This window comes from Microbacterium commune (genome assembly GCF_014836945.1).
Classification (GTDB): Bacteria; Actinomycetota; Actinomycetes; order Actinomycetales; family Microbacteriaceae; genus Microbacterium; species Microbacterium commune.
This window is the reverse complement of record NZ_JACSPX010000001.1, coordinates 1,572,984-1,688,326: the sequence shown is the minus strand read 5'-3', so window position 1 is coordinate 1,688,326 and position 115,343 is coordinate 1,572,984. Positions and strand designations below refer to the sequence as shown.

Here is a 115,343-nt window from a genome sequence, read left to right as displayed (position 1 = left end):
TCCTGGCGGACCTTGGCGATCTTCTCGTCGAACTCGCGCAGCTCGGGCGGCGACGACAGGATGCTGAGGCGCAGGCGCGCGCCTGCCTCGTCGATCAGGTCGATCGCCTTGTCGGGCAGGAAGCGGTCGGACACGTAGCGGTCGGCGAGGTTCGCCGCGGCGACGATGGCGCCGTCGGTGATCTGCACCTTGTGGTGCGCCTCGTAGCGGTCGCGCAGTCCCTTGAGGATGTTGATCGCGTGCGGGAGGGTCGGCTCGTTCACCTGGACGGGCTGGAAGCGACGCTCGAGCGCGGCATCCTTCTCGAAGTACTTGCGGTACTCGTCGAGGGTGGTGGCGCCGATGGTCTGCAGCTCGCCGCGGGCGAGCAGCGGCTTGAGGATGGATGCCGCGTCGATCGCGCCCTCTGCGGCGCCCGCGCCGACGAGGGTGTGGATCTCGTCGATGAAGACGATGATGTCACCGCGGGTGCGGATCTCCTTCGTGACCTTCTTCAGGCGCTCTTCGAAGTCTCCGCGGTAGCGGGAGCCGGCGATGAGCGAGCCGAGGTCGAGCGAGTAGAGCTGCTTGTCCTTGAGCGTCTCGGGAACGTTGCCCTTGACGATCGCCTGGGCGAGGCCCTCGACGACGGCGGTCTTGCCGACGCCGGGCTCGCCGATGAGGACGGGGTTGTTCTTCGAGCGGCGCGAGAGGATCTGCATGACCCGCTCGGCCTCCTTCTCGCGGCCGATTACCGGGTCGAGCTTGCCGTCGCGCGCAGCCTGGGTGAGGTTGCGGCCGAACTGGTCGAGCACCTGCGAGCCGCCCTGGGCCGCCTGCTGGCTCTCGTTGGTGGTGGCTCCGACCGACGCGGTCTCGCGACCGGGGGCACCGGAGAGCAGCTGGATGACCTGCTGGCGCACCTTGTTGAGGTCGGCGCCGAGCTTGACGAGCACCTGAGCGGCGACGCCCTCGCCTTCACGGATGAGGCCGAGCAGAATGTGCTCGGTGCCGATGTAGTTGTGGCCGAGCTGCAGCGCTTCGCGCAGGCTCAGCTCGAGCACCTTCTTCGCGCGCGGCGTGAAGGGGATGTGGCCGGTCGGCTGCTGCTGCCCCTGGCCGATGATGTCCTGCACCTGCTCGCGCACGGCGTCGAGAGAGATGCCGAGGCTCTCGAGCGCTTTGGCGGCGACGCCCTCACCCTCGTGGATGAGGCCGAGGAGGATGTGCTCGGTGCCGATGTAGTTGTGGTTGAGCATCTTCGCCTCTTCTTGGGCGAGGACGACGACCCGGCGGGCTCGGTCGGTGAATCTCTCGAACATGCTGTGACTCCTTTTCGCGCGGGGCGAAGCGGCGGTGGCGCCGTGTACATCGAGAGTAACGACCGTGGCGGCGAGGAATGCCCGTGTTCGCCGTCGGCATACGTTTCTGCCGTCGGCCGGGCTTCCGGATGCCGCGTTCGCTCGCGGAGCGGGCCTGAACGGCGACCATGTGTTGACACCCATATCGATGGTCGTTATGTTAACGAAGACCGATAACAACGACTATCGATATGCAGGGTGGATATGGAGACCAGGGAAGGCGCTCAGGCAGAGCGCACACTGAGCAGGGGTGACACCGTCAGTCTGGCGCTGTTCGTCATCGCGGGGGTGGCTATCGCGCTGTGGACGGTGTGGAACGTCGCCGCCCGCATCGCCGAATTGGTCGGCGGCGGCCCGCTCCAGGTTCTGGTGGAGTTCGTCGACACGAGGGCCGATGCGAAGGTCGGCGGCACGACCCTCCCGGTCGAGCTCGATCGAGCGGTCATCAGCGTCGAGGGTCTCGACGCGATAGGCGTGGTCGCGGGGGTACTGGGGCAGATCGCGTTCGGTGTCACGATCGTCGTCGTGGTGGCGTGTCTGATCGCGCTGAGCCGCAACATCCTCCGCGGGCGCGTGTTCGGCAAGGCGAACACCCGGCTCGTGGCGGTCGGCGGCATAGTCGGCCTGGTCGGTGCCGCCGCGTCGCACTTCTTCGACAACATGCTCGCGAACGCGGCGATGGCGCACGCGATCGACGGCCCGTTCGACACCGCTGTGATCACGGTGGAGCCGTTCACCTTCGTGCTGGCCGCTTTCGCTCTGGCGGTGGTCGGTTCGGTGTTCGTGGTCGGCGACCGGCTGCAGCGCGAGACGGAGGGCCTGGTCTGATGGGCGTCCTGCTGTGGGTGCTGGCTGCCGCGCTCGTCGTCGGGTTGGGGATCGCGGTCGTCTTCTTCGTCCGGAGCAGCGCGGGCGCTTCGCACGACGGGGAGCCCGCGGTCATCCGGGTGACCTTCTGGGTCACACTGCTGTGGGCGGGCATCGCGATCGCCGGCGCGCTCGTGACTGCTGTCGCGACGCTGGTGCAGAGCGCCGTGCAGATCACCGTGCCCACAGCCGCGTACTGGCCCGCGCTGCCGGAGGGTGCGTTCGTCGAGGGCGCGAGCGCGACGCGGACCGACGGCGGCTTCACCGATGCCGACGTGGTGGTCGAGGGCCTGAGCACGGGTGCGCGGGTGTGCTGGGCGATCGGGCAGGCGCTGTGGTGGTTGGTTCCGGGCGCCGTCGGGGCCCTGGTCGCCATGTCGTGCTATCAGCTGCTGCGCGGGCGCGCCTTCGCGCCGGTGCTGTCGCGGATGTCCATGGTGACGGCGGTCGTGGTCTGCCTCGGCGGCATCGGTGCTCAGGTGCTGTCGGACATCGCGGGAAGCATGGCGTCGGCTGAGCTTCTCGCGTACTCCGGTGGCGGCTACGAGGAGGTCGCCGGTATCGACGACGTGCTGGATGCCTGGTGGCCCGACCCGATGTTCAGCGTCACCCTTCCGTTCTGGCCGATCGCGGCCGGGCTGGCGTTCGCCGCTCTTGCGGTGATCCTGCGCAGCGGGACGCGGCTGCAGCGGGATACGGAGGGGCTGGTATGACGCCGGCGGAGGCGGATGACGAGGTCACAGGCATCCACTGTCGTCTGGATGAGCTGCTCACCGAGCGCGGGATGACGCTGACCGAGTTGAGCGCTCGGGTGGGCGTGAGCATCGTGAACCTGTCGGTGCTGAAGAACGATCGGGCGCGGGCGATCAGGTATTCGACGCTGCGTGCGGTGTGCGACGCGCTCGAGTGCGAGGTGGGTGACCTGCTCGTGCTGGCGCATCGCGACTGACTCGGCGCGCTGCGGGGGCGCTGGCGCACCGGCCGGAACCAGTCCTCGAGCTCCGCGGGTCAGGCGATGGCCGGCCGGAATCGCAACGGCGGTGGCCCGAGCGCACCCCACGCGTAGGAGAGGAATGCTCTCGCGCGCAATGCGCGCACTTCTCCCCCGGGGTCGTGAAGCTGGAAGTCGTCCTTCCCGTCGCGCGTGATGCGCCATCCCCCATGGTGGAGTTCCATGTGGTGGAAGCGGCAGAGCAGGATCCCGCGGTCGATGTCGGTGCGCCCGCCGTCGCGATGCCATTCGTCGATGTGGTGCGATTCGCAGTACGAGGCGGGGCGGTCGCATCCCGTCCACCGGCAGCCTCCGTCGCGCAGGGCGAGGGCGATGCGCTGCGTGGGTGTGAAGAGGCGCTGTTCTCGGCCGACGTCGAGCGGATTGCCGCACGCGTCGACGCGCACGGGCACGATGCCGGAGTCGCAGATGTGCTGATCGATCATGGCATCCGGAACCGCACCGAGTCCGTCTTCGGCGTAACCCACGCGCGCGCCGTCGTCGTCGACCACCTGCACCAGTCGCACCCCGGCCTGCCGGGTGCCGAACACGTCTCTTGCGTCGGCGAGCGCGCCCGCGCGAAGCAGATCGATGATGAGGTCGTACTGCAGCTGCTCGTTGGTGCGCGGATCGTCGCTCAGGGCTTTGGCCTTGGCCTGCTCTTCCGAGTCCACGAATCGGGGGCCGCCTCTGCGGGGCCGCAGCGCGGCATTGATGAGCGTGCTGACGAGCGTCGCACCGTGGTCGTCGTAGGCGATGCTGGCGCGACGCACTCCGTACTGGTCGGTCCACACGCGATAGGAGCGGTTCTCATACCGGTCGCGGAACCGCTGCTCGGCACCTTCAGGGTCGAGCAGGTCGCGGATCGCCCTGGCCGCCGCGCCGAGTTCTTCCGTGGTGCGCTCCGCCGCCTCGGTGACGAGTTCTTCGGCGGCCTGCGCCCACGCAGCGCGGACGTGGTCATTGACGTCGTGTCGCTGCTGATCGTCGACGATCCCGTCGACGGCGGGCGGCTCACCGAGCCCTCGCTCGATGACGTCGAACTGGGTCGTGCTGATCCGCCCGTCCCGTCGCGCGACGCGCAGCGGCTCGCGCCAGTCGACCGGGCGCCACGCGGCATCCGGGTCGGCGGAAGCATCCGGATGCGGGAGATCCAGCAGCGACTGTCCCGTCTCTCCGCCGAGCATCGCCTCGCCGACGCGCACCTGCCGGGAGGCGTCCGCCTTGCTCGAGCCGGTGATCTTCTGCACGAGCGAGGCGGCGCTGCGGTGGCCCTCTTTCTGCGCGGCGCCGGAGTGGCCGGCGTCGCGGTGCGAGCGGGTGGCGATGACGCCGACCGCGATCAGCCGCAGCTGCTCGGCGTGCTGCAGCGCCTCGTTGGCTTCACGCAGGACGGCGACGACCTCGGCATCCGTCATGGCGGTTACCGCGTACTGCGCCTGCGTGAGCGACGCGCACGCGTCGCCCCGGTCGCGCAGGGTCGGGACGAGCGCCGCGACCTCGGTAAAAGTTGCCATACTTCATAGTCGCAGGGGCCACCGACATTGGTATGAATACTCGAACCCCGAGGGTCCGTCAGCCCGTCAGGCCGTATTGCAGAATGTACGCGTCGAAGGCCGGGATGAACTCGGCCTCGGTCACGATCGGTATGCCGTGGGTGCGGGCTGTCTTGGGCGCGCCGGCCATTGCACCTCCAGGGCGTCAACCCCGGATCGGTACTTGTACCCGGGTGCGTTAACCCTGGCACAGATCGCCTGGATTCCTCACGCTTGACGAGTGCCCCGCGTCCCCTCCCCTGCTGCCGCTCGCATCGGCGAGCTGATCGCGGACGAACGCAGGCGTCGCGGCATCACCCAGGACGAGTTTGGCGGTGCTCACCCAGATCGATTCGTCGAACATCCGCGGCTACGAGAAGGGCCGCGCGCTGATGGGCATCCCGACGCTGGTCCGCATCGCGGATGCGCTCAAGGTCGAACCGGGGATGCTGCTGGACGGCGTCACGGTGGACATGTTCGCTCTGCCCGCCGAGGACGGACGTCGGCGGGCGTAGGCGGGTCGCTGCGTTTCGACTCGCTTCGCTCGCTCAACGACCGGGGGTGCTCGCTCAACGACCGGGGTGGGGTGGGCGCTCCGCCGAGGGCGTCACGCTTCGTCACATCCATTCGCAGGAATACGACGATCCGCTTAGCGTTTAGTCCACGTGAAGCGCACTCCGCGCAGACAATTGGAGTCCCCTTGAGCACCTCTTCATCCACCGCGCGCGCCCAGAAGGCGCCCGACACCCGAAGCCCGGCACGCAAGCTGCTGACGTCGTTCGGTTTCCAGATCATCGCCGCCCTCATCCTGGGCATCGGCGTCGGACTGATCTCCGTCTCGCTCGGCGCCTCAGCCGAGAACCCGACCCCGCTGTCGGACACGCTCGACCGCATCGGCAGCTCGTACGTCACGCTGCTGCGTGCGGCCGTGGTCCCGCTGATCTTCACGGCGATCGTGGCGAGCATCTCCAACCTGCGCCGCGTGCAGAACGCGGCCCGCCTCGCGGGTCAGACGATCCTCTGGTTCGGCATCACCGCGTTCATCGCCGTGATCATCGGCATCGCCCTCGGTCTGGTCATCCAGCCCGGCTCGAAGGCCGGCGCCGGCCTCGAGACCGGCGACCCGTACACGGTCGGCACCTGGTGGAACTTCCTGCTCGGGCTCATCCCGCAGAACTTCCTCGGACTCACCGTCTCGACCAACCCCGGCCCCGTCGAGGGCACGCTGGTGTCGAACGTGAACTTCAACATCCTGCAGGTCATCGTCGTGGCCGCGGTCGTCGGCATCGCCGCTCTGAAGGCCGGCCGCAAGGCCGAGCCGTTCCTCGCCTTCACCGAGTCGCTGCTGAAGGTCATCCAGCGCGTGCTGTGGTGGATCATCCGCATCGCCCCGATCGGCACCTTCGGCCTCATCGGCGCCGCCGTCGTCAAGTACGGCTGGGACAAGCTGACCTCGCTCGCCTGGTTCGCCGGCGCGATCTACATCGGCCTCGCCCTCGTGATCTTCGTGGTCTACCCGATCCTCGTGAAGACCCACGGCCTGTCGATCAAGCAGTACTTCTCGGGCGTCTGGCCCGCCGTGCAGCTGGCCTTCGTCAGCCGCTCGTCGATCGGCACCCTGCCGCTCACCGAGCGCGTCACCGAGCGCAACCTCGGCGTGCCCCGCGGCTACGCGTCGTTCGCTGTGCCGCTCGGCGCGACCACCAAGATGGACGGCTGCGCCGCGATCTACCCGGCCATCTCCGCGATCTTCGTCGCGCAGTTCTTCGACATCCAGCTGAGCTTCATCCAGTACCTGCTGATCGTGATCGTCTCGGTCGTGGGTTCGGCAGCGACCGCGGGCACCACCGGCGCCATCGTGATGCTGACCCTCACCCTGTCGACCCTGGGCCTGCCGCTCGAGGGCGTCGGACTGCTGCTCGCCATCGACCCGATCCTCGACATGGGCCGCACCGCGGTGAACGTCGCGGGCCAGGCGCTGGTTCCGACGATCGTCGCCAAGCGCGAGGGCATCCTCGACGAGGAGCTCTACAACGCTCCTCGCAACGGCCTGCCGTTCGCGGAAGACATCGACGACGCGGATGCCGTGGAGCCGGATGCCACGAAGGAGCCGGCCGGCGCTCGCTGACCTCGCTCACCCGCAGAAAGCGCCTCGCCCTGACAGGGCGGGGCGCTTTCTGCATCCGGATGCCCTGGCATCCCCCGACCCGCGCCGGTGACGTCAGCGCGAGCGGCGCTCCTCCTCCAGCTCGCGCCGCAGGTCGCCGTTCTCGTCTTCCAGATCGAGCACACGGCCGATGCCGGCAAGGTTCACCCCGGCATCCCGCAGCTCGGCGACCCGGCGCAGGCGGTCGATGTCGTCGTCGCTGTACCGCCTCGTTCCACCGTCGCTGCGGAACGGAGTCAACAGCCCTCGTCGCTCGTACAGCCGCAGCGTCGCCTCGGGGACATCGGCGAGATCGGCCGCGACGGCGATCCCGTACACCGGAGTTGCACCGTCGCGCTCGGCCATTCGGCATCCATCCTCGTACTTGAAATCTGTTCGAACTGGAGCTATAAATATACATCACCGGATGCAGATTTCCTGCATCGGTCACAGCGCCGCCGGCCGGCGGCCCATAGTGAGAGGAGAACACCATGGCCATGACCCTCGACCCGATCAGTCAGCTCGATCGTTTCGCTGCGAGCGTGCTGGACTCCGTACGCGCCCCGCGCGTGATGCCCGTCGACCTCTGCCGCGACGGCGACCGCTATGTCCTGCATGCCGACATCCCGGGCGCCGACCCCGGCTCGATCGACGTCGATCTCGACGGCTCGCAGCTGTCGATCCGCGCCCAGCGCACCGCCGACACCGGCGAGGGCATGCGCTGGATCGCCCGCGAGCGCGGCACCGGAACCTACTTCCGGCAGTTCACGCTCGGCGACGGCGTCGACCTCGAGCGCATCAGCGCGTCGTACGACAGCGGCGTGCTCTCGGTGATCATCCCGGTCAGCGAGCGTGCGAAGCCGCGCCGCATCCAGGTCGAGTCGACCGACACCCGCGAGGCGATCAGCGCCTGATCCGCAGCGGGGAGCGCCCTCCCGGGCGTTCCCCGCCCTGATCCGGAAAGGAATGTCTCATGTCCCCCTCCCCCGACCTCCGCCGGTTCCTCGCTGAGATGGAGTTCCCCGCCACGAAGGACGACCTGGTGCGCGAAGCCATCCGCGACGGGCTCGACCGCGACGACATCGCCGCCATCGAGCAGCTCCGCGGGTACAGCTACAGCGCCCGGTGGCAGATCCTCACCGCGCTGCGCCTGGGCCGCCCGTCCGCTGACGCCCTCGTGCCTGCCTGAGCTCGCAGCGCCCTGGCCGCGTGGCACCTGAGCGCCGGGCACCCGGCGCTCAGGTGCGCAGCGACATCCTCGTGTCGAGCGCGAGCTCTTCGGCATCCATCGCCGCGATCAGCTCGTGCATGACCTCCTCGCTGAGGTTGCCGGCGCGCCGCTCCTCCAGCAGCAGGTCGCGGCGCACCGACAGCCAGCCCTTCGCCATCGCCGCGAACTGCTCCGGCGATGGTCGCACCGGCCGCTCTTCCGCCGGCTCCTCGCCGGCCTGGTCGGCGCCCGCCTGCATGCGCACGAGACGCTCGGCATACGCGTCGAACGCCGGCAGCCGCTCCTCGCCGTGCTCCTTCACCCACGCGCGCCTCGCCTCGCGCAGGTAGGCCTTGCCGACGTCGCGGCTGCGTTCGCGCACGGATGCCAGCTGTCTGGCATCCTCCCGCGCCTCCTCGTCGTCCACGACCCCCAGCGCACCGATCAGCCACGGCAGGGTGAGCCCCTGCAGCAGCAGGGTGCCGACGGTCACGACGAAGGCGACCACGACGATCGCGTCGGCCGCCCGCGCATCGAGACCCGCGAGATCGACCGCGGCGAGCGCGGTCGCCAACGTGACCACTCCGCGCATGCCGGCCCACGAGATCACCGCGTTGTCGCGCCACGAGAGCGTGGTCTCGGTCAGCCGGCGCCGCAGCTGCTCCTCGGTGAGCGGTCGCCGACGACGACGCCTGTTCGCGAGCGGAAGCGCCTTCTTCGCCGCCGACATCTTCTCCCACCGGCGCAGACGCAGCTTCGTCCAGCGCTGGCCCCACGCGCCCGCCGGGTACACGAAGAGCGGCCGCACGACGAGCACCGCCAGCAGGACGATCACCGCCAGCAGCAGGATGGTCCCGCCCTCGCCGTCTTCCAGCTCGCCGATCACTCGCGGCAGCTGCAGCCCGATGTACGCGAACACGAACGACTCGAGCAGGAAGTCGGCCGACAGCCACAGCGGGGCCTCCTGCTGCCTGGTCGCGTAACTCGTCTTGGGAGCGTTGAACCCGACGAACAGCCCCATCGCGACGACCGCCAGCACGCCCGATCCGAGCAGCTGCTCGGCGATCGCGTACGCGCCGAAGGGCGCGAGCAGACCGAAGGTGCCGTTCACGACCGGATCGTCGACGCGCATCCGCAGCTGGTGCAGCGCGATACCGAACACCAGCCCGACCGCGACCCCGATCACCACGGCGAGCGCGAACTGCCAGATCCCGTCCCAGATCGACACCGTGGCGCCGGCGACGATCGCCGCGAACACCCGGAACATGGTCAGCGACGTGGCGTCGTTGATCAGGCTCTCCCCCGACAGCACCGTCATCACCCGCCGCGGCAGGCCGAGCCGGCGGCCGATGGACGCCGCAGACACGGCATCCGGAGGGGCGACGATCGCCCCCAGCAGCAGGGCTCCCGGCAGGGTCAGCTCGGGCATCACCCACCACGCCAGCAAGCCCACGACGACAGCGGTGACGACGACGAGACCGACACCCAGCCGTCGGATCTGCGGCATCGCCCGGTGGAAGCTGAGGAACGACACGTCGAGCGCCGCCGAGTACAGCAGCGGCGGCAGCACGACGTTCAGCAGCAGGTGTCCGTCGATCGCGACATCCGGCACGAACGGGAGGAAGGATGCCAGCAGCGCGACGACCGTGACCAGCAGCGGTGCGGGCCATCCTCTTCGGCGGGCTACGGCTGCGACCGCCACGGCGCCGACGACGATGAAGAAGATGCTGGACTCCATTCCAGGAAGGGTACGCCTGCGATGCGCCCCGGTGATCCGCTCGGGGATGCGTCCGGGGATCTGCGCTGGATCCGCCCGGTGCGGAATGCGCGCGCGGCGACCGACGTTGTCCTCTGACGATGACTACTCCCGCGCTCTCCGTCCTCGATCTCGTTCCCGTCCGCACCGGCCAGACCAGCGCGCAAGCCATCGCGTCGTCGATGCAGCTCGCCCAGCACGCCGATGCGCTCGGGCTCACCCGGTACTGGTTCGCCGAGCACCACAACATGCCGTCGGTGGCATCGACCACACCGCCGGTCCTGATCGCCGCCGCGGCCGCGCGCACGCAGCGGATCCGCGTCGGCTCGGGTGGCGTCATGCTGCCCAACCACGCGCCTCTGATCGTGGCCGAGCAGTTCGCCGCCCTCGAGGCGCTCGCACCGGGACGCATCGACCTCGGCATCGGCCGGGCACCGGGCAGCGACCCCGTGATCACGCATCTGCTGCGCCAGTCGGGCACCACCGGAGACGTCGACCGCTTCCCCGCGCACGTGCAGGACATCGCCGCGATGGTGCAGTCCGACGGCGCGACGGTGCGCTTCACCAGCGGCGGCGAATACGGCGTGAAGGCGACGCCCGCGGCATCAGGATCCCCCACGATCTGGCTGCTGGGCTCGAGCGACTACTCCGCCCAGCTCGCCGCCGCGCAGGGGCTGCCGTACGTGTTCGCGAACCACTTCGCGGGAGTCGGCCTGGAGCGCGCCCTCGACCTGTACCGCTCGCAGTTCCGCCCGTCCGAGACGCTCGACGCGCCGCTCACCTTTCTCACCGCGAACGTGGTTGCCGCGCCGTCGGCGGAGGAAGCGGAGGCCCGCGCCCTGCCGCAGCTGCGCGCGATGGCGCGCTTGCGCGGCAACAAGCCGATGAGGCCGCTCGAGACGGTCGACGAGGCGCAGCGCGGTGCGGCTGAGCATCCGGATACCCAGGAGCAGACCCTCATCGACGCGATGCGTCAGCGCTGGCTGATCGGCGAGGGTGCCGAGGTTCGGTCGTCTCTGGCCGCATTCGCCGCGCAGCACGGCGTCGACGAGATCATGATGTCGCCGGTCGCCGGCGCCTACGACGGCGAGCCGCTCGATGCCGCCACCGGGCGCGCGCAGACTCTCGACCTGCTGGTGGCGTAGGCCGCGCCGCTCTTCACGGGGTGCGGGGTCAGTTGCGCACGTTTTCGGGGACGGAACCGTACGTTTGTGACCCGCGGAGGCGCGGGTCGGCGCCCACGATGACTCCTGTGGTCACCGCGCACGATGGCGCCTTGCTTGTCCACAGATTGCGCGGATCCGAACGTTGCCCACAGCAGCTGGGGTATGCACGGGTCCGCGGTCGGTCGCAGGTCGACCATGGAGAGATGCGAGCCAGGACGCCTCTTCCCCCAACACTCGGTGAGCGGTTCACCGTCAAAGAGGCGTCCGGCGCGGGCGTCCCGCGGCGGCGCCGGGACGCTCCGGACCTCGCCCGGCCGTATCGCGGCATCCGAGTCACGACGGAACCCGAGACGTTCGACGACCGAGGGACGGCCTACGCTCCGCGTCTTGCTGCGGATCAGCGCTTCGGCGGTAGGACGGCGGCGCGCATCTGGCGGATGCCTGTGCCTTCGACGTGGGAGGAGGACGAGACACTCCATGTGTTCGTGCCCACAAGCGGTTCCCGCCCGCGCACTGCCGGTGTCACCGGGCTTCGTCTTGCCCCGGAGCGGCTCACCCTCCATCGGATCGACGATGTGCCTGTACTCGATCCTGTCGCGACGCTCTTCTCCTGTGCGAAAGGGCTCACCAAGCTCGAAGCGGTGACCCTGATCGACTCGATCCTCACCACCGCCACGAACTATCCGGGGCTCCGCCTGAGCCGTCCGCACGTGACGATCGATGACATCGCGGAGCGCCTCGATGTCTGGAACCGCTTTCCGGGATGTGGCACGATCCGCGAGGCTCTGGCACTCGCCTCCTACGACGTCGAATCGCCGAAGGAGACCGAGACCCGACTGCTCATGCGGACGTGCGGGCTGCCAGAGCCGGTGGTTCAGTACAGAGTTCTGAACGGCCTCATGCTCGTCGCGCGCACCGATCTCGCGTACCCCGAGCTGAAGATCGCGATCGAGTATGAAGGCGATGGGCATCGTACGAGTGCCGAGCAGTGGCGGCGAGACATCCGGCGTCAGCGTGAGCTGGAAGCGCTCGGCTGGATCGTGATCCGCCTCACCCAGGACGACCTCAACAATGCCGACGCGCTGATCAGACGAATCCGCGGCGCCATCGCATCCCGCTCGGCCTGACCCGCCCGGCAGGTCCCGCCCCTTGCGAGGTCAGTCCCGTACGCTTTCGGCCAGATCCGCGTACACAACTGACCCCGCACACGAGCGGAGCGGGTCGCGTGCGCACGCCGACGCACCCATGTCCCCCTGCGGGGTCAGTAACGTACGCTTTCGGGCGGATCCGCGTACACAACTGACCCCGCACCCGGGTGGACCCGGCACACGGGCGGACGGCGCGCCGCGGCGGACCACGCGCCGCGAAGGGCCGGCGCGCCGCTGCGGGGTCAGATACGTACACTTCCGGGCGGATTCGCGTGCACAATCGACCCCGCACGCCGGCGGCGCGGGCCCGCACGCGAGCGGATGACCCCGCACCCGGCGAGCAGGGGCCCGCGGGCTACGCCTCGGGTTCGCCGTGCAGCAGCGCGCGCAGCCAGTCGCGCGCCTCGACGAACACGCCGTCGGCGTAGCGCTCGGGGTAGTGCACGATCCGGCGGTCAGCGCGCGGGTACGAGCCGAGGAAGACGACGCGGGGGCTGAACCGCCGGATGCCGAGCAGCGCGTCGGCCATGCGCTCGTCGTACGCGTGCCCGTCGGCATCCACCACGAACCGGTACCGGCCGAGGGCATCGCCGACAGGACGCGACTGCAGCAGCGACAGGTTGATGCCGCGGGTCGAGAACTGCTCGAGCATGTCGAGCAGCGCGCCGGGGCGGTCGTCGGGGAGCTCGACGATCAGCGAGGTCTTGTCGGCTCCGGTCGGCTCGCCCGGCGGGGTCGGCTTCGACACGAGCACGAAGCGCGTCACGGCGTTGTCGTTGTCGCCGATCTGCTCGGCGAGCACCTCGACGTCGTGGTGCTGCACGATGCCGGGCGCGGCGATGGCGGCCTGGGCCGGCGACGAGCCGTCGAGCACACCCAGGATGGATGCCACATTGCTCGCCGCCGGAACATGAGCGTGCCTCGGCACATGCTCGCCCAGCCAGCTGTGGCACTGCGCGTAGGCGACGGGATGCGCGGCGATGACCTCGACGTCCTCCAGCCGCACGCCCGGCTTGCCGACCAACACGAAGTTCACCTTCACCAGGTACTCGCCGATGATGCGCAGGCCCGGCAGCGTCGCGAGCGCATCGAGCGTGGTCGACACCCCGCCCTCGACCGAGTTCTCGATCGCGATCATCGCCGCGTGGCTACGCCCCTCGAGTACGTCGTCGAGCGCCTCGCCGACGTTGTGCACGGGCTTCCAGTCGTGGCCCCTGGCCTCGGGCACCTGATCGAGCGCTGCCTCGGTGAAGGTGCCTGCGGGGCCCAGGTAGCTGTAGGTGCGGCGTTCGGTCACCACGTCAGCCTAGCCCCGCGGCTCGGCGGCCCTTCGAGCCGTTTCACTACCACGAACGCGCCTGTGACGACATCCGTCACCGGCTGAGGTGCGCGAGCGCCCCGAGGAGGGGCAGACTATCCCCATGACGAGCCGAGCTGGCCTCCCCGCGGAGGAAAAGGATCTGATCGACGTCGACGAGTTGATCGCCGCCTACTACGACCGCATCCCCGATCCGTCCGACCCGGCTCAGCGCGTCGCGTTCGGCACGAGCGGGCACCGCGGCTCGTCCCTCAGCACCAGCTTCAACGAGCAGCACATCGTCGCCACGACCCAGGCCATCGTCGACTACCGGCGCGAGCAGGGCATCACGGGCCCGCTGTTCCTCGGCCGCGACACCCACGCCCTGTCGCTGCCGGCCGAGCGCACCGCGATCGAGGTGCTGATCGGCAACGGTGTCGACGTGCGTGTGGACTCCCGTGACTCGTGGGTGCCCACCCCCGCGCTCAGCCACGCGATCCTCACCCACAACCGCGGTCGTGCGTCGGGCGACCCCCACCGCGCCGACGGCATCGTCATCACTCCGAGCCACAACCCGCCCCGCGACGGCGGTTTCAAGTACAACCCGCCGCACGGCGGCCCGGCCGACACCGATGCCACGTCGTGGATCGCGCAGCGGGCGAACGCGCTGATCGAGGCGGGCCTGGAGGGCGTCGAGCGGATTCCGGATGCCGACATCGACGACGACTCGATCGGCCAATACGACTTCCGTGATGCGTACGTGCGCGACCTGCCCTCGATCATCGACATCGAGGCGATCGCGCGCGCGGGCGTGCGCATCGGCGCCGACCCGATGGGCGGGGCATCGGTCGAGTACTGGCAGCTCATCAAGGAGATGCACGGCATCGAGTTGACTGTCGTGAACCCCGAGGTCGATCCGACCTGGCGCTTCATGACCCTCGATTGGGACGAGAAGATCCGGATGGATCCGTCGTCGCCGAGCGCCATGGCATCCCTCGTCGCCAAGCGAGACGACTTCGACGTGCTCACCGGCAACGACGCCGACGCCGACCGGCACGGCATCGTCACCCCGGATGCGGGGCTGATGAACCCGAACCACTACCTCGCCGTCGCGATCGACTACCTGTTCTCGCACCGCACCGAGTGGCCTCGCGACGCGGCGATCGGCAAGACGCTCGTGTCGTCGATGATCATCGACCGCGTCGCCGAGTCGCTCGGCCGCCGCCTGCTCGAGGTGCCGGTCGGGTTCAAGTGGTTCGTGCCGGGTCTGCTCGACGGCTCGGTCGCGTTCGGCGGGGAGGAGTCGGCCGGTGCGTCGTTCCTGCGCAAGGACGGCACGGTCTGGTCGACCGACAAGGACGGCATCCTGCTCTGCCTGCTCGCCGCCGAGATCATCGCTGTGACCGGCAAGACGCCGTCGGAGCGCTACCGCGAGCTCGAGCAGGCCTTCGGCTCGTCGGCGTACCAGCGGGTGGACGCCCCGGCGACGCCCGAGCAGAAGGCGGCGCTGGGCAGGTTGGCTCCGGATGCCGTGACCGCGACCGATCTGGCCGGCGAGCCCATCACCGCGAAGCTGTCGCACGCACCGGGCAACGGCGCGGCGATCGGCGGACTGAAGGTGCAGACCGAGCACGCGTGGTTCGCCGCGCGTCCGTCGGGCACGGAGGACGTCTACAAGCTGTACGCCGAGAGCCTCAAGGGTCCGGAGCATCTCGCGCAGGTGCAGGAGGAGGCGCGGGTCGTCGTGTCCGCCGCCCTCGGGGGCTGAGCGCGAGCGCCGTCGGCGGCTCTGCGCGGTCGCCCGCTGAGCGAGGTCAGGATCCGGATGCCGGCCCGGAGCCGCGCATCGCGAGCGCAAGCCGGCGACCGGCCTCGTGCAGCCACCGGTGCGTGTCCGCCAGCGCGGACGCCGGCGAGCCGGCCACCTCGGTGAGCGAGGCGGATGCCGTGAACGGCGCGAGATCGGCATCCGGCGCTATCAGACCGGCCACGAGCACCGCGTCGACGCCGGAGGCGGCGGCGAGGGATGCCACGAACGACGGCACCTTGCCGTCGCCGGATTGCCCGTCGTAGGCGCCCTCACCGGTCACGACCGCATCGGCGGCGGCGATGGCATCGGCGAGTCCGATCAGGTGCGCCACCTCGGCCGCCCCGGGCAGCAGCGTTCCACCCCAGGCGATCAGCGCCGCCCCGACACCGCCCGCCGCTCCGGAACCGGGCACGGCCGGATCGAGGGCGAGCAGTCGGGCGAGGCGCTCGAGTGCGGCATCCGTCTGCTGCTGATCCGAGGGATCGGTCAGCCCCTTCTGCGGGCCGAACACCGCCGCGGCGCCCCGGGCGCCGGTGAGCGGGTTGGTGACGTCGGTGAGCACCCGCACCTCGGGAGCCGGGCGGAGCGCGCTCAGATCCGCCGAGGCGATATCGCCCAGCCCGCGGGCACCGGGCGCCGTCTCCGCTCCGCGCGCGTCGAGGAACCGCGCGCCGAGCGCGCGCAGCATGCCCGTGCCGCCGTCGGTCGATGCGCTCGAGCCGATGCCGAGCACGAGACGAGAGACGCCGTGGTCGAGAGCCGCGGCGATGGCCTGGCCGAAGCCGCGCGAATCGGCGTCCCACGGGCGCAGCTCGTCGAGCAGCTCGATGCCCGATGTCGAGGCCATGTCGATCACGGCGGTGCCGTCGGGCGCATCGTCGGAGGCCGGCAGCAGCAGCCACGCGGTATCGACGGGATGCCCGGCGGGGCCGTCGACGGTGATCGGCATCCGGCGCGCTCCCGGCACTGCGGCGGCGAAGGCCGCGACGGTGCCCTCTCCCCCGTCGGCCATCGGGCGCAGCACCGGCGAGACGCCAGGATCGACCGACGCCCATGCCTCCGCGAGGACCCGCGCCGCGTCGGCGGCGGCGATCGTGCCCTTGAAGCTGTCGGGGGCGAAGACGACGCGCGTCACCGGTCGACTCCGGGCGTGCTCTCGCGCACGATCACATCGAGATCGGCCGTGGACGGGTGCCACTCGTCGTCGACGGTCGCCCGGAACGCCTGATACCCGAGCTCGATCAGCGGCACCCGCACGGTGCTCAGCCTCGGGGTGACGTCGCGGCTGACGGGCACGTCGTCGAATCCGCAGACCGCGATGTCCGCGCCCACGCGTCGCCCGCCCTCGCGGATGGCGGTCATGGCGCCGATGGCGATCACGTCGCTGAGCGCGAAGACGAGGGTGCCGGGGTCGACGCCGTCGGCGAGCGCCTGCCTCATGGACGCGGCCCCGGACTCGCGCTCGAACGTGCCGCGATAGGTGCGTTCGACGACGCCGCCCTCGGCGCCGAACCCGGCGGTGAAGCCGCCGAGTCGGTCATCGGATGTGCGCACGCCCTCCGTGGCGCCGATCGCGATCGCGCGGCGGTAGCCGAGAGCCGCCATCGCGCGGCCCAGGCGCTCGGCGCCGCCGCGGTTGTCGATGCGGATGCTGCGGTCGCCGCCGGGGCCGAACGTGACGGTGCGTCCGCCCAGACCGGAGAATGCGGAGAGTTCGCCGTGCGTGTCGTCTTCACCGTCGTTGCCCCGCGAGGCGGCGAGGATCACGCCACGCGGACGCTGCCCGCGCAGCGCACGCAGGATCTTCGTCTCCCGCTGCGGGTCGCGCTCGGTGATCGCGATGGTGACGATCAGCCCCTCCTCGTCGGCGCCGCGGGCCACGCCCGAGGCGATCAGCCCGAAGTAGGGGTCGGCGATGTCGGCGACGAGCAGCGCGATGGCCGCCGATGTGCCCCTCGCCGTGGCCTGCGCCGAGGCGTTCGCCGTGTAGCCGAGCTCTTCGGCCGCCTTCTCGACGCGTTCGCGGAACGACTCGGCGACCTTGCGCTCAGAGCCGTTCAGCACCCGGGATGCGGTGGCGAGCGAGACCCCCGCCGTGCGTGCCACGTCGTGCAGCGTGGGCGGCGAGGTGCGCGCGGACGCGGCGTCGGCGGTCATGGCCACAGCCTACCGATTGCCGGCATCCCGACCCGGCACAGGGCGGGGCGACTCGGACGCGGCACCGCGATCGAGGAGGTCGAGCAGAGTCGCCGCCTCCGCTGCCAGCAGCGCCGGGTCGTCGTCGACGACGAACTCGAGCAGCGCGTCGCGCGGCGGCACCGGCTGCGCCGACGCCGCGACGAAGAGCGGATGCCAGAGGCTCTCGCGCGCGCTGAGGCGCAGCCTCGTGTCGAACGGCCACCACGAGAACACGTGCACGGCGCTGGTGTGCTCGGCGATCTGCGCGAACTCGTGCAGGGCGACATCGTCGGGGGCGTCCACGGTGGGCTGCCAGTACGTCGAGAGCCCAGGCACGTCCGCCAGCAGTCGCAGCGTCGCCGCCGGGGTGTCGGCGAGCGTGCGCCGGTGGAACTCCAGCGCTAGGGCGACGCGCCGCTCGGACGCCTCGGCGACGGCATCCCGCAGCCGCGAGACGACCTGCGCGTACTGCTCGGGGCTCGCATCGGCCGAACCCGTGCGGCCGGCCCAGATGCGCACGCGGTCCGCGGCCAGCGCGGTCGCGCTGTCGAGGATCGGCGTGAGCGACTCGTCTGCTCCGGCGCGGAAGTACGAGCCGTACGAGCACACCGCAAGGCCTGCATCCGTCGTCGCCGCCGCGACCTCCGCGGCGCGCTCGACATCGCCGGGCGGCACGTGCACGTCGCCACCCCACTCGATCACCTCGAGCCCGGCCACCGCGGCCCGCGCGGCCACCTCCTCGGCGGCCAGCTGCCGAAACGTCACCGAGCACAGCCCCGCTCTGATCATGCGCGCCTCCCGCACCAGCACATCACAGGTACGGCGAGACCGTCGCCGAGAACGCCTCGGCGGTGCGCGCGACGACCTTCTCCGGCGCGTCCGACCAGATGTCGGCGTTGAAGATCTCCACCTCGATGTCGCGGTCGTAGCCGGTCTCGACGACCGCGCGGGTGAGCGAGGCGAAGTCGATGATCCCGTCGCCCATGTAGTGCCGCGACAGCAGCACGTCGGCGGGGAACGGCGTCTTCCAATCGCACACCTGATACGTCGAGATGCGGCCCTCGCGACCCGCACGGGCGATCTGCTCGTGCACCTGCGGATCCCACCAGATGTGGAAGGTGTCGACCGCAGCGCCGACCGTCGCGGCGTCGAAGTCGGCGGCGATGTCCAGCGCCTGGCCGAGCGTGGTCACCACGCAGCGGTCCGAGCCGAACATCGGATGCAGGGGCTCGATCGCCAGCGTGACCCCGGCGCTCTGCGCGTACGGGGCGAGCACGCCCAGGGCATCCCGAACCCGCTCGCGCGCGCCGTTCAGGTCGCGCGACCCCTCGGGCAGGCCGCCGGCGACCAGCACGAGGACGGCCGTCGATCCCTCGGCGCCCGCGGCGGCGAGGGCCGCGGTCTCGTCGATCGCTCGTCGGTTGTCGTCGAGCGCGGCGTCGCGCGCGGGCCCGGCCGGGAGGGTGAAGAACCCCCCTCGGCAGTGGGTCGAGAAGCGCAGCCCCGAGTCGGCGAGCATCGTCGCCGCGGTGTCGAGGCCGACCTCGTTCACCGGCTCGCGCCACAGTCCGATCGACTGCACGCCGGCGTCGGCGGTCACCCGCAGGGCCGTGGCGAGATCGGCGTACTTGATGGTCGCCTGGTTGATCGACAGGCGGGGGTCGGGAGTCATCACGCGTCCAGTCCGTTCAGCTTCAGCATGCCGTGCCAGCGCTCGCGCGCGAGCTCGGGGTTCTCGAGCGCGAGCGACGCGTTGGCCAGCTCGACGATGCGCGACAGATGCGGCAGGCTGCGCGCGGAGTGCAGACCGCCCACCATCTGGAACGCGGGCTGGTGCCCGTTCAGCCACGACAGGAACGCGACGCCGGTCTTGTAGTAGAACGTCGGCGCGGCGAACACCTGGCGGCTGAGCTCTTCGGTCGGACCGAGGATGCGCCGGTACGCCTCGTGATCGTCGGCGTCGAGCGCCTGGATCGCCGCCGAGGCGACCGGGGTGATGGCGGCGAACGCACCCAGCAGCGCGTCGGAGTACGACCGTCGCCCGACCTGCGAGTCGCCGATCAGCGACACGTAGTTGAAGTCGTCGCCGGTGAACATGCGCACACCTTCGGGAAGACGCTCACGCACCGAGATCTCACTCTCGGCGTTGAGCAGGCTCATCTTGACACCGGCGATCTTCGACGGGTTCTCCCCGATGATCTCGAGCAGCACTTCGGATGCCGTCTGCCAGTCGTCTGGGGCACCGCTTGTGCTGAGCGAAGTCGAAGTGAAGTAGCCCTGCAGCTCGGGGTCGAACGCCGGGCCCAGCCAGTGCAGCACCACCGGCGTGGTCGCCCGTTCGAGCACCGCGCGGTAGACACGGCGGTAGTCGTCGGGCGATTCGGCGACGCGGGCAAGGTGGCGGGATGCCATCAGCACCGGCCCCGCGCCCTGCTCCTCGGTGAACTCGAGCTGCGACACGTACGCGTCGACGACGGCATCCAGCGAGATGTGCGTCTCGGCGACGTGATCGGTGTTGACCCCGACCACGACCGACCCGCCCTCCTCGCGCGCCACCTCGGCGCTGCGGGCGATCAGCTCGCGCGTCGCCGCGGCGTCGAGGCCCATGTTGCGCTGGGCGGTGTCCATGGCATCCGCCACCCCCAGCCCCCACGAATAGACGTTGCGGCGGAACGCGAGTGTCGCATCCCAGTCGATGTCGGCGGGCTGGCCGGGGGTGTTGTCGGCGTGCGTCCGCGGCACGACGTGCGCCGCGGCGTAGGCCACGCGCGAGCGCAGCGGCGAGGTCGGGCGCGCGTACCCGCCCGAGTCGTTGAGCGTGGCATCGGAGAGATCTCCGGATGCCGAGAGCAGGCGAAGCGTCGTCACAGCGACAGCCTCTCGATGGCGACCTTGCGGCCCTCGGCGCTCGAGGTCAGGCCGGCCTCAGCGAACTGCACCCCGCGGGCGCCCGCGAGCAGGTCGAACGGGTAGTCGGTGCCGAGCACGTACGAGGTGAGATACTCCTCCCACTGCTGGCGGAAGCCGTTGAGGAAGACGTCGTTCGTCGGCACGTTCTGCCAGTCGCCGTCGTAGTCGTGGGTGTCTTCGAGGTCGGGGTTCCAGACCGGCTTCGGGGTGGCGTTGCGCGGCTGGATCTTGCAGCCGAACAGGCCGACCACGGCCGAGCCGTGCGTGCCGTCGACCTGGAACTCGACCAGCTCGTCGCGGTTCACGCGCACGGTCCACGAGGAGTTGATCTCGGCGATCACGCCGCCCTCGATCTCGAAGATGCCGTACGCGGCGTCTTCGGCGGTGGCGGTGTAGTGCTCGCCCTTCTCGTCCCAGCGGTCGGCGATGTGCACGGCGGCCTGGGCGTAGACGCTCTTCACCTCACCGAAGAGGTTCTCGAGCACGTAGTTCCAGTGCGGGAACATGTCGGTGATGATGCCGCCGCCGTCTTCGGTGCGGTAGTTCCAGCTGGGGCGCTGCGCCGGCTGCCAGTCGCCCTCGAACACCCAGTAGCCGAACTCGCCGCGCACCGAGAGGATGCGGCCGAAGAAGCCCGAGTCGATCAGGCGCTTGAGCTTCTGCAGCCCGGGCAGGTAGAGCTTGTCGTGCACGACCCCGGTCTTGACGCCGGCATCCTGCGCGAGCTTCGCCAGCTCGAGGGCCTCTTCCAGCGACTCGGCGGTGGGCTTCTCGGTGTAGATCGCCTTGCCGGCGGCGATGGCCTTGCGGATCGCGGTGGCGCGCGCCTTGGTCACCAGGAAGTCGGCGTAGATCTCCCACTTCGGGTCGGCGAGCGCGGCGTCGAGGTCGGTCGTGTAGTCGTCGATGCCGTGCTTGGCGGCGAGCTCGGCGAGCTTCGCCTCGCTGCGCCCGACGAGCATCGGCCTGACCGTGACCTTCGAGCCGTCGGGCAGCTCGACGCCGCCCTGATCGCGGATCGCGAGGATCGATCGCACGAGGTGCTGCCGGTAGCCCATGCGTCCGGAGACGCCGTTCATGATGATGCCGATCTCACGCACGTCGGTCATGGTGGTCCGTTCTGTCGAGGTCTGTGCCCGGTGGGAGGGAGTCCCGTCGGAAAGTGATGGGTAAACGCTTTCCGATATAAAAGCACCTTCCGTCGCCCACCGCAAGCCCGGTCAGTTCGCGAGGTCGTCGAGCAGGTCCGCGAAGTGGTCGAGATCCTCGGCCGACCAGCGCCGCAGGCGCTCGGCGAGGCGGCTCTCGTACGCCGCGCGCGCCGCGGTGACGCGATCGACGGCCAGGGGCGTGGCGACCAGACGACGGGCGCGCCGATCATCGGCATCCCGGATGCTCTCGACCAGCCCGAGCTCGGTGAGCCGACTCACCTGGCGGCTCACCGCCGACTTGTCGGTCTGCAGGCGATCGATGATCTCGCCGGCGCTGCCGTGGCCGTTCACGATCGACACGAGCACCTGGTAGCCCAACGGCTGCAGCTCCGGATGCACGGTCGCCGCCGCGTCGCGCCACCCCACGCGGATCCGCGCGAACAGCCGGCCGAGCTCCCGCTCGACGCGGTGCACGGCATCGTCGAGCGCCGCGCCGTCGAGGGTGTCGTCGGGGAGGGGCGCATCGTCGGGGGCATCGCTCACCTCGCCAGCCTAAACCGCGGCCCTTCCGGCCCCGCGGTCGCCGTGCGATCGCCGTGCGATCGCCGTGCGATCGCCCTGCGAGGTCAGTTCGGTACGCATCCGCGAGCAGCGGTGCGAGGTCACTTGCGTACGCATCCAGCGCCGAAATCGTGCACAACCGACCCCGCACGCGATCGGGGGGGCGACGCCCCCGGGCTCAGACCTCCGCGAGCAGGCGGAACGCCTTCGACGCGGCCTGCACCTCTTCCGGCGTCAGCTCGGCGAGCACGGCCCGCATCCGCTCGGCGTTCTCCGACCGCAGCTGGGCGAGCGTCTCCTGCGCCGCGGCGGTGGCGGTGAGCGCCCGCAGCCTGCCGTCGCGCTCGTCCGGGCGGGACTCGAGCAGCCCGAAGTCCTCCAGCATCCGGATCTGACGACTCACCATCGACTTGTCCATCTCGAACAGCTCGGCGAGCTGGTGGGCGTTCGCGCCGCCCGTGCGGGCGATGTACGACAGCAGCTTGTATCCGGAGGGCTGCAGGTCGGGGTGCATCCGCGCCGCGGACTCGCGCCAGAGGGTCTTCGCCCGCGAGAAGATGAGGTTCAGCTGCCCCTGGAAGTCGGCGAGTGCCTCGTCGACGCTCTGCGTCTGCACCTCAGCGCACCTGCTCCGGCACGCGGCCGTCGTTCGCGACCACGCGGATGCTGCCGGTCGACCCGCCCACCTCGGCCTCGGCGACCTCGATCGCCGACCCTTCGGCCTGCTCGCGCAGCTGCTCGGCCGAGTTCTTCGTCGACAGCGGCTTGTTGCGGATGAACGCGATCGCGATCACGCCGATCACGGCCAGCGGCACGGCGACGATGAACGCGTCGGCGATGCCCAGTCCGTAGGCAGACTCGACCACGCGGCGGATGCTCTCCGGCAGGCTCGACATGTCGGGCACGTTGCCCGAGCCGAGCGACGTCAGAGCGCTCACCTCCTCCGGCGACTTCGGCACGAACGTCGCGAGGTCGTCCTTGATGTACGCGCCGACGTTGGTGGCGAGGATGGAGCCCATGATGGTCACGCCGATGGTTCCCGCGATGGTGCGGAAGAAGTTGACGCCCGACGACGCGGCGCCCAGCTGACGTGCCGGGGTGTCGTTCTGCACGATGAGGGTGAGGTTCTGCATCACCATGCCGAGCCCCGCGCCCAGCACGAACATGTAGATCGCGACCAGGGGGAACGGGGTGTCCCAGCGCAGCGTGGACATCAGAGACACGCCGACGAGGGCGAGCACCGAGCCCAGCATCATCCAGCCCTTCCACTTGCCGAAGCGGCTCACGAGCTGGCCGATGATGATCGACGCGCCCATCTGGCCGACGATCATCGGGATGGTCATCAGACCCGACTCCGTCGGGGTGGCGCCGCGGGCGAGCTGGAAGTACTGCGCGAGGAAGACCGAGGTGGCGAACATCGAGACGCCGATCGCGATCGAGGCGATCACCGAGAGCGTGAACGTGCGGTTCTTGAACAGCGTCATCGGCACGATCGGCTCGGGCACGACGAACTCGACCGCGATGAAGGCGAGGATCACGACCGCGGCTCCGATGCCGAGCGCGTAGCTGGTCGAGGAGTCCCAGTCGAACTGCGAGCCACCCATCGAGACCCAGATCAGCAGCGCCGAGACGCCGACGGCGAGCAGCACGATGCCGAGGTAGTCGATCGAGACCTTCGCGTTCTGCGGCTTGGGCAGGTGCAGGGTGAGCTGCAGCAGCACGAGCGCGAGCACGGCGAACGGCACGCCGACGAAGAAGTTCGCCCTCCACCCCCACACGTCGGTGATGAATCCACCCAGCAACGGGCCGCCGATCGTGGCGAAGGCCATGATGCCGCCGACCACGCCCATGTACTTGCCGCGCTCGCGTGGCGAGATGATCAGGGCCACGGCGACCATGACCAGCGACATAAGGCCGCCCACGCCGATCCCCTGCACGACGCGCACGGCGATGAGCATGTTCGTGTCGGTCGAGAAGCCCGCGATCACCGTGCCGAGGGTGAACAGCACGAGTGATACCTGCACGAGCACCTTGCGGTCGAGCAGATCGGCGAGCTTGCCCCAGATCGGAGTGGATACGGCCGTCGCCAGCAGACTGGCGGTGATCACCCAGGTGTACTGGGCCTGCGTGCCACCCAGGTCGGCGATGATGACCGGCAGCGATGTCGAGACGACGGTGCCCGAGAGCACGGCGACGAACATGCCGACGATGAGGCCGGAGATGGCGGTGAACACCTCACGCGCCGAGCGGGTGGTCGAAGAGGGAGGGGAGGAAAGAGAGGTCAAAAGGTGCGGCTCCTGGAAGATGGTTGATCTTTCTCAACCGTATCACCGATCGTTGACAGTCATCAACTATTGCTGGACATCAACTATTCCGCGGAACCCGCCCGACGGCCCGGATAGGCTCGTCTCGCGGCATCCGCCCCGCCGGACGCCGCCGGAAGGATGCGCTGTGGATGCTGAATGCTCGTGCGGCTGCGGCACGCCGTCTCGATCGGCTTTCGCGACCGTCTCGCTGCGCCCCGGCGCCTCCCCGACAGCAGGCTCCTCGCAGCACGCCGTGCCGCAGGTCGTCGTCCCGGCAGGGTCATTCGTGATGGGCGACTCGTCTGGCGACCGCAACGCGGCCGACGGCGAGGTGCCGCTGCACCGGGTGAGCCTCGACGCATTCTCGATGGATGCCACGAGCGTGACCAACGACGACTTCGCGCGCTTCGTCGACGACACCGGATACCGCACCGAGGCCGAGGAGTTCGGCTTCTCGGCCGTGTTCCATCTCGCCCTCGCGGCCGACGAGGCCGACGTGCTGGGCCGGCCGCCGCAGACCCCGTGGTGGATCGGTGTGCGCGGCGCCGACTGGCGGCATCCCGGCGGACAGCACTCGAGCATCGACGGACTGGGCGATCATCCGGTGGTGCACATCAGCTGGAACGACGCTCAGGCCTATTGCGAATGGGCGGGGCGCCGACTACCCACCGAGGCCGAGTGGGAGTACGCGGCGCGCGGCGGTCTCGAGCAGCGGAAGTACCCGTGGGGCGATGACGAGGTCGACGACGGCGGCTGGCGCACGAACATCTGGCAGGGCGAGTTCCCGCGCACCAACACGCTCGAGGACGGCTTCCTGACCACCGCGCCGGTGCGCTCGTTCGAACCCAACGGCTACGGACTGTGGCAGATGGTCGGCAACGTGTGGGAGTGGGCGTCGGACTGGTTCTCGCCCGGGTACTACCGCGTCTCGCCGTCGCACGCTCCGACCGGGCCGGAACGCGGGCAGTCGCGCGTGCTGCGCGGCGGCAGCTACCTGTGTCACTCGTCGTACTGCAACCGATACCGCAACTCGGCACGGTCGCAGAACACGCCCGACTCGTCGATGGGCAACGCCGGGTTCCGCACGGTCGGCCGGTAGCGGGCGCCGCTACCGGATCGACACGATCAGCACGGCCGCCAGTCCCAGCATCCCCGCCGCCGCCACCCCGGCGGCGAGCACGAGCAGCGCTCCTGCACCGGCCGCACGCGGAGGGCGATCCTGCTCGACGTCCGCCATGAATGCGCGATGCCGTCGGCGCGACACCCGCCAGAGCAGGGATGCCGCCAGCAGACCCGCCATTCCCGGCAGCACCCACTGCGCGCCGCCCAGCCACAGCGGAAGCAGCCGCAGCGAGACGAGCGAGCCGACCGCGAGCGACAGTGCGGTGCGGCGCCACGACAGCGACGTGCGCTCGAGCTGCAGGCCGGCGTCGAAGGGACCCGGCCACGAGGGTGCGGTCGCCGGCCCTCCGGCGCGGCCGCTCATCGCAGCACGGCGAGCAGCACGAGCACGCCCGAGGCGACCACGGCCAGTGCGAGCACGATTCCCGTGGGAGGGTGCGGCAGGGGCCGGCCCAGCCGCATGGCGCGCTCGACCCGCGACCACTCCACCCAGGCGATGATCGGCAGCAGGATGCCCGTGATGATGAGCACGAGGGACGCGGCCAGGCGCAGCGGGGCGTACATGTCGAGCGCGAGCGCCTCGAGCGCCACGCCACCCGCGATCAGGGCGAGCGCCGTGCGCGTCCAGGCGAGGAAGGTGCGCTCGTTCGCGAGCGAGAAGCGCACGTCCGGCTCGCTGCCCTGCCGGAACACCGAACGCGGGAAACGACGATCGGGATGCTCGCTCACCCGTTCAGGATACCGGCGTCGAGCCTCTCGCAATCCGCCCGTCGGAGTGATGGAGTAGACCCATGCGCGCAGTCATCATGCACGGACCCGGCGACGTCCGGGTCGAGGATGTCCCGACCCCCGAGCTCGTGGAGCCGACCGACGCGATCATCCGCGTCGACGCGGCCTGCATCTGCGGCTCCGACCTGTGGCCGTATCGCGGCATCTCGCCGGTGAAGCGGCCGTCGCGGATGGGTCATGAGTACATCGGCGTCGTCGAGCAGGTCGGGTCGGCGGTCCGCGACATCCGGGTCGGAGACTTCGTGGTCGGCTCGTTCATGGCATCCGACAACACCTGCGAGATCTGCCGAGCGGGGTACCAGTCGCGATGCATCCACGTCGTCGGGATGGGATCGATCGGCACGCAGGCCGAGTACGCCCGGATCCCCTGGGCGGACGGGACGCTCGTGAAGGTCACGGGCGACATCACCCCCGAACGGCGCCGCAGCCTGCTCGCCGCCTCCGACGTGCTCGGCACCGGGTGGTTCGCGGCCGTCGCGGCCGAGGCCGGGCCCGGCAAGACGGTCGCCGTGGTCGGCGACGGGGCGGTCGGGCTGCTCGGCGTCCTCGCGGCGTCGCAGCTGGGGGCCGAGCGCATCATCGCGATGTCGCGGCACGCCGACCGCCAGGCGCTCGCCCGTCGCTTCGGCGCCACCGACATCGTCGAGGCGCGAGGGGATGCCGGCGTCGCGGCGATCAAGGAGATGACGGGCGGCTACGGGGCGCACTCCACCATCGAAGCGGTCGGCACGCAGGAGGCGATGCAGCAGGCGATCCGCTCGACCCGCGCCGGCGGGCACGTCGGATTCGTCGGCGTCTCGCACGGCGTGAGCCTCGACGGGCAGGAGCTGTTCCTCTCCGGCGTCCACCTGCACGGCGGTCCTGCACCCGTGCGCCGCTTCCTGCCCGATCTGATCGACCGGATCATGACCGACGAGATCGACCCGGGCGTCGTGTTCGATCAGACGCTGTCGATCGACGACGCCGCAGACGGGTATCGAGCCATGGACGAGCGTCGCGCGATCAAGGTGATGCTCGAGTTCTGAGCGGGGCTCAGGCGCTGGCGCGGCCGATCAGCGCGGGCGGCAGCAGCAGGTCGGCGGGCCGCTCGCCCTCGATCCATGCGACGAGAGCGCCGACGGCGTGCTCGCCGAGCGCGTCGAAATCCTGCCGGACGGTGGTCAGCGGAGGCTGGAAGTCCGCGGCGTCGGCGATGTCGTCGAACCCGATCACCGCGACGTCGTCCGGCACACGGCGTCCGGACTCCGCCAGAGCGCGCAGGGCACCGAGCGCCATCTGATCGTTCGCAGCGAAGATCGCGGTGACGCCGGATGCCGGCATCCGCGCCACCGATTCGAATCCGGATGCCGCACTCCAGTCGCCGCGCACGGGCTCGGGCGGATCGATGCCCGCCGCGGCGAGCGCGTCGCGCCAGCCGCGCTCGCGCTCGGCGGAGGCGAACGACCCGACCGGCCCGGCGAGGTGGTGCACCGCACGGTGCCCGGCGCGCAGGAGGTGCTCGGTGGCCGCGCGAGCGCCCGACGCGTGGTCGGTGCCGATGACGGTGAAGCGCTCGTCGGGCGGCGAGTCGACGACCACGAGGCGCAATCCGCCCGAGGCCGCGTCGCGCGCCAGCGCGGTGGCCTCGTTCAGCACGATGGCGCCGTCGACCCCCTGGTCGCGGAGGCGATCGAAAGCGTCGGCGATGTCGGCATCCGCGCCGAGGGTGAGCACGGTCAGCGCATAGCCGCGCGACGCCGCGGCGTCGGCGACGGCCTGCAGCATGCGGGAGTTGCCCACGGTGGCGAGGGTCTGCGCGACGAGGCCGAGGGTCTGACTGCGACCGGTGCGCAGGGCGCGGGCGGCGCGGTTCGGGCGGTAGCCGAGCTCGGCCATCGCCCGTTCGACGCGCGCCCTCGTCTCGGGGTCGACCCTGGGGCTTCCGTTCGCCACCCGCGAGACGGTCTGACCGGAGACCCCGGCGCGCTGGGCGACCATCGCCATGGACACGCGTGCGGATGTCGGCATCCGGTCTTCCTCTCGAGCGCTCGCAACTCCGGAATGTTGACGTTATCACAGCGGCCGCGGTACCGTGTTGACGTGAACATGTCAGAATCCCCCGAGCTGCGAACGTCCGAACTCGGCGCCGGCGTCGTCCGGCGCGCCACCCGCCTCGCCGACGGTCGCGAGCTGCTCTACTACGACGACCCCGGCACGAGCCTCGGATCCGAGCGAGGCGTCGACGCGCGCACGCTCGACGGGCGCCCCGAGACCGCGACGATGCGGCAGGACGTGCTCACGGGCGACTGGATCACCTTCGCCACCGCACGTCAGAACCGGGTCATGATGCCCAGCGCCGACGCGGATCCGCTGGCCCCCCAGACGCCGAGCAACCCGTCCGAGGTTCCGGCGCAATACGACGTCGCCGTCTTCGAGAACCGCTCCCCCGCCTTCGGTCCGGCGCTGATCGAGGCCGTCGGCGGTGTGCCGGCGGCCCGCAACGCCCCGCGCGGGCTCGACGATCTCGCCGAGCTCGGCGTCGGCCGCACGCGCACGAGCATCGGCCGCTGCGAGGTCGTGTGCTTCAGCCCCGACCACGAAGGGTCGTTCGGCACGCAGTCGGTCACCCGCGCACGCACGGTGATCGAGGCATGGGCAGACCGCACGGCGGCGCTGTCGGCCCTCCCCGGCATCCAGCAGGTCTTCCCGTTCGAGAACCGCGGCGAGGCGATCGGCGTCACACTGCCGCACCCGCACGGGCAGATCTACGCCTACCCGTACGTCACCCCGCGCACGCAGCGGCTGCTCGACAGCATCGACCGCACCGCTCCCGACCTGATGACGCGCGTGCTCGACTCCGAGCGCGACTCGGACCGCCTCGTGCTGCAGGGCGAGCACTGGACGGCGTTCGTGCCGTTCGCCGCCCGCTGGCCGCTCGAGGTGCACCTCATGCCGCATCGGCACGCCCCCGACTTCGCGGCGCTCACCAACGCCGAGCGCGACGAGCTCGCCCCGCTCTACCTGCGTCTGCTGCGCGGGGTGGATGCCCTGTACCCGACCCCCACGGCCTATATCGCCGGATGGCATCAGGCGCCCGTGAACACCGGTCGCGAGACCGTGCGCATGCGCCTCGAGCTGACCAGCCCGCGTCGTGCCGAGGACAAGCTGAAGTTCCTCGCCGGATCCGAAGCGGCGATGGGCGCGTGGACCGCTGAGATCCTTCCCGAGGTCGCCGCCGAGCGCCTCCGCACCGCCATCGAATCCGTTCCCGAGGTCACCGCATGAGCGCACTTGACGCCGCCCGCACGCTGTTCACCGAGCTCACCGGCCGCGATCCCGAGGGCGTCTGGTCGGCGCCGGGCCGGGTGAACCTGATCGGCGAGCACACCGACTACAACGAGGGGTTCGTGCTGCCGTTCGCGATCCCGCATCGCACGTTCACCGCCGCCCGGCTGCGCGACGACGACCGCATTCGCGTGACGTCGACCTTCGCCGCGGAGCCGGTCGAGGTCGCGATCTCCGAGCTCGACCGGCTCTTCCCGACGGCGGTCGGCGCAGAGCCCGCCGTGCCGGAGTGGTCTGCGTACGTGCTCGGCGTCGCCTGGGCCATCCAGCTCGCGGCTCCTGAGGCAGCGCTGCGCGGAGTCGACATCGCGATCGCATCCGACGTGCCGGTCGGGGCGGGGCTGTCGTCGTCCGCGGCGATCGAGGGGTCGGTGGCATCCGCCCTGAACGACCTCTGGAAGCTCGACCTCGACCCCGTCGCCCTCGCGCAGGTCGGCCGACGCGCCGAGAACGAGGCTGTCGGGGCGCCCACCGGGATCATGGACCAGATGGCGTCGATGCTCGGCCGTCCGGACGCCGCGACGTTCATCGACTGCCGTTCGCTGGCGACCGAGTCGGTGCCCACCGGGTTCACCGGTGAGGGCCTCGAGGTGCTCGTCATCGACACGCAGGTGAGCCACTCGCACTCCACCGGCGGGTATCGCGAGCGGCGCGACGCCTGCGAGCGCGGCGCGGCGCTGCTGGGCATCCCGTCGCTGCGCGACGCGGCCGAGTCCGACCTGCCGCGCACCGCAGAGCTGATGGACGACGTCACGTTCCGCCGCGTGCGTCACGTGATCACCGAGAACCAGCGCGTGCTCGACACCGTGCGCGTGCTCGGATCCGACGGCCCGCGGGCGATCGGCGACCTGCTGGTCGCCTCGCACGCGTCGATGCGCGACGACTTCGAGATCTCGGTTCCCGAGCTCGACCTCGCCGTCGAGACGGCGCTCGCGCACGGCGCGGTCGGGGCGCGGATGACCGGCGGTGGCTTCGGCGGCGCCGCGATCGCGCTCGTCGAGCGCGACGCCGTCGACCGGATGGCGGATGCCGTCACCCGGGCGTTCGCGGATGCAGGATTCGGCGCACCGCACGTGTTCACCGTGCATCCCTCCGACGGCCCGCGCCGGGACGCCTGACACCCCCCACCAGCTCCGAATCGCTCAATTGTCGACGAACCGGGCCAGAATCGTGCCATTCACGCGATTCGAACGGCCTGGTGAGCCCCATCGGAAGGAGCCGGCATGAACATCCGACCCGCGACCTCGGACGACGCCCACGACATCGCCCTGGTACATGTACGCGCCTGGCAGCAGGCGTATAGAGGGCTGATGCCGCAGTCGGTGCTCGATGAGCTGTCGATCGCCGAGCGCGAGGCCGGCTGGGCGCGACTGCTCTCCGAGACGCCGCGCGCCTCGCAGACGATCGTCGTCGAGCGCGACGGCCGCGTCGCCGGCTGGGCGAGCTACGGTGAGGCACGCGACGCCGATGCGCCCGGCTCGGGTGAGCTCTGGGGCATCTACGCGCATCCGGATGCCTGGTCGACCGGCGTCGGCCACGCGCTGATCACCGCGGTGGAGGATGCCCTGCGCTCAGACGGCCACGAGACCGCGTACCTCTGGGTGCTCGAAGGCAACACGCGCGCCGCGACGTTCTACGAGCGGCACGGCTGGGCATCCGACGGCGCACGGAAGGTCGACGAGCGTCCGGGGCTCGTGCTGCACGAGCTGCGCCAGGTGAAACGCCTCGCCTGAGTCAGTCGAGCGCGGTCATCACGTGCTTGACGCGGGTGTAGTCGTCGAAGCCGTACTGCGAGAGGTCCTTGCCGTAGCCGGAGTGCTTGAATCCGCCGTGCGGCATGTCTGACACGAACGGGATGTGCGTGTTCACCCATACGCAGCCGAAGTCGAGGTCGCGCGTGAAGCGCATCGCCCTGGTGTGATCGCGCGTGAAGATCGACGCGGCGAGCGCGTAGCGCACCCCGTTCGCCATGGTGAGGGCTTCGTCGTCGGTGTCGAACGACTGCACGGTGAGCACCGGTCCGAAGATCTCGTTCTGCACCGCCTCGTCATCCTGCCGCATGCCGGAGATGATCGTCGGCTCGAAGAAGTACCCCTTCTCGCCTTGGCGGCGTCCGCCGGTCTCGATCGTGGCGTGCGCGGGCAGCCGGTCGATGAAGCCCTGCACCTGTGCGAGCTGCGCCGCGCTGGAGAGCGGACCGAACAGCACGCCGTCCTCGTGCGGTGCGCCGGTGCGGGCGTGGGTCTTCGTGCGCGCCACCAGTGCCCTCACCACCTCGTCGTGCACAGACGAGTGCGCGATCACGCGGGTCGCGGCGGTGCAGTCCTGGCCGGCGTTGAAGAACGCGGCGGTGACGATGGCATCCACCGCCTTCTGGATTGACGCGTCGTCGAACACGACGGCGGGCGCCTTTCCGCCGAGTTCGAGGTGGACGCGCTTCAGGTCGGATGCCGCCGACGCGGCGACCGCCATGCCCGCCCGCACCGATCCGGTGATGGCGACCATCTGCGGCACGGGATGCGCGACGAGCGCCGCCCCCGTCTCGCGCCCGCCCAGCACGACGTTCAGCGTGCCGGCGGGAGTGTGCTCGGCGACGATCTCGGCGAGCAGCAGGGTCGACAGCGGGGTCGACTCGGCGGGCTTGAGCACGACCGTGTTGCCGGCGGCGAGCGCGGGGGCGATCTTCCACACCGCCATGTTCAGCGGGTAGTTCCAAGGGGTGACCTGACCGATCACCCCGATCGGCTCACGACGCACGTATGAGGTGTGCCCGGCGGCGTACTCCCCCGCCGCGCGCCCCTCGAGGCTGCGGGCGGCGCCGGCGAAGAAGCGCAGCTGGTCGATCGACTGTTCGATTTCGTCGGCCACCAGGGTGGCCCGCGGCTTGCCGGTGTCCTGCGATTCGAGGTCGGCGAACTCCTCGGCGCGGGATGCCATGGCATCCGCGATCCGGAACAGCGCCAGCTGCCGCTCGGCCGGTGTCCTCTCCCGCCAGATCGGGAAGGCGGACACTGCGGCGGCGTAGGCTGCGTCGAGGTCGTGCGCATCGGACAGGGGGATGCGGCCGTACACCTCTTCGGTGGCCGGGTCGATGAGGTCGAGGGTGCCGGTGCCGTGGGCGTTTCGCAGGGAGCCGCCGATGTGGTTCTGCAGCGTCGTCGTTGCCATGGGGTCACTCTATCCAGAGATACTGCGGATTCAGAGGTTTTGAGCCGATTCTGCTACGAATACGGTTGCGTTCGTGACATTCTTATGTCAGGATCGGCGCATGGCCGACAAGTCAAAGACCGTCACGCTGGACGACGTCTCGAAGCGGATCATCGAGCTGCTGCAGCAGGACGGACGACGCCCGTACGCGGATATCGGCCGTGCGGTCGGACTCAGCGAGGCGGCGGTGCGTCAGCGTGTGCAGCGCCTCACCGACTCGGGCGTCATGCAGATCGTCGCGGTCACCGACCCCCGGCAGCTCGGCTTCGCGCGGATGGCGATGATCGGCATCCGCACCTCGGGTGATCCCCGCGAGGTCGCCGAGGCGGTCAAGGCATTCGACGAGATCGCCTACGTCGTCGTCACCCTCGGCACCTTCGACGTGCTCGCCGAAGCCATCTGCGAGACCGACGAAGATCTGCTCGAGCTGGTGTCGATGCGCGTGCGCGCCATCCCCGGCGTCGAGCACACCGAGAGCCTGATCTACGCCGGTCTGCACAAGGACTTCTACAACTGGGGCACGCGCTGACCCGCAGCCGCACCACCCTCCCCCTTCGAGAGAGAACGTGATCCATGGGCACCACAGTGTTCGAGCGCTCGCGCCCGCACGACAGCCTGATCGACGCCGCCCTCAGCGACACCAGACACGCCGCCTACTGGCTCGACGACATCGAGCGCCCCGGATATCCCGCGCTCACCTCGAGCACCCGGGCCGGCCTCGTCATCGTCGGCGGCGGATACGCCGGTCTGTGGACGGCCGTGCGCGCCAAGGAGCGCGACCCGCAGCGTTCTGTCATCCTGCTCGAGGCCGCCCGCGTCGGCTGGGCGGCATCCGGTCGCAACGGAGGCTTCTGCGAAGCCAGCCTGACCCACGGCTACGAGAACGGGATGAACCGGTGGCCGGACGAGATGGCGCAGCTCGAGCGCCTCGGTCTGGAGAACCTCGACGGAATCGAGGAGTCGGTCGAGCGCTATGGCATGGACGTCGACTGGGAGCGCACCGGGCAGCTGGCCGTCGCCATCGAGCCGCACCAGGTCGAATGGATGGCCGGTGACGACTTCCTGGATCGGGATGCCGTACGCGCCGAGGTGCACTCCCCCACGTATCTCGCGGGCAGCTGGGATCGGAACGGCTGCGCGATGATCCATCCGGCCAAGCTCGTCGTCGAGCTCGCGAGGGTCGCCACGGAGCTCGGTGTCGTCATCCACGAGCGCAGCCGGGTCACCGGCATCCGCGGATCGGGCCGGCAGACCGTCACCGTCGCGGGCGGGGCGACCGTGAGCGCTGACCACGTCGTGCTCGCCACCAACGTCTTCCCCTCGCTGCTCAAGCGCAATCGCCTGATGACCGTGCCGGTGTACGACTACGTGCTGATGACCGAGCCGCTCACGAGCGAGCAGCTGCAGTCGATCGGCTGGCAGAACCGGCAGGGCCTGGCCGACAGCGCGAACCAGTTCCACTACTACCGCCTGAGCGCCGACAACAGGATCCTGTTCGGTGGGTACGACGCGATCTACCACTTCGGCGGCAGGGTGCGCGCCGAGTACGAGGAGCGCCCCGAGAGCTTCCGCAGGCTCGCCTCGCACTTCTTCACGACGTTCCCGCAGCTGGAGGGGCTGACGTTCACGCACCGGTGGGCCGGCGCGATCGACTCGTGCAGCCGCTTCTGCGCGTTCTTCGGCACGGCCCGCGGCGGCCGCGTCGCCTACGCGACGGGGTTCACCGGCCTCGGCGTGGGCGCCAGCCGCTTCGCCGCCGACGTCATGCTCGATGAGCTCGCCGGCCTCGACACCGAGCGCACGCGCCTCGAGATGGTGCGCACCAAGCCCATCCCCTTCCCGCCCGAGCCCGCCGCGTCCATCGGCGTGACCCTCGTGCGCAGGTCGATGGACCACGCCGACCACAACCAGGGCAGACGCAACCTGCTGCTGAAGGCGCTGGACGCCGTCGGCATGGGGTTCGACTCGTGAGCCGGCCGCTCGACACGGCAGGCATCGTGACGGATGCCCTGCGTGAGCACGTCCCGCAGGAGCCGCTGTCCGCGGACGCGGTGCGCGCGGGGGCGCCGACCACGGGCATCCGGGAGCTCGGACCGTTCGCCGGGGTCGAGGTGGGCATCTGGGAGATGACCGAGGGCGCCGCGGTCGACACGGAGATCGACGAGGTGTTCATCGTGCTCGCGGGCCGTGCGCGGGTGGAGTTCATCGATCCGTCGCTGCCGTCGATCGAGGTGCAAGCGGGCTCGGTGGTGCGTCTGGCCGCGGGGATGCAGACCCTCTGGACCGTGCACGAGACCCTTCGCAAGGTGTACATCGCCTGATCGCCCGGCACACCTGGGGGGGCCGACACTCCAGATGTCGGACGCATTCGCGGGATGTGTCCGACATCTGGAGTGTCGGCCCCCGGTTTGTACCCGTGCGCGCGGCGGGTCGGGGGCGGGTAGGGCGCGGGCGGGGCGGGTCAGCGGCGCGCCAGCAGGGCGAGGTGCAGGGCGGCCACGGTCTCGCCGTCATCGAGGTCGGCCCCGAGCAGGTCGGAGATCACGGCGAGGCGCTGGTAGAACACCGAGCGCGACAGGTGGGATGCCGAGGCCGCGGCCGTTCGGCTGCCGGGGTGCGCCACCACGGCTGCGAGCACCCGCAGCAGGTCGCCTTGGTGCTGCTCGTCGTGTCGGATCAGCGGCGCGAGCAGCCGCTCGCTGTGCTCCTGCAGCCGGTGGTCGGCGCCGAGCTCGGCGACCAGACGGGTGAGCGGCCGGTCATCGACACGGCGCACCTCGCCCGCCCGCAGGCGAGTGGCGAGCAGGCGAGTGGGGCGGACGGATGCCAGCAGCTGGGCGACCGTGGCGACTTCCGGCCCCACGGCCAGCCCCACCCCGGCCTCCCGCGCCGCACGGTTCACCGCACCCGACCGCAGCCCCGCGGCCGACGACGCGAGCACCACGGCCGCCCCGTCGTGCACCGCACCACGCGCGTGGACGGCGGCGCGATCGGAGCCGCCGTCCGCGGCGAGCACGGCCAACACGGCATCCAGGGCCGCGGCATCGGCGCTCTCCGCGACCAGCACACCGAGCACCCGACCCCGCACCGGCAGGCCCGCCGCCTGCAGACGGGCGGCGACGTCCGCCTCCCCCGCATGCCTGCCGCTGAGCACCGCATCGACCAGGTCGCGGGCGGGCAGCATGGCCCATTCGGAGGGCCCGTCGGCGAGACGCGCGAGCGCGAGGGCGGTCGCGGCGAGCTCGAGCACGGTCATCCGCCCGGCCGGATGCTCGGGGCCCGGCAGCGCGACGAGGGTGCCCCACCGCACGCCGCGGGCCTCGACCGGCACGGTGAGCAGTCCTGCTCCGGCCCGCGAGCGTGCGGCCCAGTCGGCGAGCACTTCAGTCGGCGTCTGGGCCCAGAGCTCTGCCGTGACCACCTCACGGCTCAGCGTCTCGAGCACGACCGGCGCACCCAGTGTCTGCGCGGCCGCGTGCACGACCGTGTCGGCCGGGGCGCCGCGCAGCGTCAGGCCGGTGAACAGCTCGTGGAGGCGCTGCCGTTCCTGCAGCGCCTCCAGCTGACCCGCGATGATGCGTCGGTGCACCGCCTCGGTCACCGCCACGAACTTGACCACCCGCTCCAGCGCGATCAGAGCGAGACCGTGCGCGCGGCACGCGACGATCAGAGCGGGCGGCGCGACGGGGAACCGCGCGCCGAGCTCAAGCACGACGCCGGCGACCCCGGCAGCGGCGAGGCTCGCCGCGACGGCGCGCAGCGACGCATCCGTCCCGCTCCACCCGGCCGCCGTCGTCAGCAGCAGCTCGCCGCCGTCGAGCAGACCGGCGACCTCGGCGCTGTCCGAGACGTGCACCCAGCGCACGCGGGCGTCGAGGGCAGACCCGCCGACGAGCACCTGCGGATCGCCCGCCACCAGCACAGGGGTGTCGAGCACATCGCGCACCCGGGGCAGCGCCACGTCATCCAGACGATCTGTCCGAAGCCGACCATCTTCCATACGCTCTGCGGGCATCTTCCCATTCTCGCTCCCGGGAACATGGAACACGAGCCAGACGGCCGTTCCGGTCATTCTGTGCGACCAGCCCGCGAATCTCGATGAGGAGCAACTCCGTGACCACGATCCGTCACTACGTCGACGGCGCCGAGACCGGCGCCGTCGACCGCACCCTGCCGGTGTACAACCCTGCGACCGGGGTGGCGCACCGCCAGGTCGCGGCCGCCAGCGCACAGGAGGTCGAGGCGGCGATCGCCGCCGCCAAGGCCGCGCAGCCCGCGTGGCGGGCATCCAGCCTCATCAAGCGGGCCGACGTCTTCTTCCGCCTCCGCCAGATCCTCGCGGAGCGCACCGACGAGCTCGCCGCGATCGTCACCAGTGAGCACGGCAAGGTGCTCTCGGATGCGGCCGGCGAGGTGTCGCGCGGCATCGAGAACGTCGAGTTCGCGGCCGGCCTTCTGCACCACCTCAAGGGCGAGCGCGCCGAGCAGGTGTCGCGCGGCGTCGACGTGCACTCGGTCAAGCAGCCCGTCGGGGTGGTGGCCTGCATCACCCCGTTCAACTTCCCGGTGATGGTGCCGCTGTGGATGGTCGCCTCGGCGATCGCGTGCGGCAACACCGTCGTGCTCAAACCCAGCGAGAAGGACCCGTCAGCCGCGATCTGGCTGGCCAAGGCCTTCCAGGAGGCGGGCCTGCCCGACGGCGTGCTCAACGTCGTCAACGGCGACAAGGTCGCCGTCGACGCGCTGCTCGACTCGACCGACGTCGGCGCGGTGAGCTTCGTCGGCTCCACCCCGATCGCGAAGTCCATCTACCAGCGCGCGGCGGCGAGCGGCAAGCGTGTGCAGGCACTGGGCGGCGCGAAGAACCACATGGTCGTCATGCCCGACGCCGACATCGACGGCGCGGCCACGGCCGCCATCTCGGCCGCCTACGGATCGGCCGGCGAGCGCTGCATGGCCGTGTCGGTGCTGGTCGCCGTCGGCGACATCGCAGACGACCTGATCGACGGCATCCGCACCCGCATCGCCGATCTGCGCATCGGCGACGGGACCGACCCCTCGAGCGAGATGGGCCCGCTGATCACCCGCGAGCACCGCGACAAGGTCGAGTCCTACGTCGCCGGCGCGGCGGCCGAGGGCGCGACCGTCGTCGTCGACGGCACGCAGAAGCGGTTCGACGGCGACGGGTTCTTCACCGGCGTGACCCTGCTCGACAACGTGCGCCCCGGCATGAAGGTGTACGAAGACGAGATCTTCGGCCCCGTGCTCTCGGTCGTGCGCGTCGACAGCTATGCCGACGCAGTCGAGCTGATCAACGCGAACGCGTTCGGCAACGGCACCGCGATCTTCACCCGCGACGGCGGCACCGCGCGTCAGTTCGAGTTCGACATCGAGGTCGGCATGGTCGGCGTGAACGTGCCGATCCCCGTGCCGGTCGGCGCGTTCTCGTTCGGCGGCTGGAAGAGCTCGCTGTTCGGCGACTCGCACATCTACGGCCCCGAGTCGATCAGCTTCTACACGCGCTCGAAGGTGGTCACCACGCGCTGGCCCGACCACACCCCCGCGCAGGTCGACCTCGGCTTCCCGAGCAACCACTGAGCGAGGACGATCATGACCATGAGTCGGTACACCGATCGGCACGGAGCGACGCACACCCTGCCGGATGCCGAGGCCGACGCGCAGGTGCGCGCCGATGACCGCGCGCACGTCTTCCACTCCTGGAGCGCCCAGGCGCTCATCGACCCGGTTCCGGTCGCGGCCGGGGCGGGATCGACGTTCTGGGACTACGCCGGCACCGGGTACCTCGACTTCGGGAGCCAGCTGGTGAACCTGAACCTCGGGCACCAGCATCCGGATCTCGTCGCGGCGATCCAGCAGCAGGCCGGACGCCTGGCGACCATCCAGCCGTCGATCGCGAACGACGTGCGCGGCGAGCTCGCCCGGCTGATCGCCGACGTCGCGCCGGACGGCCTGGAGAAGGTGTTCTTCACCAACGGCGGCGCCGAGGCCAACGAGTACGCGGTGCGCCTCGCGCGCCAGTCGACGGGGCGCCGCAAGGTGCTCTCGATGTACCGCAGCTATCACGGCTCGACGTCGACGGCGATCTCACTCACCGGCGATCCGCGGCGGTGGGCGAACGATGTCAGCGACACCGGCGCGGTGCGCTTCTTCGGGCCGTACCTGTACCGCTCGCCGTTCCACGCGTCGACCCTGCAGGAGGAGTCGCAGCGGGCTCTCGAGCACCTCGAGCAGACGATCCTGCTCGAGGGCCCCGCGACGATCGCCGCGATCATCATCGAATCGGTGGTCGGCACGAACGGCGTGCTCGTGCCGCCGCCCGGATACCTGCAGGGGGTGCGCGAGCTGTGCGACCGGCACGGCATCGTGTACATCGCCGACGAGGTCATGGTCGGCTTCGGGCGCATGGGCGAGTGGTTCGCGTTCCAGGCGTACGGCGGGCAGCCCGACCTGATCACCTTCGCGAAGGGCGTGAACTCGGGCTACGTGCCGCTGGGCGGCGTGGTCATCTCCGACCGCATCGCCGCGCACTTCGACACGACGCCGTTCGCGGGTGGACTCACATACTCTGGGCATCCGCTCGCGTGCGCCGCCGGTGTGGCGACGTTCGAGGTGTTCGCGCGCGACGGGATCCTCGAGCGGGTGCGCGACCTCGGCGAGCGCGTCGTCGAGCCGACGCTGCGCTCGTGGGCGTCGAGGCATCCGAGTGTGGGCGAGGTGCGCGGGCGCGGACTGTTCTGGGCCGTCGAGCTGGTTCGCGACCGCGAGACCCGCGAGCCGCTCGTGCCGTTCAACGCGTCGGGGTCGGATGCCGCGCCGATGGGCGCGTTCGCCGCGGCGGCGAAGAAGGCCGGCGTCTGGCCGTTCGTGCACTTCAATCGCACGCACATCGCGCCGCCGCTGGTGATCACCGAGGACGAGCTGGTGCGCGGGCTGTCGGCGATAGACGAGGCTCTCACGGTGGCCGACGGGTTCACGGCCTGAACCGCGCCTCGTCCGCCCGGTCCGCCGGCTCAGCTCGGTCGGGGTGCGAGGTCAGAAACGTACGCCCCGTCGTGGGATTCCGTACCCAACTGACCCCGCGCCCCGGGAAGACGGGGCGTGGCTCGATACGCTGATGGCGTGGAGGACGAGTCGCAGACAGAGGTGACGCAGACAGGCGAGGGGCCCGTGCGCGGCATCCGCCGACCCGACGGATCGCTGGCGTTCCTCGGCATCCCGTACGCCGCCCCGCCCACCGGCCGTCGACGCTTCCAGCCCCCGCAGCCGGTCGTCCCGTGGACCGAACCGCTCGACGCAACCCGATACGGCCCGACGCCGCAGCGCCGCGAGGAGCCGAATGCGATCATCCCCGAGCCGAGCGTCCCCGGCACGGCGACGCTGAATCTCAACGTTTTCACCGCGTCCTCCAGCGGGGCTCGACCCGTGCTGGTGTGGATCCACGGCGGCGGGTACTCGTCGGGCTCCTCGGCGAGCCCGTGGTACGACGGCCGCACCTTCGTGCGCGACGGGATCGTCGTGGTCACGATCTCGTACCGGCTGGGCTTCGACGGCTTCGGGGTGATCGACGGGGCACCCGACAACCGCGGAGTGCGCGACTGGCTCGCGGCACTCGAGTGGGTGCAGCGCAACATCGCCGCATTCGGCGGCGACCCCGCACGCGTGACGATCGCGGGGCAGTCCGCCGGTGGCGGGGCGGTGCTCACCCTGCTCGGGATGCCCGAGGCGCAGCACCTGTTCCGCGCGGGCATCTCGATCAGCGGCGCCCTCGGCGACCTCCCGCGCGACCGGGCGCGTCGGCGCAGCGAGCTCCTGGCATCGATGGTCGGCTGCGAGCCGACCCTCGACGGCTTCCGCGGCGTGAAGGAGCGCGCGCTCACACGGCGCCAGTACGAAGCATCCCTGCTCGGCAAGACCGGCCTCGCAGCGACGACCGCCACGCTCACCGACGGCCTCCCCTGGGGGCCGGTGGTCGACGGCGACCTGCTCACCCGACCCACCGTCGATTCGTACGCCGCCGGCGTGGGCGCCGACAAGCCACTGCTGCTGGGCGCGACCGACGACGAGTTCACGATGGTGTTCGATCGCGCCCCGCGCATCCTGCGCTGGGTGCCGGTGCCTCTCGCGCTGCTGATCGTCGAGCAGACGCGCGCGCTGCGCCGCGGCTGGCGCCGGGCGAACCGGACGCGACGCGACGCGGGTTCGGCTCTCGGCCGTTTCGTCACCGACCGGGTGTTCCGCTCCCTCGTGGTGCGGATCGCCGAGACCCGACGGGATGCGCGCACCTGGGTGTACCGGTTCGCCTGGGCGTCACCGACGAACGGATGGTCGTACCACTGCCTGGACGTGCCGTTCTGGTTCGACTGCCTCGACGACCCGCACGTCGCGCGCATCGACGGCGAAGATCCTCCGCAGCGCCTCGCCGACGAGATGCACGCCGCTGCGGTGGCGTTCATCCGCGACGGCGACCCCGGCTGGCCGACCTGGCGCACCGAGCCCGGCACCACGCGAGTGTTCGGCGACCACCCTGAACTGTCGCGCGCGGCCTACGACGACGCCCTGCCGCTGGTCTGAGGGCCCGGCTCCGGCATCCGGTCTTCCCCGCCCCCGCCCGGTGGGCCCAAGTGGCCGCCTCACCCGCCGCGACCCGACCCTTCGGGACCAGCGGATGCCAGGCGGGGCGCCACCGCGCACTGACTGGGCCCATGTGGCCGCCTCACCTCGCGGGAGGCGGTCCTTCGGGACCAGCGGATGGCCACGAGGGCGCCGGCTCGCGCAGCGAAACTCCGCGGCGGCGCGACGAAGATGCGCAATCCGCATTGATTCCTCATCTGCCCGGCTCCTACGGTCACTGCCAACGACCGAAGGAGTTCGCATGTTCACCCCCACCCGTCGCACCGTCCTCCAGCTGGGCGGCGTCGCCGTGGCATCGGCACTGCTCATGGATATCGCCCGCCCGCTGACGGCCACCGCCTCTCTGCGGCCGCTCGGAGTCGGCGCCCCCGAGATCGAGGCGCTGCGCGCCCGGTGGGTGGAGGCGCTCACCGGACGCAGCGTCATCACCGGGTCGCCGGCGACCTTCGCCGCGGCGATCGCTCGGCAGGATCGAGGCACCGACGCGCTGCTCGCGAAGGTGAGCCCCACAGCCACCCGCTACTTCTCCGACCAGGACTGGTCGATCGGCGCCACCGAGATCGCCAAGTCCAACTCGATGCGCATGAACTACTCGGGCATCCAGAACATGGCCGTATCGTGGGCGACGCCGGGGTCGAAGCACGAGGGCTCGGACGTCGTTCTTCAGGCGGCGCTGCGCGGACTCGCCCACATGCACGAGCGCGTCTACAACCCCGACACCGAATGGTGGGGCAACTGGTGGTCGTGGAACATCGGTGCCGCCCAGCCGCTGGCGAACACGATGGCCCTGCTGCACGACGAGCTCGACCAGGCCGAGATCGACGCGTACTGCGCATCCATCGACCATTTCCTCCCCAACCGGGACCCGCGGATGCAGCTGCACCCGACGGGGCCGCAGGCGTCGGACGGCGCAAACCGGGTGGACATCTGCCAGGCGATCATCGTGCGGGCGATCGCCCAGCCCGACCCGGAGCTGCTGCGCACCGCGGTGGCCGCGCTCAGCGACACCTGGCAGTACATCACCGCGGGCAACGGGTTCTTCCGCGACGGCTCGTTCGTGCAGCACTCCACGATCGGATACACCGGCACGTACGGGCTCGTGCTGCTGGGCGGGCTGGCCAAGCTCTTCGCCCTGCTCGCCGGCACCGGCTTCGACGTCACCGACCCCAGCCGGGCCAACGTCAACGGATTCGTGGAGAGCTCCTTCGCGCCGCTCATGTTCCGCGGTCAGATGATGGATGCGGTGCGCGGCCGGGCCGTCGCGCGATACGCCGAGCGCAGCATCACCAACGGCAACGACCTGATCGAGCACACCCTGCGGCTGGCCCAGTCCGCCGACGCCGAGACCGCGGCACGCTGGCGCGGCCTGTGCCGCCAGTGGATCGAGAGCAACTCGGCGGCGAACATCACCGCGACGACGAGCATCGTGCGCCTGTCGCTGGTCACCGAGCTGCTCAGCTCGGATGCGCAGGCGGTCGCGGACCCGACCGGTCCCCGTCTGTTCCCGGCGATGGACAGGCTCGTGCACCGCGCCGCCGACGGCTCGTGGGCTCTCGCCGTGGCGATGTGCTCGAACCGGATCGCCTGGCACGAGGGCACGGGCGCGGAGAACTTCGAGGGCGTGAAGACCAGCCAGGGAATGACCTACCTGTACCTGCGCGGCGACGAGGATCACTTCGACGACGAATTCTGGTCGACCTCCGATCTGGCGGCACCTCCCGGCACCACGGTCGATCTGACCCCGCTGCCGCGCAACCCCGAGGGCGAGTGGGGCGAGCGCACGCCCGACAACGAGTGGACGGGCGGGGTCACCTTCGAAGACACCGCCCTCGCCGCCATGCATCTCGTCGCTCCCGGAGGGACGGGCTTGGTGGCGCGCAAGATGTGGGTAACGCTTCCGGATGCCTACATCGCCCTGGGCGCGGACATCTCCACGCGCAGCGACGGCGAGGTGCGCACGATCATCGAGCATCGCAACCTCGGCACCTCCGCGCGCCGGCTGCTCGTCGACGGCACGGCGGTGACGGCTCGGCAGACGGTCGAAGGGGCGCGGTGGGCGCACCTGGAGGGCGTCGGCGGCTATGTGCTTCTCGACGGCCCTGCCGATCTCGTGGCCGGGATCAAGGAGCGCGAGGGCACCTGGCGGCGCAACAGCACCAACGCCGCCGCCGGCACCGATGTGCTGCAGCGCCGCTGGTACGGAACGCTGAGCCTGTCCCACGGCGTGGGCGCCGAGGCGAGCGGCGGGTACGCATATGCCGTGCATCCCGGAGCGGATGCCGATGCCACCGCCGCCGCCGCGCGCGATCGGCGCTTCCAGGTGATCCGCAACGACGGCGTCGCGCAGGCGGTTCAGCTGTCGACGCACGTCACCGCCGCAGCCTTCTGGGCGGCCGGCAGCGCCGGTGCGCTCACCTCCGACCGTGCGGCCTGCGTGATCGCGCGCATCACGCCGGGCATGACGCGGATGTCGGTCAGCGACCCGACGCAGAGCGGCGCAACTCTCGTGATCGACGTCGCCGGAAGCCGCGCGACGAGGGTCAAGGGCGACGACGCGGACCGCGTCAGGTTGGCCCGCCGCGGCGACGGCATCCGGCTCACCATCGACACCACCGGCACGGCGGGCACGACCCTGGAGTTCTCCCTGCACCGCTGATCGGGCCGCCCTCCGGCATCCGCTGGGCCCGGACGGTCGCCTCACCCGAGAGGAGGCGACCATACGGGCCCAGCCAGCAAAAGAGAGAGCCGGCCATCGACTCCGCGCAGGAGCTCGGGCATCCCCGCCCTCACCCGTCCGCTGGGCCCAGGTGGCTGCCTCTCTCGAAGGAAAGCGACCATTCGGGACCACCGAGCACGAGCATCCTCGCCCGCACGCCGTCGGCCGGGCTCGAATGGTCGCCTCACCCGAGAGGAGGCGACCATATGGGCCCAGCCGGCGCGAAGAGCGAGCGATCCCACGCAGTCCGACCCGCGACTCAGCGCACAGGCTCGAGCAGCGGGACGTCGTAGCGGTGCGGGGTGCCGAAGCGGTGCGCGGTGATCGACACGGCCTGCTCGCGCACGAAGGTGAGCATCTCGACGCGGCCGGCCGAGACCACCGGGTTCGCGTAGATCGCCAGGCTCGGCGACCCGTCGACGGCCGTCGCGGTCTCGAGCGCGTCGGCGCCGATCAGGCGCACGCGTCCGCCCGCGGCGGCGAGGCGACGGGCGTGCCCGGCCCAGGCCTGGGCGTCCTCGGTCACCACGACGACATCGTGCGCGCCCAGCCAGGTGACGACCGGCGCGGGCAGAGCGGATGCCGTGCTCACCGTGACCCGTGCGCGCAGACGCGCGCCGGCCGCGGCGACGCGCAGCAGCTCGGCCACACGGTCACCCTCGTAGCGGATCGTGACCGGCAACGCCTGGTAGCGCAGCGCGTTCTGCTCGGTGACGAGGCCGGTGGCATCCCGCACGATGCCGAACTCGGCGGCCAGTGCGTCGATGTCGGTGGCCAGCGCGCCGCGCAGCCACTCGGCGTCGGCACCGTCGACGAGAGCGACGGCCGACGACGCGAGCGCGTCGAGCGACGTGGCCGACTGCACCAGGGCATCCGTCCACTCCGCCAGCCCGACGAGGTAGTTCGGGCCGCCCGCCTTGGATCCGGCACCGACGGCCGCCTTCTTCCAGCCGCCGAACGGCTGGCGCTGCACGATGGCGCCGGTGGTTCCGCGGTTGACGTACACGTTGCCGGCCTGGATGTTCGCCAGCCACTGCTGCACCTCGTCGACGTCGAGGGAGTGGATGCCACTGGTCAGGCCGTAGTCGATGTCGTTGACGATGTCGATCGCCTCGGTCAGCGAGTCGGCGGTCATCACCCCGAGCACGGGTCCGAAGGACTCGACCCGGTGGAACTCGCTGCCGCGCTGCACACCGTCACGGATGCCCGGGGTCCAGAGCTGGCCAGCGTCGTCGAGCTTCTCCGGCTCCAGCATCCAGGACTGTCCCGGGTGCAGTTCGGTGAGCGCGCTGAGCAGCTTGCCCTCGGCAGGGGAGATCAGCGGTCCGATGCGGTTTCTGCCGTCTTCCGGCATGCCCACCTCGTAGGCGCGCACGGCATCGATGAGCTGACGACGGAACCGCTCCGACTTCGCGACCGACCCCACGAGCACGACGAGCGAAGCGGCAGAGCACTTCTGGCCGGCGTGACCGAATGCCGAATACGCGACATCCTTCGCGGCCAGGTCGAGGTCGGCCGACGGCGTGACGATGATGGCGTTCTTGCCGCTGGTCTCGGCGAGCAGCGGCAGGTCGGCGCGGAAGCCGCGGAACAGCTCGGCGGTCTCGTACCCGCCGGTGAGGATGACCCGGCCGACGGCCGGGTCACTGACCAGCTGCTCACCCAGCGAGCGGCCGTCGAGCTGCACGTACTGCAGCACGTCGCGCGGCACTCCGGCCTCCCACAGCGCCTCGACCATCACGGCACCCGAGCGGCGTGCCTGGCGGGCGGGCTTGATGATCACCGGCGAGCCCGTGGCGAGCGCCGACAGGGTGGAGCCGGCGGGGATGGCGACCGGGAAGTTCCACGGCGGGGTGACGACGGTGAGTCCGACGGGCTGCATGACCGCGCCGTCGACCTCGGCGAGCTTCTTGGCGCTCTCGGCGTAGTAGTGCGCGAAGTCGATCGCCTCCGACACCTCGGGGTCGCCCTGCTCGATGATCTTGCCCGCCTCCGAGCCCATGACCTCGAGCAGGTCGGCACGGCGCGCCTCGAGGATGTCGCCCGCGCGGTGCAGGATCTCGGCGCGACCGGCGGCGCCGAGCGCGCGCCATGCCTCGCCGGATGCCACGGCCGTGGCGATGCGTTCGGAGACCTGCTCGGAGGTGCTGAGCGTGTTGGCGGCGACCGTGTCGTCGCCCAGGGTCGAGCCGGTCATGCGCGAGCGGATCGCGTCGGCCCAGGCACGGTTGGCTGCCAGCGACGGGTCGGTGTCGGGGGTGTTCTGGAAGACGTACCCCTCCTGGGTCCCTGAGCCTGCCGAAGGGTCTGGCAGCTGACGGTTCTGCGTGCGGTTGGCTGCCGGCACCTCGGTCGGGATGGTCTGGATGGATGCCAGGAAGCGCTGCTTCTCGCGCTCGAACAGCGCGGGGTCGCTGTCAAGGTCGAACACGGCCGACATGAAGTTCTCGTGCGAGGCGCCCTCTTCGAGACGGCGGATCAGGTAGGCGATCGCGACGTCGAACTCATTGGGGTGCACCACGGGGGTGTAGAGCAGCAGCGACCCGACCGTGCGCTTGACGACTTCGGCCTGGGCGGTGGCCATGCCGAGCAGCATCTCGAATTCGATCCCGTCGGTCACGCCGCGCCTCTTCGCGAGCAGCCAGGCGAGGGCGATGTCGAACAGGTTGTGACCGGCGACGCCGATGCGCACGTTGCCGATGTGCTCCGGGCGCAGCGAGTACTCGAGCACCGCCTTGTACGACGAGTCGGACTCCTGCTTGCTCGACCAGGTCGCGAGCGGCCAGCCGTGCGTCTCGGCATCGACCGTCTCCATCGGCAGGTTGGCGCCCTTCACGACGCGCACCTTGATCGGCGCCCCGCCCGAGGCGACGCGGGCGGCCGCCCACTCCTGTAGACGCATCATCGCCGAGAGCGCGTCGGGCAGGTACGCCTGCAGCACGATGCCCGCCTCGAGGTTCTTGAACTCGGGACGGTCGAGGATGCCGGTGAAGACCGCGATGGTGAGGTCGAGGTCCTTGTACTCCTCCATGTCGAGGTTGATGAACTTCTGACGGCCCGGGCCGCCCTGCGCGGCGATCCGGTACAGCGGCAGCAGCGCCTCGACGGCGTCGGCGACGGCATCGTCGAAGGCCCACGGGCTGTGTGGGGCGACGGTGGAGGAGACCTTGATCGACACGTAGTCGACGTCGTCGCGCTCGAGCAGGCGACGGGTGCCGTCGAGGCGGCGCTTGGCCTCTTCGCGGCCCAGGATGGCCTCGCCGAGCAGGTTGATGTTGAGCTTCACGCCCTGCGACTCGCGGATGTGCTTGATCGCCGCGCCCAGCTTCTCGTCGCGGGCGTCGACGATCAGGTGGCGCACCATCTGGCGCAGCACGGCGCGGGCCGACGGCACGACGACACCGGGCAGGATGCCGGCGGTCGCACCACCGAGGCCGATCGCGGCGCGCATCGGCGCGGGCAGGAAGCCCGGCGTCAGCGGCACGAGCTCCTTGAGCTTGGTCGCCGCGACCTTGAGGTCTTCGGGGCGCACGACGCCGTCGACGAATCCGACGGTGAAGTCGAGGCCGTTCGGGTCGCGCAGCACTCCCGCGAGACGCTCGCCGGCGGCATCCGTCGGCACGTCGCGACTCTCGACGAGCCACTTCTTCACCAGGGCGACGGCGTCATCGCCGAGTGCGGCGAGTTCGTCGATGGATGCTTCGTAGGCGGGCGCAGGGGTGCTCATTCCTACAGGATGCCTCCATCGACCGTGTAAGAAAAGCGATCGTTCATGAACGATAATGTTCGATGATCCCAAAAGGTGATGAGGAGGCGGGATGTTCGAGCTGAGACGGCTGAGACTGCTGCACGAGCTGGCCCTTCGGGGCACGATCGCCGAGGTCGCGGCATCCCTCTCCTACTCCCCCTCGACCGTCTCACAGCAGCTGGCGCTGCTCGAGAAGGAGGCCGGTGTCGCCCTGCTCGAACCCGACGGCCGGCGGGTGCGGCTGACGCCGCAGGGCCGGATGCTGGCTGAGCACGCCGCCCGCGCTCTCGAGCTCGACGAAGAGGCGCGGGCGGCGCTCGCGGCGCACGCGGGGTGGGAGCCGGTGCGCATCGCGGCGATGCCCACTGCGGCGCAGACGATCGCGCCCGCGGCACTCACGCTGCTGGCCGAGCGCGCCCCCGAGCTGCGTGTCGAGCTCGCTGAGATGCCTCCGGAGGAGAGCCTGTTCGAGCTGTGGGCGCGACGCCTCGACCTCGTGATCGCCGAGCAGTACCCCGGTCACACCCGCGAGCAGCGCGACGGCGTCGTGCACGAGCTGCTCGGCGAGGACCCGATCCGCATCGTGCTGCCCCCGTCCGAGCATCCGGTCGCCCTGCACGAGCTCCGCGACCGCGCCTGGGTGATGGAACCCGAGGGCACGGCCGTGCGCCAGTGGACGGTGCAGCAGTGCCGCGCCGCCGGATTCGAGCCCGATGTGCGCTTCGAGGCGGCCGACCTCACCGCGCACGTGCGGCTCGTCGCAGCCGGCCTCGCCGTCGGCATGCTGCCCGACCTGATCTGGGGCGACGAGCCCAGCCCGCTCACCGTGGCCGACCTGCCCGGCTCCCCCGTGCGCCAGGTCTTCACCGCCGTCCGGGCCGCCTCGCGCGCGCACGAGGCCGTCGACGTCGTGCGCACCGCGCTGAGCGACGCGTTCGCCGCGCACCGCCGCGTCGCCCCGTGACGCCAGAGGGCGCTCACCTCGAGGTCTGCCGAAGGCGGGTCAGGGGCGCCACATGTCGTCGGCGTAGACGGCTCCGGGGTTGAGCAGGCCGTCGGGGTCGAGCGCCGCCTTGATGCGGTGGTTGAGCTCCATCACGTCGGCACCGAGATAGTCGGGCAGCCAGCGCTTCTTGAGTCGTCCGACGCCGTGCTCGCCCGTGATCGTGCCTCCGAGGGCGATGGCGAGGTCCATCACCTCGCCATACGCGATCTCTGCGCGCGCCTGCTGATCCGGATCGGTCGGGTCGAGCACGATCAGCGGGTGCGTGTTACCGTCGCCGGCGTGCGCGAGGACGGCGATCGTGAGATCGCGGCGTTCGGCGATGCCTGCGATCCCGTCGACCAGATCACCGAGACGGGGCAGCGGCACGCCGACGTCTTCGAGCAGCAGCGATCCCCGCTTCTCGACGGCGGGGATGGCGACCCGCCTCGCGTGCACGAACGCCTCTCCCTCGTCGGGGTCGTCGGTGGCGTAGACCTCGGTGGCGCCGTTCGCCGCGCAGATCGCCTCGATCCGAGCGATCTGCGCCCGCGCGTGCTCGCCGGGCTCATCCGACTGGATCACGAGCATGGCCTCGGCATCGCGATCGAGCCCCATGCGGATGTCGTCCTCGACGGCGTTGATGGTGACCTTGTCCATAAACTCGAGCATCGACGGGCGCATCTCGCGTGAGATGTCGAGCACGGTCTGAGTCGCTCCGGCCAGGGCCGGGAAGGTCGCGACGAGCGTGGTGGGCGGCAGCTGCGCCGGAATGAGACGCAGCGTGATCTCGGTGATGACGCCGAGCGTGCCCTCGCTGCCGATGAACAGCTTGGTCAGCGACAGTCCGGCGACGTCCTTCAGACGCGGGCCTCCCAGTGTCACCGCGCGGCCGTCGGCGAGCACGACGGTCAATCCCAGCACGTAGTCGGTCGTGACGCCGTACTTGACGCAGCACAGGCCGCCGGCGTTGGTCGCGACGTTGCCCCCGATCGAGCAGAACTCGTACGAGGAAGGGTCCGGCGGATACCAAAGACCGTTCTCGGCCGCGGCTTTCTTGACCTCGGCGTTGAATGCTCCCGGCTGGACGACGGCCGTGCGGGTGGACGGGTCGACGCGGATCTCGCGCATGCGGTCGAGCGAGAGGACGATCGCCCCCTCGACGGCCGAGCTGCCGCCAGACAGCCCTGATCCCGCGCCACGGGGCACGACAGGCACCTTGGCGGCCGCAGCGATGCGGATGACGGCCTGGACGTCCTCGGTCGATGTCGCGCGGACGACGGCGAGAGGCACGCCGGCATCCGGGTCGAGCGCACGGTCCCACCTGTACGCGTGGGTCGACACCGGATCGGTGATCACGCAGCCCTGCGGGAGGGTCGATGTCAGGTCGTCGATGACCGACTGCGCAGTCTGGGTCACTGTGGTCTCCAGTTCGTGGGAAGGGCTGGTACCCGCCCAGCCTATGATAGATGCATCATGTATGGAAGATGAATGCATGAATGTGTTCGAAGTCGTGGAGAATGGATCCGCTCCAATACGAACCGAAGGGACCTCAGTGTCGCCAGCGCTTTCCGCCTCCGAGCAGGCCTACCTCCGCGTGAAGGAGATGATCCTCGAAGGCGACCTGCCCGCGGGCGACATGATCACCGAGGGACAGATCTCGGAGGAGCTGTCGCTCAGCCGCACGCCGATCCGCGAGGCCTTCCTGCGCCTCGAGGCCGAGGGCTGGCTCAAGCTCTTCCCGAAACGCGGCGCGCTCGTGGTGCCGATCCAGCCGAACGAGATGGAGCAGGTGTTCGAGGCCCGCCAGCTCATCGAGACGCACGCGGTCCGTGTCGTCTCTCAGGACGCAGCGCTGACGACCGCACTCTCACGCGCGCTCACCGATGTCATCGCGCAGATGACCACGGCGCTGGCCGACAAGGATGTCGAGGCCTTCTCCTCGCTCGACACCGAGTTCCATCTCACCATCGTGCTCGCCGCTGAGAACGACATCCTGTCGGACGTGTACCGCGGTCTCCGTGAGCGCCTGCGCCGCATGACCACGCGCTCGGTCTGGCACGACCAGTCGCGCATGGAGCGGATCATCGCCGACCACACCGAGCTCACCCGGATCATCGTGGATCGGGACGCCGACGGGTACTCCGCCCGGCTCCTCGAGCACATGATCGCCGCCCACAGCACGCCTGCTCAGCGTGCGTTCCGCTTCCCGACCAGCGGGCGTGCACGGCCCGGGGACTGGCCGAGCTAGGCGAACAGCGACAGGATGTGCCTCGCATCCGCCGCGAGCGCCTCTCGTCCGCGGCGCAGGTACACCCGCGGGTCGACGCCGTCGTACTCCGACAGCGCATCGCGGAGCGCAGCGGTGAATGCACCGTTGAAACGGGTGCCGAAGTTGACCTTGCGCACTCCCGCACGACAGGCCTCTGCCACGCGTTCATCCGAGACGCCCGATGCTCCATGCAGCACGAGCGGCACGGGTACCGCATCGCGCAGCTCGGCGATCAGCTCCAGGTCGAGCACCGCCTCCTGAGTCATCATCGCGTGCGAGCTGCCCACCGCGACGGCCAACCCGTCGACGCCCGTCCGCTCGACGAATGCGGCGGCCTGGCGCGGGTCTGTGCGCACGCCGAAGGCGTGGGCACCGTCCTTGCCGCCGATCTCGCCCAGTTCGCCCTCGACCCAGATCCCCCGTGCCTGCATCTCTGCGGCGACCATCGTGGTCTGCTCGACGTTCGCTTCGAACTCCAGCGTCGACGCGTCGAACATCACCGAGGTGACACCGGCGTCTGCGGCCTCGCGAACGAGAGCCACGTCATCGGCGTGGTCGAGTTGCACGGCTATCGGCACGGAAGCCGCTGAGGCCAGCTGCACGATCGCGGCGGCGAACGGCCGGATTCCGCCGCGGAAGCGCGTCGCATTCTGAGACACCTGCAGAATCAGAGGCACCTGCAGGGTGTCGGCGGCGTCGACGAATGCTTCGACATGCTCCAGGCCGATCACGTTGAAGGCCGGAACCGCCGGAAGATCGCCTCGGCCTTCCCGTCGGGCGATCAGGTCGATGGGAGATGCGAGTGTCATCGGTCTGCTTCCTCCGGCGCGCCGCCGGCCATGCCGATCCGCGCGGAGCGCAGTCGGCGGTAGGGTTCGGTCTCGTCCGGCTCACCCGCGATCGAGACGCGCCGCACCGGCTCCGGGTCCTCACCCAGCACCACGGCCCGGAACACCAGTGCTGCGCCCAGCGCGGTGAGCTCCGGCTCCTCCGTCACTTCCAGCGGGGCCACCCCGGCGGAGGCTCGGATCCGCCTCCACAGCGGATTGGCAGTGGCGGCACCCGTCGCGATGACGAGGGATGCGGTCTCGCCGGCATGGGCCGCGAGGGCCTCGTCGAGGTCCCATGCGGCCAGGGCCATCCCCTCTTGGGCGGCCCGCACGAACGATGCGGCGCCGGCATGCGCCGACAGCCCGCGCACGCTGTAACCGGGGTCAGCGCCCACGCGCGGGGTGCAGACCAGCCCGTTCGCTCCGATCGGCTCGTCGAGTGCCTGGTGCTCGAGTTCGGCGAGCCGCTCCGCGCCGCCTGTGAGCTGGGTCAGATGAGCGTGAAGGTGACCGGATGGCAGATGCGCGTGCAGGTAGAAGCTGCGGTCGTCGACGAATCGACCGATCTGCACGTGCTCTGGCACCTGGGCGCCCCCGATGTCGTCGACGAGCAGCAGGTGCGCCTCGGAGGTTCCCGACGAGAGGAAGATCCGGCCCGGCCTGCGCACTCCGGCAGCGAATGCCGCGCAGAGATGATCGTGCCCGCAGACCGCTACCGCCGCGGTCGCAGGGATGCCCCATGCTGAACGGCATTCGGCAGCCACCGCACCGAGCACGCTGCCGCTGGGCTCGAGCTCAGGCAGGAGCGCCGCAGACCACCCTGAGGTCTCGAAGACCTGTGCATCCCACCGTCGTTCGTCGACCGCGAAGAACCCGGTGCGCGAAGCATGCGAGTACTCCATGCTCGGCGTGGCATCCGCCGCGAGGCGAGCAGCGACGTAGCCCGCGAGCGAGGTCACGCCGCGCACGGCATCCACCGCCTCGGCAGGGAGATGCTCTCGCGCCCACCGCAGTTTCGACCACGAGAACGAGGGGTTCAGGCCGGCTCGCTCCGACTCGTCGCGCATGACGGTTGCGTACCAGGTCGGCATGGGCGCGACCGAGAGGCCGAACCCGTCTGTGAGCACCACCTCTTCGCTGAGCGACGCGATCCCGATGCCGTCGACACGGCTGCGCTCGGCTGCCGACAGGGGCGCGACCAGCTGGGCGATGCATTCCCGCGCCACATGCACGACCGCTTCGGCGTCGCGCAGGTCGCCGTCCGGGCTCGCGATCACGGGCGTCTGCGCTGCCGCGACCGGCAGGTCGGGTCGCTGCTCGTCGTGCAGCAGCGCCTTGATCCTGGTGGTGCCGATGTCGAGGCCGATGACGCTCACGATGCAGACCGTCCGTCGAGCATCACGCTGGCGGTGCCGGCCATCAGCGAGCCGAGATCCGGAGCGGGACCGAGGTCGGGCAGCGGCAGCTGCGCGTTGCGCGCCGAGGCCGCCACCGCCAGGGTCACCGCCCCCGGCAGCGACTGCCCGTGTCCGAGCGCGTGCAGCACACCGGCGAGAAAGGTGTCGCCGGAGCCGGTCGCGTTGACCACCTCGATCCGCGGCGGGCGCACCCAGACCGCGCCGGCAGCAGACACGGCGAGCGCGCCGCCTGCCCCCAGCGTCACGACGACGATGTCGACGCCTTGTCGCCGCACCCCGTGCATCTGCGAGACGAGGCGACGTCTATCAGCGTCGTCGCGCACGACGAGAGGTGCGTCGGGCTCGAGTGAGCGGAACTCCTCGAGATTGCACTTGATCGCCCAGGGGGTCGCTGCCGCGGCCTCCTGCAGCGCGCGCCCGGAGGTGTCGACGACGACCCGTGCTCCGCGTTCCCGCGCGTCGCGAACAAGCCGGGCGGCGAACGCGGCATCAAGTCCCCTCGGCAGACTCCCGCTCACGGCGACGATGTCGTCGCGTGCGACCCTCGGCATCAGTGTCTGAAAGAAGTCCTCCGCTTCGGCGCGCGTGATCTCGGGCCCCGGTTCGTTGACGACGGTGGCGTCACCCGTGCGCGAATCGACGATGATCGCATTGATGCGGGTGTCTCCGCCGACCTCGGTGTGACGATCGGTCAGGCGCAGACGGCGGCACTCGTCGCGGATGTACCGACCTGTGACACCGCCGACGAAGCCGTACACCGCCGACGTCGATCCGAGCCGATGCATGGCGCGGGCGACGATGATCCCCTTGCCTCCCGCCATCGGCTCGGCGCGCTCCGCCCGGTTGACCTCGCCCATGGCGAGGTCGCGGACGAACAGCGTGCGATCCATCGACGGGTTCGCCCCCACGATGTGAAAGGAAGGGCGTTGCGGTGCGTGGTCGGTCATGTTTCGCGCCTCTCTGCCGGGCAGAGGGCGTTCCGCCTTCGGCGGAGCGCCCTCTGCGGCGGCTGGTGATCCGCTCAGGCTCCGAACGGCTCGGGGGCGACCCACGAGCGGGTCTCGGCCGACTTCCACACGGCGTCCACGACGCTCTGGATGCGCGCGCCGTGCTCGAGGTCGCCCTGCGGCCGGTCGCCGCCCTCGATCGCGCCGAGGAAGTCGACCATGAGGTTGGTGCTGGGCTCGAGGTACCCGCTGCCCAGCGACGAGCTGCCGAACCACACCCCTGGCGCCCCCGCCGCGACGGGCGTGGCGACGAAGCCGCCCTGGCTGCGACCGTCGGCGGCCTTGCGGAACACGCGCACGACGTCGCGCTGGTTCCAGTCGAAGCCGATCCCGCCTTCCGTGCCGTCGATCTCGAAGCGGATATGCGCGAAGTTGCCGTGCGACTTCTGGCTGAACGAGAAGATGCCGAGCGCCCCCGTGTCGAAGTGGGCGAGGAAGGCACCGCCGTCGTCGACGTCGCTGTCGTCATCGTCCGTGAGCTTCACGGTCGTCAGGCTCGCGTTCACCTCGGCGATGTCGCCGACGAGGTAGTGCGCCAGATCGAGGATGTGCGATCCGATGTCGCTCGAGGCGCCCGAGCCGCCTCTGGCCTTGTACCGGCGCCAGCCCATGTCGCTGAAGGCGTCATCCTGGTGGTACTCGAAGCGCGCCTGGATCACATCGCCGATCGCCCCGGACGCCACGAGGTGCGCGGCGTACTGGATCGAGGCGTTGTGGCGGTAGTTGAAGCCGATCGCGGTGACACCGCTGGCTGCGCGCGCCGCGGTCACGATGCGCTCGACGTCCTCTCGCGCGTTGGCGATCGGCTTCTCGCAGAAGACATGCTTGCCGCGCTCGAGCGCGTAGCAGACGATGTCCGCATGCATGTGCGGTGGGGTGACGACGTCGATGATGTCGATGTCGTCACGATCGACGATCGCCTTCCAGTCGTCGGCCGCCTCCGCCCAGCCGAACTTCTCGGCGGTCGCCAGGGCGAGATCCAGATCGCGTTCCACGACGACAGCCTTCACGGGCTTGGCGTCGGTCGGTGTCTGCAGCGCCGCGAGCGCCCATGACTTGCTGTGCGCGCTTCCCATGAAGCCGGCGCCGCCGATGATCGCGACCTTCAGTTCTTGTGAATCTGCCATTGCAGAGTTTTCTCCTCGTTCTCGTTAGGGGGAAAGATCGTGTCGGGATGCCCGCGGATCAGGCATCCGCCAGATACTCGGCGAGATGCTCCTGCACCCAGCGCCCAGCGCGCACCATCGCTTCGTCCGGGTCGGTCTCCGCAAGAGCCGACTCGTCCTCGAATGCGGCCCAGCCGGTGAATCCCGTGTCGGAGAGCAGGCGGAACACGCCGACGATGTCGACGACGCCTTCGCCCGTGGGCGCCCACTCTCCGTTCGCGAACATGTCTTTGACGTGCAGGTGCACGATCCGCTCGCGAAAGCGCGTGACGGTCTCGACCACGTCCATGCCTCCGCGCGCCACATGACCCAGGTCGGGCGCGAAGCCGACTCCCTCGGGCAGGATCTGCTCGAGCACGTCGTAGTCGGCCGCATCGACGAAAAGAGAGGTGTCGAGCGAGTTCGGGTGGAAGCTCACGCCGATCCCCCGGTCGGCAGCGCGCATGGCGATGGCGTCGAAGCACGTCATCAGGTCACGCTGACGACGCGTGAGGTCGTGACGCCCGTCGCTCTTCTGCACGACGACGACCTGCGTAGCGCCGAGCCCCTCGGCCAGGTCGAGCGCCAGATCGGTGCGCTCTCGCTCTGCCTCGGACTCGCTCGGGGCGGCCCATTTCTCGGCGATCACCAGCGAGGGAATGCGGATGCCGTGAGGCTCGATCTCACGTCTGATGAGCTCCGCCGATGACAGGTCGCCGAGCAGCACGATCTCCGGCTCGAGGAATGCGAACCCCGCCTTCTTCGCGATCGAGGCGATGTGCCCGATGCGGCCGTGATAGGTCTCGAGACTCATCTGCCAGCTGAAGGTCTGGCAGGAGATGTTGACACCGGTCATCTGATCCACTCCAATACGTCGTGATTGAACTTCTGCACTTCTTCGAAGTGATGCACGTGCCCTGTCTGGTACTCGATCACCTCTGCATCCGGGATCAGCTGCGCGGTCCGACGCGACAGGCCGGGATGGATGATGAGGTCCTGAACGCCGATCGTGACCAGCGTCGGGATCGCGACCCGGCCGAGCTGATCTGCGACATCGAAGGATGCGCAGGCGCGCGCCTGCTTGGACACCGTCTCGAACGGGATCGGCGCCGGGTCCTCGATCTTCGCGCGCGCCTCGTCGGGGTGCGAGTCCGTCCAGTCGAAGGTCCAGGTCACGGTGTGCAGGATCCGACGCAGCAGCCCCGGCTCGCGGTGCCGGGCAGCGCGATCGATGGCCTCGAAGATCGTGCGCACGCTCGCCGTGACCTGCGACCAGGTGGCGATCAGCACGCACCGCCCGACCAGGTCGGGGCGGGTCAGCATGAGCTGCTGCGTGATGGCCGACCCCATGGACACGCCGATCACCCGGGCTCGGCTCAGGCCGAGATGGTCCATGAGCCTGGCGATGTCCTCGGCCAGCAGGGCGATGCTGTGCGGGCCGTCCTCGTCGGGTGTGCGCCCGATGCCCCTGTTGTCGATCATGATGCAGCGGAAGTGCTTCGACCACTCGTCGACGTGGGGCCTCCAGGTCTCGCCGTCGGCGCCGAGCCCCATCACGAGCACGAGCGGCTCGCCTTCGCCTTCTTCCGTGTACGCGGGCAGGATGCCCATCGCGGCTCCTTCCGACGCGGCGCGGCCGCGGGTCATGCCTTCACCGCACCGGCGGCGAGACCGGCGACGAAGTGGCGCTGGAAGATGGTGAACACGACGATCACGGGCAGGCAGCCGAGCACGCTCATCGCCATGATCTCGTTCCACTGATACGAGTGCTGTCCCATCAGCAGGTCGATGCCGATCGGCACCGTGCGCATGTCCATGGTGTTGGTCAGCGACAGCGCGAACAGGTACTCGTTCCACGCGATGATGAACGCGTAGACGCCGACGGAGACCAGACCAGGGGCGGACACCGGCAGGATCACCCGCCACAGCGCTGTCATGGCACTGCCGCCGTCGACCTTGACCGACTCGTCGAGTTCACGCGGGATGCCGTTGAAGTACGAGGTCAGCATGATCGTGCAGTACGGCAGCGTGAACACGATGTACACGAGGATGAGGCCGATCAGGTTGTTGAACAGTCCGAGCAGGACGATCAGCCCCATGAACGGGATGAGCAGCGTGATCGGCGGGACGGCCTGAGTCGCGATGATGCAGACGTTGATGATCGTCTTTCCGCGGAACTCGAAGCGACTGAACGCGTATGCGGCGTGCACGGCGACGAGCAGCGTGATGAGCACGACGCACGCGGCCACCAGGTAGCTGTTGCCGAAGATCCGAAGCTTCTCGCCATCGGTGAGGATGGCGACGAAGGCCTCGATGGTCGGGTTCTCGGCGATGAGCCGTGGCGGGTTCGCGAAGATCTCGTTGTTGGGCTTGAACGCGGTGCTCAGCATCCACACCACCGGCGCCAGCGGGAAGATCGCCAGGACGATGCCGACGATGCTGATCGTCCACGTCTTGCGACGGCGGATCCGCTCTGCACGCTGAGCGCGGCTGCGCGCCGGGACGGTCTCGGTCATCGAGGTCATCCTTCCTTCACCGCCTTCGCGTTGGAGCGCACGTACAGCACGGCGAGCAGCAGCGAGATCAGCAGCACGACGACCGCTGCAGCCGATGCCTCGGCGAACTCGTACTGCGAGAACGCCAGCTTGTAGATGTAAGTGGGTGCGACCTCTGTCGCGTTCACCGGTCCCCCTCCGGTCAGCAGCCAGATGAGCGGGAACTGCTGGGACGTCCAGATCGCGTCGAGCAGCGCCAGCGAGACGATCGTCGTCTTCAGCTGCGGAAGCGTGACGTGGAAGAACTGCTGAACCCTGCCGGCCCTGTCGATCGACGCGGCCTCATAGAGCTCAGGGCTGATGCTCTGCAGCCCCGCGAGGAGGCTGATCATGAACAGCGGATATCCCGCCCAGATGTTCACGGCGATGACCGTCGGGAGTGCGAGCGCGTGCGAGCTGAGCCATTCGATGCCCTGCGCATCGAACCCGACTGCGGCCAGCACCGAGTTGAGGACGCCGTTCGGGTGCAGCACCAGGCGCCACAGCACGGCGGTCGCCGCGATGGTGAACAGCCACGGCACGATGAACAGCGCCCGCAGCGAGGTTCGCAGCCCCACCGGCATGAACTTCGAGTTCAGGACGAGGGCGAAGAACAGCCCGAGCACGAGGTGCGCCAGAACGGATCCCGCGGTGAAGAGCACGGTGTGCGCCAGCGCGTCGTGGAACTTCCGGTCGGTGAGAGCCTCGGTGTAGTTGGTGAGACCCACGAAGGTGAAGTCGGGATTGGTCACCGCTCGCTCGATGAACGAGTAGACGATCACGAGCAGGATCGGGATCCCCATGAGACACATGAGGATGAGCACGGCCGGCGCGACGAAGAGATACGGCGTGCCGGCGCTTGCGAAGGCGACCTTGCGCCGTGCGCGCCGGGGGTCCTTTGTTATCAGAGCAGCGGTCGCGGTCATGCGGGGCCCTCACATTCCATTCACGTTTGCAGGGTCGGGAGAGGAGCGGCAGCGCATGCGCCGCCCCTCTCCCCGGGGCTGTCTCAGCCCCCGATGATGTCGTCCCACTCGACCTGAGCGCTGCTCAGACCTGCGGCCGCGTCCTCGTCGCCGGCGAGGATCTGCTGCACCTGCTCGATGAGAGTGCGCTGCAGCTGTTCGGCAGCCGGCAGCCCGAGGAACTCATCGACGGGAGCGCCCTGCTTCCAGATCTCGAACGCCTTCACGGAGTTCTCGGCCATGGCCGACTCGTCCGGTGATGCATCGCCATTCGCCGGGAACATGTTGGCGGCGGTGGCGAGGGCGCCGTTCTGCTCGGCCCCGAGAAGGAACTCGACGAACTTCCACGCCTCTTCCTTGTGATCGGAGCTGTCGGCGATGCCGATGCCCCACGACGCGTAGGTGGCGCCCGGCGTTCCCGAGAAGTCGTCCTTGGTCGGGATCGCGCCGACGGTGAAGTTGACCTGGTCGCGCTCGCCGATCACGTTGACGTGCGGAGTGGCCGACACGATCATGGCCGTCTGACCGCTGGCGAACGATTCGACCTTGTCCTGCTCGAGCATGTTCGCAAGCCCCGGGGCGATGAGCCCCTCCTTGTTCAGCCCAGCGAAGTAGTCGAGCAGCTCTGCGAGGTCGTCGTCTTCGAGGTCTGCTCCTTCGCCGTCGCGGAACGAGCCCTCAGATGCCCAGTACCACGACAGGACGTCGTTCTTGATGCCGACCGGAGACTCCAGCGAGAGCGGCAGCGCGAGCGGCGACACGTCGGGGCTGCTCGCCTTGACTGCGCGTGCCGCCTCGGCGAACTCATCCCACGTGGTCGGCACCTCGACGCCTGCCGCGTCGAGGATGTCGGTGTTGGCGAACAGGACGTAGGTGGCGTAGACGACGTTGAGCATGCGCGTGCCGCCGTCGACCTCGACGCCCTCGATCGAGTCGATGAGGTCGGATCCGCCCGACACCTCGCCGAGATCTGCGAGGACGCCCTGCTTGGTGAGGTCGTAGACCCAGTTGCCGTCCAGGCCGATGAGGTCCGGCAGCGTGCCGCTGGCGGCGCCGGCGACCAGCTGATCCTTGGTGTCGCCGTACGGACCGGTCTGAAGTTCGATCTTGATGCCGGGGTTGGCCTCTTCGAACTCGTCGACGAGCTTCTCCATCTGGCCGTTGGCCTCCGGCTGCCACCACTGCGCGAACGAGAGCGTGACGTCGCCGCCGCCGCTCCCTCCCTCGGCGTCTGCGTTGGAGCATCCGGTCAGCGCCAGCGACGACACTGCCGCGACGCCGACGAGGGCTCCCCACTTTGCGATCCTCATTCTGATTCCCTTCTTCGTCATTGATCGGGTGAATGTGTGACGGACATCACGTTCCTGCACTGCTCTGTCGCTATGTCGTCGTGATTCACGCAGGCGCGCTCCGGGCCCAGGAAACCGCCGGATTCTCGGTTCGTTAACGCTATCATTGACGACTTCGTTAACGCTATCATGACGACGATGGGGAAAGTCAAGCATTCTGGTCACATGACGGATCAGGCGCCTACGATGCATCAGGGAGTGAATATGGATTCAAGCGAGACCGATGCACCGCCCGCTCCCGCGACGTCGCCGGCGCGGGCGAGCATGCACGATGTCGCTGCGCTGGCCGGCGTATCGCACATGACCGTTTCGCGCGCCCTGAACGGCTACCCGAACATGCGCGACGAGACCCGGCGGCGCGTGCTCGATGCGGTCGAGCAGCTCAACTTCACGAGGAGCCCCATCGCTCGGGCGCTCGTGACGAAGCGCTCGATGCGAATCGGCGTGCTGCTGCACGGCCAGGTCAACCACGGACCGAACACGACTCTGCGTGCGTTCGAGCGGGCGGCGCGCCGGCATGGATACGCCGTGACCTCGGTGTCGATCGATGATGACGATCAGCGGCCCCTCGACATCGGCGTGATGGAGCTCGTCACGCAGGGAGTCGACGCCGTCGGCATCATCGCAATGCGCCCGACCTCGCTCGCCCGGGTCCGCAAGTACACCGTCGGCCTCCCCGTCATCGTCGAGATGGACGAGCCTCAAGAGGGCCTGCTCAACGCCGCGTACGACCAGACGCAGGGCACGGAGCGCGCGGTGGAGCATCTCATCGGGCTCGGTCACCGCAGCATCCGCCATCTGGCAGGCCCGCTGGACTGGCATGTGGCCCAGGCCCGAGCCGCCGCCTGGGAATCGACCCTCGCTCGCAACGGACTGCCTGTCGTCGCACCGACGGAGGGCGACTGGTCAAGCGACTCGGGGTACGCGTACGCCCGCGATGCCGATCTCGGCGACGCGACCGCCATCTTCGTCGCCAATGACCAGATGGCGCTCGGGGTTCTGCACGGCCTGCACGAGCGAGGGCTGCGAGTGCCAGAAGACATCAGCGTCGTCGGATTCGACGACGTGCCCGAGTCTCGTCACTTCAGCCCGCCGCTGACCACGGTTCGACAGGATTTCACCGAGCTCGGCGAACTCATGCTAACGGATCTGCTCGCCGCGCTCGAAGGGCGACCGTCCCCGGATCACGGGCTGCTCGAGTCGACCCTGATCGTGCGCGAGTCCACCGCCCCCGCATCCCCCCGCGATCGCTGACGTCGGCGGGCGCGCGCTCTCAGCGCGCCCGGCCAGCGCGCCCAGCCTCAGCAGACCCGGCCTCAGCGCACCCGGTCAGCGCACCCGGACCTCTGCGTGCGGCATCCGCTCTCGCATCACCCGGATCGCCTCGGGATTGTCGTCGACGAGCATGGCATGCCGGCCGAGCGCCGAGGCGACCGCGCCCGTCGTGCCGGAGCCGGCGAACAGGTCGAGCACCCGGTCGCCGGGTCGCGACGACGCCTGCACGATGCGGCGCAGAACGCCCTCGGGCTTCTGGGTCGGATAGCCGGTCTTCTCTCGTCCCGTGGTCGGCACGATCGTGTGCCACCACACGTCGGTGGGCAGCTTCCCGCGCGCGGCCTTCTCGGCGGTGACCAGGCCCGGGGCCATGTACGGCTCGCGGTCGATGTCGTCGGCGTTGAACACGTGCCCGCCGGGGTTCTTCGCGTACACCAGGATCGTGTCGTGCTTGGTGGGCCAGCGGCTGCGCGACTTCGCGCCGTAGTCGTACGCCCAGATGAGCTCGTTGAGGAAGCAGTCGCGCCCGAACACGGCATCCATCATCACCTTGGCGTAGTGCGCCTCGCGGTAGTCGAGGTGCAGGTAGAGGGTGCCGTCGTCGGCCAGCAGCCGCCATGCCTCCTCCAGCCGCGGCATGAGGAAGTCGCCGTAGTCGTCGAACCGGTCGTCGAAGGAGCGCAGCATGCCGCGCACCCGCTCGTAGGAGTGACCGTGGAATCCGTAGCGGATCTCCTTGGCCACCTCGAGCGGTTCGCGACTCCGGAGATCTGCGTTGGATTCGGCCGAGTCGGCGGCTGCAGCGGCCGAATCGGCGGATTCCTCCGGAGTTGTGACGAGGCGGCGGGCGGTGACGACCTCGCGTCCGCGGGTTCGGCCGGTGTTGAAGGGCGGGTCGAGGTAGACGAGGGTGAAGGATCCGGATGCCAGTGACCCGGCGACCTCGAGATTGTCGCCCTCGATGATCTCGACGGCGCCGCACGGGGCGTGCGGTTCACGCGGAGATGTGCGCTTCGCGCGGACGGGACCCGCGGATCGATCCGCGGGAAGTGCATTCTCCCGCGCGGAGCGCTCGGCCGCGCCGGGGCCGGCGCCCGTCACGGCACGCGGTGCAGCCACGCGTCGGTCGCGAACTTGCTCTCGACGAGAGCCTCGGCGGCCGCGTACTCGTCGGCGGAGATCGCGCCGTCTTCAGCGCCGGTGAGCGTGCGGAAGGTCGCCGTGAAGCGCTCGATGATCTCGGCGCGCTCCATGCCTGTCTGCGTGCGCAGCGGGTCGACGCGCTTGGCTGCAGACGTGGTGCCCTTGTCGCTGAGCTTCTCGCGGCCGATGCGCAGCACCTCGGTCATCACCTGGCCGTCGATGTCGTACGAGATCGTCGCGTGGTGCAGCACGCCGCCGTTCGCGAGCCGCTTCTGCGCGGCGCCGCCGATCTTTCCGGTGGGCGATGCGATGTCGTTGAGCGGCTGGTAGGTCGCCTCGATGCCGACCGAGCGCAGCGCCTGCAGCACCCAGTCGTCGAGGAAGGCGTACGAGTCGGCGAAGGTCATGCCCTGCACGAGCGAGGCGGGCACGTACAGCGAGTAGGTGATGATCTGCCCGGCGGCCATCATCATCGCGCCGCCACCCGAGATGCGGCGCACGACGTCGAACCCGTGCCGGGCGGCGCCCTCCGGATCGACCTCGTTGCGGTACGACTGGAACGATCCGATCACGACCGCCGACTCGTCCCACTCCCAGATGCGCAGGGTCGGGCGCCGGAGCCCGTCGCCCACCCGCGCGGTGAGCACCTCGTCGAGGGCGAGGTTCATGCGCGGCGAGACGGCCTTCTCGTGCACGATCTCCCAGTCGAAGTCTCGCCATCCCGGTGCCGTCACGAGCGCGCGGCGCACCACCGTGCCGACCGCCTCGGGCGAGAACCCCAGCAGCTGGGCGCCCTCGGGCAGGGCTGCGCGCACGGCGGCGGCGATCGTGGCCGCGTCGGCCTCGACGGGCATGCCCTCGACGGCGCCGTTGATGGCGTCGAGCGCCGTGTCGGGCTCGAGGAAGAAGTCGCCCGCGAGGCGGAAGTCGCGGATCAGTCCGTCTGCGACCTCGAGGTCGACGACGACGAGCTTTCCACCGGGAACCTTGTACTCACCATGCACGCGTCCAGCCTAACCGCGCGCGCCGCGCACGGTCGGGCCGGCGACTCAGGCCTGCGCCGGGAGGCGCGCGTCGAGCCACGCGACCAGGTCGGCGCGCACGTCGTCCTGCTGCAGCTCGTTGAACAGCTCATGGCGTGCGTCGGGATAGACCAGCGTGGTCACATCGGTCAGGCCGGAGCGGGTGCGGTACGCGTCGGCGAGCTTGTGCACGCTGCGCGGACCGCCGACCGGGTCGTCCCCTCCGACCATCAGCAGCACGGGCATCCGGCGGCCGAGGTCCTTCTTCGGCAGTCCGTACAGTCGCGCGGCCTCGATCGGCCCGAACAGGGTGAGCAGCGGCACCTCGGTCGTCAGCGGGTCGTCGCGGAACGCCGCCCAGATCGCCTCGTCGCGCGAGAGCCATTCGAGCCCGTGCGCGTGCGGCCCCCTCCATCTCGCGTTCAGCGGGCGCGGGTTGAGATCGGTCGGGGTGCGCAGGGCCGAACCGGTGAGCACGACCGCGTCGTACGCCTCGGGATGCCGGTTCAGCAGGATCTGCGCCAGGAACGATCCCCATGAGTGGCCCAGCAGGACGAGCGGGAGGTCGGGATGCTCGGCGCGGAGGATCTCGGTGAGCTGCCAGCACGCGTCGACGGCAGCGCGCAGGCCGCCCCGACCCAGGCGGCCGAGCTTCGCCGGGCCGCCGTGCTGCCGGATGCCCGTGCGCCCGTGTCCGCGGTGGTCATCGGCGTAGACGTGGAACCCCGCCTCGACGAGCACCTCGATGGTGCGCGCGTACCGGCCGGCGTGCTCGCCCACGCCGTGCAGCAGCTGCACCACGCCCCTGGCGGTTCCTGCGGCCTCATAGACGTCGTAGACGATGGCGATGCCGTGGGCATCGACGAACTCAGCAGTGCGGGGGGCGGCCATGCCCCGAGTCTACGGAGCGGTGCGATCCGAGAGGCGCCAGGCCGTCACGCCGCGTGCGACGTCGTGAGCGCGTCGACGATCGAGCGCGCGGCGGCGAGGTCGGTGACCTCGTGTCCTCCGACGCCGTCGCTGGCCGAGCCCAGCCGCACACCGCCGTCGACGGAGACCGTGCGCTTGGCTGAGAAGTGCACGGCATCGACGCCGGACCCGGCGACGGCGGCGACGTCGGACGCGGTGATCCCGCTGCCTGCCATCACCTCGATGCCTCCGGCCGCTTCGCGCACCAGGGCGCGCAGCATGTCGAGGCCGTCGACCGCTCGGGAGGCGCCTCCCGAGGTGAGCACCCGACGAAGACCGAGCTCGCGCGCGAGGTGCAGCGCCTCGAGCGGGTCGGGTGTGGTGTCGATCACACGGTGCAGCGTGACGGGCGCGCTGCCCGCCGCGTCGCGGAGCCTCGCGAGGCCGTCGCGGTCGAGCGCGCCGCTCGCGTCCTGGCATCCGATCACCACACCGTGCGCACCCGCGGCGAGCGCATGGCGGATGTCGCGCTCCATCACCGCGAACTCGTCGCGGTCGTAGCAGAAGTCGCCGGCCCGCGGGCGGATCAGCACGTGCACCTCGGGCGCATCCCCCTCGCCCGCCTCGCCTGCCTCGCGCACGAGTTCGATCGTGGCGCGCGACGGGGTGAGGCCGCCGAGGCTGAGCGCCTGAGTCAGCTCGACCCGGGTGGCGCCGATCTCACGCGCGATGCGCATGCCGGCGGCGTTCTGGACGGCCACTTCGAGGTCGAGAAGCATGAGAATTATTCTCGCATTCGCGTCGGCCCGGCGACAGGTGTGCGGGCATCATTTTCACCCAGCGCCACCGGGGCGAATATTAGTTAGACTATCTAAGTAATGACCCACGACTTCGATGACTCCGCCGCCGAGCTGCGCTACGCGCTGTTCCGCCTCACCCGACGCCTCCGATCCGCCCGCGCACTCGACGCGATGAGCGATGCGCAGCTGGCCGCACTCGGCGCGCTGCGTGCGCATGGACGCCGCACCCTGTCCTCTCTCGCCGAGCATGAGCACGTCACCGCGCCGACGATGAGCGCCACCGTGAACGGTCTCGCCGACCTCGGGCTCGTGGTCCGCGTCCCCGACGACGACGACCGCCGCCGCGTGTACGTCGAGCTGACCGCGCAGGGCGAGAGCGTCGTGGCCGAGACGATCCGCAAGCGCAACCGCCTGCTGGCCGATCTCATCGACGCGCAGCGGTTCGACGACGATGAGCTCGCGGTGCTGGATGCCGCGTCGGCTCTGCTGAAGAGGATGGCCGACGCATGAGCGCCTCCTCCGGCATGTTCCGCTCGTTCCGCAGCTTCAACTACCGCACCTGGTTCCTCGGTGGTGTCATCTCGAACATCGGCGGGTGGATGCAGGCCACCGCTCAGGACTGGGTGGTGCTGACCGAGCTCACCGACAACGACGCCACCGCCATGGGTGTCACCATGGCCCTGCAGTTCGGGCCTCCCCTCGTGCTCGTCAGCCTGACGGGCTGGGTGGCCGATCGCTTCGACCGGCGCAAGGTGCTGCTGTGCACGCAGACCGCGCTCATGCTGCTCGCCCTCGGGGTGGCGGCGCTGCTGCTGACCGGCGTGATGACCCTGCCGCTGATGTTCGTGTTCGCCGCCGCGTTCGGCGTCGCCAACGCGTTCGACGCCCCCGCGAGGCAGGCGTTCGTGTCCGACATGGTCAGCCTGGAGGACACCTCCAACGCCGTGGCCCTGAACTCGGCGGCCTTCAACATGGCGCGTCTGGTCGGACCGGCGGTCGGCGGCATCCTCATCGTGCTGCTCGGGTCGGGCTGGGTATTCGTCGCCAACGCGGTCACCTTCCTCGCGATGATCGTCGCCCTGACCCTGATCCGCGTCAACGAGCTGACACCGCGTGTGAAGAGCAGACGCGGCGGCGGTGGCCTCGGCGAAGGCTTCCGGTACGTGTGGGGCCGACCCGATCTCATGGTCGTGTTCGTGATGGTCTTCCTCATCGGCGCGTTCGGCATGAACTTCCCCATCTTCGCCTCGACCATGGCGCTCGAGTTCGGCCGTGACGCAGACGGCTACGGCCTGCTCAGCTCGGTGCTCGCGATCGGCTCGCTGGCCGGCGCCCTGCTCGCCGCGCGCCGCGATCGCGCCCGCGTACGCGTGCTGGTGATGGCGGCGGGAGGGTTCGGTGTGGCATCCCTCGTCTCGGCCGCGATGCCCAGCTACGTGACCTACGCGGCGGTGCTGGTTCTCGTCGGCTTCTCGACGGTCTCGATGCTCACCACCGCCAACGGGTACGTGCAGACCACGACCGACGCGGCCCTGCGCGGCCGCGTGCTGGCGCTGTACATGGCGGTGATCATGGGCTCCACCCCGGTCGGTGCGCCGATCGCCGGATGGATCGTCGACACGTTCTCCGCTCGCACCGCCATCGCGGTCGGCGGCATCGCGGGCATCGTCGCCTTCGGGATCGGCGTCGGGTGGATGCTGTGGTCGGGCAGGCTGCATCGCCACGAGGGACGGAGATTCCGGCTGACCCTCGATGAGACGCGTCCGCTGTCGGTGATCCGGTCGATGAACCCGGGCTCGTTCGACGAGCGGCCCACGGCTGCCACCCCGATCCGGCTGACCGACCCGCACGACGACGAGCGCTGATCGGCGCGGCCGGTCCGTCGCCGGCCGCGCACTGTCAAGGGGGTGGCCCCTCGACGCCGGGACGCATACCTTCTCGGGCATGAACGAGCAGACTCCGATGTACGGATCCCCTGACGGACAGCACCCGCACGTTCCCGGGCACGACCCGCAGGGCAGTGGCCTGCCGCGCCAGCGGGAGGCCGGGCAGGCCGAGCCCGCCCGACCCGCAGACGACACCTCGTCCGGGCCGGTCGACGACGACGCCCCGCTCGGCGGCGACGAGAACACCGAAGACCAGCTGACCGCCGACACGGCCGTCGAGCGCGACGCACTGAAGTCGCTCGACCCCGACGACACGCCCGCGTGACGGCGCAGGATCCCGGTACGGTGGGCGGCATGAGCGAGAGCACAGACGTGTCGGATCCGACCGTCACCCCGACGAAGCGCGAGCCGCAGGTGCTGCGGTGGGTCTTCTGGCCGGCGGCCACGATCGTGCTGGCATTCGCGCTGTTCGCGCTGCTGCTGCCCGGCGTCGCCGAGACGGCGTTCCAGGCGGTGCAGACGAGCATCGTCAACGCGTTCAACTGGTACTACGTACTGATCGCCGCGTTCTTCGTGGCGTTCTGCCTGTTCCTCGGGTTCAGTCGCTTCGGCGACATCAAGCTCGGGCGCGACGATGAGGAGCCGGAGTTCTCGGCGATGAGCTGGTTCGCGCTGCTGTTCGCGGCGGGAATGGGCATCGGGCTCGTCTTCTACGGCGTGAGCGAGCCGCTGTCGCACTTCACGAGCCCGCGGCCCGGCGTCGAGGGCACGCCCTCCCAGCTCGCGCAGGCGGCGCTGGGACAGACCTATCTGCACTGGGGCGTGCACGCCTGGTCGATCTACGTGGTGATCGGCCTCGCCCTCGCCTACGCGATCCACCGCCGGCGCCGCCCGATCTCGATCCGGTGGACCCTCGAGCCTCTGCTCGGCAAGAAGGTCGAAGGCGGGTGGGGCCACGCGATCGACGTCATCGCGCTGGTGGGCACCCTGTTCGGTGTCGCCACCTCGCTCGGTCTCGGTGTGCTGCAGATGAGCGCTGGCCTGCACTCGGCCGGCATCGCCGACCCCGACGAGACGACCCAGGTCATCCTCATCCTGGTCATCTCGGTGTTCGTGCTCATGTCGGTGCTGTCTGGCGTGACCAAGGGCATGAAGTGGCTCTCGAACGCCAACCTCGTCCTCGCCGGCATCCTCGTCGTCTACCTGCTGGTGATGGGACCCACCGAGTTCCTGCTGCGCGACTTCGTGCAGTCGATCGGGTACTACATCCAGAACTTCGTCGGGCTCTCGTTCAACGTCAGCGCCTTCCAGGGCACGGCGGGCGAGCAGTGGCAGGCGTCGTGGACCTCGTTCTACTGGGGCTGGTGGATCTCGTGGGCGCCGTTCGTGGGCATCTTCATCGCGCGCGTCTCGAAGGGCCGCACGGTGCGGGAGTTCGTGGTCGGCGTGATCCTCGTGCCGACGCTGCTCGGCATCCTGTGGTTCGCCGTGCTCGGCGGCTCGGCCCTCGCCCTCGAGCTTCGGGAGCCCGGGACGCTCACCGGCGCCGACGGCGCAGTCGACCTGCAGGGAGCCCTGTTCAGCCTGCTGCAGAACGTGCCGGGATCGACGGTCGTGAGCATCGGCGCCATCCTGCTTCTCGCGATCTTCTTCATCACCTCCGCCGACTCCGGCGCGCTGGTGATGGGGATGATCGCGACGGGCGGCGAGCCGGAGCCCAAGCGCTGGATCCGCGTGTTCTTCGTCGCCGTCACCGCGCTTCTCGCCATCGCCCTGCTGCTCTCGGGCGGGCTGACCGCCCTGCAGACGGCGGCCATCACGATCGCGCTGCCGTTCAGCGTCGTCATGCTGCTGATGTGCTGGTCGACCGTGGTGGCATTCAGCCGCGAGCGTCGCGCGTATGCGAAGGCCGAACGAGCGCAGTTCATCGACAAGATCGGCGACTACTACGGGCTCGAGGTCGAGGCGCACGACGCCACCGGGGTGTTCGGGGCGCAGCCGCGATGGATGCGTCGCGTGCAGCGCACGTTCGGGCTGCCGGTGGCGCCGGCCGACCCCGCGCGCGCGACGCCGGGGGCGCTGTCGGCCGAGAGCCATGTCGACGCCACGCCGTCGACGCTCGACGTCGACCAGCTCATCGCCCAGGACGAGCTGTCGGGCCTGGACGATCCGGACGCCCGACAGCAGGACACCGGGCAGTTCCTGAAGGACTGACGTCGTTTCCGCGAGGCTCCGTTCCGTCGTGCCGCATGACGCAACGGAGCCTCGCGGAGGGCCTGCCGCCGCGCGGCGCGCGTAGCCTGGAGGGATGGATGCATCACCCGGGCGGCGCGGCATGGCCGCAGCCGCCGGCGTGGGCGCAGCGGCCCTCGGTGCGGGCGCAGGTGAGCTGCTCGCCGCCCTGTTCGCCCCCTCCGCCAGCCCGTTCGCCGTGATCGGCGGCACACTGATCGACGCCGCCCCGACCTGGGCGAAGGACACCGCCATCGCGTGGTTCGGCACCGCCGACAAGACCGCGCTGCTCGTCGGCATCGGCATCATCCTGCTCGCCCTGGCCGCCGCAGCCGGGATCGCCGAGGCCCGCTGGTCGCGCTCCGGGGTGATCGCGCTCGCGGTGATCGGCGTCGCCGCGGGCGCGCTGGCGCTCACCCGGGCGGATGCGGGGCTGCTGAGCTGGCTGCCGTCGGTGCTCGCCGGCGCGATCGCCGCGGTCGCGCTGCGGATGCTGCTGCGCAGTGCGGCGTTCGCGGGAGCGACCGCGTCGCCGCCGGCCTCGGCCGATCGCGCCGAGGTCAGGGCTCCCGACGCGGCGACCGACCCGTCGCGACGACGCTTCCTGGCGTGGGCGGGCGGCACCGCTCTCGTCGGCGTGGCCGTGGGTGTCGCCGGTGCCCTGACGAAGGCGGGGTCGGCCGCGGTCTCGACCGTGCGCGAGGCGATCCGGCTGCCCCGCCCGGCGACGCCGGCGCCTGCCGTGCCGTCGGGAGCGGCCCTCGAGGTGCCGGGCCTGGCGCCCCTGATCACCCCGAACCGCGACTTCTACCGCATCGACACCGCGCTGATCGTGCCGACCGTCGACCCGGCCGACTGGCGACTGCGCATCCACGGCATGGTCGCGGACGAGGTCACCCTCACCTGGGACGAGCTGCTGGCGCTCCCGCTGACCGAGCGCGCGGTGACGCTGTCGTGCGTGTCGAACCCGGTCGGCGGCGACCTGGTCGGCACGGCCGTCTGGCTCGGGTATCCGATCAGGGAGCTGCTGCAGCGCGCCGGTGTCGACGCGGACGCCGACATGGTGCTCTCGACGTCGGCCGACGGATTCACCGCGGGTACGCCGCTGGCGGCGCTCACCGATGACCGGGATGCCCTGCTGGCGATCGGCATGAACGGCGAGCCGCTGCCGCTGGCGCACGGCTTCCCCGTCCGGATGGTCGTGCCGGGGCTGTACGGCTACGTGTCGGCGACGAAGTGGGTCACCGACCTCGAGGTGACGCGCTTCGACCGTGCACGCGCCTACTGGACCGATCGCGGCTGGTCGGAGCGGGGGCCGATCAAACTGCAGTCCCGCATCGACGTTCCGCGAGCGGGTCGTGCCGTCGACGCCGGCGATGCGGTGATCGCCGGCGTCGCCTGGCAGCCTGGCACCGGGATCTCCGGCGTCGACGTGCAGATCGACGACGGGCCGTGGGAGCGCGCCGAGCTGGCATCCGCTCTCTCCGCCGACACCTGGGTGCAGTGGCGGATGCCCTGGCGCGCCGAAGCCGGCGAGCACAGCATCCGCTGCCGTGCGATCGCCGCCGACGGCACCGTGCAGACCGACGCCGTGGCCGCGCCCGCGCCGGATGGCGCCAGCGGGTGGCACACGATCGACGTCACCGTCTCCTGACGCCGAGAAACCACTGTCAGCGTGAGAAACCCGCGCGAGCGTGGTTCGTCATGCCGACAGTGGTTTCTCAGCGCGGCGCGCGCCGTCGCGTCGGGTCAGCCCTCGAGCACGAGGCGCAGCTGCTCGACGGCCCAGTCGAGCTCGGTCGCGCGGATCACCAGCGGCGGAGCGATGCGGATGGTCTGACCGTGCGTGTCCTTGACGAGCACGCCGCGCTCGCGCAGCTTCTCGGCGATGTCACGACCGGTGCCGTATGTCGGGTCGATGTCGACACCTGCCCACAGTCCGGCGATGCGCACGGTGGTGACGCCGTGACCGACGAGCGACTCGAGCGCCGCCGCCAGGTGAGCGCCGAGCTGACGGGCGCGCTCCTGGAACTCGCCGGTGCTGAGCATGTCGACGACCTTCCGGCCGACCGCTGCCGCCAGCGGGTTGCCACCGAAGGTCGAGCCGTGCTCACCGGGGCGGATGACGCCCAGCACGTCCCGATCGCCGACGACGGCCGAGACGGGCAGGATGCCGCCGCCGAGCGCCTTGCCGAGCAGGTAGAGGTCGGGCACGACGCCCTCGCGGTCGCACGCGAAGGTCTCGCCGACCCGGCCGAGACCGGACTGGATCTCGTCGGCGATGAACAGCACGTTGCGCTCGTCGCAGATCTCGCGCACACGACGCAGGTACCCCTCGGGCGGGATGATCACGCCGCCCTCGCCCTGGATCGGCTCGATGAGCACCGCGGCGGTGTCGTCGGTGATCGCCGCGGCGATCGCGTCCGCATCGCCGTACGGCACGGTGTCGAAGCCGGGCGTGTACGGACCGAAGTCGTCGCGGGCCTGCTCGTCGTCGCTGAAGCTGATGATCGTGGTCGTGCGGCCGTGGAAATTGCCGGCCGCGACGATGATCCGCGCCCGGCCCGAAGGGATGCCCTTGACCCGGTATCCCCACGCGCGGGCGACCTTGATGCCGGTCTCGACCGCCTCGGCGCCGGTGTTCATCGGCAGCACGAGGTCTTTGCCGCACAGCTCGGCGAGGGCGGCGGCGAACGGCTCGAGCTGGTCGTTCATGAACGCGCGGCTGGTGAGCGTGACCCGACCCAGCTGCGCGACGAGCGCCTCGACGATGGCCGGATGCCGGTGGCCGAAGTTCACGGCCGAGTACGCCGCGAGCAGGTCGAGGTAGCGCTTGCCGTCGGCATCCGTCACCCACACGCCGCCGCCTTCGGCGACGACGACGGGAAGCGGGTGGTAGTTCTCGGCGACGTGCGGCTCAGGATTCGCCGATTCGTGCAGCACGGTCTCGGTCTCGGTGGTCGACATCATGCACCTCGCAGTTCGAGCGTGCAGCACTTGATGCCGCCCCCGCCGAGCAGCAGCTCGGACAGGTCGACGGTGATCGGGTTGTAGCCGCGCTCGCGTAGCTGCCTCTCGAAGCCCTTCGCGCGCGGCGAGATGATCACGTTGCACCCGTCGCTGGCGGAGTTGAGCCCGAACACTGCGCCGTCCTCATCGGAGACGAGGATGGCGTCGGGGAAGCGCTCTTCGAGGATCGCGCGGCTGGCGTCGTCGAACGCGCCGGGGAGGTACGCGATGTTGGCCCGCTCGGGTCCGCCGTTCTCGACGCCCTGCACCGGGTCGAGCACCGCGATGGCGGTGTCGAGGTGGTAGAAACGGGGGTCGATGAGGTTGAGTGAGACGACCTCGCGGCCGAACACCTCACCGACCTCGCGGTGGCTGTCTCCGGTCGAGCGGAAGCCCGTTCCTGCCAGGATCACATCGCCGACGAGCAGGAAGTCGCCCTCGCCCTCGTTGACCTCTTCCGGCATGACGGTGTCGAAGCCGTTGGCGCGGAACCAGTCGGCGAAGGCGGGCGCCTCGCCCTGGCGCTCGACGAACCGGAACTCGGGCACGTAGGCGCGTCCGCCGATGACGAATCCGCCGTTGGCGGTGTAGACCATGTCGGGGTAGCCGGCGAGCGGCTCGATGAGCTCGACCTCGTGGCCCAGCTCGAGGTACAGGTCGTACAGCTTCTGCCACTGCGCGACGGCCTTGGCCGTGTCGGTGGGGCGGGCGGGCTCCATCCACGGGTTGATGGAGTAGTTGACCGTGAAGTGCTCGGGCCGGCACATCAGGTAGCGGCGGCGGTGGGCGGTGCGGGTGGCCACATCACTGGGCCCCTGAGCCTGTCGAAGGGTCGCGGTTTCAGGCGTGGACATGAGTGCTCCTCGGGAAAGGTGCGGCGGACGCTGTCCAGGGGCCTGGCGGAAGTTCGACCCGCTCCTCGGCGGGAGCACGGGGAAGATGCGACACAGGCACGCCACACCCATTTTTGCATCCGGATGCCCTCAGCCGCCACCCGCGCGCATCACTCCGCGACGCGCACGACGACCTTTCCCACCGTGTGCCCCGCCTCGACGTGCGCGAGCGCGTCACCGGCGTCCGCGAACGCGTACTCCCGCTCGATCAGCGGATGCAGTCGCCCGGCGGCGAGATCCAGCAGCGCGGTGAGGATCTCGGGGCGGGTCTTCGCCGTCAGGGAGCGGATGCGGCGGCGCGCGCCGATGGAGAGCAGCGCGCCCCTCAGCATCCGCGGCACCGGTCCGAGCACCCGCCCGCCGTCGCCCCCGACGAGCACGACCGAGCCGCCGTCGCGCACGAGGCGACGCAGCCCGCGCAGCGGGGCCCCGCTCGCGATCTCGATCACGGCGTCATAGCCGCCGGCCGGCAGCGCGGTCAGGGGAGCCTCCCGATCGACGACCGTGGCGCCGAGCGCTTCCAGCGACACCCGGTTGCGTGCGCTGCACGTGGCGTGCACGTCGGCTCCGCGCAGTCCCGCCAGCTGCACCGCGAACGTGCCGACGCCGCCCGAGGCGCCGAGCACGAGCACCCGCTGCCCGTCACCGACCTCGGCCGCGACCAGGGCCTGCCACGCTGTTCCCGCGGCGATCGGCAGGGTCGCGGCATCCGACGTCGACACGGATGGCGGGCGCGCGGCCAGCCGCGCGGCGGGCGCGACCGCGTACTCGGCGAGCCCTCCCCCGCCCGGCAGCTCGACGACCACGTCGTCGCCGACGCGCACGATGTCGACATCGGATCCCCGCGCCACCACCGTGCCCGCCACGTCCATGCCGCGGACGGGGTTGCGCGGGCGGCGCAGGCCGAACACCGGCCGCACGAGCAGCGGGTCACCGCGCATGATCCGCACGTCACCCGAGTTCAGCGCGGTAGCGTGCACGCGCAGCAGCACCTCGCCCTGGCCGGGCTCGGGAACAGCCCGCTCGGCGAGACGCACACCCGAGGCCGGGCCGTATCCGTCCTGCACCCAGGCGCTCATGGTCGCGGTCATCTCAGTCCTCCGGGTACTGGAAGAGCGATTCGAGCGGCATGCCGAATGCTCGGGCTATCTGGAATGCGATCTCGAGGGTGGGCGAGTACTTCCCCTGCTCGATCGCGATGAGGGTCTGCCTGGTGACGCCGATCCGGGCTGCGAGGTCGGCCTGTGTCATCCCGGCCTCCTCCCGCCGCGCCCGGATCGTGTTCGTGACGAGGGTCGGCTTGACCATCAGACCAGCCCGCGACGGTAGGCGGTGACCCGTGCGATGCCGCCGACGAGCGCCGAGACGGCGAATCCGAGGAACATGGTGTTGGCGATCCAGAACAGCTCGGCGCCGGCAGCGCACAGGGCGATCACGCCCAGTCCGGCGATCACGAGGAAGGAGTGCTCTACGCGGCCGCCGAGACGGCTGATGTCGCGGTCGCGGATGTCGGACGCTGTCGCCGACTGCGGATCGCGAAGGCCGGCGGCGATGCCCCACAGGATGCTGATGACGATGCTCAGGGCGATGCCCGCGCCGATCGTCCACAGCATCGGAGGCAGCCAGTCGACCGTGCTGATGTCGCCGCCTCGCGACTGCATGAGCAGCACAGCGATGTAGCCCGTGAGCGTGATGACCGAGGCGATGAGCTGCGCCCACGCCACGCGTTCGTGGTACACCATGACCATACCTCCGTGTCAAAGATTCTTTACATGGAGAGTAGAGCGGCCGGCGCCGCGATGTCAAGAATCTTTTACATTGCTCGGATCGGGTCAGATCACGTCGGCACTCCAGTCGTCGGGGGTTCCGAAGCGGTGCGCGGTGATGGAGATCGCCTGCTCGTGCACGAACGGCAGCAGTTCGAGGCGTCCGGCAGAGGTCACCTCGCCGTCGTAGACCGCCAGATCGGGATCACCCGCGACCGCCGCGGCGAGAGCACGGTGCAGAGACGCCACCGAAGCTCGTCCGCCGACCAGGCGCACACGGTCAGGCACGGCGGTCGCTGACAAGCCGCCGCAGATACCAGGGCAGGAAGTCGGGGGCGAGCGGCGCGACCCGGTGCAGCATCGACGCCGCGGCCGCCGTGCTCTCCGGGCGCATCACGCCGTCGACGAATCCGAGGGTGAAGGGCAGCCCCTTCGGGTCGTGCAGCACGCCGGCGAGACGCTGGGCGGCCGGATCGAGACGGGCCTGGGCGGCTTCGTCCACCCACCGCCGGGCGAGCGCTGCGGCGGCATCGGCCAGGTGACGATCCGTGGGCGACGATGACTGCTCTGCCATGCATCCAGACTAGGCACGATCCGCCGCAGGGCGCGGAACCGGGGCGTTCTATGCTGTGTGCGTGGGGGAGAACGAGGCGGATGCCGCGAACCGCGCCGCGTCCGAGGCGCGCGCAGCGGCGTGGGCGCGGACGATGGCCGACCGCATCCCCACGGGGTGGATCATCACGGGTGCCGGAGCCGTGCTGCTGGGCGCGACCGCCGCGTTCGGAGGACTCGAGCCGGCTCCGCAGCCGGTTCCCGAAGAGCTCGCAGTCGGCGAGCACTACGTCGGATCCGACCTCGAGATCGCCGTGCTCGGTGCCGAGGTCGGGGGCGAGGTGCAGGGCGCCGGGGTCGTGCCCGACGAGGGCGAAGAGACCCTGATAGTCACGCTCGAGGTGACGAATCTGTTCAGTGAGCCGCGCATCGCACTCGCCCCTCACTCGCTCAGCGGCGTGCACATCGACGGTGTCGAGATCGTGCGCTCCGATGCCCGGCGCGTCGAAGACGACAGCGTGCTGTCGTACCTGCAGCCTGACGTCCCCACGCGGGTGCGTCTGGCCTGGACGATCGATGCGGATGCCATCGCGCCGGGCGACGAGGTCCGCCTCGTGCTGCCGGATTCCACGCGCTCCGAGGGCGCCTTCGTCACCCGGGGCACGTACTGGTCCGATGTGCGCACCGGCGCCTACGTCACCGTGCCTGTGGCGGCGGTTCCCGCCGACCGGGAGGTGGTCGAGCCGTGACCGTCCCGACTCCCGGATCCGACGCACGTCGGCGGCTCGTGAAGGCCGCCGCCCCTTGGGCGCTCTCGATCGCACTGGTGGTGGGGGCCTGGGGTCTGACCCAGCTGCAGAAGGATGAGGACGCGCGCTACGACCCCTTCGTCACACATGCGGAGGTCGGTGAGCACGCGGAGGCCCGCAACATCGCCGTCACGGTGACCGACGTCCACGCCGCCCGCGCCGTCTCGGACGGGAGCTGGCGAGCCGAGGGCACCTGGCTCGTCGTCGACCTCGACGCGGCCTCGACGCGGGACCAGTCCGGCGCCGCCCTGCGGGTGACCGACCTGCGCATCGGGGATCGGACCTATTCGGCGACCGAGCGCGGAACCTCGATGGTGCAGCTTCCGCTGGTCACCGGCGTGCCGCAGCACGGGAGCATCGCCTTCGAGCTTCCCGAGGACGCGCTGACCGGCTCCGCCATGCTCGTGTTCGCGGAGAACGACGACTACGCGGCTGACGGGATCGTCGAGGTCTCCCTCGATCTCGACGACATTGCTGTGGAGCGGGAAGTCCGCCTCGACGAGATCGGATGGGCCGAGTGATGACCGAGCGACGCGGGTGGTGGCGCGGCAACGCGGTGGCGCTGTGCGCCGTGGCCGTTCTGCTGCTGGCGGCGATCGGAGGGGCGGGCTGGTGGGAGTGGAAGTACGCCTATCCCGATTCCGGCAAGCCGCTGTGGGCCGTCGAACCCGGAGAGTCCGGAACCGTGGTGCTCGAAGGAGCCGAGTGGGGACCGGTGCGCGCGAAGGCCATCACCGACACCTCGGGCTTGACGGTGCCCGACGACACCACCCTGATCGGCGTCACCGTGCAGATCACCCCGCTGGGCGAGAAGGGCCCGACATGCTGGGCGCCCCGGCTGATCGAGCAGGGCACAGGACGGGTGTGGGAATCGGTGCGCGGGCAGATCGGTCTGCCGTGGGACCGGGAGGAGCCCGAGGTCTGCGTGCCGACCCTCGACGGCGAGACGGCGGAGCCGTATCAGCTCCTGCTCCCCTACGTCGTTCCCGAAGACGCGGAAGGACCGTACCGGCTCGAGATCGAGCCGCACGACGCCGAGTCGCGATTCCTGCGGTTCAGCATCGATCCCTGACCGGCTCCACCCGGATCAGAGCGCGGGCACCGCGGTCGCGCCGGTCGGCTCGGATCCTCGAGGCGACGCCGTGGGCAGCACGCCGGCGGCTGCGGTGATCGCCGCGGCGTCGGCTTCCTCGACCGTGGTCGGTGCCGCGGCATCCGTTCTCTCGTCCTGCGCGCGACGCAGCATGCCGAACGTCGTGTCATACGCGCCGGCGATCACCGCCATCCGGATCGGCTCGATGATCAGGGAGGGGATGAGGAAGATGACCGGCCAGTACACCGTCCAGAACTCGTACAGATCATGGGGCCCGAGAGCGCGACCCATCCCGTAGTCCAGCCATGATCCGGCGACGACGACCGCCGTGTACAGCAGCGCATACGACGCGATGGTCACCGGGCCCGCACGCCACATCAGAAGGACGGCTCGCCAGATCGGGAGGACACGCGACGCGAGCTCCGTTCCCAGATCACGCAGACGGCGCATCAGCGGGTTCGGCACCCGGGCGATGCGCTCGCGTACCTCCGCGACCAGCCTGTGCTGGATCTGCAGCTTCTCGGCGACGATCGCCTGCCCGTAGACGACTCCGGCGACGGTGAGCCACGAGATCGGCTCCAGCAGCACCGGACCCGCCTGGCCCAGCAGCCATCCGATGCCGTCGCCGACCCACACGAAGGGCGCCAGCCAGCCCGTCACCGCCTCGCGGGCGTCCGCCACCCACACCATGGCGACGCGGGTGTCGACCCACGATGTCGCGCTGTCGACCGCGTCTTTGAGCAGGAGCAGCGAGAAGAAGACCCAGACGACCTCGCAGTACACGGCTGCGAGGCTGAGCACCTTGGGCAGCTTCGCCGACCAGCGACCCCATGCCCATCGGGCGGCGAAGGCCGCCACGATGATCGCGATCGTCCAGGCGTTGAAGGACAGCTCGGTGATGTTGTCGCCGGGATCGAAGGTGCGGTCGGTGCCGAGCGTCGCGCCGATCTCTTCGCTGTTCTTCTCCAGCGCGCGCAGCGAGTACGCCTGCACGTCACTGCCGAGCAGCCCCTGCGCGGTGTAGATGGCGAAGAACGGCAGGATGCTCGCGAGCAGCGCGGTCAGGAAGGTGCGGCGGCGGTCGGCCGCCGAATCGGGAAGCGGCGCCACGGCCTGCAGGGAGCGCAGCCCATCCCGCAGCACGAGAAGCATGCCCACCAGGCTGATCAGCCGGCACAGCACCGCGAGCGGGAGGATCATCAATCCACCGACAGAGGTGTAGGCCCCGACGAACCCGGCCAGGACGATCAGCCAGTAGCGCGCCACCACACCCGCGAGATACCACGCCAGCAGCGACGGCCAGTGTCGCCACAGCACGCGCCCGGTAACCTTGAGCATCTCCCCCACGCGCTCAGATTATCGCGCGCGGGCCGTCGTCAGTCAGCGCCAGAGGCTCGGCGCCGGGCTCTTCGTCGAGGGCAGCGCCGAGGCCGACGCCCAGTCGTGGATCCACGGCTCGACCTCGGGCAGCCCCTGCGGCTTCCCGACGGCGGCGAACAGCTCCTCGTTGCTTACCGTGCCGCCGCTGCGGCGCAGCATCCGCGATCTCACGATCACCCGCGCATACACCTCCCCGTCGACCACGGCACGGTGCTCGAGGAAGACGGCCCTGTCGTCGTGACCGACGAAGCGCGACTCGATGTCGAAACGCTGCCAGAGCTGCAGCGACTTGCGGAAGGTGACCGTCTCGCTCGAGACGACCGCGTACCAGCCGCGATCCTTCATGGCGTCGAACAGCCCGGTGCGGATCAGCAGATCCCAGCGGCCGAGATCGAACAGAGAGAGGTATCGGCCGTTGTTCATGTGCCGCAGGATGTCGAGGTCCGTCGGCAGGGTGGTGACGCGGATGCGGCTGACCGCAGCGGGGTCGAGAGCGCCACCGCGGCGCGTGCCCAGCCGGGCCTGCAGGATGACGAGAAGGGTGCGCCAGATCACATTCACAAGGGGCGATAGTAGTGATCCACGAGGAAACCCCCAACTTCGTTGGCTGATCACCACATGAGCACAGATGTGTCATCCGCCGATTTCCGGTCCGCGACAGCGGCGCGTAGAGTCACGACCATGAGCACCGAAGCCCATACCGAGATCATCGTCCGACCCGTCCGCGATGTCGATGCGGAGGCCCTCGGCCGCGTGCACGCGCAGTGCTGGCACGAGACCTACGACCACCTCATCAGCAAGGCCGCCCTCGAGCGGATCTCCCCTCGCCGCATGGCGGAGCTGTGGACGAACTGGGCGCGCCAGGGCGACGACTTCCGCATGAGCGCCGCACTCGTCGACGGTGAGATCGTCGGCTTCGTGGGCTCGGGCCCCGCCCGCGATAAGGACGCACCGGCGCTGCGCGAGCTGTACTTCATCTACCTGCTCGACGCGCACCACGGCACCGGCATCGGACAGAAGCTCTTCGACGCCGCCGTCTACGAGGGCGAGCCCTGCTACCTGTGGGTGGCCGACGACAACCCCCGCGCGCACCGCTTCTACCAGCGCAACGGCTTCTCGCTCGACGGCGAGAGCCACACCGAGCCGTTCCTGGGCGAGACGCTCACCGAGGTGCGGTTCGTCCGCGCCTGACGCCGCGTCTTCTTCGCCAGCGTCGCCCCCTCCGCAGATCGGGGGGGGCGACGCTGAGCACACGGAGGCCGGCTCAGCGGCCGGACACCTGCCCGAACAGCTTCGCGATCGGGGCGAGCACCAGGGGGCGCGCCGCGAACCAGCCGGCGGCGATCACGGCCATGGCGAGCAGGAACACCCAGAAACCCGTCCAGTTCGCCGCGTACTCGGCACCGTCGACGGAGCCCTGCGCCGCGAACATGTGGTTGAGGTTGCGCAGCATGCCGGTGAGGAACACGAGGGCGACGTGCACGATGATGAACGCCACGAAGTACAGCATCACCGGGAAGTGCAGCGCACGCGCCCACTCCACCGGGTACGCCCGTGACAGCTTCTCGGCCTTCTTCGGCCACAGTCCGGACATCCGGAATCCGGTGACGATCGCGAGCGGAGCGGCGATGAACACCGTGACGAAGTAGGCCAGCTGCTGCAGGCTGTTGTAGTTCACCCAGCCGTTGTCGGTGGGCCAGTCGAACGAGACGTACTGCAGGCCGGCCGACAGCGCGTTCGGCAGCACCTCCCAGCTCGTGGGCACGATGCGCGCCCAGTGCCCGGTGGTGAACAGCAGCACGACGAAGATGACGCCGTTGATGATCCACAGCAGGTCGAGCGCCTGGTGGAACCAGAGGGTCAGGCTGATCTTGCCCTTGGGGTTGCGGCGCGGAGTCCAGAACACGGTGGGCCGCTTCTCGCTGCGCACGCGCAGACCCGAGCGGATGATCAGCACCATCAGGAACATGTTGAAGAAGTGCGCCCAGTTCGCCCACGGGGCGAAACCCGGCTCGACGTCGACGGCCGGGTGGTACTCGCCCGGGTAGGTCGCGAGGAAGTCCTGCATCAGCGGCGTGCTGAGGACGGTGCGGACGAGGAAGACCGCGGCCACAGCGACCAGGCCGAGGGATGCCAGTCCCAGCAGCCCGCCGATGGCCTGCGGCCACGACGGACGCAGCGGCGAGGGCTCGGGCAGCGGTGCGGCCGCGTGCCGGGGCGCGCGGCCCGGCCAGACCGTGCGCGGGTACGACAGCGGGGTGGAGACATCGCGTGTGCGGGTGACGGCTGTCGCGGCCGTGACGTCCGCGGGCGGGACAGCCTCGGATGCGGCGACATCGGCGGTCGTGGCGACGTCGGACGTCGTGGCGACGTCGGGTGTCGGGGCGACGTCGGCGGTCGGGGCGGCGGACGTCGGGGCGACGTCGGCGGTCGGGACGGCGGAGGGTGCGGCGGTATCCCCCACCGGCGCGGGGACGGTTCCGGCCGGAGGCCACGGCTCCCCTCCGGCCACGCGCGGAAGACCGCGGCGCACCGCGTATCCGGATGCCGCGACGTCGCCCTCGAGGCCCTGTGCGGCGAGTGCACCGCTCTCCGTCGCCTGCACCGGTTGTTCGCGGGGCGACGCAGTGGTGTCGCCGACGACCGGTTCACTCGGCGCTTCCGCAGCGGCTGCGGCGCGCACCGCGGCGGGGGCGGCGGTCGCGCGGGCTGCGGATGCCACGGTCGTGTCGCTCGCGGGGGGCCAGGGCTCCCCGCCGGCGACCCGCGGAAGCCCGCGCCGCAGGCTCACGCCGGTCGGCGTCCGGGCATCCGGAGCCGGGTCAGCGGCAGCGGCCTCTGTCGCGGCGGACGCGACCGCACCACCTGTCGCCGGCTGCACGGACTCTATGTGCGACGACGTGGCGGGCTCGACGGCATCCGGCGCACTCGGCACCTCGGCGACCGCAGCGGCCGGCGCCTCGACCTCGATCGCGGGCGGCCAGGGCTCGCCGCCCTTCACCCGCGGGAGGCCGCGGCGGATGGATCCGGCCATGGTCACTTCTTCCGGGCCTCGAGTGCCTCGATCACCTGCGGCACCACGGTGAACACGTCGCCGACGATGCCGAAGTCGGCGACGTCGAAGATCGGCGCGTCGCCGTCCTTGTTGATCGCCACGATCGTCTTCGCGGTCTGCATGCCGGCGCGGTGCTGGATCGCACCCGAGATCCCGAGCGCGATGTACAGCTGCGGCGACACCGACACCCCGGTCTGGCCGACCTGGTGCGCGTACGGGATGTACCCGGCATCCACCGCGGCGCGCGATGCGCCCACCGCGGCACCGAGGGCGTCGGCGAGCTGCTCGACGAGGACGAACTTCTCCTTCGAGCCCAGGCCACGGCCGCCCGAGACGACCCGGGTGGCTCCGCGCAGCTCGGGCCGCGACGAGGTCTTCTCCTCCGCGGCGATCTCGCCGACGGTGGCGGCCGCGGCACCGGATGCCGTGACCGACAGCTCCTCGACCACGGGCGAGGCGACCGCCTCGGCGCGTGCGTCGACGGCGCCCTGGCGGACGGTGATGACGGGGGTGCCGAAGGTGGGCGCCGACTCCGTGAGGTACGAACCGCCGTAGACCGAGTGCTGCGCGGTCACGCCCTCGTCGTCACGGGACACGCCGACGACGTCGACCGAGAGCGCGAGCTTCTCGCGCACGGCGAAGCGCCCGGCGACATCACGCCCGGCGATCGAGTTCGAGATGAGCACGGCATCCGGCTGCACCTGACGGTAGGCGGCCTGCAGGGCGTCGACGGCGGGCACGGTCAGCGACGAGGCGTCGCCCAGCGTCGTCAGCACGACCTGCGCGCCGGCCTGAGCCGCGACGTCGGTCGCCGCCTGGCTGCCGCCGACGATGAGCGCCACCGGCGCTCCGATCGTGGCGGCGGCGCCGATGAGCGCCGCGGTGCTGCTGGCCGCGTCACCCGACGGGTCGACGTCGACGAGAACGAGGATGGACTTCTCGGGATACGCCATGTCACACCAGCCTGTTCTGCGCGAGGAACTCGACGAGCTGCGCTGCGGCGTCTCCCTCGTCGGTGATCTTGACACCGGCGGCGCGCGCGGGCTTCTCCGCGACACTCGTCATGATCGTGCGGGGGGCGACGGCCGGGTCGGCCGACACCCCGAGGTCGGCCAGCGAGAGCACCTCCAGGGGCTTCTTCTTCGCGGCCATGATGCCCTTGAAGTTGGGGAAGCGGGCATCCGGAAGCGCCTCGGTGATGGAGATGACGGCCGGCAACGGAACGGTGACGTCCTGGGTGCCCGCGTCGCCCGCGCGGGTGCCGGTCACCTGCCCGTCGCCGATCTCGACCGCGCTGAGTGCGGTCGCCTGCGCCCAGCCGAGGTGCTCGGCGAGCATCGCGGGGATGATACCGCCCACGCCGTCGGTGGACAGGTTGCCGGTGATGACCAGGTCGGGCTCGCCGCGACGGATCGCGGCGGCGAGCACCTCTGCGGTGAGGGTCAGATCGGCTCCGCGCAGCTCGTCGTCCACGACGTGGACGGCGGAGGCGGCGCCGATCGCCAGCGAGCGGCGGACGGATGCGGTGGCCGATTCGGGGGCCATCGACAGGCTGACGACCTCGGTGCCGGGGTTCTTGTCGGCGTACGACAGGGCCACCTCGAGCGCGCGCTCGGTGATCTCGTCGAGCACCACATCCCCCGCCGCTCGATCTGCCAAGCCGGTCTCGAGATCGAGCTTGCGGTCTCCATAGGTGTCGGGCACTTCCTTCACCAGGACGTAGATCTTCATCGAACCTCCCTCACGCAGGTTCGATCCTACCCGCGCGATCATCTGGAATCAGGTGTCACTGCTCATGATACTGAGTCCCGAACGCCGGCGGGCCGGTTGCGGCTACCGTTGACCCATGGCCCGTCCCCGACCGCTCCCCATCGACCCCCTCGCCGAGGCCAAGAGGCAGTGGCTCGCGCACGGCTGGACCGACGCCGCCGAGGGCATGGCCGTGGTCACGTCGGTGATGCGCGCCCAGCAGCTGCTGCTGGCTCGGGTGGATGCCGCTCTGAAGCCCTTCCAGGTGACCTTCGCCCGCTACGAGGTGCTGCGCCTTCTCGCGTTCAGCCGCACCGGCACGCTGCCGCTGTCGAGCGTCGTAGCCCGCCTGCAGGTGCACGCGACCAGCGTCACGAGCACGGCGGAGCGTCTGGTGCGCGACGGTCTGGTGCGCCGCGACCCGCATCCGCACGACGGACGCGCCGCGCTGCTGACCCTGACCGAGTCCGGACGCGACCTCGTCGAGCGCGCCACCGCGGCGCTGAACACCGAGGTGTTCGCCTCCCCCGGCCTCGACGCTGACGATGCGGCTTCGCTCGTCGGGATCGTCGCCCGGCTGCGCAAGAACGCCGGCGACTTCACCGACCCGCGGCCACTGCCCGATCCGCTCTGACCCCGAGGCGGGTTTCGAATCGCTCACCTTGCGGGGTCTACGGCCCGAACCCTGCAAGGTGAGCGATTCGAAAGCAGGAACCGGGGTCAGTCGCCGTCGTAGACGTAGTGATCGAAGCGCTCGGGCACGCGCATCCGCTGCCAGGCGAGCTCCTCGTCGCGACGTGAGCGGTCGCCGGGGAACGCCTTCGCGGTGTAGCGGGGCACCTGCCGGGCATGCCCGGCCATGTGCGCGACCGCGGCAGCCTGACCGCACACGCGCGCGGCGGCGATGGCATTCGGATCCGTCGACTCGCGAGCCGCGGCATGACAGGCGAACGCCCGCTCGCGCACCTCGTCGATCCCGAGCTCGCCGCGCAGGAACGCCTGTGCGGCATCCAGCGCCTCACGTGGGCGCGAATCGTGCGGACGTTCGGCGAGGAACAGCGGCAGCATCCGCTCGGCGCACGCCACCGTCCACTGCACGAGCGCGCGGCGGTCGTCCTCGGAGAGGGTCAGGTCGTCGTCGTCAGGCAGCGTCTCCATGGCGATGCTCATCGGTGCTGGAAATGAGGGGGGCGCTTCTCGCGGAACGCGGCCATCCCCTCCTTCTGATCCGCCGTATCGAACAGCGCGGCGAACTGACGCTTCTCGACGTCGAGGCCGGCCTCGAGGGTGGTCTCCATCGCGGCATCCAGCGTCGCCTTGGCCGCGTACAGCGACGGCAGCGACTTGGATGCGATGGTCTCGGCGAGCGAGGTCGCCTCGGGCAGCAGGTCGGCCGCGGGCACCACGCGCGAGACGAGTCCGATCCGCTCGGCCTCGTCGGCCTTGATCAGACGGCCCGACAGGATGAGCTCGGCAGCCTTGTAGTAGCCGACCGCGCGGATGAGCCGCTGCGTCCCGCCCATGCCGGGCACCACGCCGAGATTGATCTCGGGCTGGCCGAAGGTGGCGGTGTCGGCGGCGAGGATGATGTCGCACATCATCGCCAGCTCGCAGCCCCCGCCGAGCGCGTAGCCCGAGACGGCGGCGATCACGGGGGTCTTGACGGCGGCGAAGCGAGTCCAGGCGCCGAAGTGGTCGGTGTCGAGCATCTCGGCGCCGGTCTTCGACTCCATCTCCTTGATGTCGGCTCCCGCGGCGAACGCCTTCTCGGAGCCGGTCACCACGATCGCGCCGACGCTGTCGTCGGTGTCGAAGGCGGATGCCGCTGCCGCGACCTCTTCGGAGACCTGACCGTTCAGAGCGTTCAGCGCTTCGGGCCGGTTGAGGGTGATCCAGCCCACCCGTCCTTGCTGTTCGACAATGATCGTCTCGTACTCGGACATGTCGCTCCCCTCCCGCCGCCACGTCGCGGCGCCTCCAGTATCTCAGGTCGGCCGGCGGGGCAGCCTTCCGCCCGGGTGCGGCAGGTCGACGACCCTTCTGCCGCTGGTCCCATCTGGCCGCATCCTCGCGGCCGAGGCGACCGCATGGGCCCAGTCGACCTTTGTGGGCCCATGCCCCGCTGGTCCTACTGGGCCCGAAAGGCCGCATCCTCGCGCATGAGCCGACCATATGGGCCCAGCCGCGACCACGCGAGGCCGCATCAGACCGTCCCCTGGCGGATGTCGGTGATGATGCCCGAGAAGTCCCTCCCCGCGCCGTCGCCGTCGGCGAACGCGGCGTACAGCTGCTGCGCGAGGCGGCCCATCCTGGCATCCGTCCCCGTCTGCTCGATCGCCTGCAGGGCCAGCCCGAGATCCTTCGCCATGAGGGCCCCCGCGAAACCGGGCTGGTAGTCGCGGTTGGCGGGACTCGTCGGCACCGGCCCGGGCACCGGGCAGTTGGTCGTGATCGACCAGCACTGACCGGATGCCTGTGAGACGACGTCAAAGAGCGCCTGATGCTCGAGGCCGAGCCGCTCGCCGAGCACGAACGCCTCGGCGACGGCGATCTGCGACACCGCGAGCACCATGTTGTTGCACACCTTCGCGGCCTGCCCGAGACCCGGCCCGCCGCAGTGCACGATGCGCTTGCCCATCGCCTCGAGCAGCGGCAGGGCCGCCGCGAAGTCGTCGTCGGACCCGCCGACCATGAAGGCGAGGGTGCCGTTCTCGGCGCCCACGACCCCGCCCGAGACGGGCGCATCGACGTTGCGGTGCCCCGCCTCGACGGCCATCTCGTGGGCGGTGCGTGCCTCGTCGACCGCGATGGTCGACGACTCGATGAACAGGGTGCCGGGTGCGGCCGCGGCGAGCAGCTCATCCCGATACGCGGCGATCACGTGCCTGCCGGCCGGGAACATCGTGATGACGACCTGGGCATCCGCCACCGCATCGGCACCGCTCGCGGAGACCGGGATGCCCGCCGCGCGCGCCGCGCCGATCGCCGCCGGCACGAGGTCGAACCCGTGCACCTCGTGCCCCGCCTTCACGAGATTGCGCGCCATCGGCAGGCCCATGTGCCCGAGCCCCAGGAACGCGATGCGGGTCATGATGCACTCCGCATCGACACCGAGCCCGAGGGGCGCAGCATCTCGCGCCCGACGATGAGCCGCATGATCTCGTTCGTCCCCTCCAGGATCTGGTGCACGCGCAGGTCGCGCACGACCCGCTCGATGCCGTAGTCCTGCAGGTAGCCGTAGCCGCCGTGCAGCTGGAGCGCCCGGTTGGCGACCTCGAAGCCCGCGTCGGTGGCGAAGCGCTTGGCCATGGCGCAGCGCATCGTGGCGTCCGGAGCCTTCTCGTCGACCGCCTGCGCGCCGTCGCGCACCATCAGGCGCGCGGCCTGCAGCTCGGTGCGCATGTCGGCGATCGCGAACAGGATCGACTGCTTCTCGGCGAGCGGCTCGCCGAAGGCGACGCGCTCGTGCACGTACTGCACGGCCTTCTCTATCGCCCACTGCGCACCCCCGAGCGAGCAGGCGGCGATGTTCAGGCGGCCCCCGTTGAGCGCCGACATGGCGATCGCGAAGCCGCGCCCCTCTTCGCCGAGCATGGCGGATGCCGGAACCCGCACCCCGTCGAAGATCACCTGACGGGTGGGCTGGGCGTGCCAGCCCATCTTCTTCTCGTTGACGCCGAAGCTGAGGTTCTCGGCGTCGCCGGGCACGAGGAAGGCCGAGATGCCCTTCGCTCCCGAGCCCGGATCGCCGGTGCGCGCCATGACGACGTAGACCCCTGCCTCGCCCGCACCGGAGATGAACTGCTTCACCCCGGTGAGCAGGTAGTCATCCCCGTCGCGCGTCGCGCTCGTGGCCAGATTCGCGGCGTCGGAGCCGACGCCCGGCTCGGTGAGGCAGTAGCCGCCGAACTGCTCCATGGCGGTGAGCGCGGGCAGCCACCGGCCGCGCTGCGTCTCGTCGCCGTAGGTGTCGATCATCCAGGCGACCATGTTGTGGATCGAGATGTACGCGGCGACCGCCGGGTCGCCCTTGGCGAGCTCTTCGAAGATGGCGACGGTGTCGACCCTTCCCAGGGCCGTGCCGCCGAACTCCTCGCCGATGTAGATGCCGCCGAGGCCGAGCTCACCTGCGCGGTGCAGCGATTCGCGCGGGAAGATGTGCTTCTCGTCGCGCTCGGCGGCGTGCGGGGCGAGCTCGCTCTCGGCGAATTCGCGTACGGCGCCGAGGATGGCCTCGCGCTCCTCGGCCGTGACGGTGGTGGGTTCGATCATGGTCATGGCTCCGGCTCCTAGGACATCGTGGGGATGACGAAGCTGGCGCCGTCGCTGGGTCCCTGAGCCTGTCGAAGGGCACCGTGCGAGGGCCACCGGCTCGTCACCGTCTTGGTCTTCGTGTAGAAGCGGAAGGCGTCGGTGCCGTGCTGGTTGAGGTCGCCGAATCCGCTGCGCTTCCAGCCCCCGAAGGTGAAGTACGCGATGGGCACCGGGATGGGCACGTTCACGCCGACCATGCCGACGTTCACCCGGGCGGTGAAGTCGCGCGCGGCGTCGCCGTCGCGGGTGAAGATCGACACGCCGTTGCCGTATTCGTGGTCGGATGCCATCGCCAGCGCCTCTTCGTAATCGGCGGCGCGCGCGATGACGAGCACCGGGCCGAAGATCTCCTCGCGGTAGATCGCCATGTCGGTGGTGACGTGATCGAACAGCGTCGGGCCGAGGTAGAAGCCCTCCTCGTGACCCTCGACCGAGAAGCCACGACCGTCGGCGAGCAGCGTGGCGCCCTCGTCGAGGCCCTGCTGGATGTACCCGGTGACGCGGTTCACGGCATCCCTCGTGACGAGCGGACCGTAGTCCATCCCCTCCTCGAGCGAGGGTCCGACCTTCAGTTCGGCGACGCGCTCGGTGAGCTTGGCTGCCAGGGCATCCGCCGTCTCCTCCCCCACCGGCACGGCGACCGAGATCGCCATGCAGCGCTCCCCCGCCGACCCGTAGCCGGCGCCCATCAGGGCGTCGGCGACCTGATCGAGGTCGGCGTCGGGCATGACGATGAGGTGATTCTTCGCTCCGCCGAAGCACTGCGCGCGCTTGCCGTTCGCGATGGCGGTCGTGTAGATGTACTCGGCGATCGGGGTGGACCCGACGAAGCCGACCGCCTGGATGCGCGGGTCGGTGATCAGCGCGTCCACCGCCTCCTTGTCGCCGTGTACGACGTTGAAGACGCCCGCGGGCAGACCCGCCTCCAGGAACAGCTCGGCGAGCTTCACCGGCACGGAGGGGTCGCGCTCGCTCGGCTTGAGGATGTAGGTGTTGCCGGAGGCGATGGCAGGACCCGCCTTCCACAGCGGGATCATGGCGGGGAAGTTGAACGGCGTGATGCCTGCGACCACGCCCAGCGGCTGCCGCATCGAGTAGACGTCGATGCCGGTGCCGACCCCCGTCGAGTACTCGCCCTTGAGCAGGTGCGGAGCCCCGATGCAGAACTCGATGACCTCCAGCCCACGCTGCACGTCACCCTTGGCGTCTTCGAACGTCTTGCCGTGCTCGCTGGAGAGCAGACGGGCGATCTCGTCCATGTCGCGGTTCACGAGGTCGACGAAGCGCATGAGCACGCGGGCGCGCTTCTGCGGGTTGGTCGCGGCCCACTCGGGCTGCGCCGCCTCGGCGACGTCGATCGCGGCGCGGACCTCGTCGGTCGTGGCGAGGGGAACACGTGCCTGCACGGCTCCCGTGCTCGGTTCGAAGACGTCGGCCATGCGACCGCCGGTCGGTTCGACGTGCTTTCCGCCTACGAAATGGGGGATCATACGAGTCATTGTGTGACGCTCCTCTGCACCGTCTTTGGCACAGTGACCACGATACGCGGGACACAGAGTAATTGCTAGGACTCCCTAGTACCCGAGTGGCGGACACCTTCTTCCGCGCACCAGTCGAGGTTTTCTCGCGTTTCCTCTTCCCTCTCACCCTTTCTACAGGTAAACCCGTATAGGTCCGCCCCGATCGGGGTGGTTCATTTCGCACCGTCGCGGGACCCCTTCGACGACGGTGTCCGAAGGGAGAAGCAATGTCACATCGGACTGCCCCAGCGCGACGACGCGCCGTGGCCGCGACGTCCGCCTTCGTGATCGCAGCCGCCGGCCTCACGGCCTTCGGCGGGGCGACCGCGACCGCGGCTGCGTCGCCCGACACCGAGGCGCCACAGGCGGCGCCCCAGATCGGCTCTGACGAGTACTACATGAATTACGTCGCGCCGCGAGCCGACAACATGGTCGAGGTCCCGGCGGATGCCCCGATCGCGAACACCACCGGACAGATGAAGCGCTCCGTTAGCGGCAAGGCTCTCGAGAAGGCCGCCGAGCACGACCACAAGTTCGCCCAGGGAAACCCCAAGGCCGCGAAGCAGCTGGCCAAGACCGAGGCGAAGGCGCTGAAGACCGGGAAGAGCCCGAAGCAGCTGAAGAAGTCGAAGACGACGCAGCAGGCGAAGCTCCTCACCATCCTCGTCGAGTTCGACGGCACCGACGACTTCAGCGACCTGTACGTGCCGACCGAGTTCGGCGCTACGGACTGCAAGCCGGGCAGCGTGCAGGGCCCCACCCTGCACAACAACATCCCCGACCCGGCTGCCACCGAGCACCTCGACAACAACTCGATGTGGGTGCCCGACTTCTCGAGCGAGCACTTCAACAAGATGCTCTTCACCGACGAGGGCATCACCGAGCGGGTGCGCACCGACCTCACCGGTCCCGACGGCAAGCCCGGCTTCGACATCTCGGGCTACACCATGAAGAACATGTACGAGGAGATGTCGCGTGGGGCGTACTCGCTCAGCGGCTCTGCCACCGAGTGGGTCAGCGTGCCGCACTCGGAGGGCTACTACGGTGCGACCGTCTGCCACAAGAACGATGCGGGCGAGTGGGAGGCCGGTCCGATGCAGGACATGCAGGGCCACCCCGACAACCCGCTCGGACCGGGTCAGCTGCCGATCGACGCGGTCGCGGCCGTGGCCGCACAGAACCCGGACTTCCCCTGGGCGGACTATGACATCGAAGACCAGGGCGACCGCGACGGCGACGGCAACGTGCATGAGCCCGACGGGGTGATCGACCACGTCGTGCTCGTCCACGCCGGTGCCGACAAGTCCGGCGGTGGGGGCGAAGAGGGCACCTACGCCATCTGGGCGCACTCCTCCGCTGTCGCCGGCGGCGCGACGATCCCCGGCACCGACCTGAAGATCTCGAACTACATCGTGCAGCCCGAGGACTCGGGTGTCGGCGTGTTCGCGCACGAGTACGGCCACGACCTGGGTCTTCCCGACCTCTACGACACGTCGAACGCCGGGAACTCCGACATCGACTTCTGGGATCTGATGAGCTCGGGATCGCATTCCGGCCCCATCTTCCAGTCGATGCCGACCCACATGGGCCTGTGGGACAAGTGGGTGCTCGGCTGGGCCGACCCCGAGGTCGTGAACCCGGGCGAGAGGTCTCGCACGATCAAGGTCGGCCAGACCTCGCGCCCGAAGAAGGGCACCGAGGACGGCATCAAGGTGAACCTGCCCGACAAGAAGATCGTGCTCACCACCCCGCACAGCGGCGACGACATGTGGTACTCCGGCGCCGACCAGAGCTGGGCCGACGTCACGCTGAGCCGCTCGATCGACAGCGTTCCCGCGAACGCGAAGTTCTGGATGTGGAACGACTACGTGATCGAGGAGGACTGGGACTTCGGCTTCGTCGAGGTGTCGACCGACGGCGGCAAGACATGGGGCGAGCAGAAGGTCTACGACGAGGCAGGCACGCTGGTCTCGACCGACGACGGCTACTCCGACCCGAACGGCCGCTTGAAGGACTTCGGCGGGAAGAAGTACGGTCTGACCGGATCCAGCGACGGATGGCGTCACGACTACATCGACCTGTCGTCGTTCGCCGGCAAGAGCATCCAGGTGCGCCTGCGTCAGGCGACCGACGCGGCCTTCGAGGAGCGCGGCTGGTTCGCCGACGACTTCGCCCTGACCAGCGGTGACACCGCGGTCTGGACGGACGACGTCGAGAACGGCGACAACGGATGGACCGCCACCGTCGGCACCTGGACCGACACCACCGGCGCGGGATGGCACCACGACAGCGGCACGCAGATCAAGGCGCAGTACTACCTGGTCGAGTGGCGCAACCTCGACGGCTTCGACGAGGGCCTGAAGTACGGGTACACCACGGTGTACAGCGACGAGGCCTGGAAGGTCGAGAAGGTGCCGTACAACGCACCGGGCGCGCTGGTCTGGTACCGCGACACCACCTACGGCGACACCAACCACGTCGCCTCCAACCACACGGCCCTACCGAGCTGGGGCGCGAAGGGCGGGCTGCTGCTCGTCGACAGCCACTTCGACCCGCTGCGCCGCACCGGCGCGCAGGCCGCGATGGATCCGTCGCCGCTGAAGAACATCTCCAGCCGCGCGCAGTCGTCGAACGCCGCGTTCGGCCTCCAGCCGACGTACGCGTTCAAGGACTGCTCCGTCGACGAGAACTACAAGGAGGCGTGCACCACGATCGCCCCGCAGTCGCCGGTGAGCACCTTCACCGATGACAAGGGCTGGGTGCCAGGCATCGAGGTCCGTGGTGACGACCTGTACTACCGCCTGCGCGACGCCTCCGTCGTCGTGCCGTCGGTCGGCGATGCGCCGTACACCACTCGCGTCGTGAACGCGGACGGCTCCCCGGCCACCGACCTCTACGGTCTCGACCTGGGCAACACGATCCTCGGATCGGGCAACCCGGCGGATGCGGGCGTCGGCTACGGCACCGTGATCACCGTGAAGAAGGCGATGCAGCGCAACACCGCAGCGCTCATCTCGGTCACCCCGCCTTCGGCGGAGTGACGATCACGAGCTGATCGCCGCACCGAGAGCGCCGGTCACCCTCGGGTGACCGGCGCTTTCGCGTGCGGGGCGGTGGGCTCAGTCGGCGAGGGCACCGTCGCCCCGGCGCCGACGCCACACCACAAGCCCTGCGCCGAGGGCGAGCAGCAGCAGCGCGGCTATGAGCAGGCCCCAGGGTGCGGAGGCGCCGGTGACGGCGAGCTCGCCCTGGCCGACGACGGTCAGCGTCGCGCGCAGGGGCGCCCGTGTGTCGGAGGTGACCACGAGCGTGTGCGCGCCGACGGCGAAGTCGTCGGGGATCGCGACGTCGAAGCGCACGGTGCCGTCTGCGTCGGCCGCGGGGATGCCGCGAACGACCATGGGCTCGCTGTGCACGGCCGCGGCGATCTGCTCGCCGGGGGCGAGACCGGTCACCGTCGCGCTCACGGCGCCGCCCTGCTCGACGGTGTGCGCTGAGAGCTCGAGCGCGACGTCCTCCGCTGCCTCTTCGGGCTCCGTCGGCTGACCGGGCTCCGAGCCGCCGTCCTGGGCGTCGACGAGCACCGCGACCGAACGCGCGGGGACGGTGACGGTGCCGCTCTCGGCATCCCACGTCGTGGTCTTGACGACCGCGTCCGCACCCTTCGCCTGCGCGGGGGTCAGGGCGAACGACCGGCCGGCGAGGCCGTCGACCGTCTGCGACACGGGCTCCGGCGAGGCGTTGAACACGACCAGCGCGCCGTCGAGCTCGGTGTCGACGTCCGGGCCGGCGGTGTCGTCGATCTGCATCACGATGACGCCGGGGGCAGCATCCGCTCCCCCGTTGGGGAAGGTGACCTTCTGCTGGATGAGCTCCGCCGAGCCGAGGCGCAGCAGGTCCACCTCGCCGCGCACGCGCAGCAGGTCGAGCGCCGCGGCCTCGGCCGCCGCCATGTCGGCGGCCTGCGGCTTGAGGGAGGCGTTCTCGAGCAGCGGGCGCATGAGGCCCCACTTCTCCTCGTTGTCGGCGGCCATCGGCAGCCCCGAGCCGAACGTCGACTCCTGCCCGGTCCAGTCGACGCGGTTGAACCAGTCACCCGAGTCGTAGCTGTTGCGGTCGAGCGACTTCGAGCGCAGCAGCTCGGTGCCGGCGTGCCAGAACGACGGCGACTGCGAAAGCGTCACGGTCGCGAGCGACAGCGTGTTCATGCGCACCCGGTCAGCCATCGAGGTGCCGACGGGCAGCTTGAAGACCGACAGGTCGTAGAGCGTCTCGTTGTCGTGCGCGTCGACGTAGTTGATCGTCTCGTCAGGCTGATCCGCGTATCCGGCGCGGGCGCCGCGGTAGTCGATGTCCTCACCCGCGGTGACCTTGCCGTCGCTGGTGGTGAACGTGTAGTCGCGCAGATTGCCGGCGAGGCCGAGCTTGACCAGATCGGTGTCATGCCCGAGGTCGGCGACCGCCTGCTCGGCGCTGCCGTTGATCGCATCGCCGTTGGGATCGGTGCCGAGACCGGTGCCGAAACCCTGACGGAAGGTCGACGATCCGTCGACGGGGCTGCCGCCGTGCACGGCGTCGCGCAGGCGGTCGTTGAACGTGCCGATGCCGGTGCCGCCCAGCTGGCCCTGCGTCGCCTGCTCGAACAGCGCGTTGTCGGCGACCTCTCCGAAGTTCCAGCCCTCGCCGTACAGGTAGACGGCCTTGCCGTCGACGCCGTCGTCTTCGAGGGTGAGGGCGTCGAGAGCCGCACGGACCGCGAGCATGTTGGCCTTGGAGTGGTGGCCCATCAGGTCGAAGCGGAAGCCGTCGACCTTGTAGTGCCGCGCCCAGGTGACGACAGAGTCGACCATGAGCTTCTGCGCCACCTCGTTCTCGGTCGCCACATTCTGGCAGCAGGTCGAGGTCTCGACCGAACCCGCGGCGTTGAGGCGGTGGTAGTAGCCGGGAACCACGCGATCGAGCACCGAGCGGTCGGCCTGGCCGGATGCCGCGGTGTGATTGAACACCTGGTCGAGCACGACCTGCAGGCCCATGCCGTGCAGCGCGCCGACCATCGAGCGGAACTCAGCGACGCGCTCACCGCCGTCGGGGTTCACCGCGTACGAGCCCTCGGGGGTCGTGTAGTGGTACGGGTCGTAGCCCCAGTTGAAGCCGTCCTTCGCGGCGATCTCCGAGATGCACGCCTGCTGCGCGGTGTCGGCCGGGCCGTACGAGGCGAGGTCGCACGCGGGCAGGGCCTGGGCGCCGCGGTTCTCCTCGATGGTGGCGATGTCGAACGACGGGAGCAGGTGCACGGTGTTGATTCCGGCATCCGCCAGCTGACGCAGCTGCTTCGCGCCGGCGCCGTCACGGGTGAACGCCAGGTAGGTGCCGCGCTCGCCCTCGGGCACGGTCGTGTCACCGATGGAGAAGTCGCGGATGTGCAGCTCGTAGATCGAGCGATCGACGGGCTTGTCGATCACCGGTGCCTTCGTCCGGCTCCAGGCCTTCGGCGCGAACGCCTTGTCGGTGAGGTCGACGGCGACCGAGCGCTCGGAGTTCTCGGTCAGAGCGACCGAGTACGGGTCGGTGACCCTGTTGGTCTCGATCGCGCCCGTGGCGGGGGCGTACACGACGACCTCCCACAGGTACTCGTCGTTCTTCAGGGCCTTCTTGCCCTTGACCGTCCAGACACCGGAGCCCTTGTCGTAAGCCGCCTTGTGACGCGTGGGCTCGGCGTCGGAGCCGGCGTCCCAGGTCAGCAGGCTGGCGCTCTGCGCGGTCGGCGCCCACAGGCGGAAGGTCGGGTTCACCCCGTTGAACATGATGCCGAGCTTCTGCTTCTGCACCTCGTCGGCGTAGAGGTCGTCGAGCACGCCGGCGATCTGCACACCGGTGAATGCCGTGAGGGCGCCCGCGGTGTCACGCTGCGCCACGGCCAGCTGACCCTTCAGCAGGGCCGCGGCATCGGCATCCGGAACGCGCAGCGCGATGTAGCCGGCGAGCGCGGGGAAGCGCTTCTTCTGCGCGTCGGTGAGCCCGCCGTCGACGCGCTCGAGCGCGATCGAGTCGGCGCCGGTCACCTCGCCGTCGGCCACCTTCACCGAGGCGTCTGCGGATGCGTGCAGCTCGTACGCCGCGCGCTCGGGCGCACCGAGTGTGGCCGGCCAGGCGATGGTGCCCTCATCGATCCATTGCGCGCGCAGCTCGCCGGTGCCGGGCAGGGGCGCGTCGTCGCTGGAGATCTCGAGCACGTGCGTCTCGAGCGTGTAGCGGAAGGAGGTCACCTTTCCCTCGGTGGCGCTGAACGAGTAGTTCGCGCCGTCGCGTGCGCCGTCGACGCCGTAGTTCTCGGCCCAGCTGAGACCGTGCGCGGCCTTCAGCTCGTAGGCGCCGGTGGGCAGCGCGTCGGTCGAGAACTCGTAGACGCCGTCACGGTCGCCATCGGCCATGAGGGTGGCGAGGCAGTCAGGCGTCCAGTCGGCGGCGCAGCCGAGCTCGTCCTGCAGAGAGCCGGGAAGGGTCACGATCGGCCCCTCGGAGCTGGACTGCACGACGTTGGTGCGCGGGTCGAAGTAGAACGTGATGGGTCCGCCCTTGTGGCTGACGGTGACGTTCGGGCCATCGAGTACGCCGTTCGCGCCGTAGTTGATCGCCCAGCTGCCGTCGATCGCGGCCTTGTAATCGTAGTCACCGGCGGGCAGGTCGAAGGTGCCGGCCCAGACGCCGTCCGCGCGCAGAGTCAGCTTCGCCTTCTCGCAGGCCGGGTCCCAGTCGCCTGCGCACCCCATCTCGGAGTTGAGGCTGCCGGGCACCGTCACCATCTCGATCGGCGACTCGGGCTGCTCTTCAACGGCGAGCGAGACCTGGTTGCCGACCGAGGCGTAGGTGGATGCTGCGGAGTGTGCGCCCGCGGCATCCGTCGTCACCGTCCGGTACTCGACCAGCGTCCCCTTCTTCAGTCCGCGGATGTCGTGGAACACGCGGGGCTCGGTGTCCTCGGCGGTGCCGAGGGCGTGCCACTCGTCGGAGCCGACGACGCGCCAGGCGAAGCTCGCCTGAGCCCACTGGTCGGCGATGTCGGCCTGCACGGGCGACTGGCCGCTGAGAGCGGCACCTGCAGCGGGAGCGGCGATCGTCACGGGCGCGGCTTCGGCGGGGGCGGTTACCGCGGCATCGGCCTTCCAGACGACTGCCGAGAGCGCGGGCACAGTGATCGTCGTCGCGGCACCCGCATCGGTCGTCAGCGCCGTCGCGTCGCCGTACAGCACGCTGTACGAGGCGTCGCCGGTGAGCGTGGTGAGGTCGACCGTCTGGGCGGAGGTCGCGTTGTTCACGGCGACGAGGTATTCGACCTTCTCGTCGGCGTCGACGCGCGAGAACGCGTAGACGCCGGCGCCGGATGCCGCATGACGCTCGATCTGCGCGCCGCCGCTCAGCGCCGGATGCTCATCGCGCAGCGCCGAGAGGGCGGCGATGTGCTCATAGAGCGGAGCGTCGGTGTCGTAGCGGTCGACGGATCCGGCCTTCTCGCCCGTGATGAGGTTCTGGTTCTCGTACTCGTCGACCTGGGTCGCGAACAGCGTCTGACGGGCGTCCTTGTCGCCGCCTGTGCCGGCGAAGCCCTGCTCGTCGCCGTAGTACACCACGGGCTGGCCACGGGTGAGGAACATCAGCTCGTTCGCGAGCTCGGTGCGCTGCAGCGGGGCGTCGGTGCTGCGCAGGAACGATCCGACCCGGCCCATGTCGTGGTTGCCGAGGAAGGTCGGCAGCGCCGTCGCGCTGGAGTGGGCCGTCGTGTACCGGTCGTCGCCCGCGAACAGGGTCTGCAGGCCCTTGGCGGAGTTGCCGGAGGCGTAGCTGACCGCCGACGACTGGAAGGTGAAGTCGAGCACCGAGTTCATGTCGGTGTCGCGCACATAGGGTGCGAGCTTGACCGGGTCGGCGTCGTACACCTCGCCGAACATGAAGAACTCGTCGTTGCCCTGTGCGTGGGCGTAGTCGAGGACATCCTCGGTCCAGGTCTGCCAGAACTCGAAGTTCACGTGCTTGACGGTGTCGATGCGGAAGCCGTCGATGCCGAGGTCGATCCAGTCCTGATAGACCTTGACGAAGCCGTTGACGACGGTCGGGTGCTCGGTCATCAGGTCATCCAGACCGTCGAAGTCGCCGTAGGTGACGGATTCGCCTGACCAAGTGGAGTTTCCGCGGTTGTGGTACAGAGTGGGGTCGTTGAGCCAGTCGGGGGTCCTGGCCGATTTCTCGGCGTCGGCGATCACCGGAGTGTAGGGGAAGCTCGTCGCCGGGTCGAGGGCCGGGAAGTCGTCGGTGCCGGCGTACTCGGCGGGATCGAAGGCGGTGCCGTCGGCGGTCTTGTACGGCTCGGTCGCCTGGTCGATGTACGAGTACTGCTTCTCGCTGTAGTCGACGACGTCGGCGGTGTGATTGGTGATGATGTCGAAGTACACCTTGATGCCGCGCTCATGGGCGTCGGCGATGAGCGCCTCGAGCTCGGCGTTGGTGCCCAGGTGCGGGTCGATGCGCGTGAAGTCGGTCACCCAGTAGCCGTGGTAACCGGCGCTCGCATCGGCACCGGCGCCCTGCACCGGCTTGTTGGCGAAGCTGGGGGTCAGCCAGATGGCTGTCGTGCCGAGCCCCTCGATGTAATCGAGCTTCTCGTGCAGGCCGGCGATGTCGCCGCCCTGGAAGAAGCCCTTGTTCGTCGGGTCGAAGCCCGTGGCGAGCCGGTCGCCCTCGATGCCGCCGGTGTCGTTCGACGAGTCGCCGTTGGCGAAGCGGTCGGTCATCACGAAATAGAACTGCTCGTCGGAGCCCGCCTGGCGCACGGGCTCGGCGATGAGCGCATCATCGGCAGCGGTGTAGCCCTGCTGCATCCCCTCGACCTGGACGCCGACGCGCTTGATGCTGTCGTCGAACGTGAACCGCAGGGTCGCCGGCCCGGCAACGGTGAGCGGGATGTTGTCGCCGCCGCCGTCCAGACCGTACGCCTCGTCCCACCCGTCGTCGAGCGCGACCTTGTACTCGTAACTGCCTGCCGGCACCTCGAACTCCGCCGAGTAGATGCCCTCGGCTCCGGTCGGGGCGAGCTCGGTCTCGGCGCAGTCCGGCGCCCAGTCGCTGGCGCAGCCGAGCTCCGACTGCAGGTCGCCGACGAGCGCCACCGTGCGGTCGGCGGCCGCAGCGGGTGCGGCCAGCACGCCGAAAGAGGACAGGCCGGATGCCACGAGTGCGGCGGTGGCGAGCAGGGCGGTACGGCGTAGAGAGGTCTTCTTCGACACAGATGCTCCGTCAGGAAGGGCGCGTCGACGCGCCGGTGGCTGTGCCGCGACGGTAACAGGAGTGGCCGACCTTATGCAAGCGCTTCCAGCACCCGGAAGCGCAAGAAACCGCGATCATCGTGACGGCTCTAGGCGGAGACCGCAAGCGCTTCCAGATCGCGGACGCCGGGCACACCAAGGATTGGCACGCAGTTCACCCCGCCGTCACCTGCGGCGCGTACAACTGTCAGTGCGCGGCGCAGAGCTTGACCGGATCGGGTGCCTCCACCGCCGCGCCGTGGTGAGCGTGGCGCTCCCACCGCGGTCGCAGACCGCGAGACCCCCGCCGAATCGGGTCGGCGGGGGTCTCTTCATGCGATCGTCAACGGCGGATGTGGGCCTGCACCTTCACCTTGCCCTTGGCGATGCTCACCAGCGTCCCCGGCCCACCGGTGAAGTCGAGCGTGGACGCCCAGACCGTGCCGTTGCCGGATGCCGCGACTCCGACTGCGCCGGGAAGTGCGGCGAATTCGGTGACCGTGCCGCGATCGACCACCGAGATCCGTCCGCCGAACAGCTCCGCGATGTACACGCGGTTCGCGGCGATGGACAGGCTGGTGGGTCCGGAGAAGCCTGAGGCGACCTGCGTCATCGCACCCGTGCGGCTGTCGATGCGCCACAGTGCTCCGAGTGACGCGGACTCACCGGGGAACCCGGGAAGCGTGGTGACGTAGATCGCGCCACCAGGGCCGACTGCGACGCCCGTCGGCACCGGCTCGGCGTAGTACACGTCGCCGATCGCGCAATCGCCCAGGCCCAGCATCCCCGCCATCTCGGCGGTCAGTGTCACGGGCACCGGCGGCAGCACAGCGACGGTGCGGATGGCTCCCTTCGCGGTCACCTCGTACACCGCGTTGGCTGCGGCATCCGCCACCACCCACCCGCTGTGCCATGCGGTCACTCCGTAGACGTGCGAATCCAGCAGTCCGTCGTAGGCGGTGCCCGCCGCGCAGCTCGCGGGGTCGGTCACGCCGTAGCTGTTGCCGGAATCCGGATTGTTCGCCATCTCGTAGGCGTGCAGATCGATGTATGTGGTCTGACCGCCGGGGCTGCGCACGTTCAATCCGCTCTCGGTGATCACCGGCGGTTCCGACGCACCGTCCTCGACGGAGGATCCGTATGCGAGCCACGCTCCGCGCACCGCGAGACCTGCCAGCCCGGGGACGCCTTCGACTATCGGCGCGATGCGGCCATCGGGCTGCAGCTGCCCGACCGTTCCGGTGCCGCCGTCGGCGACGAGCACCCGGTGCCCCTCCACCGCCAGGCTGAACGGAGCGGCGAGCTGTGAGGACCATTCCTCCAGCACCGGCGTCCGATCGGCCGCCGACGCCGCCGTCGGCACCACGAGGATGAGCGCTGCCGCGGCCCCGACCGCGGCGAGCGCGCGAGAAGTACGCATATCTGCCTCCGATTCCCGATCCGCGAGCGGATCTTCGTGCCGAGGGCGACGAACCACTCCCGGCGCCACCCCAGCGGCGACTGAACCCGATTGTGGACATGCCCACCCGCCTTCTCAAGAGGTGGGACGGAAGAGGGGGGAAGGTCGGGGGCCGTCCCCGATCAGAGGCGCTCGAGGATGAGAGCGTTCGCCATGCCTCCGCCCTCGCACATGGTCTGCAGCCCGAGGCGCCCCCCGGTGGCCTCGAGATGATCGAGCAGCGTGCCGAGCAGGCGGGTGCCCGAGGATCCGAGCGCGTGCCCGAGCGCGATGGCACCACCGCGCGGGTTGAGCTTGACGGGGTCGGCATGGAGTTCGCAAGCCCACGCGAGCGGCACCGAGGCGAAGGCTTCATTGACCTCGTATGCGTCGAGGTCGTCGATCGTCAGCCCGGCGCGCTCGAGCACGCGACGCGTGGCCGGGATGGGCCCGGTGAGCATGAGCATCGGGTCGTCCCCGATCACATCGAACGCGCGGAAGCGGGCGCGCGGCGTGAGCCCGAGCTGCTCGGCGCGGTCGGCGCTCATCATCAGTGCCGCCGAGGCGCCGTCGGTGAGCGGAGAGGAGTTGCCGGGAGTGATGCGCCAGTCCAGCTCCGGGAAGCGCTCGGCGAGAGCATCCGTCCGGAAGGATGCCGGCAGCCCTGCGAGCCTCTCGACCGTGGTGCCCTCGCGCACGGTCTCATCGAGCCGGGCATCCGGCGCCTCCGGGACGGGCAGTACCGTGCGGTCGAAGAAGCCGTCGCGCCACGCCCGGGCAGCGCGGGCGTGCGACTCGGCGGCGTAGGCGTCGAGCGTCTCGCGGTCGAGACCCCATCGCTGGGCGATCAGCTCGGCGCTGACGCCCTGGTTGACGAGCCCGTCGGGGTAGCGCGAGCGCAGCCGCGGCGACATCGGTGTTCCGCCCGCGGCCGAGGCACCCAGCGGCACGCGACTCATCGACTCCACTCCGCCGACGATGACGATGTCGCTCTCGCCCGCAGCGATCCCGGCGGCGGCGAAGTGCACGGCCTGCTGGCTCGAGCCGCACTGGCGATCGATGGTGGTCGCGGGCACGGACTCGTCGAACCCTGCGGCCAGCACCGCCTGACGGGCGATGTTCATGGCCTGATCGCCCACCTGGCTGACGCAGCCCAGCAGCACGTCGTCGACCTGACCGGATTCGAGCCCGTTGCGCTCGATGAGCGCCTGCATCACACCGGCGGCCAGGTCGACGGGATGCACACCCGACAGCATCCCGCCCGGCTTCCCGCGGCCCACGGGGGTGCGGACGACATCGACGATCACGGCTTCGCTGCTCATGGGTCCATCCTGCCCCCTCGAGGGCCGGGGGTCACCGAACAAGCCCTTCACTCGGTGAGCACGGGGTCGGGTGCCAGCGGGTCGGCGAGCAGCCGATCGAAGGCGGCGTCCGCGGCGCCGATGAGCAGGCGGTCTGCACCGAGCGCGGCGGATGCCAGCTGCAGGTTCTCCGCGGAGGCGGCGAGCGCCTGCGCCAGCACGGCGTCGTCGAAGGATTCGCGATCGAGGTCCCGGAGCACGGCGAGGAAACCGCCCAGGACGATCATCGACGGGTTGAGCACGTTGACGGCATTGCGGAGCGTAGCGGCCAGGATCCGGCGCTGCCTCGCCGCCTCCTCGCGCGCCTGCACTCCGGCGCTGTCGCCGAGCGCGCGGGCGAGCTCGTCGTCGTCGGCCCAGCCCAGGCCTGTCGACGCCAGCAGACGCGCACGGTTGACCTCGTCCTCGAGCACGCCGTCGTCGACGCGTCGATCTCTGGCATCCGCGATGCACGCAGCCGTCTGGCCCCACTCCCCGGCGTATCCGCCCGCGCCGCCGATCAGCTGACCGTGCAGGATCAGGCCGCCGCCGATGCCGCTGGCGCCGCCGTTGAGGTACACGACGTCGGCGTGCTCGCGGGCCGCGCCGCACACCCGTTCGGCGCGGGCGCCGTACGACGCGTCGTTGCCGACGGCGACGGGAAGACCCAGTGCGGCGGCGAGCGGGCCGGCGATCTCGGCATCCCTCCAGTCGAGGTGCGGGGCGAGGCGCACGATCCCGTCGACCGCGCGCACCAGACCAGGCACGGCGACGCCCGCACCGACGACACGGCATCCGGCCAGATCGTCGCGCCACCCGTCGATCACGCCGGCGACCACCTCGATCACCTCGTCGATGTCGGGACGCGCGACCGCGATGCGCTCGCGTCGGCGCACCGCCCCACCCAGCGACACCGCGCCGATCTCGATCGCGTCGATCTCGGGGTTGATCCCGATGGCGACCACGTCGCGGCTCGGTGCGACGATCGGCGAGGGACGCCCGACCCGACGTGTGGGATCGGGGTCGTGCTCGTCGACGAGCCCCGCCTCGGCGAGACGCGACACGAGGTCGGACACCGTCGAGCGGTTCAGCCCGGTCTCGGCGGTGATCACCGCCCGGGAGCGAGGTCCGCTGTGGTGCACCAGTCGCAGCACCTCGCCGAGGTTGGTGCGCCGCACGCCTTCGACCGTCGTGGCGCGTTCACTCATGCTTGGTCCGCCTTCTGCCGCCGTGAGTCACCAGGCTACCGAGGTGAGCGACGCGCCCTCACCCTGCCGCATCCGCCGGCGCGTATTCGAATGCCGCGATCGCCAGCTCGCCGCGGGGTGCACGCCCGGCGCTGGTCGCGTGCACGCCGATCCACAGTCCGAGGAAGCCACCGGTGGATGACGCGTCCAGCTGCCGCGCGTCGACGGCGCCGAGCGCGAGGTCGTCGTGCACGAACGCGAGGTCGTGCCCGCGCCCCCGCAGCCGCAGCTCGACCTGCGGCAGGTCGGGAAGCGCGTGTGAGGCGAGCAGGTGCTCCTCGCCGCCGCGCACGTGCACGACGGTCAGCGTCATGCCCGCGGCCGTGCGCGTGACGACAGCCGCGGCGTGGTCGTGCTCGGACTGGCGCACGACGAGTGCGCCGCTCTCGCCGTCGGCCAGCCCGGTGACCTCCAGCACGCAGCGCACATCGACGTCGGCGTGCTGCTGCCGGATGCCGAGGAACGCCACCACCGTCGCATCGCGCAGCGTCGCCGCACGCACCGGCATGCGCCACACCGCGCCGTCCACACGGGCGACCTCGGCAGGCCGTGCGCGCAGCGCCGTCCACCGCGGGTCGTGCGGCGCCACGAGGCCGGCGACCCGGTCGTCGGGCTGCCAGCTTCGCGCGGGGGCCGCTTCGGTCGCCCAGGGCGCTGCGATCTCGCGGGGCAGCCGCCCCTCACCGGGAGCGAAGACGGGCCAGCCGTCCTCCCAGCCGACCGGGCAGAGGAAGGTCTCGCGCCCGAGCGGGTAGTGGTGTCCGTCGGCGGCTCGCATCGCGAGCATCAGCGCCTGCCACGAGCCGTCCGGCGCCTGCACGAGATCGGCGTGCCCGGCGCCGATCACGTCCGCGCTGCGGCCGAGGTGTCGGTGCGTGAAGACCGGATTCGCCCGGTTTCCCCGGTACGGACCCGTCACCGCATCCGCGCGGGCCACGCTCACGGCGTGGTGGAACTCGGTGCCGCCCTCGGCGGCGACGAGGTGCCACTCGCCGTCGATCCGGTACAGGTGCGGGCCTTCCGCCCAGACGGCTCCGTGCACGGCTCCACGCCAGATCACGTGCTCGTCGCCGACCAGCGCGCGCTGCGCGGGCGAGTACTCCCGCACCCACACCTCGGTCTGGTCGTGCCAAGCGGGGTCGGCGGCAAGGCGCGTGCCGTGCATCCACACCCGACCGTCCTCGTCGAAGGCCAGCGACGGGTCGATACCGTCGACGTCGAGCATCACCGGGTCGCTCCAGGGTCCCTGCGGCTGCTCGGCGGTGACGACGAAGTTGCCTCCTCGGCTCGGGTCGTCGCGGTCGACGAGCGTGCACACCACCCAGAACCGGCCCAGGCCGTGACGGATGGTGGGCGCGTACAGGCCACCAGAGGAGCGGATGCCGTCGAACTCGAGCATCCCCGGCCGGTCGATGACGTGACCGATCGTCTGCCACCGCAGCAGGTCTCGGGAGCGCATCACGGGCAGCCCGGGGAGGTACTCGAAGGTCGAGGTGACCAGGTAGTACCACTCCCCGACCCGGCACACCGACGGGTCGGGATGACAGCCGGGCAGCACCGGGTTGGAGGCGGTCACGCCCGCACGCTCGGAGACACCTCGACCGTCACGACGCGCCCGTCCGCACCCGACACCCGGTGCACGTCACCGGTGAGCACCATGCTGCGTGGAGCGGTGGCAGCGCCCGGCAGCACCACCTGCTCCCGCGTGCGCTCGTTCGAGATCGCGCCGCCGGTCGTGCCGGCGAGATCGGCGGTGGGTGCGGATGCCGCTGCGTGCGCAGCCGCCCACACCAGCACCTCACCGGGCTCGACGACGCGGGTCAGCGCGCGATCCGTGAACGCGAAGCGGCCGGCCGGGACGTCGAAGCTCACCCGCCGGCTCTCCCCGGGTTCGAGTGCCACCCGCGCGTAGCCGAGCAGCTGCGCGACCGGCCTCGTCACCGTCGCGACGACGTCGCGGCCGTACAGCTGCACGACCTCGTCGCCGGGCAGCTCACCCGTGTTGGTCACGGTGACAGAGGCGGTGAAGCGACCTCCCGTGCTCGCCTCGGCGGGCACCTCGAGGTCGGTGTACGCGAAGCTCGTGTACGACAGGCCGAATCCGAACGGCCGCAGCGGCGTCGGGTCGGTCGCGGTCACCTCCGACGGCCCGCCGAGGATGGGATGCAGGTAGCTGTACGGCTGCACGCCGGAGAAGCGCGGCAGGCTCACCGGCATCCGGCCCGACGGGGTTACCTCTCCGGTCAGCACCCGAGCGAGCGCCGTGCCGCCGGCCTCGCCGGGGAAGAACGACTGCAGCACGGCTGCCGGTCGCACGACGCCCTCGAGCGCCCAGGCGATCGCGTACGGACGGCCGGTCAGCAGGACCATGATCACCGGTGTCCCGGTCTCGACGATCCGCTCGACGAGCTCGCGCTGCACGCCGGGCAGGTCGAGCGACTGCACGTCGTTGCCCTCGCCCACCGTGCCGCGGCCGAACAGACCCGCCTGATCGCCGACGACCACGACCGCCAGGTCGGCGTCCGCCGCCGCCAGAGCCGCGTCGTCGAACCCCGACCGGTCGTCGCCCTCGACGTCGCATCCGCTCAGGTGCACGATCTCGGCATCCGGCATCGCCACGGCGAGCGCCTCGCGCACGGTGGGGATCTCGAATCCGACCTCGTGGTCGGGATGATGGGCCAGCACGTGGTTGGCGAAGGAGTAGCAGCCCTGCAGCGCGGCGGAGCGGTCGGCGTTCGGGCCGATCAGGGCGATGCGCGCGGCGCGGTCGGCGATCGGCAGCACGCCGTCGTTCGCGAGCACCACGATCGACTCGGCCGCGAGACGCAGCGCGGCCGCTCGGTGCTCTGCGGTGTCGAGATCGACGACAGCCGGCGGCGCCCCCTGGAACGCGTCCGGGTCGAGCAGTCCGAGCTCCTCCTTCTGCGCGAGGACGCGGATGACCGCCCGGTCGAGGTAGGCCTCGTCGAGCTGCCCCGTGCGCACCCGCTCCACGAGCGGTGCGAGGTAGGCGTCTCCGGAGGGCAGCTCGACATCGATGCCGGCCGTGAGCGCCAGTTCGGCTGCCTCGCCGCGGTCGCGCGCGACGGCGTGCATGACCTCGAGGAAGGCGACGGCGAAGTAGTCGGCGACGACGACGCCGTCGAAGCCGAGCTCGTCGCGCAGCAGGTCGGTGAGCAGCGTCGGGTCGGCTGCCACGGGCACCCCGTCGATCTCGGAGTAGCTGTTCATCACGCTGCGTGCGCCGCCGTCGCGGATCGCCATCTCGAACGGCGGCAGGAAGACGTCGGCGACCTCGCGCGGTCCGGCCGAGACCGGGGCGTGGTTGCGCCCGGCGCGCGATCCGGAGTAGCCGAGGAAGTGCTTCAGTGTGGCGTGCACGCCCTGCGACTGCAGCCCCTGCACGTAGGCGGTGCCGATGGTGCCGACCAGGTAGGGGTCCTCGCCGATGCACTCGTCGACCCGCCCCCACCGCGGATCGCGGACGACGTCGAGCACCGGGGCGAGGCCCTGATGGATGCCGAGCTCGCGCATCGACCGCCCGATCAGCGCGCCCATCTCGGCCACGAGCTCGGGGTCGAACGAGGCGCCCCAGGCGAGCGGTGTGGGGAATGCCGCCGCCTTCCACGCGGCGAGCCCGGTCAGGCACTCCTCGTGCACGATGGCCGGGATGCCCAGGCGGGTCTCGCGCTGCAGGCGGCGCTGCTCGTCCCACAGCCACGCCGCGCGTTCCGCGGGATCGACGGGGCGGGTGCCGTACACGCGGGTGTAGTGGCCGATACCGTGGCGGGTGATCTCGCTCAGCGTGCGGGATGCGCCCGCCGTGGCCATCTCGTTCTGCATCGGCGCGACCACGTCGCCGCCCTGGTCGAGCCAGTAGCCGACGAGCTGCGCGGCCTTTTCGTCGAGGGTCATCTCCGCGAGGATCCGGGAGACGCGCGCCGAGGCGGTCGGGAAGGCGGCAACGCCGTGGGGCGTCGCCGGGGATGAGGTGCGCTCGAACATGTCAGCCCTTCACGGCTCCGGTCAGTCCGCCGACGATGCGGCGCTCGAACAGGCTGAAGAAGACCAGTGCGGGCAGCATCGACAGCGAGGTGTAGGCCAGCACGCGGGCGGTGTCGACCGAGTACTGGGAGGCGAAGTTCTGCACACCCAGCGGCAGGGTGAACAGGCTCTGGTCGCTCAGGATGAACAGCGGCAGCATGTAGCCGTTCCACGCCCCCACGAACGCCAGGATGCCGACGGTGATCACACCGGGAAGGCTCAGCGGCAGCACCATGCGCCAGAAGAAACCCAGTCGTGAGGCGCCGTCGATCGACGCCGCTTCCTCGAGCTCCTTCGGGATGGCCCGCAGGAACGGGACGAGGATGATGATGGTCATCGGCAGCGCGAAGGCTATCTGCGGGAGGATGATGCCGGCGAGGCTGTTCACCAGTCCGAGGTTGCGGATCAGGATGTACAGCGGGGTGATGGCGACCGTCACCGGGAACATCAGTCCGGCGGCGAACAGCGAGTACATCAGACCCCGCCCGCCGAAGTCGTACCGTGCGATCACGTAGCTGGCCATGAGCCCGAGCAGCACGGCGCCCACGGTGGTGCCGACCGCCGAGATGGTGGAGTTCACCATGGCGACCCAGAACTCGGAGCTCGCCAGCACGTCACCGTAGTTGGCGAACTGCCACGGTGCGGGGAACCCCGACGGGTCGAGGGTTATCTGGGAGTTCGTGCGGAATCCGCCGATGATGATGTACAGCACCGGAGTGATGCAGATGGCGATCAGCACGAGCGCGACCAGGTAGACCGCGGGGCTGCCCCACTTGACGCCGGAGTCGCGCACCCGCCGGCGCGAGCCGTTCGGCGTGACCGCCTGGATGGCGACCCGGGTGTTCAGGCTGTCGGCACTCACTTGCGCTTCCTTCCGCCGTCGCCGGTCAGTGCGCCCTCGGTGTCGCGGCGCAGGACGAAGCGCTGGTACAGCAGCGCGACGATGAGCGTGATGATGAACAGCATCACGGCGACGGCGTTGCCGAAGCCGTAGCTGCCGGCCAGGTGGCCGTTCTGGTACATGTAGGTCGCCATCGTGGAGGTCCCCGCGGTGGCGGCGATGTACTGACCCCAGATGATGTTGACCAGATCGAAGAGCTGCAGCGATCCGATGATCGACAGGAACGCCCAGATCCGGATGGTGGGCCCCAGCAGCGGGACGGTGATCGCCCACTGCGTCTTCCAGAAGCCGGCGCCGTCGATGGCGGCCGCTTCGTAGAGCTCCTCGGGGATGGACTGCATGCCCGCGAGCATGAGGATGACGGCGAAGCCGATGTACTTCCAGGTGATGATGATCATCAGCGACGTCATCGCGATCGCCGGATCGGCGATCCACGACTGCTGGAGGTCGCTCATGCCCCACTTCTCGAGCAGGGAGTTCAGCGCCCCAGCATCCTGCAGCATCAGGCTCCAGCCGATGCCGACGATCACCTCGGAGATGACGTACGGGACGAAGATCAGGATGCGGATGATCGAGCGCCCGCGGATCTTCTGGTTCATCAGCAGCGCGAACAGGATCGCGATGGGGCCTTGCAGCACCAGCGACAGCACCAGGATGATGCCGTTGTGCATGACGGCCTGACGGAACGTGTCGTCCTGCCAGATCATGACGTAGTTGTCGAGCCCGATGAACTCGGTCGGCCAGCCGAAGCCGTTCCACTTGAAGAAGCCGTAGAACGCGGCCATCGCCACCGGCAGGATGACGAAGCCGAGGAACATGATCAGCGCGGGGCCCGCGAGCAGCGCTATCTCGCCGCGCTTGCGCCAGTCGACCCGCCGCGGCCGCCGTTCCGGGGCGGGCGTCGAGCCCGCCCCGGTGAGGGCATCCTTCTCAGGCACCGTGGTGCGCTGCCGTGCCTGGGTGTCGTGCATGGTTCGGTCAGCCTCGCGCCTGCGCCTTGGCGACCGTGTCGACGAGCTTCTCGGGGCTGCCCTGTCCTGCCAGCATCTCGACGACGCTGGTGTTCAGCGCGTTGCCCACGTTCTGCCCGAGCGCGGTGTCGAGCCAGAGCGCGACGTACGGGGCCTTCTGGTAGGCCTCCATCAGCGGCTTCAGCGACGGATCGGTGACCGCGCCCGTGGCCTCCTGCGAGGCGGGGATGGTCTGGAACGCGACCGCGTACTTCTCCTGCCACTCCTTCGACGACACGAAGTTCAGGAACTTCTCGCACGACGCCGGGGAGTCCTTGGCGCACGAGTAGCCGTCGACGCCGCCCATCATGGCGCCCGCTCCGCCGTCGCCGCCGGCGACCTCGGGGAAGGGGAACCAGCCGAGGTCGGGCAGAGGCTTCTGGTCGGGGGTCAGGCTGGCGATCACGCCGACGTCCCACGCGCCCATGAGCTCCATCGCGGCCTTGTGGTTGGCGAGCAGACCGGCCGACGAGTTCGCACCCTCCTGGGGGGAGGTGGTCAGGAAGCCCTTGTTGAACGGCTCGGTCGCGGCGAACTCCTGAAGGTTCTTCGCGGCGTCCAGCCAGCACGGGTTGGTGAAGTCCGCCTCGCTGACGAGGTTCTCGATCACGTCCTGATCGCAGGCGCGCACGGCGAAGAAGTAGTACCAGTGCGCTGCCGGCCACGCCGCCTTCGCTCCGAGGGCGATCGGCTCGACACCCGAGACCTTGAGCTTCGAGACGGCGTCGTTCAGCTCGTCGAAGGTGGTGGGCTCGGACGTGATGCCGGCCTGCTCGAAGAGGTCCTTGCTGTAGAACATGCCACCGGGCAGCACGGCGCTGGGCATGCCGTAGATCTTGCCGTCGATGGTGAACGCGCCGAACGGAGCGTCTCCCATGGCCTCCTTGACATCGTCGTCGATGAGGTCGGTGAGGTCCTTCACCTTGTCGGCGCTGACGATGTCGGCCAGCTTGCCGCCACCGCGTGCCATGAAGATGTCGGGCATGTCACCGGAGTTGACGGCGGTCTGCAGCTTGCCGTCCATGTCCTCGTTCTGGATCGACGTGACCTTGATGGTCACGCCCTCGTTCTCCTCCTGGAATGCGGCCGCCGCGTCCTCCCAGTACTGCTTGCCCTCGCCGGTGGTGGAGTTGTGCCACATGGTCAGCGTCTCGCCGCCACCTTCTCCACCGGTCGAGCCCGAGCAGCCACTCAGGCCGAGCGCTCCCACGGCGACGACGGCGGTTGCCGCGAGCCAGGTCTTCCGGATCTTCATGCTGTGTCTCCTCATCGTTGAGTGGCTGGGCGCGGTATTTGTTGCCAACGACACCCAATCTCGTCGGCACCACTCTGACACCTGCTCTGCATCATGTCAATCGTTATCGATAACGTTTTCGCTCACTAGGCTGTGCCCATGGCCGCCCGCCCCACCATCCACGATGTCGCCAAGGCCGCCGGCGTGTCGGTCGCGACGGTCTCGAAAGCGATCAACGGCCGCCACGGCGTCGCGCCCGCCACGCTCTCCCATGTGATGAGCGTGGTCGAGGAGCTGGGTTACGCGAGCTCGCTGGTGGCGACGTCGATGCGTCGCCGGCAGACGAACGTGATCGGAGTGCTCGTCGCCGAGTTCGAGCCGTTCGCCGTGCAGCTGCTGCAGGGCGTCTCGGCGGCACTGCAGAACACGCAGTACGACGTCCTGGCGTACGCGGGCAGCGTGTCCGCCGGCGAGCACGCGGGGTGGGAGCGCCGATCTCTGTCCCGCCTCGGGGGAACGCTCATCGACGGCGCCATCATCGTCACCCCCACCACGACCCCGGCGCACGCCACCGTGCCGATCGTGGCCGTCGACCCGCACGCCGGCCCGCAGGGCACCTCGACCGTGAGCGTGCACAACCACGACGGCGCGCACGCGGCCGTGGCGCACCTGATCGGCCTCGGCCACCGGCGCATCGGACACCTGCGCGGTCGCACCGATCTCGAGTCCGCCCTGCAGCGCGAGGCCGGCTACCGTCGGGCGCTGGCCGAGTCGGGCATCCCCTTCGACCCCGCCCTGGTCGTCGACGGCGGATACCGCGCCGCCGACTCCACCGCCGGCGCGCATCGGCTGCTCGACCTCGCCGATCGCCCCACCGCGGTCTTCGCCGCGAACGACCTGTCGGCGATCGAGATGATGCGCGTCGCCGCGGAGCGCGGGGTGCACGTGCCTCAGGACCTGTCGGTGGTCGGCTTCGACGACGTGCCCGAGGCCGCCTCGCACGACCCGCAGCTCACCACGGTGCGCCAGCCCCTGCACGAGATGGGGATGATCGCCGTGCGCGTGCTGCTCGCCATGCTCGATGAGGGCTCGCAGGAGGACGTGCGGCTGCCCGCCGAGCTCGTCGTGCGCGCGTCCACCGCCCCGCTCGCACGCTGAGCGCCACCCGCCGGCGCCGGGCGCCGGCGCATCCCGGCGTTGCATCTTCGGCATCCCGTTGATATGTTCGCCTCTACAACATTTCACCGACGTCGCTGAAGGCGGATCACATGTCTCTCACCCCCACCAAGGCCGACCGATTCTCGTTCGGGCTCTGGACCATCGGCTACAACGGCACCGACCCCTTCGGCGGCCCGACCCGACCGGCCCTCGACGTCGTGCACGCGGTCGAGAAGCTCGACGAGCTCGGCGCGTACGGCCTCACCTTCCACGACGACGACCTGTTCGCCTTCGGATCGACCGACGCCGAGCGGCAGAAGCAGATCGACCGGCTGAAGGGCGCGCTGGACGCGACCGGCCTCATCGTGCCGATGGTCACCACCAACCTGTTCAGCGCCCCCGTGTTCAAGGACGGCGGGTTCACCTCCAACGACCGTCAGGTGCGTCGCTTCGCCCTGCGCAAGGTGCTGCGCAACATCGATCTCGCCGCCGAGCTGGGGGCATCGACCTTCGTCATGTGGGGCGGCCGCGAGGGCGCCGAGTACGACTCCGCGAAGGACATCCAGGCCGCGCTCGAGCGCTACCGCGAGGCGGTCAACCTGCTCGGCGACTACGTCACCGACAAGGGCTACGACATCCGCTTCGCGATCGAGCCGAAGCCCAACGAGCCCCGCGGCGACATCCTGCTGCCCACGCTCGGCCACGCGATCGCCTTCATCGACTCGCTCGAGCGCCCCGAGCTGGTGGGCCTGAACCCCGAGGTCGGCCACGAGCAGATGGCGGGCCTGAACTTCACCGCCGGCATCGCGCAGGCGCTGTACCACGGCAAGCTGTTCCACATCGACCTGAACGGCCAGCGCGGCATCAAGTACGACCAGGACCTCGTGTTCGGGCACGGCGACCTGAACAACGCGTTCTCGCTGGTCGACCTCCTCGAGCACGGGGGCCCGAACGGCGGCGCGGCATACGACGGCCCGCGCCACTTCGACTACAAGCCCAGCCGCACCGAGGACGAGACCGGCGTCTGGGACTCGGCCGCCGCCAACATGCGCATGTACCTGCTGCTCAAGGAGCGCGCCGCGGCCTTCCGCGCCGACCCCGAGGTGCAGGAGGCACTGGCCGCGGCGAAGGTCGCCGAGCTCGCGCAGCCCACCCTCGGTGAGGGCGAGTCGTACGACGACCTGCTCGCCGACCGCAGCGCGTTCGAGGACTTCGACTCGGCGGCGTACCTGGGCGGTCACGGCTTCGGGTTCGTGCGCCTGCAGCAGCTGGCCACCGAGCACCTGATGGGCGCCCGCTGAGCCGACTCCTCCCCCGCGCCGAGGGATCTGACGGAAGGATGCCGTGATGGCACTCGTGTTGGGGGTCGACTCGTCGACCCAGTCCTGCAAGGTCGTGGTGCGGGATGCCGTGACGGGCGCCGTGCTGCGCACCGGCCGCGCGTCCCACCCCGACGGCACCGAGGTCGATCCCGAGGCGTGGTGGGATGCCCTGCAGCGGGCCCTCGCAGACGCCGGCGAACACGGCACGGGGTCCGGCCTCGCGTCCGGCGCGCTCGGCGACATCGCCGCGTGGTCTGTCGGCGGCCAGCAGCACGGAATGGTCGCGCTCGACAGCGCCGGTCGGGTCATCCGCCCCGCCCTGCTGTGGAACGACACGAGGTCGGCCGGCGCCGCGGCCGACCTCGTGGCCGAGCTGGGCGCCGAGCAGTTCAGCACCCGCACCGGCGTCGTGCCGGTGGCATCCTTCACCGTCACCAAGCTGCGCTGGCTCGCCGACCACGAGCCCGACAACGCCGCCCGCGTCGCCGCGGTCGCGCTGCCCCACGACTGGCTCACCTGGCGGCTGCGCGGCTTCGGCCCGGAGGACCCACGGCTCGACGAGCTGGTGACCGACCGATCGGATGCCAGCGGCACCGGCTACTGGGGCGCCGCGGGCTACGATCGCGAGATCCTGTCGCTCGCGCTGCGACGTGATGCCTCCGCCATCGTGCTCCCCCGGGTGCTCGGCCCGACGGAGCACGTCACCGCGAAGGACGGCGCGACCGTCGCTCCGGGGGCGGGCGACAACGCCGCAGCCGCGCTGGGGCTCGGCGCCCGCAGCGGCGACGCGGTCGTGTCGATCGGCACCTCGGGCACCGTGTTCGCGGTGACCGACACCCCGGCCCACGACGCGAGCGGAACCGTGGCCGGGTTCGCCGACGCGGCGGGCGGGTGGCTGCCGCTGATCGCGACGCTGAACGCGGCCCGGGTGATGGATGCCACGGCCGCCCTGCTCGGCGTGGACCACGCCACGTTCAGCGAGCTCGCCCTGAACGCCGACCCCGGCGCCGGCGGCCTCGTGCTGCAGCCCTGGTTCGAGGGTGAGCGCACGCCGAACCTGCCCGATGCGACCGCCAGCCTGTTCGGCATGACTCTGGCGAGCACCACGCGGGAGAACCTGGCCCGCGCGGCGATCGAGGGCGTGCTCTGCGGCCTGGCGCACGGGCTGGACGCCATCCGCGCGCAGGGCGTCTCGCCCACCCGCATCCTGCTGATCGGCGGTGCGGCGCAGAGCCGCGCCGTGCAGACGATCGCCGCGCAGGTCTTCGATCTTCCCGTCGTCGTTCCCGCCCCGCAGGAGTACGTGGCGCTCGGCGCGGCCGCTCAGGCCGCGTGGGCTCTGACCGGCGAGCGCCCGGCGTGGGGCGCGGGCGAGGCGGATGCCGTGTCCCAGACGCCGGTGCCCGGCATCCGGGAGCAATACATCGCGCGGCTTCCCTGACCACCGCTCCCCCGCTGGCGTCGGCCGAACGGTCAGAGGGCGCGGATCGTCCAGGAGGCCGTGTGCTCGTCGCCCGGGGCGATCACCACGAGGCCGGCGCCGGAGTTGAAGGCGTCGGGCGCGCACGTCATCGGCTCGACCGCCAGGCCGATCCGATGCGTCGTCTCGTCGGCGGGGGTGTCGGCGGTGTGGATCTGCACCCAGGGGCACGCGTCGTCCCAGACCATGGCCGTGCCGCCGCCGTCGGGTGAGCGCAGCTCGACTGCGGTCAGCCCGTCTGCGCGGCGCAGGCCGGTGAAGGCGTGATCGATGAACGTGTCGCCGATCGTGCGCGGCGTGCGGAAGTCCCACTGCGGATGCCGATCGACCGACTCGACGGCGATCGGGTTCAGTCGGTCGTCGGTCACGGTGAGCACCTCGGATGCCGGCAGCGCCAGCGTCCACGAATCGACGGCAGACCGCGACGACCGATCGGCGACCAGGTACGGGTGCGGTCCGGTGCCCCAGGGTGCGGCATCCGCCCCGAGGTTGCGCCCGGTGACGACCTGGGTGAGCCCGTCTGCGGCGACGCGGTACTCCACGTCGACCTGCACACGGAACGGGTAGCCGAGCTGCGGCTCGATCACCGCGGTCAGCACGACCCGGTCGGGTTCGACGACCTGATCGGCGAACTCCAGCCAGGCCGCCAGACCGTGCAGGGCGTGCCCGCGAGACGGCTCGGTGAGCGACAGCTGGTGCGGTGCGCCGGCGAACGAGTACCGGCCGTCGACGACCCGGTTCGGCCACGGTGCCAGCGTCGCGCCGCGGTAGTTCGGTCGCACCTGGTCGGCGTCGAACGGCACGACGAGGTCGCGTCCTTCGTGCGTGAGCGTGCGCAGGGTGGCGCCGACGCTCGCGATCGTCGCCTCGTAGCCGTGGCCGGCGATCGCGAGCTGACGGCCGGATGCCGGCAGCATCACAGGCCCTGCGCCAGGCGGTGGTACGCCGCGTTCCAGCGCACCTGGTTCTGGAATGCGGGCAGCGTGGTCGACTCGTCGATGACGAGCAGCTCGACCTCGGCCATCTCGGCGAAG

At 70.1% G+C, this 115,343-nt stretch carries 101 protein-coding genes (2 of these 101 cut by a window edge); 39 read left to right on the top strand and 62 right to left on the bottom strand.

What is annotated here, in order from left to right:
* A protein-coding gene (locus tag H9633_RS07740) for an ATP-dependent Clp protease ATP-binding subunit (RefSeq protein ID WP_071641747.1) crosses the window boundary here: on the bottom strand, nt 1-1,301 show its 5' portion. The gene continues 1,219 nt to the left of window position 1, outside the view; 1,301 of the gene's 2,520 nt are visible here — the first part of the coding sequence; it begins with the start codon at nt 1,299-1,301; its stop codon lies beyond the left edge, outside the window.
* Nucleotides 1,302-1,544: 243 nt separating this feature from the next.
* Here H9633_RS07740 and H9633_RS07735 point away from each other — a divergent pair, with 243 nt between their 5' ends.
* Genes H9633_RS07735 through H9633_RS07725 form a run of 3 tightly spaced genes read left to right on the top strand, consistent with a single transcriptional unit; the run spans nt 1,545 to nt 3,156 of the window.
* Nucleotides 1,545-2,168, top strand: a complete 624-nt coding sequence (locus H9633_RS07735) for a DUF2975 domain-containing protein (protein ID WP_191712690.1) — start codon at nt 1,545-1,547, stop codon at nt 2,166-2,168.
* The gene (locus H9633_RS07730) at nt 2,168-2,920 is read left to right on the top strand and encodes a hypothetical protein (RefSeq protein WP_191712689.1); all 753 of its coding nucleotides are present in this window, start codon (nt 2,168-2,170) and stop codon (nt 2,918-2,920) included. The genes H9633_RS07735 and H9633_RS07730 overlap by 1 nt, the downstream gene beginning before the upstream one ends.
* A complete protein-coding gene (locus tag H9633_RS07725; protein WP_191712688.1) occupies nt 2,917-3,156 on the top strand; it encodes a helix-turn-helix domain-containing protein in 240 nt (79 codons plus the stop codon). Before H9633_RS07730 ends, H9633_RS07725 begins: the two co-directional genes overlap by 4 nt.
* A gap of 59 nt (nt 3,157-3,215) precedes the next feature.
* On the opposite strand, the gene H9633_RS07720 is transcribed toward H9633_RS07725, so the two are convergent.
* Nucleotides 3,216-4,715, bottom strand: coding sequence for an HNH endonuclease signature motif containing protein (locus H9633_RS07720; RefSeq protein WP_191712687.1), 1,500 nt, complete (start codon nt 4,713-4,715; stop codon nt 3,216-3,218).
* A gap of 353 nt (nt 4,716-5,068) precedes the next feature.
* Here H9633_RS07720 and H9633_RS07715 point away from each other — a divergent pair, with 353 nt between their 5' ends.
* Both H9633_RS07715 and H9633_RS07710 read left to right on the top strand, forming a co-directional pair.
* Complete coding sequence (locus H9633_RS07715) at nt 5,069-5,248, top strand: helix-turn-helix transcriptional regulator (protein WP_191712686.1); 180 nt, start codon at nt 5,069-5,071, stop codon at nt 5,246-5,248.
* Between the two features lie 185 nt (nt 5,249-5,433).
* Nucleotides 5,434-6,861: a dicarboxylate/amino acid:cation symporter gene (locus tag H9633_RS07710; RefSeq protein WP_191712685.1), complete on the top strand. Its 1,428-nt coding sequence runs from the start codon at nt 5,434-5,436 to the stop codon at nt 6,859-6,861.
* A gap of 93 nt (nt 6,862-6,954) precedes the next feature.
* Here the strand turns inward: H9633_RS07710 and H9633_RS07705 are convergent, their stop codons facing one another.
* Nucleotides 6,955-7,245: a MerR family transcriptional regulator gene (locus tag H9633_RS07705; RefSeq protein ID WP_191712684.1), complete on the bottom strand. Its 291-nt coding sequence runs from the start codon at nt 7,243-7,245 to the stop codon at nt 6,955-6,957.
* 125 nt (nt 7,246-7,370) lie between these two features.
* Between H9633_RS07705 and H9633_RS07700 the strand changes: the two genes are divergently transcribed.
* Together H9633_RS07700 and H9633_RS07695 are read left to right on the top strand one after the other, a co-directional pair.
* Entirely contained in the window at nt 7,371-7,793 is a 423-nt protein-coding gene (locus H9633_RS07700) for an Hsp20/alpha crystallin family protein (RefSeq protein ID WP_191712683.1), read from the top strand.
* Between the two features lie 59 nt (nt 7,794-7,852).
* On the top strand, nt 7,853-8,068 hold the full coding sequence (locus H9633_RS07695) for a DUF2795 domain-containing protein (RefSeq protein WP_191712682.1): 216 nt from the start codon (nt 7,853-7,855) through the stop codon (nt 8,066-8,068).
* A 49-nt stretch (nt 8,069-8,117) separates the two neighbouring features.
* Here H9633_RS07695 and H9633_RS07690 read toward each other — a convergent pair whose 3' ends face one another.
* Nucleotides 8,118-9,827: a cation:proton antiporter gene (locus H9633_RS07690; RefSeq protein WP_191712681.1), complete on the bottom strand. Its 1,710-nt coding sequence runs from the start codon at nt 9,825-9,827 to the stop codon at nt 8,118-8,120.
* Between the two features lie 119 nt (nt 9,828-9,946).
* On the opposite strand from H9633_RS07690, the gene H9633_RS07685 reads away from it, so the two are divergent.
* Both H9633_RS07685 and H9633_RS13265 read left to right on the top strand, forming a co-directional pair.
* Complete coding sequence (locus H9633_RS07685; RefSeq protein ID WP_191712680.1) at nt 9,947-10,990, top strand: LLM class flavin-dependent oxidoreductase; 1,044 nt, start codon at nt 9,947-9,949, stop codon at nt 10,988-10,990.
* Nucleotides 10,991-11,097: 107 nt separating this feature from the next.
* Nucleotides 11,098-12,138, top strand: a complete 1,041-nt coding sequence (locus H9633_RS13265) for an endonuclease domain-containing protein (protein ID WP_191712679.1) — start codon at nt 11,098-11,100, stop codon at nt 12,136-12,138.
* A 376-nt stretch (nt 12,139-12,514) separates the two neighbouring features.
* Here the strand turns inward: H9633_RS13265 and pheA are convergent, their stop codons facing one another.
* Nucleotides 12,515-13,456: a prephenate dehydratase gene (gene pheA / locus H9633_RS07675; protein ID WP_191712678.1), complete on the bottom strand. Its 942-nt coding sequence runs from the start codon at nt 13,454-13,456 to the stop codon at nt 12,515-12,517.
* A 124-nt stretch (nt 13,457-13,580) separates the two neighbouring features.
* On the opposite strand from pheA, the gene pgm reads away from it, so the two are divergent.
* Nucleotides 13,581-15,224: a phosphoglucomutase (alpha-D-glucose-1,6-bisphosphate-dependent) gene (gene pgm / locus H9633_RS07670; protein ID WP_191712677.1), complete on the top strand. Its 1,644-nt coding sequence runs from the start codon at nt 13,581-13,583 to the stop codon at nt 15,222-15,224.
* Between the two features lie 46 nt (nt 15,225-15,270).
* On the opposite strand, the gene H9633_RS07665 is transcribed toward pgm, so the two are convergent.
* The 9 genes from H9633_RS07665 to H9633_RS07625 all read right to left on the bottom strand — a co-directional run bounded on the left by H9633_RS07665 (nt 15,271) and on the right by H9633_RS07625 (nt 24,300).
* The gene (locus H9633_RS07665) at nt 15,271-16,401 is read right to left on the bottom strand and encodes a glycerate kinase (protein ID WP_191712676.1); all 1,131 of its coding nucleotides are present in this window, start codon (nt 16,399-16,401) and stop codon (nt 15,271-15,273) included.
* Nucleotides 16,398-17,423, bottom strand: coding sequence for a LacI family DNA-binding transcriptional regulator (locus H9633_RS07660; protein ID WP_191712675.1), 1,026 nt, complete (start codon nt 17,421-17,423; stop codon nt 16,398-16,400). Before H9633_RS07660 ends, H9633_RS07665 begins: the two co-directional genes overlap by 4 nt.
* A 9-nt stretch (nt 17,424-17,432) precedes the next feature.
* On the bottom strand, nt 17,433-18,209 hold the full coding sequence (locus H9633_RS07655; protein WP_318247230.1) for a sugar phosphate isomerase/epimerase family protein: 777 nt from the start codon (nt 18,207-18,209) through the stop codon (nt 17,433-17,435).
* Between the two features lie 46 nt (nt 18,210-18,255).
* A complete protein-coding gene (locus tag H9633_RS07650; RefSeq protein WP_191712976.1) occupies nt 18,256-19,116 on the bottom strand; it encodes a sugar phosphate isomerase/epimerase family protein in 861 nt (286 codons plus the stop codon).
* A complete protein-coding gene (locus H9633_RS07645) occupies nt 19,116-20,312 on the bottom strand; it encodes a dihydrodipicolinate synthase family protein (RefSeq protein WP_191712673.1) in 1,197 nt (398 codons plus the stop codon). Before H9633_RS07645 ends, H9633_RS07650 begins: the two co-directional genes overlap by 1 nt.
* Nucleotides 20,309-21,463, bottom strand: a complete 1,155-nt coding sequence (locus H9633_RS07640) for a Gfo/Idh/MocA family protein (protein WP_071641793.1) — start codon at nt 21,461-21,463, stop codon at nt 20,309-20,311. Before H9633_RS07640 ends, H9633_RS07645 begins: the two co-directional genes overlap by 4 nt.
* Nucleotides 21,464-21,574: 111 nt before the next feature.
* Nucleotides 21,575-22,048, bottom strand: a complete 474-nt coding sequence (locus H9633_RS07635) for a MarR family winged helix-turn-helix transcriptional regulator (protein ID WP_191712672.1) — start codon at nt 22,046-22,048, stop codon at nt 21,575-21,577.
* 196 nt (nt 22,049-22,244) lie between these two features.
* The gene (locus tag H9633_RS07630; protein ID WP_318247229.1) at nt 22,245-22,682 is read right to left on the bottom strand and encodes a MarR family winged helix-turn-helix transcriptional regulator; all 438 of its coding nucleotides are present in this window, start codon (nt 22,680-22,682) and stop codon (nt 22,245-22,247) included.
* A 1-nt stretch (nt 22,683) separates the two neighbouring features.
* On the bottom strand, nt 22,684-24,300 hold the full coding sequence (locus H9633_RS07625) for an MDR family MFS transporter (RefSeq protein ID WP_318247228.1): 1,617 nt from the start codon (nt 24,298-24,300) through the stop codon (nt 22,684-22,686).
* A 217-nt stretch (nt 24,301-24,517) separates the two neighbouring features.
* On the opposite strand from H9633_RS07625, the gene H9633_RS07620 reads away from it, so the two are divergent.
* Complete coding sequence (locus H9633_RS07620; RefSeq protein WP_371260983.1) at nt 24,518-25,471, top strand: formylglycine-generating enzyme family protein; 954 nt, start codon at nt 24,518-24,520, stop codon at nt 25,469-25,471.
* Between the two features lie 9 nt (nt 25,472-25,480).
* Here H9633_RS07620 and H9633_RS07615 read toward each other — a convergent pair whose 3' ends face one another.
* A complete protein-coding gene (locus tag H9633_RS07615; RefSeq protein WP_191712669.1) occupies nt 25,481-25,858 on the bottom strand; it encodes a DUF202 domain-containing protein in 378 nt (125 codons plus the stop codon).
* Complete coding sequence (locus H9633_RS07610; RefSeq protein WP_071641806.1) at nt 25,855-26,223, bottom strand: YidH family protein; 369 nt, start codon at nt 26,221-26,223, stop codon at nt 25,855-25,857. Before H9633_RS07610 ends, H9633_RS07615 begins: the two co-directional genes overlap by 4 nt.
* 62 nt (nt 26,224-26,285) lie before the next feature.
* On the opposite strand from H9633_RS07610, the gene H9633_RS07605 reads away from it, so the two are divergent.
* Nucleotides 26,286-27,308 (top strand): zinc-dependent alcohol dehydrogenase family protein, encoded by a 1,023-nt coding sequence (locus H9633_RS07605; RefSeq protein WP_191712668.1) that lies wholly within the window; start codon nt 26,286-26,288, stop codon nt 27,306-27,308.
* Between the two features lie 7 nt (nt 27,309-27,315).
* Here H9633_RS07605 and H9633_RS07600 read toward each other — a convergent pair whose 3' ends face one another.
* Complete coding sequence (locus tag H9633_RS07600; protein WP_225211062.1) at nt 27,316-28,290, bottom strand: LacI family DNA-binding transcriptional regulator; 975 nt, start codon at nt 28,288-28,290, stop codon at nt 27,316-27,318.
* A 78-nt stretch (nt 28,291-28,368) separates the two neighbouring features.
* Here H9633_RS07600 and galT point away from each other — a divergent pair, with 78 nt between their 5' ends.
* The 3 genes from galT (at nt 28,369) to H9633_RS07585 (ending at nt 31,340) form a co-directional block, all read left to right on the top strand.
* Nucleotides 28,369-29,547: a galactose-1-phosphate uridylyltransferase gene (galT, locus tag H9633_RS07595; RefSeq protein WP_191712973.1), complete on the top strand. Its 1,179-nt coding sequence runs from the start codon at nt 28,369-28,371 to the stop codon at nt 29,545-29,547.
* Nucleotides 29,544-30,725, top strand: a complete 1,182-nt coding sequence (gene galK, locus H9633_RS07590; RefSeq protein WP_191712667.1) for a galactokinase — start codon at nt 29,544-29,546, stop codon at nt 30,723-30,725. Before galT ends, galK begins: the two co-directional genes overlap by 4 nt.
* Nucleotides 30,726-30,830: 105 nt before the next feature.
* Entirely contained in the window at nt 30,831-31,340 is a 510-nt protein-coding gene (locus H9633_RS07585) for a GNAT family N-acetyltransferase (RefSeq protein ID WP_191712666.1), read from the top strand.
* 1 nt (nt 31,341) lies between these two features.
* Here H9633_RS07585 and H9633_RS07580 read toward each other — a convergent pair whose 3' ends face one another.
* Nucleotides 31,342-32,775 (bottom strand): gamma-aminobutyraldehyde dehydrogenase, encoded by a 1,434-nt coding sequence (locus H9633_RS07580; RefSeq protein WP_191712665.1) that lies wholly within the window; start codon nt 32,773-32,775, stop codon nt 31,342-31,344.
* Between the two features lie 100 nt (nt 32,776-32,875).
* Between H9633_RS07580 and H9633_RS07575 the strand changes: the two genes are divergently transcribed.
* From H9633_RS07575 to H9633_RS07565, 3 genes are read left to right on the top strand one after another with little or no spacing between them, the layout of a single operon-like run.
* Complete coding sequence (locus H9633_RS07575; protein WP_071644783.1) at nt 32,876-33,343, top strand: Lrp/AsnC family transcriptional regulator; 468 nt, start codon at nt 32,876-32,878, stop codon at nt 33,341-33,343.
* Between the two features lie 44 nt (nt 33,344-33,387).
* Nucleotides 33,388-34,785: an NAD(P)/FAD-dependent oxidoreductase gene (locus H9633_RS07570; RefSeq protein ID WP_191712664.1), complete on the top strand. Its 1,398-nt coding sequence runs from the start codon at nt 33,388-33,390 to the stop codon at nt 34,783-34,785.
* Nucleotides 34,782-35,135, top strand: coding sequence for a cupin domain-containing protein (locus H9633_RS07565; protein ID WP_318247227.1), 354 nt, complete (start codon nt 34,782-34,784; stop codon nt 35,133-35,135). Before H9633_RS07570 ends, H9633_RS07565 begins: the two co-directional genes overlap by 4 nt.
* Before the next feature lie 140 nt (nt 35,136-35,275).
* On the opposite strand, the gene H9633_RS07560 is transcribed toward H9633_RS07565, so the two are convergent.
* On the bottom strand, nt 35,276-36,829 hold the full coding sequence (locus H9633_RS07560) for a helix-turn-helix domain-containing protein (RefSeq protein WP_225211061.1): 1,554 nt from the start codon (nt 36,827-36,829) through the stop codon (nt 35,276-35,278).
* 98 nt (nt 36,830-36,927) lie between these two features.
* On the opposite strand from H9633_RS07560, the gene H9633_RS07555 reads away from it, so the two are divergent.
* The 4 genes from H9633_RS07555 (at nt 36,928) to H9633_RS07540 (ending at nt 44,122) form a co-directional block, all read left to right on the top strand.
* A complete protein-coding gene (locus H9633_RS07555) occupies nt 36,928-38,412 on the top strand; it encodes a CoA-acylating methylmalonate-semialdehyde dehydrogenase (protein WP_318247226.1) in 1,485 nt (494 codons plus the stop codon).
* A gap of 18 nt (nt 38,413-38,430) precedes the next feature.
* Entirely contained in the window at nt 38,431-39,816 is a 1,386-nt protein-coding gene (locus H9633_RS07550) for an aspartate aminotransferase family protein (RefSeq protein WP_191712662.1), read from the top strand.
* 138 nt (nt 39,817-39,954) lie between these two features.
* Nucleotides 39,955-41,406 carry a carboxylesterase/lipase family protein gene (locus H9633_RS07545; protein WP_191712661.1) on the top strand — a complete coding sequence of 484 codons (1,452 nt, stop codon included), beginning with the start codon at nt 39,955-39,957 and terminating at the stop codon, nt 41,404-41,406.
* 301 nt (nt 41,407-41,707) lie between these two features.
* Complete coding sequence (locus tag H9633_RS07540; protein WP_191712660.1) at nt 41,708-44,122, top strand: polysaccharide lyase 8 family protein; 2,415 nt, start codon at nt 41,708-41,710, stop codon at nt 44,120-44,122.
* A 319-nt stretch (nt 44,123-44,441) separates the two neighbouring features.
* On the opposite strand, the gene H9633_RS07535 is transcribed toward H9633_RS07540, so the two are convergent.
* Nucleotides 44,442-47,909: a bifunctional proline dehydrogenase/L-glutamate gamma-semialdehyde dehydrogenase gene (locus tag H9633_RS07535; protein WP_191712659.1), complete on the bottom strand. Its 3,468-nt coding sequence runs from the start codon at nt 47,907-47,909 to the stop codon at nt 44,442-44,444.
* A 91-nt stretch (nt 47,910-48,000) separates the two neighbouring features.
* On the opposite strand from H9633_RS07535, the gene H9633_RS07530 reads away from it, so the two are divergent.
* Complete coding sequence (locus H9633_RS07530; protein ID WP_191712658.1) at nt 48,001-48,894, top strand: LysR family transcriptional regulator; 894 nt, start codon at nt 48,001-48,003, stop codon at nt 48,892-48,894.
* A gap of 39 nt (nt 48,895-48,933) precedes the next feature.
* Here the strand turns inward: H9633_RS07530 and H9633_RS07525 are convergent, their stop codons facing one another.
* Nucleotides 48,934-50,331: an FAD-binding oxidoreductase gene (locus H9633_RS07525; RefSeq protein ID WP_318247225.1), complete on the bottom strand. Its 1,398-nt coding sequence runs from the start codon at nt 50,329-50,331 to the stop codon at nt 48,934-48,936.
* A gap of 136 nt (nt 50,332-50,467) precedes the next feature.
* Here H9633_RS07525 and H9633_RS07520 point away from each other — a divergent pair, with 136 nt between their 5' ends.
* Nucleotides 50,468-51,163, top strand: a complete 696-nt coding sequence (locus tag H9633_RS07520; RefSeq protein WP_318247224.1) for a GntR family transcriptional regulator — start codon at nt 50,468-50,470, stop codon at nt 51,161-51,163.
* Here the strand turns inward: H9633_RS07520 and H9633_RS07515 are convergent.
* The 9 genes from H9633_RS07515 to H9633_RS07475 all read right to left on the bottom strand — a co-directional run bounded on the left by H9633_RS07515 (nt 51,160) and on the right by H9633_RS07475 (nt 60,393).
* Entirely contained in the window at nt 51,160-51,993 is an 834-nt protein-coding gene (locus tag H9633_RS07515; protein ID WP_191712655.1) for a class II fructose-bisphosphate aldolase, read from the bottom strand. The genes H9633_RS07520 and H9633_RS07515 overlap by 4 nt on opposite strands.
* Complete coding sequence (locus tag H9633_RS13260; RefSeq protein WP_191712654.1) at nt 51,990-53,390, bottom strand: FGGY-family carbohydrate kinase; 1,401 nt, start codon at nt 53,388-53,390, stop codon at nt 51,990-51,992. The genes H9633_RS07515 and H9633_RS13260 overlap by 4 nt, the downstream gene beginning before the upstream one ends.
* Nucleotides 53,387-54,379: a 1-phosphofructokinase family hexose kinase gene (locus H9633_RS07505; RefSeq protein ID WP_191712653.1), complete on the bottom strand. Its 993-nt coding sequence runs from the start codon at nt 54,377-54,379 to the stop codon at nt 53,387-53,389. The genes H9633_RS13260 and H9633_RS07505 overlap by 4 nt, the downstream gene beginning before the upstream one ends.
* 74 nt (nt 54,380-54,453) lie before the next feature.
* Nucleotides 54,454-55,566, bottom strand: coding sequence for a Gfo/Idh/MocA family protein (locus tag H9633_RS07500; protein WP_191712652.1), 1,113 nt, complete (start codon nt 55,564-55,566; stop codon nt 54,454-54,456).
* 58 nt (nt 55,567-55,624) lie between these two features.
* A complete protein-coding gene (locus H9633_RS07495) occupies nt 55,625-56,440 on the bottom strand; it encodes a sugar phosphate isomerase/epimerase family protein (protein WP_191712651.1) in 816 nt (271 codons plus the stop codon).
* Nucleotides 56,437-57,195 (bottom strand): alpha/beta fold hydrolase, encoded by a 759-nt coding sequence (locus H9633_RS07490; RefSeq protein ID WP_191712650.1) that lies wholly within the window; start codon nt 57,193-57,195, stop codon nt 56,437-56,439. The genes H9633_RS07495 and H9633_RS07490 overlap by 4 nt, the downstream gene beginning before the upstream one ends.
* Nucleotides 57,196-57,227: 32 nt before the next feature.
* A complete protein-coding gene (locus tag H9633_RS07485; RefSeq protein WP_191712649.1) occupies nt 57,228-58,100 on the bottom strand; it encodes a carbohydrate ABC transporter permease in 873 nt (290 codons plus the stop codon).
* 5 nt (nt 58,101-58,105) lie between these two features.
* Nucleotides 58,106-59,044: a carbohydrate ABC transporter permease gene (locus tag H9633_RS07480; RefSeq protein WP_191712648.1), complete on the bottom strand. Its 939-nt coding sequence runs from the start codon at nt 59,042-59,044 to the stop codon at nt 58,106-58,108.
* A gap of 83 nt (nt 59,045-59,127) precedes the next feature.
* On the bottom strand, nt 59,128-60,393 hold the full coding sequence (locus H9633_RS07475) for an ABC transporter substrate-binding protein (RefSeq protein WP_191712647.1): 1,266 nt from the start codon (nt 60,391-60,393) through the stop codon (nt 59,128-59,130).
* Nucleotides 60,394-60,636: 243 nt separating this feature from the next.
* On the opposite strand from H9633_RS07475, the gene H9633_RS07470 reads away from it, so the two are divergent.
* Complete coding sequence (locus tag H9633_RS07470) at nt 60,637-61,686, top strand: LacI family DNA-binding transcriptional regulator (RefSeq protein ID WP_191712646.1); 1,050 nt, start codon at nt 60,637-60,639, stop codon at nt 61,684-61,686.
* 75 nt (nt 61,687-61,761) lie between these two features.
* On the opposite strand, the gene H9633_RS07465 is transcribed toward H9633_RS07470, so the two are convergent.
* The 4 genes from H9633_RS07465 to H9633_RS07450 all read right to left on the bottom strand — a co-directional run bounded on the left by H9633_RS07465 (nt 61,762) and on the right by H9633_RS07450 (nt 65,560).
* Entirely contained in the window at nt 61,762-62,673 is a 912-nt protein-coding gene (locus H9633_RS07465; RefSeq protein WP_318247247.1) for a DNA-methyltransferase, read from the bottom strand.
* Between the two features lie 131 nt (nt 62,674-62,804).
* Nucleotides 62,805-63,854 (bottom strand): lipoate--protein ligase family protein, encoded by a 1,050-nt coding sequence (locus tag H9633_RS07460; RefSeq protein ID WP_191712645.1) that lies wholly within the window; start codon nt 63,852-63,854, stop codon nt 62,805-62,807.
* Nucleotides 63,855-63,899: 45 nt separating this feature from the next.
* Nucleotides 63,900-64,763, bottom strand: coding sequence for an alpha/beta fold hydrolase (locus H9633_RS07455; protein ID WP_191712644.1), 864 nt, complete (start codon nt 64,761-64,763; stop codon nt 63,900-63,902).
* A gap of 44 nt (nt 64,764-64,807) precedes the next feature.
* Nucleotides 64,808-65,560 (bottom strand): copper homeostasis protein CutC, encoded by a 753-nt coding sequence (locus H9633_RS07450; protein ID WP_191712643.1) that lies wholly within the window; start codon nt 65,558-65,560, stop codon nt 64,808-64,810.
* A 99-nt stretch (nt 65,561-65,659) separates the two neighbouring features.
* On the opposite strand from H9633_RS07450, the gene H9633_RS07445 reads away from it, so the two are divergent.
* From H9633_RS07445 to H9633_RS07425, 5 genes are all read left to right on the top strand, one after another.
* Entirely contained in the window at nt 65,660-66,091 is a 432-nt protein-coding gene (locus H9633_RS07445) for a MarR family winged helix-turn-helix transcriptional regulator (protein WP_191712642.1), read from the top strand.
* On the top strand, nt 66,088-67,446 hold the full coding sequence (locus H9633_RS07440; RefSeq protein ID WP_225211060.1) for an MFS transporter: 1,359 nt from the start codon (nt 66,088-66,090) through the stop codon (nt 67,444-67,446). Before H9633_RS07445 ends, H9633_RS07440 begins: the two co-directional genes overlap by 4 nt.
* A 79-nt stretch (nt 67,447-67,525) precedes the next feature.
* Entirely contained in the window at nt 67,526-67,792 is a 267-nt protein-coding gene (locus tag H9633_RS07435) for a hypothetical protein (protein WP_225211059.1), read from the top strand.
* A 29-nt stretch (nt 67,793-67,821) separates the two neighbouring features.
* Entirely contained in the window at nt 67,822-69,681 is a 1,860-nt protein-coding gene (locus H9633_RS07430) for a BCCT family transporter (RefSeq protein WP_083428560.1), read from the top strand.
* A gap of 94 nt (nt 69,682-69,775) precedes the next feature.
* Complete coding sequence (locus H9633_RS07425; protein ID WP_191712641.1) at nt 69,776-71,353, top strand: molybdopterin-dependent oxidoreductase; 1,578 nt, start codon at nt 69,776-69,778, stop codon at nt 71,351-71,353.
* 95 nt (nt 71,354-71,448) lie between these two features.
* Here the strand turns inward: H9633_RS07425 and rocD are convergent, their stop codons facing one another.
* From rocD to H9633_RS07390, 7 genes are all read right to left on the bottom strand, one after another.
* Nucleotides 71,449-72,666 carry an ornithine--oxo-acid transaminase gene (rocD, locus tag H9633_RS07420; protein WP_318247223.1) on the bottom strand — a complete coding sequence of 406 codons (1,218 nt, stop codon included), beginning with the start codon at nt 72,664-72,666 and terminating at the stop codon, nt 71,449-71,451.
* Complete coding sequence (gene ddaH / locus H9633_RS07415) at nt 72,666-73,562, bottom strand: dimethylargininase (RefSeq protein ID WP_404802958.1); 897 nt, start codon at nt 73,560-73,562, stop codon at nt 72,666-72,668. The genes rocD and ddaH overlap by 1 nt, the downstream gene beginning before the upstream one ends.
* Before the next feature lie 149 nt (nt 73,563-73,711).
* Entirely contained in the window at nt 73,712-74,692 is a 981-nt protein-coding gene (locus H9633_RS07410) for an NAD(P)-dependent alcohol dehydrogenase (RefSeq protein ID WP_191712639.1), read from the bottom strand.
* Nucleotide 74,693: 1 nt separating this feature from the next.
* Nucleotides 74,694-74,909, bottom strand: a complete 216-nt coding sequence (locus H9633_RS07405; protein ID WP_099195905.1) for a helix-turn-helix transcriptional regulator — start codon at nt 74,907-74,909, stop codon at nt 74,694-74,696.
* Nucleotides 74,909-75,343 (bottom strand): hypothetical protein, encoded by a 435-nt coding sequence (locus H9633_RS07400; protein WP_071643598.1) that lies wholly within the window; start codon nt 75,341-75,343, stop codon nt 74,909-74,911. Before H9633_RS07400 ends, H9633_RS07405 begins: the two co-directional genes overlap by 1 nt.
* 90 nt (nt 75,344-75,433) lie before the next feature.
* Nucleotides 75,434-75,616 (bottom strand): hypothetical protein, encoded by a 183-nt coding sequence (locus tag H9633_RS07395; protein WP_071643571.1) that lies wholly within the window; start codon nt 75,614-75,616, stop codon nt 75,434-75,436.
* A 31-nt stretch (nt 75,617-75,647) separates the two neighbouring features.
* Nucleotides 75,648-75,941 carry a hypothetical protein gene (locus H9633_RS07390; protein WP_404802957.1) on the bottom strand — a complete coding sequence of 98 codons (294 nt, stop codon included), beginning with the start codon at nt 75,939-75,941 and terminating at the stop codon, nt 75,648-75,650.
* Nucleotides 75,942-76,002: 61 nt separating this feature from the next.
* Between H9633_RS07390 and H9633_RS07385 the strand changes: the two genes are divergently transcribed.
* Genes H9633_RS07385 through H9633_RS07375 form a run of 3 tightly spaced genes read left to right on the top strand, consistent with a single transcriptional unit; the run spans nt 76,003 to nt 77,800 of the window.
* Nucleotides 76,003-76,668, top strand: coding sequence for a hypothetical protein (locus tag H9633_RS07385; RefSeq protein ID WP_191712638.1), 666 nt, complete (start codon nt 76,003-76,005; stop codon nt 76,666-76,668).
* Entirely contained in the window at nt 76,665-77,249 is a 585-nt protein-coding gene (locus H9633_RS07380) for a DUF4352 domain-containing protein (RefSeq protein ID WP_191712637.1), read from the top strand. Before H9633_RS07385 ends, H9633_RS07380 begins: the two co-directional genes overlap by 4 nt.
* Nucleotides 77,249-77,800, top strand: coding sequence for a hypothetical protein (locus H9633_RS07375; protein WP_071643573.1), 552 nt, complete (start codon nt 77,249-77,251; stop codon nt 77,798-77,800). Before H9633_RS07380 ends, H9633_RS07375 begins: the two co-directional genes overlap by 1 nt.
* Before the next feature lie 15 nt (nt 77,801-77,815).
* Here H9633_RS07375 and H9633_RS07370 read toward each other — a convergent pair whose 3' ends face one another.
* Nucleotides 77,816-79,168, bottom strand: a complete 1,353-nt coding sequence (locus H9633_RS07370) for a hypothetical protein (RefSeq protein ID WP_177243837.1) — start codon at nt 79,166-79,168, stop codon at nt 77,816-77,818.
* Nucleotides 79,169-79,201: 33 nt separating this feature from the next.
* Nucleotides 79,202-79,762 carry an acyl-CoA thioesterase gene (locus H9633_RS07365; RefSeq protein ID WP_099196885.1) on the bottom strand — a complete coding sequence of 187 codons (561 nt, stop codon included), beginning with the start codon at nt 79,760-79,762 and terminating at the stop codon, nt 79,202-79,204.
* Nucleotides 79,763-79,882: 120 nt separating this feature from the next.
* Here H9633_RS07365 and H9633_RS07360 point away from each other — a divergent pair, with 120 nt between their 5' ends.
* Nucleotides 79,883-80,392 carry a GNAT family N-acetyltransferase gene (locus tag H9633_RS07360; RefSeq protein ID WP_071643576.1) on the top strand — a complete coding sequence of 170 codons (510 nt, stop codon included), beginning with the start codon at nt 79,883-79,885 and terminating at the stop codon, nt 80,390-80,392.
* A gap of 73 nt (nt 80,393-80,465) precedes the next feature.
* On the opposite strand, the gene H9633_RS07355 is transcribed toward H9633_RS07360, so the two are convergent.
* Genes H9633_RS07355 through H9633_RS07345 form a run of 3 tightly spaced genes read right to left on the bottom strand, consistent with a single transcriptional unit; the run spans nt 80,466 to nt 83,987 of the window.
* Complete coding sequence (locus H9633_RS07355) at nt 80,466-82,235, bottom strand: cytochrome b/b6 domain-containing protein (RefSeq protein WP_191712636.1); 1,770 nt, start codon at nt 82,233-82,235, stop codon at nt 80,466-80,468.
* A gap of 2 nt (nt 82,236-82,237) precedes the next feature.
* On the bottom strand, nt 82,238-83,209 hold the full coding sequence (locus H9633_RS07350; RefSeq protein WP_191712635.1) for an electron transfer flavoprotein subunit alpha/FixB family protein: 972 nt from the start codon (nt 83,207-83,209) through the stop codon (nt 82,238-82,240).
* A 1-nt stretch (nt 83,210) separates the two neighbouring features.
* A complete protein-coding gene (locus H9633_RS07345) occupies nt 83,211-83,987 on the bottom strand; it encodes an electron transfer flavoprotein subunit beta/FixA family protein (RefSeq protein ID WP_191712634.1) in 777 nt (258 codons plus the stop codon).
* A 115-nt stretch (nt 83,988-84,102) separates the two neighbouring features.
* On the opposite strand from H9633_RS07345, the gene H9633_RS07340 reads away from it, so the two are divergent.
* Nucleotides 84,103-84,639, top strand: coding sequence for a MarR family winged helix-turn-helix transcriptional regulator (locus tag H9633_RS07340; protein WP_071643580.1), 537 nt, complete (start codon nt 84,103-84,105; stop codon nt 84,637-84,639).
* Nucleotides 84,640-84,725: 86 nt separating this feature from the next.
* On the opposite strand, the gene H9633_RS07335 is transcribed toward H9633_RS07340, so the two are convergent.
* The 5 genes from H9633_RS07335 to H9633_RS07315 form a co-directional block, all read right to left on the bottom strand.
* Nucleotides 84,726-85,163 (bottom strand): putative immunity protein, encoded by a 438-nt coding sequence (locus H9633_RS07335; protein WP_191712633.1) that lies wholly within the window; start codon nt 85,161-85,163, stop codon nt 84,726-84,728.
* Between the two features lie 8 nt (nt 85,164-85,171).
* Entirely contained in the window at nt 85,172-85,948 is a 777-nt protein-coding gene (locus H9633_RS07330) for an enoyl-CoA hydratase-related protein (RefSeq protein WP_191712632.1), read from the bottom strand.
* A gap of 260 nt (nt 85,949-86,208) precedes the next feature.
* Nucleotides 86,209-87,096, bottom strand: coding sequence for a 3-hydroxyisobutyrate dehydrogenase (gene mmsB / locus H9633_RS07325; RefSeq protein WP_191712631.1), 888 nt, complete (start codon nt 87,094-87,096; stop codon nt 86,209-86,211).
* Nucleotides 87,093-88,283: an acyl-CoA dehydrogenase family protein gene (locus H9633_RS07320; RefSeq protein WP_191712630.1), complete on the bottom strand. Its 1,191-nt coding sequence runs from the start codon at nt 88,281-88,283 to the stop codon at nt 87,093-87,095. The genes mmsB and H9633_RS07320 overlap by 4 nt, the downstream gene beginning before the upstream one ends.
* 11 nt (nt 88,284-88,294) lie before the next feature.
* A complete protein-coding gene (locus tag H9633_RS07315) occupies nt 88,295-89,818 on the bottom strand; it encodes a CoA-acylating methylmalonate-semialdehyde dehydrogenase (RefSeq protein WP_191712629.1) in 1,524 nt (507 codons plus the stop codon).
* A 284-nt stretch (nt 89,819-90,102) separates the two neighbouring features.
* Between H9633_RS07315 and H9633_RS07310 the strand changes: the two genes are divergently transcribed.
* Complete coding sequence (locus H9633_RS07310; protein WP_318247222.1) at nt 90,103-92,880, top strand: immune inhibitor A domain-containing protein; 2,778 nt, start codon at nt 90,103-90,105, stop codon at nt 92,878-92,880.
* 78 nt (nt 92,881-92,958) lie between these two features.
* On the opposite strand, the gene pulA is transcribed toward H9633_RS07310, so the two are convergent.
* The 9 genes from pulA to H9633_RS07265 all read right to left on the bottom strand — a co-directional run bounded on the left by pulA (nt 92,959) and on the right by H9633_RS07265 (nt 110,370).
* Complete coding sequence (gene pulA, locus H9633_RS07305) at nt 92,959-99,117, bottom strand: pullulanase-type alpha-1,6-glucosidase (RefSeq protein WP_191712627.1); 6,159 nt, start codon at nt 99,115-99,117, stop codon at nt 92,959-92,961.
* A gap of 361 nt (nt 99,118-99,478) precedes the next feature.
* Complete coding sequence (locus H9633_RS07300) at nt 99,479-100,555, bottom strand: ScyD/ScyE family protein (protein ID WP_191712626.1); 1,077 nt, start codon at nt 100,553-100,555, stop codon at nt 99,479-99,481.
* A 161-nt stretch (nt 100,556-100,716) separates the two neighbouring features.
* Nucleotides 100,717-101,895: a thiolase family protein gene (locus H9633_RS07295; RefSeq protein WP_191712625.1), complete on the bottom strand. Its 1,179-nt coding sequence runs from the start codon at nt 101,893-101,895 to the stop codon at nt 100,717-100,719.
* Nucleotides 101,896-101,942: 47 nt separating this feature from the next.
* Nucleotides 101,943-103,121 (bottom strand): ROK family transcriptional regulator, encoded by a 1,179-nt coding sequence (locus tag H9633_RS07290; RefSeq protein WP_191712624.1) that lies wholly within the window; start codon nt 103,119-103,121, stop codon nt 101,943-101,945.
* A gap of 58 nt (nt 103,122-103,179) precedes the next feature.
* On the bottom strand, nt 103,180-104,736 hold the full coding sequence (locus H9633_RS07285; protein ID WP_191712623.1) for a glycoside hydrolase family 43 protein: 1,557 nt from the start codon (nt 104,734-104,736) through the stop codon (nt 103,180-103,182).
* Nucleotides 104,733-107,165 (bottom strand): beta-xylosidase/alpha-l-arabinosidase, encoded by a 2,433-nt coding sequence (locus H9633_RS07280; protein ID WP_191712622.1) that lies wholly within the window; start codon nt 107,163-107,165, stop codon nt 104,733-104,735. The genes H9633_RS07285 and H9633_RS07280 overlap by 4 nt, the downstream gene beginning before the upstream one ends.
* A gap of 1 nt (nt 107,166) precedes the next feature.
* Nucleotides 107,167-108,066 (bottom strand): carbohydrate ABC transporter permease, encoded by a 900-nt coding sequence (locus H9633_RS07275; protein WP_083428736.1) that lies wholly within the window; start codon nt 108,064-108,066, stop codon nt 107,167-107,169.
* Nucleotides 108,063-109,076: a carbohydrate ABC transporter permease gene (locus tag H9633_RS07270; protein WP_191712621.1), complete on the bottom strand. Its 1,014-nt coding sequence runs from the start codon at nt 109,074-109,076 to the stop codon at nt 108,063-108,065. Before H9633_RS07270 ends, H9633_RS07275 begins: the two co-directional genes overlap by 4 nt.
* 7 nt (nt 109,077-109,083) lie before the next feature.
* Nucleotides 109,084-110,370, bottom strand: a complete 1,287-nt coding sequence (locus H9633_RS07265) for an extracellular solute-binding protein (protein WP_191712620.1) — start codon at nt 110,368-110,370, stop codon at nt 109,084-109,086.
* Between the two features lie 138 nt (nt 110,371-110,508).
* Here H9633_RS07265 and H9633_RS07260 point away from each other — a divergent pair, with 138 nt between their 5' ends.
* From H9633_RS07260 to xylB, 3 genes are all read left to right on the top strand, one after another.
* Nucleotides 110,509-111,507 carry a LacI family DNA-binding transcriptional regulator gene (locus tag H9633_RS07260; protein ID WP_071643593.1) on the top strand — a complete coding sequence of 333 codons (999 nt, stop codon included), beginning with the start codon at nt 110,509-110,511 and terminating at the stop codon, nt 111,505-111,507.
* Between the two features lie 110 nt (nt 111,508-111,617).
* Complete coding sequence (xylA, locus tag H9633_RS07255) at nt 111,618-112,808, top strand: xylose isomerase (protein WP_071643594.1); 1,191 nt, start codon at nt 111,618-111,620, stop codon at nt 112,806-112,808.
* A gap of 46 nt (nt 112,809-112,854) precedes the next feature.
* Nucleotides 112,855-114,270, top strand: coding sequence for a xylulokinase (gene xylB, locus H9633_RS07250; RefSeq protein WP_191712619.1), 1,416 nt, complete (start codon nt 112,855-112,857; stop codon nt 114,268-114,270).
* 32 nt (nt 114,271-114,302) lie between these two features.
* On the opposite strand, the gene H9633_RS07245 is transcribed toward xylB, so the two are convergent.
* A complete protein-coding gene (locus tag H9633_RS07245) occupies nt 114,303-115,226 on the bottom strand; it encodes an aldose 1-epimerase family protein (protein WP_191712618.1) in 924 nt (307 codons plus the stop codon).
* On the bottom strand, nt 115,226-115,343 hold the final stretch of the coding sequence (gene araA, locus H9633_RS07240; protein WP_191712617.1) for an L-arabinose isomerase. It continues 1,406 nt past the right edge of the window; only the last 118 of its 1,524 coding nucleotides appear in the window; the start codon falls outside the window, past its right edge — the gene reads right to left on this strand; the stop codon is at nt 115,226-115,228. Before araA ends, H9633_RS07245 begins: the two co-directional genes overlap by 1 nt.

Excerpts from the sequence above, each read along its gene's own strand:
- H9633_RS07685 (WP_191712680.1), top strand. The coding sequence starts at position 9,947 with ATGACTACTCCCGCGCTCTCCGTCCTCGATCTCGTTCCCGTCCGCACC.
- galT (WP_191712973.1), top strand. The coding sequence starts at position 28,369 with ATGTCAGAATCCCCCGAGCTGCGAACGTCCGAACTCGGCGCCGGCGTC.
- xylB (WP_191712619.1), top strand. The coding sequence starts at position 112,855 with ATGGCACTCGTGTTGGGGGTCGACTCGTCGACCCAGTCCTGCAAGGTC.
- H9633_RS07410 (WP_191712639.1), bottom strand. The coding sequence starts at position 74,692 with ATGACCGCGACCATGAGCGCCTGGGTGCAGGACGGATACGGCCCGGCC.
- H9633_RS07400 (WP_071643598.1), bottom strand. The coding sequence starts at position 75,343 with ATGGTGTACCACGAACGCGTGGCGTGGGCGCAGCTCATCGCCTCGGTC.
- H9633_RS07605 (WP_191712668.1), top strand. The coding sequence starts at position 26,286 with ATGCGCGCAGTCATCATGCACGGACCCGGCGACGTCCGGGTCGAGGAT.
- H9633_RS07450 (WP_191712643.1), bottom strand. The coding sequence starts at position 65,560 with ATGCTTCTCGACCTCGAAGTGGCCGTCCAGAACGCCGCCGGCATGCGC.
- H9633_RS07480 (WP_191712648.1), bottom strand. The coding sequence starts at position 59,044 with ATGACCGCGACCGCTGCTCTGATAACAAAGGACCCCCGGCGCGCACGG.
- H9633_RS07720 (WP_191712687.1), bottom strand. The coding sequence starts at position 4,715 with ATGGCAACTTTTACCGAGGTCGCGGCGCTCGTCCCGACCCTGCGCGAC.
- H9633_RS07245 (WP_191712618.1), bottom strand. The coding sequence starts at position 115,226 with ATGCTGCCGGCATCCGGCCGTCAGCTCGCGATCGCCGGCCACGGCTAC.
- H9633_RS07330 (WP_191712632.1), bottom strand. The coding sequence starts at position 85,948 with ATGTCCGAGTACGAGACGATCATTGTCGAACAGCAAGGACGGGTGGGC.
- H9633_RS07260 (WP_071643593.1), top strand. The coding sequence starts at position 110,509 with ATGGCCGCCCGCCCCACCATCCACGATGTCGCCAAGGCCGCCGGCGTG.
- H9633_RS07660 (WP_191712675.1), bottom strand. The coding sequence starts at position 17,423 with ATGACCGCCGACGCCGCGTCCGCGCGCACCTCGCCGCCCACGCTGCAC.
- pgm (WP_191712677.1), top strand. The coding sequence starts at position 13,581 with ATGACGAGCCGAGCTGGCCTCCCCGCGGAGGAAAAGGATCTGATCGAC.
- H9633_RS07425 (WP_191712641.1), top strand. The coding sequence starts at position 69,776 with ATGGATGCATCACCCGGGCGGCGCGGCATGGCCGCAGCCGCCGGCGTG.
- H9633_RS07495 (WP_191712651.1), bottom strand. The coding sequence starts at position 56,440 with ATGACCGGTGTCAACATCTCCTGCCAGACCTTCAGCTGGCAGATGAGT.
- galK (WP_191712667.1), top strand. The coding sequence starts at position 29,544 with ATGAGCGCACTTGACGCCGCCCGCACGCTGTTCACCGAGCTCACCGGC.
- H9633_RS07690 (WP_191712681.1), bottom strand. The coding sequence starts at position 9,827 with ATGGAGTCCAGCATCTTCTTCATCGTCGTCGGCGCCGTGGCGGTCGCA.
- xylA (WP_071643594.1), top strand. The coding sequence starts at position 111,618 with ATGTCTCTCACCCCCACCAAGGCCGACCGATTCTCGTTCGGGCTCTGG.
- H9633_RS07585 (WP_191712666.1), top strand. The coding sequence starts at position 30,831 with ATGAACATCCGACCCGCGACCTCGGACGACGCCCACGACATCGCCCTG.
- H9633_RS07340 (WP_071643580.1), top strand. The coding sequence starts at position 84,103 with ATGGCCCGTCCCCGACCGCTCCCCATCGACCCCCTCGCCGAGGCCAAG.
- H9633_RS07490 (WP_191712650.1), bottom strand. The coding sequence starts at position 57,195 with ATGGGCATCCTGCCCGCGTACACGGAAGAAGGCGAAGGCGAGCCGCTC.
- H9633_RS07580 (WP_191712665.1), bottom strand. The coding sequence starts at position 32,775 with ATGGCAACGACGACGCTGCAGAACCACATCGGCGGCTCCCTGCGAAAC.
- H9633_RS07470 (WP_191712646.1), top strand. The coding sequence starts at position 60,637 with ATGGATTCAAGCGAGACCGATGCACCGCCCGCTCCCGCGACGTCGCCG.
- H9633_RS07505 (WP_191712653.1), bottom strand. The coding sequence starts at position 54,379 with ATGACCGACCACGCACCGCAACGCCCTTCCTTTCACATCGTGGGGGCG.
- H9633_RS07650 (WP_191712976.1), bottom strand. The coding sequence starts at position 19,116 with ATGACTCCCGACCCCCGCCTGTCGATCAACCAGGCGACCATCAAGTAC.
- H9633_RS07705 (WP_191712684.1), bottom strand. The coding sequence starts at position 7,245 with ATGGCCGAGCGCGACGGTGCAACTCCGGTGTACGGGATCGCCGTCGCG.
- rocD (WP_318247223.1), bottom strand. The coding sequence starts at position 72,666 with ATGTCGACCACCGAGACCGAGACCGTGCTGCACGAATCGGCGAATCCT.
- H9633_RS07535 (WP_191712659.1), bottom strand. The coding sequence starts at position 47,909 with ATGAGCACCCCTGCGCCCGCCTACGAAGCATCCATCGACGAACTCGCC.
- H9633_RS07315 (WP_191712629.1), bottom strand. The coding sequence starts at position 89,818 with ATGACTCGTATGATCCCCCATTTCGTAGGCGGAAAGCACGTCGAACCG.
- H9633_RS07485 (WP_191712649.1), bottom strand. The coding sequence starts at position 58,100 with ATGACCGAGACCGTCCCGGCGCGCAGCCGCGCTCAGCGTGCAGAGCGG.
- H9633_RS07360 (WP_071643576.1), top strand. The coding sequence starts at position 79,883 with ATGAGCACCGAAGCCCATACCGAGATCATCGTCCGACCCGTCCGCGAT.
- H9633_RS07440 (WP_225211060.1), top strand. The coding sequence starts at position 66,088 with ATGAGCGCCTCCTCCGGCATGTTCCGCTCGTTCCGCAGCTTCAACTAC.
- H9633_RS07375 (WP_071643573.1), top strand. The coding sequence starts at position 77,249 with ATGACCGAGCGACGCGGGTGGTGGCGCGGCAACGCGGTGGCGCTGTGC.
- H9633_RS07730 (WP_191712689.1), top strand. The coding sequence starts at position 2,168 with ATGGGCGTCCTGCTGTGGGTGCTGGCTGCCGCGCTCGTCGTCGGGTTG.
- H9633_RS07640 (WP_071641793.1), bottom strand. The coding sequence starts at position 21,463 with ATGACCGACGTGCGTGAGATCGGCATCATCATGAACGGCGTCTCCGGA.
- H9633_RS07345 (WP_191712634.1), bottom strand. The coding sequence starts at position 83,987 with ATGAAGATCTACGTCCTGGTGAAGGAAGTGCCCGACACCTATGGAGAC.
- H9633_RS07575 (WP_071644783.1), top strand. The coding sequence starts at position 32,876 with ATGGCCGACAAGTCAAAGACCGTCACGCTGGACGACGTCTCGAAGCGG.
- H9633_RS07560 (WP_225211061.1), bottom strand. The coding sequence starts at position 36,829 with ATGCCCGCAGAGCGTATGGAAGATGGTCGGCTTCGGACAGATCGTCTG.
- H9633_RS07735 (WP_191712690.1), top strand. The coding sequence starts at position 1,545 with ATGGAGACCAGGGAAGGCGCTCAGGCAGAGCGCACACTGAGCAGGGGT.
- H9633_RS07540 (WP_191712660.1), top strand. The coding sequence starts at position 41,708 with ATGTTCACCCCCACCCGTCGCACCGTCCTCCAGCTGGGCGGCGTCGCC.
- H9633_RS07615 (WP_191712669.1), bottom strand. The coding sequence starts at position 25,858 with ATGAGCGGCCGCGCCGGAGGGCCGGCGACCGCACCCTCGTGGCCGGGT.
- H9633_RS07390 (WP_404802957.1), bottom strand. The coding sequence starts at position 75,941 with ATGGCAGAGCAGTCATCGTCGCCCACGGATCGTCACCTGGCCGATGCC.
- ddaH (WP_404802958.1), bottom strand. The coding sequence starts at position 73,562 with ATGTCCACGCCTGAAACCGCGACCCTTCGACAGGCTCAGGGGCCCAGT.
- H9633_RS07455 (WP_191712644.1), bottom strand. The coding sequence starts at position 64,763 with ATGGCCGCCCCCCGCACTGCTGAGTTCGTCGATGCCCACGGCATCGCC.
- H9633_RS07725 (WP_191712688.1), top strand. The coding sequence starts at position 2,917 with ATGACGCCGGCGGAGGCGGATGACGAGGTCACAGGCATCCACTGTCGT.
- H9633_RS07515 (WP_191712655.1), bottom strand. The coding sequence starts at position 51,993 with ATGACACTCGCATCTCCCATCGACCTGATCGCCCGACGGGAAGGCCGA.
- H9633_RS07350 (WP_191712635.1), bottom strand. The coding sequence starts at position 83,209 with ATGGCGTATCCCGAGAAGTCCATCCTCGTTCTCGTCGACGTCGACCCG.
- H9633_RS07355 (WP_191712636.1), bottom strand. The coding sequence starts at position 82,235 with ATGGCCGGATCCATCCGCCGCGGCCTCCCGCGGGTGAAGGGCGGCGAG.
- H9633_RS07530 (WP_191712658.1), top strand. The coding sequence starts at position 48,001 with ATGTTCGAGCTGAGACGGCTGAGACTGCTGCACGAGCTGGCCCTTCGG.
- H9633_RS07445 (WP_191712642.1), top strand. The coding sequence starts at position 65,660 with ATGACCCACGACTTCGATGACTCCGCCGCCGAGCTGCGCTACGCGCTG.
- H9633_RS07270 (WP_191712621.1), bottom strand. The coding sequence starts at position 109,076 with ATGCACGACACCCAGGCACGGCAGCGCACCACGGTGCCTGAGAAGGAT.
- H9633_RS07570 (WP_191712664.1), top strand. The coding sequence starts at position 33,388 with ATGGGCACCACAGTGTTCGAGCGCTCGCGCCCGCACGACAGCCTGATC.
- mmsB (WP_191712631.1), bottom strand. The coding sequence starts at position 87,096 with ATGACCCGCATCGCGTTCCTGGGGCTCGGGCACATGGGCCTGCCGATG.
- H9633_RS07405 (WP_099195905.1), bottom strand. The coding sequence starts at position 74,909 with ATGGTCAAGCCGACCCTCGTCACGAACACGATCCGGGCGCGGCGGGAG.
- H9633_RS07700 (WP_191712683.1), top strand. The coding sequence starts at position 7,371 with ATGGCCATGACCCTCGACCCGATCAGTCAGCTCGATCGTTTCGCTGCG.
- H9633_RS07265 (WP_191712620.1), bottom strand. The coding sequence starts at position 110,370 with ATGAAGATCCGGAAGACCTGGCTCGCGGCAACCGCCGTCGTCGCCGTG.
- H9633_RS07295 (WP_191712625.1), bottom strand. The coding sequence starts at position 101,895 with ATGAGCAGCGAAGCCGTGATCGTCGATGTCGTCCGCACCCCCGTGGGC.
- H9633_RS07475 (WP_191712647.1), bottom strand. The coding sequence starts at position 60,393 with ATGAGGATCGCAAAGTGGGGAGCCCTCGTCGGCGTCGCGGCAGTGTCG.
- H9633_RS07600 (WP_225211062.1), bottom strand. The coding sequence starts at position 28,290 with ATGCCGACATCCGCACGCGTGTCCATGGCGATGGTCGCCCAGCGCGCC.
- H9633_RS07550 (WP_191712662.1), top strand. The coding sequence starts at position 38,431 with ATGAGTCGGTACACCGATCGGCACGGAGCGACGCACACCCTGCCGGAT.
- H9633_RS07335 (WP_191712633.1), bottom strand. The coding sequence starts at position 85,163 with ATGGAGACGCTGCCTGACGACGACGACCTGACCCTCTCCGAGGACGAC.
- H9633_RS07280 (WP_191712622.1), bottom strand. The coding sequence starts at position 107,165 with ATGTTCGAGCGCACCTCATCCCCGGCGACGCCCCACGGCGTTGCCGCC.
- H9633_RS07695 (WP_191712682.1), top strand. The coding sequence starts at position 7,853 with ATGTCCCCCTCCCCCGACCTCCGCCGGTTCCTCGCTGAGATGGAGTTC.
- H9633_RS07290 (WP_191712624.1), bottom strand. The coding sequence starts at position 103,121 with ATGAGTGAACGCGCCACGACGGTCGAAGGCGTGCGGCGCACCAACCTC.
- H9633_RS07430 (WP_083428560.1), top strand. The coding sequence starts at position 67,822 with ATGAGCGAGAGCACAGACGTGTCGGATCCGACCGTCACCCCGACGAAG.
- H9633_RS07300 (WP_191712626.1), bottom strand. The coding sequence starts at position 100,555 with ATGCGTACTTCTCGCGCGCTCGCCGCGGTCGGGGCCGCGGCAGCGCTC.
- H9633_RS07500 (WP_191712652.1), bottom strand. The coding sequence starts at position 55,566 with ATGGCAGATTCACAAGAACTGAAGGTCGCGATCATCGGCGGCGCCGGC.
- H9633_RS07435 (WP_225211059.1), top strand. The coding sequence starts at position 67,526 with ATGAACGAGCAGACTCCGATGTACGGATCCCCTGACGGACAGCACCCG.
- H9633_RS07320 (WP_191712630.1), bottom strand. The coding sequence starts at position 88,283 with ATGACCATGATCGAACCCACCACCGTCACGGCCGAGGAGCGCGAGGCC.